This is a genomic window from Hydrogenovibrio sp. SC-1 (genome assembly GCF_002848135.1).
Taxonomy (GTDB): domain Bacteria; phylum Pseudomonadota; class Gammaproteobacteria; order Thiomicrospirales; family Thiomicrospiraceae; genus Hydrogenovibrio.
In genome coordinates this window covers 1-105,995 of record NZ_PKGB01000009.1, presented here as the reverse complement: position 1 = coordinate 105,995, position 105,995 = coordinate 1, and the positions used below count along the sequence as shown (strand labels likewise).

The window sequence follows — 105,995 nt, the reverse complement described above, 5'->3', positions numbered from 1 at the left end:
GGTTGCTTAAACATTCACAATGAAAACCGTAATGGCGGAGTGGACGGGACTCGAACCCGCGACCCCCTGCGTGACAGGCAAGTATTCTAACCAGCTGAACTACCACTCCGTATCGGGCCTCAAAATTGGTGGGTGATACTGGGTTCGAACCAGTGACCCTCGCCTTGTAAGGGCGATGCTCTCCCAGCTGAGCTAATCACCCAATTTTGATGTCTTCACATTTAATCCAAAACTTAATGACCTTGGATTAACTGATGCGCGTATTATAAGGTCTTGCAGCGCTTTGTCAAACACTTTGCTCGTTTTTTTAACAAAATATGAGCCAAAAAAAACCCCTCAAATTTTAACCTATTGATTTGGTTAAAATTGAGAGGCTTTTGTATTAAGCCAATTAATGAATTTGCTTAGTTAACGGCTTCTTTTAAAGCTTTACCCGCAGAAAACTTAGGAACACGTGCAGCAGGGATTTGCATTTCTGCGCCAGTTTGAGGATTACGACCTGTACGCGCTGAACGCTCACCTACTTTAAAAGTACCAAAACCAATAATGGCAACAGAATCACCTGAGCTTAAGGCTTTTGTTACAGTTGAAACAGTTGCTTCTAGTGCTTTCGCAGCATCTGCTTTTGTTAATCCGGCTTCTTCTGCGATTGCACTAACTAATTCGGTCTTATTCATGATTAAAGTTTCTCCATAGTATTTAGTATTCTTTGACCACCCTCAGGCTTGCAGGTAGTTATATCAGCGTTCAACATTTACTGTCAAGCCCGAATAAAAGAATTTTGCCCAATTTCAGTGTCTTTTGGGTGTTTTTTTGATTATTTGCTTTTCTGCGGGCTTATTGGCCACAATTTTTTCCAAATCTTGCCCCATACTGATATCAGAGGTTGCCGCTTCCCTTGGTTCGGGTAAGCGCTCTAAAGCAACCTTAAATACTTCATCTATCCATTGAACGGGATGAATATCTAAACCAGATTTAATTTCATCGGCAATTTCAGCAAGATCACGAACATTGTCATAAGGGATCAAAACGGTTTTGATGCCACCACGCGCAGCAGCTAACAGCTTTTCTTTTAAGCCACCAATAGGAAGTACCTCTCCGCGCAAAGTAATCTCTCCCGTCATTGCCACATCAGAACGCACAGGGATATTCGTCAACACTGATGCAATCGCCGTACAAATCGCAATACCGGCACTGGGACCATCTTTCTTAATGGCTCCTTCAGGGAAATGCAAATGAATATCTTGCTTCTCATAAAAGTCGTCAGCTAAACCAAGCTCATTAGATCGGCTACGAATCACACTCATTGCCGCCTGAGTGGATTCTTGCATTACACTGCCCAACTGACCCGTTGAGGTATTTTTGCCTTTACCCGGCATAGCTGTAGCTTCAATTCGAAGTAAATCCCCGCCGACTCTTGTCCAAGCCAAACCAGCCACTTGACCAATCTGACTGCGTTCATCTGCTAAACCAAAACGGTATTTCGCCACCCCAAGATATTTTTCCAATAAATCAGGTGTCACCGTTATTTTGGATTGAGCTTCTCCCGTAACGAGTTCTTTGACTGATTTACGACAAATTTTTGCGAGGTTTTGATCGAGTAAACGGACACCTGCTTCGCGGGTATAGGTTTGAATAATCTTTAAAATGGCATCTCGCGTCACGTCCAGTTCTTCTGGTTTTAATCCATGCTCTTTAATCGCACGTGGCAATAAATGCCGATCGGCAATATTCAGCTTTTCGCGCTCGGTATAGCCTGCCAAGTCAATAATTTCCATTCTATCCAATAAGGCTTCAGGAATATCCATTGAATTAGACGTTGCAACAAACATCACATCTGATAAATCATAATCGACTTCCAAATAATGGTCGTTAAAGGTGCTATTTTGTTCAGGATCAAGCACTTCTAATAAGGCACTTGCCGGATCACCGCGATTGTCTCTTGCCATCTTGTCAATTTCATCTAACAAAAACAAAGGATTACGTGTTCCGGCCAATTTCATTTTTTGAATAATACGGCCAGGCAAAGCCCCTAAATAGGTTTTACGATGCCCTCTGATTTCAGCCTCATCACGTACACCACCCAATGACATACGTACATACTTACGATTGGTAGCTTCTGCAATGGATCTGGCAAGTGAGGTTTTACCAACCCCTGGTGGTCCCACCAGACACAAAATCGGCCCCTTCATTTTCCGAACCCGTTTCTGCACCGCAAGATATTCAATAATGCGCTCTTTTACCTTTTCTAGGCCATAATGCTGCTTATCCAATATCGCCTGTGCTTTCTCTAAGTCTTTAGAAACGCGACTACGCTTCTTCCATGGAATCGCCACCATCCATTCAATGTAGGTTCTAACAATATTGGCTTCAGGTGATTGTGGCGACATAAGCTTCAAACGCTTTAACTCTTCATTAGCCACCTTTAATGCAGCTTCTGGCATACCAGCAGCGTCTACCTGCTCTTTCAGACGATCAAATTCCTTTAAACCATCTTCTGAAGCTTCTCCAAGCTCTTCATGAATCGCCTGCAATTTCGTATTTAAATAGAAATTACGCTGTGTCTGATCCATTTTTTTCTTGACGCGACGATTGATTCGCTGCTCAGACTCCAACATTTCTAATTCGGTTTCCAAGGTTCGTAAAATATGCTCTAACCGCTCATTAACCGATAGAATTTCTAAAAGAGACTGTTTTTCTTCAATACTCAGCTTTAAATTCGCTGAAATGGTATCAACTAAACGGTTCGGTTCCGTGATTTTTTGAACACTTTTAATGACTTCACTGGGCACTTTTTTCTTCATGTCAGCATAGTCTTGAAAACGCTCTTGAATGGTTCTGACCAATAGGGTTCCGTCACTATCCAGCGTTTCATTAGAACGCAACTGTTGAATATCCCCAATTAAAAAATCGGTACGATCGGTAAGTCCAACCAGTTCAAAGCGTTTGACCCCTTCCACAAGTACTTTTAGAGTGCCATCTGGCAATTTCAATAGTTGTAGAATATTGGCCATCACCCCCACTTGATAAAGATTATCAATGGTCGGAGTTTCTTCCGTTGCATTTTTTTGGGTCACCAAAAATATTTGCTTATCTTCCGTCATCGCTGAATTTAGTGCATTCATTGACTTTTCACGCCCAACAAATAGCGGAACCACCATACCAGGAAAAACAACGACATCTCTTAATGCCAGTACAAATACATTGGTTTTGAATTCGACTTGTTCAATATCCATAACGTTATCAGACTCGTATTATGTTTAAAAAGCAGCTGAGAAAACTGAATCACCCAACGCAGTTTAAAAATGTAAACAATAAACTTGCCACTTAGGGCAAAAAAAATAAAATGACTTAGAAAATTTACAGAGTACCACTGAATGGTGGATCCGTAAACAGGCCAACGATTGCTGGCCTAAGTAGGATTAGAATGGTTAGTTTGAAGCTTTTTTACTGGCTTCTTGATACATTAGGATTGGTTTTTTCGTGCCCTTAATGACCGCTTTATTAACCACCACTTTTTCTACATTTTTCAAACTGGGTAAGTCATACATGGTGTCTAATAAAGTTTTTTCAAGAATCGAACGCAATCCACGGGCACCTGTTTTTCTTTCAATTGCCAATTTCGCAATTTCAGTTAACGAATCTTTACGAAACTCAAGGGCAGCCCCTTCTAGTTCAAACATTTTCTGATATTGCTTAACAAAGGCATTTTTAGGCTCTGTCAAAATCTGAACCAGTGCTTTTTCATCCAATTCTTCAAGTGAGGCAACGACAGGCAAACGCCCAACAAACTCAGGAATCAAACCAAACTTAACCAAATCTTCTGGTTCAATATTGCGAAATACCTCAGAAACACCCGCTTTCTTCTCAGTAGACTTCACTTCTGCCGAGAATCCAATACCAATGTTTTTCTCAGTCCGTTGCTCAATAATTTTTTCCAGTCCTTCAAAAGCCCCGCCGACAATAAAGAGAATCTTTGAGGTATCGACTTGTATCATATCTTGATTTGGGTGTTTACGCCCACCTTGAGGGGGAATATTGGCCACCGTCCCTTCAATTAGCTTTAAGAGTGCCTGCTGCACCCCTTCACCTGACACATCTCGTGTAATTGATGGATTTTCCGATTTACGGGTAATCTTATCGATTTCGTCAATATAAATAATGCCACGCTCGGCCTTTTCAGGGTCATTATCACAACGCTGCAACAACTTTAACACAATACTTTCAACATCCTCTCCAACATAACCAGCTTCGGTTAAGGTCGTGGCATCTGCAATAGCAAATGGGACATCTAATAAGCGCGCCAATGTCTGTGCCAATAACGTTTTACCTGATCCTGTCGGGCCAATTAACAAGATATTACTCTTATTCAGCTCAACATCATCTTTCTGATAACCACTTTGCAGACGGCGATAGTGGTTATAAACCGCAACCGACAGTACTTTTTTGGCTTGGAATTGACCAATGACATAATCATCTAGGATTGCACTGATTTCATGAGGGGTTGGTAAATGATCCAATTCAAAATGACTGAGTGATTCTTCACCAAATTCTTCTTTCAAAATATCATTGCATAACTCGACACATTCATCGCAAATATAAACAGAAGGCCCTGCAATTAATTTTTTGACTTCATCTTGAGCTTTACCACAAAATGAACAATACAACATTTTTTCACTCATTTAATTGCCTTTGTCGGTTAACGTTGTGAGAGTACTTTATCTACCAAACCATAATCACATGCTTGTTGTGCACTCATAAAATTATCACGATCAGTGTCATTTTCTATCACTTCAATCGGCTGTCCAGTGTGATCTGCTAAGGCTTGATTTAGACGTTGTTTCACTTCAATAATTTCTTTAGCATGAATTTCAATATCTGAAGCTTGTCCTTGAAAACCACCAAGAGGTTGATGAATCATCACCCGTGAGTTAGGCAAAACAAAACGCTTTCCTTTTGCGCCTGCTGACAACAAGAAGGATCCCATGCTGGCCGCTTGACCAATACACATAGTACTAACATCTGGCTTGATAAAACGCATGGTATCATAGATTGCCATGCCCGCAGTGACACTGCCACCCGGCGAGTTAATATACAAATGGATATCTTTATCTGGGTTTTCAGATTCCAAAAATAATAGCTGGGCCACAATCAAATTTGCCATCTGATCCTCAACCTGGCCCACCAAAAAAATAACTCTTTCTTTTAATAGACGAGAATAGATATCAAAAGATCTTTCACCACGACTGGTTTGTTCAATCACCATCGGGATGAGCGCGTCTTGAATTGGAGAGGAATGCATGAAGATAAACCTTTTGTCTGTAACCTTTTTTGCAAAAGGCTATTTATTAAAAACTTTCGAGCGACTGCGCATTAAACGACAGACAATCCCGATTAACTGGCTAAAAAAAAACTTAACCTTACTACAAAAACACGGATTTTTGTAGCCTAGGTTAAGTCTTTAAAGAATCAAAAGGCCGAATTAAGCGGCTGTATTGACAATTTCTTCAAACTTTTTAGAGACTTCTTTGACTTTCGCTTCAGATAAAATCAGCTTAGTGATTTCTCTTTCCACCAAAATCGCATCAATTTCTTTTTGAGCATCCGGGTTATTGGCATACCACTGAATAACTTCTTGTGGATCGTCATAGGAAGAAGCTTGTTCTTCAATAAAGGCTTTACGCCCTTCTTCCGTGGCTTCAATATTATTTTCTTTAATCACTTCACCTAACACAAGACCGATTTTAACGCGCTTTTCAGCATCCGCTTTAAACATATCCGTGGTAATACCCAAATCTTCTGGGTTCATTCCTTGTTGTTTAAACTGCTCAGCTTGGCGATTAAGTAACGTTTGAGCTTCTTGTTCAACTAGCGCTTGAGGCAAAGTCACTTCAACCTTATCAGACAAGGCGTCCAACACAAGCGTACGGTTTTTATTTTCAACCGCTCTGGCTAATTCTTTTTCCATATTGGAACGCACTTCAGCAGTTAACGCTTCTTCTGTGCCAGCATCAACACCCAATGACTTTACAAATTCCTCATCAATCTCAGGAAGCACTTTGGTTTGAACAGAATGAACGGTAATATCAAAAGTCACCGCTTGCCCTTTAAGCTCTTCAGACTGGTAATCTTCAGGGAAAGTCACATCAATGGTTTTTTCTTCACCTTTCTTCATTCCTTCAATGCCATCTTCAAAACCAGGAATCATTCGACCTGAACCAAGTTCTAAAGGAACATCTTCTGCTTTTCCACCTTCAAACTCAACGCCGTCTTTTTTACCAACGAAGTCGATAATGACCTGATCACCTTTTTTGGCCTTCTTATTGCCATTGGCAGGCTTCCAAGCAGACTTTTGTTCGCGCAATTTAGTAATCATCGTATCAACATCTTTATCCGTTACTTCAGATTTGTTGAGTTCAACTGATAAATCACTAAATTTTGGTAAATCAATTTTTGGAAACACTTCAAACTTGGCAGAATACAGAATTTGACCATCCTGCTCATCCAGTTTGTGGAACTGAGGATAGCCCGCAATATTCAATTCTTCCTTTGCGATGGCATCATAAAAAGAGGCTTGAACCGTCTCGCCAAGCATTTCCTGGCGAACCTGACCACCATAACGCTTTTTAACGATTGACATGGGAACTTTTCCAGGACGAAATCCATCCATTTTAACGGTCGAGCGCATTTGCGCTAAACGCTTTTCAACTTTGCTGTCTAAATCAGTTGAAGGTAAAGTGACATTAATCGTATGTTCTAGCCCTGATTCTGGTTTTTCTACGGTTACTTGCATAGGTATTGATCTCAAAAATTTAAGTCCGAATAACGAAGTGGATATCCCGCTTCAACGGCGTGACAAAATAAACGGCAAATTATACTGATTTTAGTGACTTATTGAAAGTAAAGGCGTGTATTTATTTCTAAAAGTCATTTTCATTATTCAAAACATCATGATATGATAATATCTTTATATCCTTGCAATTAAAAAACAAAGGTAAACAACGATGGTAATTGAAAAATTCATGATGATGATGGTTGGTACAATGGTATTGTTGTCCGCAGTACTGGCTTACGCAGTTTCACCTTTATGGCTATTGCTCACCGGCTTTATTGGCATTAACTTGCTCATTTCTGGTTTAACCGGTTTTTGCCCGATGGTGTACATTTTGAATAAATTTGGCATGAAACACGGCTGTGCTTTCCGCAACTGTCGAGAATCTTAATTTGCTTCAAACTGAGCTTCAATTGTCTCAAGCTCAGATTCCAATTCTAACCAGCTTTCTTCCAAGTCATCTATTTCGGATTTAAGCTGGGCTTCTTCCAATAAAATAGCCTTAAGTGATTCAGCTTGATCTGACTCATAGAGACGACTGTCTTCCATTTGCTGGTGGCAATTCAATAATGCCTTTTGTGCCGTGGACAACTGCTTCTCCACCTTTTGTAATCGTTGCTTAGGCTGGCGCATTGCTTGTTGCAGTTGTTGACGCATGGCGGCGTTCTGTTGACGCTGTGCCTTTTTATCATTAACGGCCGATTTTTCGGCACCATTTACACCAGGCCTGGTTGTTTTTGCGCCAGCATTCGCACTTTGTTGTTTTTCTTTTAAGGTTCGTAAACGCTGATTTAGATAAGCCTCTAAATCGCCATGATAACGCGTCACCTGCTGATTATGCACCCACCAAAACTGATCAACAATGCTGGACAACAAATGCTGATCATGGCTGACCAAAATAAGCGCCCCCGAAAAATCTTGCAACGCCAACTCAAGCGCATCACGGGTTTCCATATCCAAATGATTGGTTGGTTCATCGAGAATAATTAGGTTCGGTTTTTGATAAATCATTAACGCCAAACACAGTCGAGCCTTTTCACCACCGGAAAAATCCACTACGGGACTTAAGGCTTGATCCGCCGAAAAACCAAATTGCCCTAAAAAATTACGCGCTTGCTGATCGGTTATTCGCGATTGATCATTACCCGGCAAGGCTAACAAATGCGCTACAGGCGACTGTTGCGGGTTTAACGCTTCTAATTGATGCTGTGCAAAATAACCAATCTTTAACCCCTTACTATGCAAAACTTTACCTTGCTGGGGCTTAAGCTCCTTGATCAAACACTTCAATAAAGTTGACTTACCGGAACCATTAATACCAACCAAGCCAATGCGATCACCTGCGCGCAGGGTTAAATTCACCGAATTTAAAATGGGACTGGTTTCATACCCAAACTGTAGGTCTTCTACTTCCAACATCGGATCGGGTAAAAAATCCGGGTCGGCAATTTGAAATTGAAACGGGTTCATCGCCTGAACTGCCGCAACCGTTTCCATCCTTTCCAACGCTTTAACCCGACTTTGCGCTTGCTTCGCTTTACTGGCTTTGGCTTTAAAGCGTTCTATAAAGGATTTGAGATGTTGCATCTGTTGCTTTTGCTTATCATGCAACGCTTGTTGCTGCATTAATTGCGCATTGCGTTGTCGCTCAAATGCGGCAAAATTCCCACTATACAACTGAATTTTCTGATGATCTAAATGGGCAACGCCCTGCACAACTTCATCCAGAAACATTCGATCATGCGAAATCACCATCACCGCACCCCGAAATTGCTTTAACCACTGCACCAACCAGGCGACAGCTTCAATATCCAAGTGATTTGTCGGCTCATCGAGCAGCAATAAATCTGCGCGTTGCATCAAAGCGGCTGCCAGCTTAAGTCTGACTTGCCAGCCCCCAGAAAACGAACCGACCTGCTTATCAAAATCGGCTTCACTAAAGCCCAACCCAAACAAGAGTTGTTGTGCCTTTTGAGGGACTTCATAACCATCAATCAAATCAAGCTGGTCGTAAGCTTTGACTAGATCATCATGCGCGTTGCTCAATTCGGCTGCATCAATTTGCGCGCGCACCTTGGCATAAAGCGAATCCCCTTGCATGACATAATCCAGCGCATTTAAATGTAAATGACTCTGTTCTTGTGCCACATAACCCACCAACCAACTTTCAGGCATTTGAATCGTGCCCGCTTCCAAAGCAACTTGATTCAGCACAGCCTTTAACAAGGTCGATTTACCGGCACCATTCGCCCCGATTAAGCCAATTTTTTGTCCGGGATGAAGTGTCAAACTGGCGTTTTGTAATAAAACTTTACTACCCGCCATTAAGTCAATTGCTTGGATGGATAACATAATTTATTCGACTGGCTCTGTTGGCAAATCAAAGCGCCCTTCGGTCAGGTGGTAGCTTCGATCCATTTGTGCAGCAAGATTCAAATCGTGGGTCACCACCACCAATGCAGTCTGTTGTTCTTCATTTAAGGTGAGCATCAAATCAAACACCTGCTGTGCTGAGTGTTCATCCAAATTCCCAGTTGGTTCATCGGCCAGCACACAGGCTGGACGCGTAATCAAAGCGCGTGCGATGGCCACTCTTTGGCGTTCGCCGCCTGATAATTCAGCAGACTTGTGGCCTAATCGATGTGACAACCCCACCCGATCTAGTAACGCTTTAGCCTCCATTTCAGCCAGGCCTGATGCCTGACGTCGTACTCGTAATGGCAACATTACGTTTTCCAACGCCGTTAACTCCGGCAGTAAAAAATGAAATTGATAGACAAACCCAAGATATTGATTGCGTAGTCGTCCTCGCTTCACATCATTTAAGGTTGAAAAAGCGTTATTCATTAAAGTGACTTCGCCTGCCGTCGGTTGATCCAGACCGGCTAACAAGTGCAACAAGGTGCTTTTGCCTGAACCAGATGAGCCGACAATCGCGACCTTTTCACAAGGCGTTAAGCGAAAATCCAGCCCTTGAATTACCGACGTTTCTAACTTGCCATCTTTGTATGTTTTTTCTAGCCCATTGGCCTGTAAAATGGAATCACTCATAGCGTAATGCCTCCGCCGGCTGGGTATTGGCTGCTCTTCTTGCTGGATAAAGCGTGGCCAATAACGTTAAAACAAAGGCCAGACCGGCGACAAACCAAACGTCATCCCAATGGAGGTCAGATGGAATCTTACTAATGTAATACACATCGGCAGGAAAGAACTGAAATCCAAACACCCCTTCAATAAACGGCACAATCACATCGATATTTAATGCAATCGCCACCCCGCCTGCGATGCCCAAAATTGCTCCCATCACCCCAATAATCATACCCTGCACCATAAAAATGGTTTGGATACTTAACGGTGACGCCCCAATGGTTCTTAACACTGCGATGTCTTTTTGTTTATCGGTCACCACCATTACCATCGTCGAGACGATATTAAACGCCGCCACCATAATAATCAGTGCCAGCACAATAAACATCATCTTCTTTTCCATTTCAATGGCTTTAAAGAAATTGGCATGTTGTTGTGTCCAATCGCGCATATACAGCAATTCATCTAATTCTGCTGATAATTGGTCGCGAACCGTTTGCACATCAAACAAGTCATTTAACCGCAATTGCAGTGCCGACACTTGATTGCCCATTTTAAATATGCGCTGGGCATCCTCGATATGGATAATCGCCAAAGCACTGTCATACTCATGCATACCTACTTCAAACAACCCTGAAACGGTAAAACGCTTTAATCGTGGCATCACTCCCATCGGTGAAATGGATGCTTGTGGTGCCACCAAGGTAATCTTATCGCCAATGGATACGCCCAACCCATTGGCAAGCTCAGTACCAATAATAATGTTGTAATCTCGGGAGGCCAAGTCAGCTAATTGACCATAAACCATCTTGCTATCAATATCAGCGACTTCCCGTTCATAACGGGGCAAAACGCCGCGAACAACCACGCCTTTCACCTTATCGCCGCTAGTCAACATTCCCTGCCCCATTGCATTTGGCGCTGCGCCAGACACATTAGGGAGTTGTTTTACCACATGATAGAGGTCTTGCCAGTGTGTCAAACGCTCACCTTGTTGTGACAAGGTCATGTGCGCCGTCATATCTAAAATACGATCACGTAATTCCTGCTGAAAGCCATTCATAATCGACAGCACCGTAATGAGCGCCGTTACCCCCAACGCAATGCCAATCATCGACGACAAAGAAATAAAGGATATAAAGCCATTGCGGCGCTTTGCACGGGTATAACGAACACCCAATAACAACTCATAAGGGAGTTTAAACATAGTTTTCCTTGCTGTTAAATCAGTTTCATTATGACGATTAAACTCAATCCGAATAATTGATCGGCTGAAAAACTGGCAAGCCAATATTAAACAAAATGGCCCACACTCTAAAAATAAAAATAACGCCAATAGAAGCAATAATGGCCATATCCATCGGAATTTTCATATCGACCAACACCAATAACAAGCTAATGCCGACAAAAGAAGCGGTTGCATAGATTTCTTTACGAAAAATTAACGGTACTTCTCCCATTAATACATCACGAATCACACCGCCAACAACCCCAGTCATTACCCCTGTCATAATCACAATTGGATCAGACAAGCCAAGAGCCATGGCTTTTTGTGCGCCAATCACACTAAAAACGGCCAAGCCAAGCGCATCTAAATACACCAACAAAGTAATGGGAATAGTTTTAAAGCGTGCATAAAAAAACAAGAATAACGTTGAAATCACCACCACATAAATGTAAATATTTTGGGTGATCCAAAAAACGGGTTGATCGAGGATTAAATCTCTTAAGGTACCGCCTCCCACAGCCGTCACCATCGCAATGACCACAGCCCCAAACAGATCCAGCTGTTTACGGCTGGCAGCCAATAGCCCAGTCATTGCAAAAACGACCGTGCCTAATAAATCCAAAAAGTAGAGTGTCTGTAGTAAATTCATCGCGGTATTATACCGATTAAGGCATATTCCATACCAACAAAAACGCCCTCATTTGAGAGGGCGTTTTGAATGGAGTTAAATCGATTATCTTAATGCTTTTCGGATTTCAAACGATTAATACCCAGCATTTTCATAATATATTTTTGATAAATAGGCTCAGAATTACCCGCCTTCATATTACGGATAAAGTATTTTTCAAAGGCAATCTTCGCTAAATGCACCCATTTACCCCGTTTTGCCCAGGTTAAATTACGAGGCGGAATTTGTGGTAAGGCCACAAAAGCTGCACCCGTATCCCCCATATCCGCCAAACAAACCGTATTCCAGGTTGGCTCTTCTACTGGGCCGTTACCCGCAAGATTGGCTTCGATATTATGACAAATCGCGGTGACCATGGATTCAATCATCAAACCTGTTTTAGGCGTTCCGACGGGCACTGGTGTTGCTTCAACAGGTGGAATCGCAATCCCGACACCCAATGCATAGATATTATGATAAGTTGCGTTTCGGCTATAGCTATCCACTTTCACAAACCCACGTGGGTTCACTAAAGGCCCACCCATATTTTCGGGTTCAACTAGATCTTGTAAAAACTTAGACCCTTTAAAGGCCGGCAACATCATTGAATATTTGAAAGGTAATTCATGTTGATCGATTACATCGCCACGATTATTGTGCTCATCGACATACATTTTGCCATCTTCAATTTTGGTCACTTTCGCATTACAAATCCAGTTGATATGGCGATCACGCATCTCATTTTCCATCAACCCTTTAGAGTCGCCAACACCACCAAGGCCCAAGTGACCCACATAAGGCTCGGACGTCACAAAGGTCATTGGTACCTGACTACGAATCTTACGCTTACGCAAATCGGTTTCCATAATCATACCGAATTCATAGGCTGGACCAAAACAAGAAGCCCCTTGGACCGCACCAAAGACAATTGGTCCTGGATCTTTACAAAATTCTTCCCACTGGTCATAAGCTTCTACTGAATGTGGCGTGGTACAGATGGATACCGTATGCCCACCTTGGCTTTTAGGCCCTAGCCCTTCCACTTCATCAAAGGCCAAAGACGGTCCTGTTGCAAGAATAAGGTAATCATAATCCATCTCATTACCATCACTTAATGTGAGTTTATTGTTCTCAGCATCCAGCTTTGTTGCAGTTTGGTGATAAAACTCGATCCCCTTACGCACCAAATGCGGTTCTAATTTAAAAGAAATATCCGATGGTTTACGCCAACCGACAGCAACCCAAGGGTTTGACGGAATAAAGTTAAACTCATCAATGGCATTGACCACTTTGACAGTATGCTCTTTTCCAATGTGCTTACGCACATCGTATGCCATTGGTAACCCACCAGTACTTGAACCAACGATGACTATTGTTGCCATAAATCCATCCTTTTTGATATTAAAGTGATATTCATTAAAAGTCCTGCAATCATAACACGCTTTTTTTTGTTTTTATAGCTTATCAAAAACGGTTAATAGGTAAAATTATCTTGCCGTAACTTTAAGTAGTTATTCTCATTCATATCAACCTTAATTAACAATAAAAAATTTCAATCACAATTTAAAATAATCTTATTAAACTCAGGGTTTTAACTGATAGGCTGGCAGCCAAAGTAACATAATATAAGAGGCCAATAAGGTTGCTAACAAGGTGACTAAACTCGCCTGAGCAACCCACTCATGTGGATGAAAAGCCAGCACAAACAGTCCAACCACCAATAATTGCGTGGTTAGCCAAATTGGGCGCCCAACCGTACTTAACGCATAGCGATGACACTGTTCAGCGGATTTAAAAAAACCTTGTTTAGAGCGCAAATAACGTGAAAAATAATGAATACTGTCATCTAATACAATCCCCAAAGGCACAATTAAAATCATGGCCGAAAGTTCAGCCACCGGCTGTAAACTAAAGTAGCCGGTCAGCACCAAGACTATCGCTGCAAGACTGGATAGAATCGCCATCAAAGAGACCTGCCAATCTTTCCAGACCAACCATAGCAATCCCAAACAGGCCAATAACATCATCCAGACCGCATTCAAACTGGTCATAAACTGTGATAAATATACGAGACTAAACACCAGCAGCGCTAAGGATAACCACACCATACTGCTAAGCCAAACAGGAAAGCGTTGCATTTTTTTAACCACTTCCAGAAAACCATGACGATCATCATAATGACCGACCCGAAATTCCAAAAACCAGTTCAACAACCCTAACGGAACCCAAGTAACGATTGCCATATAACTGATGATCGCCCCCAAGCCAACTACCCAAGCCATGTCCAACCATTGAGGATGATAAAAGCCAGCCACTAAAAACCCCAAAGCCGTGGTCGTATTCGATAATAAAATCGGCATTGCATTAAGCTTAAGGGCTTCTGCAATGGCATCATGCTGAAAAGCGCCTCTCGCCATTTCACGTAATAAGGTCGCCAATAGATGAACCAAATTCCCCACAACCATGGTCATCACCACCACTAATGCCAAGACCGAACTCGAAGACAATGACACCGTGAACCAAGCTAAAGTACCTAATAAACTCAACCAAACGAAACAACTGACAATCAGTAGCAGGGCCGCCGTTTTTAAAGAATCAAACAATTTAATCGCAACCCCACTCATGGCGAATAAACTCATTAAAACCCAAGCGGCATCCAATAACTGAATCGGACTTTTCTGAATCAACAAGCCTGAGCTCATTAGCAGCATGCTGCCAATGACGACACTCCAGACTAAGGGTAAATTATGCGCCATAATTTGTACCCAATCATACGCCCAACGTCCATTCATTTATCGTAAAACCCCGCTTCATGCCTAACTCAATTTTGTTAGAATACCATCAATTTAAATTTGCCTATACACTAAACATGCCTACAGCTCAAAAATCTGCTCCTGCACTCACAGACACCCCTAAGCTTCCGCTAAAGGGCCACCTTTCACACTGGACTTGTCGCAATGCGGCCGAAACCGCGCTGGCCGTCATTTCAAAAGCACAAAAACAACCAGGCCTGGTGATTTTTCTAACCGAAAATATGGCCAATGCCAACCAATATCATTCGCTTTTCAAGTTTTTTAGTGATGATCAACTGCCCATTTTAACTTTTCCCGAATGGGAAACCCTACCTTACGACCATTTTTCGCCACATCAAGACATTATCTCTCAGCGTTTAACCACCCTTTATCAACTCCCCAGTTTATCAAATGGTGTGCTAATTTTACCCATCAGCACTTTGATCCAAAAAGTCGCTCCTCACCCGTTTATCGAAAAATTCACCTTTCTGTTGCAAAAAGGCGATGAAATTGAAATTGAACCCTTTTGCCAACAATTAGAAAATGGCAGTTATAAACGGGTTAGCCAGGTTATGGAACATGGTGAGTTTGCTATTCGTGGCTCCATTATTGACCTGTTTCCCATTGGCAGCAAAACCCCTTACCGATTGGATCTATTTGATAATGAGATTGATAGCCTCCGCAGCTTCGATCCAGAAACGCAACGTAGCATCGACACCATTGATGCCATTGAACTACTGCCAGCAAAAGAATATGACTTGACTGCGGAAGGCATTTCGCTGTTTCGCCAAAACGCCCGCCACCACTTTGGTGAGAATGTGCGTAATACCCAACTCTATCAATCGGTCACGCAAAACCAAACCCTAGATGGGCTGGAATATTATCTATCGCTGTTTCATACTGATGTAGCCACGTTATTTGATTACTTCCCAGAAAACAGTCTTTTTTTCAGTGAGACTGACATTGGTGCAGGTATTCAGCACACCTGGCAAGACTATCAAGAACGGTTTGATATAGCCCAGCATAACCCAGATTACCCGCTGCTCAAACCTCAAGAATTAATTCTCTCTGAAAGTGATGTGTTTAGTGAACTTCGAGCCTTTCACCGGATACAACTGCAAAATGCTGCAGATGACAAAGACAGTATTCAATTTAATACCCAATCGGTGCCCGACTTAACGCTCCAGACTAACAGCGACTACCCTTTTGCCAAACTAGTTGCGTTTATTGACCAGTATCACACCCAATCATCAAAGCGCATTCTCTATTGCGCTGAATCCACCGGTCGCCGCGAAACGTTATTAACACTGTTTGGCAGTACCCCACAATTAAAAGCCAAACTGCCCAAACAAATTGAGAGCTGGTCTGACTTTTTAAACAACACCGATCCTTTTCAAATCGTGGTTGGCCCATTGGAAGAGTCCATTCTAACGCCCGATTTCTGCATTCTGTCTGAAACGCAGATATTTGGTCAAACGGTCATTCAAAAACGTCGCCGAAAGCGCAAACATAGCGAGTTCGAAAATGGCATCAGCAACCTCATTGAACTTGAGGTTGGGGATCCTGTGGTACATTTTGACCACGGCGTTGGTCGATATTTAGGACTCGAAACCCTCTCATTACAAAATGAAGAAACTGAATTCTTAATGATTCAATATGCCAGTGACGCCAAACTATATGTCCCTGTCACGTCATTACACTTAATTAGCCGTTACACTGGCGCCAGCGCAGAAACAGCACCACTTCATAAACTGGGCTCCGATAAATGGGAAAAAGCCAAACGTAAAGCCGCCGAAAAAGCGCATGATGTTGCTGCTGAACTGCTGGATATTTATGCGCAACGAGAAGCCAAACCTGGGCATGCTCATACCACAGATGACGATGCCTATACTCGGTTTTCCGCCAACTTTCCGTTTGAAGAAACGCCCGATCAACAAGCCGCAATTGAAGCCGTGTTGGACGATATGCATCAACCCAAACCCATGGATCGTTTGGTGTGCGGCGACGTTGGCTTTGGGAAAACCGAGGTGGCTATGCGAGCTGCGTTTGTTGCCGCTTACTCGGGCAAGCAAGTGGCCGTATTAGTGCCGACCACGCTACTGGCGCAACAACATTTAGACAATTTCAAAGACCGTTTTGCCGATTGGCCGATCCGCATTGAAGGCTTATCCCGCTTTCAAACTGCAAAACAAACCCAGCAAATCCTGGAGGCCGTCAAAAACAACCAAGTTGATATTATTATTGGCACCCACAAACTCATTCAAAATGATATGCAGTTTGGCAATCTCGGCTTAATTATTATTGACGAAGAACATCGTTTCGGTGTGCGCCAGAAAGAGCAATTGAAAAAACTCAGAACGGAAGTTGATGTGTTGACCATGACCGCAACGCCCATCCCACGCACATTGAATATGGCCATGAATGATTTACGAGATCTGTCCATTATTGCCACACCGCCCGCAAAACGCCTTGCGGTTCAAACGTTTGTGCAAGATTGGAATCCCGACACAGTTAAAGAAGCTTGTCTACGGGAAATTCGTCGCGGCGGCCAAGTCTATTTATTGTTTAATAATGTCGATAAAATCGACTATATGGCTGAAGAAATGCAAGCCTTACTGCCCGATGCCAAAATTGAAGTGGCACACGGACAAATGCATGAGCGAGAACTGGAAAAAGTCATGCAAGACTTTTACCATCGTCGCTTCCATATTCTGGTCTGCACCACCATTATCGAAACCGGTATTGATATTCCCACTGCCAACACTATTTTAATTCATCGAGCCGATAAATTTGGCTTGGCACAGTTACACCAGTTACGCGGTCGAGTGGGTCGGTCACACCACAAGGCTTACGCTTACCTCTTCACTGCCGGCAAATCACTGATGACCAAAGATGCCGAAAAACGACTCACGGCCATTGCTAAACACGACACCCTGGGCGCGGGTTTTATGCTGGCCAGTCACGATCTGGAAATTCGCGGAGCGGGTGAATTACTTGGGGATGGGCAATCTGGACAAATCCAAGAAATCGGTTTTGGTCTCTACACTGAAATTCTCGAGCGAGCGGTTAAAGCACTCAAATCCGGAAACCAACCCGAACTCAATACGCAGCTTCACAGTGGTGCTGAAGTGGATTTAGGCGTACCGACTCTCATTCCAGAAACTTACTTACCCGACATTCATACTCGGTTGGTATTTTATAAACGCATTGCCAGCGCTGGCGATGAAAACGCGCTGCAAGAACTGCAGGTGGAAATGATTGACCGTTTTGGATTGCTGCCGCCACAAGTGCAAAACCTGTTTACCGCTACACTGGTAAAGTTAAAGTTAGACGCACTTAATCTGAAAAAATGTGAAGCCAGTGACAGCATGATTCGCCTACAGTTTGGCAATCAACCCAATATTGATCCCCTTGCCCTCATTCAACTGATTCAAAATCATCCAAAACAATACCAACTTAAAGGGCAAAGTGAATTAAAATATTTTGATGATTTTCCCGAGGTCAGTCAGCGACTTGCTGCCATTAACCTACTACTGACGACCATTGCTAACAAGGAATCCGCATGCTAAAGAAACTGCTTACAACGCTATTCATCTGGAGTCTATGCACAATTCATGCACAAGCTGCTCCAGAACCAGAAATGGAAGAAGGTGCCAGCGCCAATCCTAAATACCAAGTGGAAATGGTTATCTTTGAAACCCTAGCGTTACGCGGTTGGACAGAAGAATATTGGCGCCCTAACCCCGAAATAATTGATTTTGAAGAAGCTGAAATGCCGCCAGAAGAATTACTACCGGAGCAATTCATGCTGTCAGAACAGGTGGCTAAGATGACACCCGAAAAAGGCTATCGAATTTTGAAACACAGCAGCTGGATTTTAGAAGGGAAACCTGAAGAAGAAGCCGTACCGCTGATTATTGAAGTGCTACCGGAAGAAAGCCATCAGTCGCGTGTTGAAGGCACACTGACCTTTTATAAATCGCGCTTTGCTCATGTGCAACTACACTTAGAACTTGAACGGAAAATTCCTGAAAGATTGCTAGCCGCTTTTGCGCAAAATCAACATACAGAAGAAGCCTTTTTACCGGAGTTTTGGCGTTTCGAGCTCAAAGAATCTCGCAAAATAAAGTCAGGCGAATTGCACTATTTTGACCATCCCATTTACGGCGTCTTGATGCAAATACAATACCAAGGGGAATAATCCCCTTTTGTCCTATCCAATCAATCAAAATGACCAGGCCTGGTCAAAATAGCGGTTTTTTTTCGCGAGAAACCCTTAAACTTTCCGAAAAAAATACCCTCGTTATTTATCTGGCAATACCAGATTCAATTCAAGGACTTCAAAGCCATTGGCTTCATCAATGGAAATCTGCAATTGCTCCTGGTCAATTTCCACATATTTTGAAATCACCGCTAAAATTTCATCGCGCATTTGAGGCAAGTACTCCGGTGCATGACGTTCCGAACGTTCGTGCGCCAATAAAATTTGTAGCCGATCCTTGGCTAAATTGGCCGTTTTCTTTTTCCGTTGTCCCAGTAAATAATCTAATAATGCCATCCGCTACTTCCCAAACAATTTTTTGAACAGGCCTTTTTTCTCAGCCGTTAAGAAACGATGGGCTTTTTCTTCGCCTAGAAACCGATCTACCACATCAGTATAGGCCTGCGCCGCATCGGCTTCCGTATCCAGGATAACCGGTTCACCCGCATTAGATGCATTGAGCACCTGCTCTGATTCGGGAATCACGCCTAACAGTGGGATATTGAGTAGATCCACGACATCTTCTACCGACAGCATTTCACCGCTTTCCACTCGGCTTGGGTTATAACGCGTCAGCACCAAGTGCTCAACAATCCCTTCGTCACCCGATTCTGCCCGTTTAGACTTAGCCTGTAAAATCCCTAAAATTCGATCTGAATCACGCACGGAAGACACTTCCGGATTGGTCACAACGATGGCTTCATCCGCAAAATATAAAGCCAATTGCGCGCCCTTCTCAATACCGGCAGGGGAATCGCAGATAATAAAGTCAAACCCATCCGCTTTTAAATCTTCAATGACTTTTTCAACACCTTCTTGGGTCAAAGCATCTTTATCACGCGTTTGCGAAGCGGCCAAAATATAGAGATTTTTAATTCGTTTATCGCGAATCAGTGCTTGATTCAAAGACGCTTCCCCTTGAACCACATTGACAAAGTCGTAAACTACCCGTCTTTCGCAGCCCATAATTAAATCCAGATTTCTTAAACCCACATCAAAATCGATGACCGCGACCTTAAATCCTTTTAAGGCCAAACCGGCTGAAATACTTGCACTGGTAGTGGTTTTTCCGACCCCACCTTTTCCTGAGGTTACAACGATTACGCGTGACACCTAAGCGACTCCCTAGATTAAATGAATTGAATAAAATTTGTAAATATTGGCCTGAGCCGTATTCTAAACTATCCCAATAAACCCGTGTTAAAAACCAATCTATTGTCTTGCAAGCTGACCTCAACAAAACCCTTTTGATAGGCGGGATCAATATCTTCAGACAATTGATAGAGTCCGGCAATACACACTAATTCAGGGGACAGTTGCTTGGCAAAAATTTTAGCACTGGTTTCACCCGCAGCACCCGCAAACACCTTGCCCATGACCTTGCCAAAAACATGAACGTGCCCATCCGCGACCACTTCAGCGCCTGGATTCACCGAACCCATAACAATCACATCTCGGTCTTTCGCCACGATTTGCTGGCCTGACCGAACCGAGCCTTTAACCATTAAGGCGGACTTTAATCCGGTTTGTTCTGTCTCTGGCTGAACTTCTGAAGACTGCTTGGACGATTTTTTTGCTTTTTCAACGGGAAAAACCGCCAGGCCTGCATAGTCTGCCTGTTCTTTAATTCCCTCATCTTCGGTCCGAACACCAATGGGAATCATTTGACGCTGCCGTAAATATTCGACCAATAGCGCTAAAAAAGTGGGATCCGACAAAGCAACCTGCGGCGCCAACACCACTGGTACCCCCACAAAAAAATCGGGCGCTTGATCGATTTTTGCGGCAATCGCCTGTTTGGTCTCATCAATTTGATCACTAAAAAGACTTAACACCGTTAAGGATAATATTGAACCTTTTAAATCGACGACTTTGCTCATGAAATGGCTAACTTCCCTATCTAATAAAGCGGGAATCTTACTTTAGCGAGCGCAGACAGTCAAAGCCTTGTTTAACAATTTCAACACCGCTTTATTTTGTTTGACCATACCTGTTTCTGGAATTGACTGATGGTAAGATATGATTAGCACATTGACGACCGAAAGACCTATATTGCGATTATTGAAAAATCATATTGATCATTTTTTGTGTTATTGAATGACGATAAGCCTGAGTGCTTGTATAATAGCCGTTTTATTTTTATTGGACTCGATATGTTCTCCGCGCTCAAAAATTCCTTTGAAGATCGTATTAGTTCAGCTTCCATTCAAGGCGATATCAATGCGGGATTAACCGTAGGCGTCATTGCGCTACCGCTTTCAATGGCTCTGGCGATTGCAATTGGGGTACCACCACAACATGGGCTTTATACTGCCATGATTACCGGTATTTTGGTTGCCCTGATCGGCGGATCGCGTGTGAACATTTCGGGTCCAACAGCTGCTTTCGTGGTAGTGCTATTACCGATAGTGCAGCAATTTGGTTTTGGTGGGCTGCTGATCAGTGGATTTCTGGCAGGTGTCATTCTCGTGTTGCTGGGTCTATCAAAACTGGGGCGGCTCATTGAAATTGTCCCCTACCCAGTGATTATTGGCTTTACGGCTGGAATTGGCGTAGTCATCGCCACCTTTCAAGTCGTCGATTTCTTAGGACTAGAGGTTGCCACTTTAGAAGGCCATTTTTTCGATAAAGTCTGGCAAATCCTGCTGGCCTTACCCTCCCTTGACTGGCAAGAGGCCATTATCGGTTTCATTACCTTATTGGTACTCATTCTTTGGCCCAAGTCTCACTCAAAAATTCCTGGACACCTGATTGCCATCCTGGTGGGCACCCTGATTGCGATGGGGCTAAATGTCAGTATTATTGGCTTTGATGTTGAAACCATTGGCAGCCGTTTTCAGTTTGATGTAAATGGCCTTATCGGACAAGGTATCCCGCCTCTGCTCCCACAGTTTGAATGGCCCTGGAATTTACCGAATGCCAATGGCACTCCCATTGGCTTTAGTTTTGAACTATTCCGCACCCTACTACCTGCTGCGATGACCATCGCCATTTTAGGCGCATTAGAATCCTTACTTTGTGCAACAGCGGCAGATGGAATGAGTGGTAAAAAGCACCAGCCAAATGACGAACTAATTGGCCAAGGCATTGGGAATATGGTCGTACCTTTCTTCGGTGGTATCCCTGCAACCGCAGCCATTGCCCGGACAGCAGCCAATGTCAAAGCGGGCGGAACAACGCCTTTGGCATCCGTGATTCATGGTTTATTTATTTTATTAGCCATTATCGTGTTTGCGCCGATCTTATCCTATATTCCAATGAGTTCCATGGCCGCCTTATTAATCATGGTTGCTTGGAATATGAGTGAATCACATCATTTTGCCCGTATTATAAAAAGTGCACCACGTGGCGATGTAATCGTATTGCTAACTTGTTTCATTTTAACCGTGCTGTTCGATATGACCATTGCCGTCGCCATCGGTATGGCCATGGCCGCCAGCCTGTTCATTAAGCGAAGCATTGACGTGACGACCAATGATCGAGTTCCTCAACATGAGCATCCGAAAGGCTTGCCCGATGAAATCGCTGTTTATGACATTAATGGCCCTTTGTTTTTCGGAACCGCGCAAAAAACCATGAACCAATTGAACACGGTTTCACCCGAAGTACGCATTGTGGTGTTGGATATGCGTGAAGTCAGCATGATTGATATGAGTGCGATCATTGCAATGGAAACCATCATTCAAAATTTTGAAAAACACAAAATCAGTATGGTCATTAACCAACTCCAACCTCGACTATTGCTTAAACTGCGCAAAGCGGGCTTACGCAAACGCGAAGGGAAAATTGAATTTACCAATGCGTATGATGACGCCATTGCACACGCCAAAGCCTTATTAGCGGATTTAAAATAGTCACTCAGCAGAATCCAATTTTACCCAGGCCTGATGACTTCTCCCCTCAATTATCAAAGAGAATCGGTTATAATAGCCGCAATTTTTAGCTTGAATAGGAACTGGAATCATGCAACTGTCAGAATTAACCGCCATATCTCCGATTGACGGCCGTTACGGCGCGAGATTATCGAATTTAAAAGAAATCTTCAGTGAATATGGTTTAATCAAAAACCGTGTCAAAGTCGAGGTTTCTTGGTTACGGATGTTGGCCAATCACCCTGGTATTCCAGAAGTTCCTGCCCTGTCTTCCGAAGCAGAAGCCCATTTAATGCAATTGGTGGATGGCTTTACCTTAGACATGGCGCAAAGAGTCAAAACCATTGAAAGCACGACTAATCATGATGTCAAAGCAGTTGAATACCTGATTAAGGAACATTTTGAACAGAATGCTGAATTAAATACTATCAGTGAATTCGTCCATTTTGCCTGCACCTCAGAAGACATTAACAATTTGGCTTATGCATTGATGTTAAAAGATGCCCGCTCACAAATTATTGTGCCTGAAATGCAAACACTGGTGGACAAGATTGCCAACATGGCCGAAGAGATGGCTGACATTCCGATGATGTCTCGTACCCATGGCCAGCCAGCTTCGCCCACCACGGCTGGGAAAGAATTTGCCAATGTCGCTTACCGTCTGCAACGTCAAATCAAACAACTGATGAATACCCAAATTATGGGGAAAATAAACGGCGCAACCGGTAACTACAATGCCCATTTAGCCGCTTATCCAGCCATCAACTGGTATGAACTCACCGAACAATTTGTACAAAGCCTGGGCTTAGCTTGGAATCCTTATACCATCCAAATCGAGCCCCACGATTACATTGCCGAATATTTCCATGCCATGCAACGTTTCAATACCATTTTGATTGATTTCGACCGCGATATTTGGAGTTATATTTCCATTGGCTTCTTTAAACAAAAAACAGTTGCCGGTGAAATTGGCTCATCCACCATGCCGCATAAAGTCAATCCAATCGATTTTGAAAACTCAGAAGGTAATCTCGGGATCGCCAATGCGATTTTTGATCACTTGGGTCAAAAACTCCCCATCTCTCGATGGCAGCGTGACTTAACCGACTCAACGGTATTAAGAAACCTTGGCGTGGGCGTTGCACATACCATGATTTCACTCAAAGCGACTCTAAAAGGACTGAATAAATTGGACGTCAATGCGCAAGCGATGGCGGACGATTTAGATAATAACTGGGAAGTGTTAGCTGAGGCTATTCAAACGGTTATGCGTCGTTATGCCATAGAGCAACCTTATGAAAAGTTAAAAGAACTTACTCGCGGTCGTCGTGTTAATAAACAAATCATGCAAGATTTCGTCGATACGCTGGAACTGCCGGAAGAAGCGAAACAACGCTTAAAAGAAATGACTCCAGCGTCTTACATAGGAAATGCGACTCAGCAAGCGCAGGCCATTGAGCTGGCATTGACTATGCTCAAAGGTCGCTAAGCGACTCCCCTCCATTAAAAGCAACCAGGCCTGGTTGCTTTTAACCCTTCTTCCCTTCTGCATTGGACGCGCGATATGATTCAATTTAACGAGATTAGCCTCGACACATTTTTAAAGGACTATTGGCAAAAACAGCCTTTAGTGATCCGCAATGCGTTACCTGGGTTTCAATCTCCCATCACTGCTGAAGAATTAGCCGGGTTATCGCTCGAGGATGAAGTTGAAAGCCGTCTGGTGATTCAACAATCCCCCAATGATTATCAACTCCGTAAAGGGCCATTTGACGAGCAGACTTATGCTAACTTGCCTGATCAAGACTGGACCCTACTGATACAAGGCATGGACCGACTGATTCCGGAAGTCACCGCGTTGCTAGAGGAATTTGATTTTTTACCGCGTTGGCGCATTGATGACATTATGGTCAGTTATGCCGTGACGGGAGGCAATGTTGGCCCGCATTACGACCATTATGATGTGTTCTTACTGCAAGCGGCCGGTAAACGACGCTGGCACCTCACATCACAGGATTGCACCGAAACCAATGCCATTCAAGGTGTTGACCTACGATTAATGCAAAGCTTCAACATTGAAGACAGTTTTGATTTTGAGGCCGGCGATATTCTCTATATTCCACCGAAATGGGGACATCATGGCATTGCCCTTGATGATGACTGCATGACCTATTCGATTGGCTATCGTAGTTATCGCGGTCAAGAACTATGGGATAGCTTTGGTGACCACCTTTCAGAAACCAATGGCTTCCAGGCGCTATATCAAGATCCTCTATGGCAACCTAACCTCAATCCTGGTGAGATTACGGATGCGGCCGTTACCCAAGCCCAACAGTTATTAGAATCCGCATTAGCCGATCCAAAACAGCTGAAAACCTGGTTTGGCCGTTTTGCTACCCAACTGGATCCAACCAGTGCACAACAGCTGCCCGAACCGCTAACAGAAGCAGAAACGCCGAAGTTAAGTGAGTTTTGTGAAGCGTTACCAACGGCAACCCAGTTTGAAAAAGACCCTGTTTGTCGCTTTGGCTACACCCAGCTCGATCAAAATCTATTGCTATATATCAATGGTGCGATATGGGATAAACAAGGCGCAACAGATGATTTTGTTAAAACCCTGTGTAATCAATCCGTATTAGCGCCTAGTGACTGGCAAAATCCGGACAATTATGCTTTATTATTCGATCTGTGGAAATTGCAATACTGGATATTGGCAGAACCCAGCTAAACCAAAACAGGTTTATTTGGATTCTACCAACGCATTAAAAGTTCGCGAATTATAAGGTATGAATATCAAACCCGTCTGCTTCCAATTCAGCCACTTTACCGCTGTGCGTTAATACCGCCACTGAGGCCTTTTCAGGTTTCAAGTAAGTTTGCGCAACTCGCTGGCAATCAGCTAAAGTGGTTTGTAAAACCCCTTGTCGATGCTGCATTCTCAAATCATGGGTTCGACCATAAAGTGACTGATAAAACGCCTTTCGAGCCTCACCCGCAGGTGAGCCGGGTTTATCGATGGAACTGACCACGTTTAAAATGGCTTCATCCACTTTCGCTTGTGTGGCCTCAGGCCCCATGATCCAATCCAAAGCGACATCAAAATCTGACAGCGTTTCTAATAAACGTGGATCGCGATAAGAGAAGAATGCAAAGGCACCCGCTTCACTGTTATAACTGGCACCACCGCCATAAGCCCCGCCTTTCTCGCGAATCTGAGCATGCAAAAAGCCATTTCGCAAACAAGCACCCAACACCGATAACACAGGGGCATCTGCATGCCCAGCCATCACCGCTGGATAAGACTTCGCACAGAAATTCACTTGGGTACTGGTTACCCAGGCCTGGTGAATTTTTTGGTGGGAAGCGCTCAATTGTAAGCCCTGCTGTGCCGAAGTTTGTTTCATTAAGTCTTGCCAGCGCAGTGTACTGTTAATCGCCCCATCCAAACCATTTTCATCCGCAATCACTAACGATTGCTTATCGGCCTGTAATAACTTGGCCTGAATCGACTGAAACTGATCAATGATGTCATCTAGCCCACTGGGGTTAGAAAGTGAATCGTAGAGACCTTTAATGGTTTGAATGCCGGCAAACCCAGTGCGTTGAAACTGCCAACTGGCGACAGCGGAGGCATTCTGGTTCGCAGCGGACATAGCTAAACCATGGCCATTGCCTGTCACCCCTTGATCGACTGAGGTGCGAATTTGACCGATTAAATCTTGAATCCGATCCCGCTCATCAAATCTTACAGACTGTAGGGTTTCCAACATCAAATCTGCCAATGCATTTTGATTCCGATTGAGCGCTTTACCTGACAAAATAAAGTGACTGTAAAAGGCTTGATCGTCAAATAGATGAGCCCGAACGGCACTGCGTGCAGAAAGCCCGCCAGTCACCGCGGCTTGTAGCGATTGGGTTTGCAGATAATCTCGCCCTGCTGACCCCATTTCCGTTAAGCAGGCATTGAATAAAGGTAATACCGCCTGTTCACCCTCAGTTAGGTCAGGCAAGGATAGCAAAAGTTGTTGATAGGTTAAGCCATTCGTCCCTGCCTGATATGCAGTCAGTTTCGGGGCTTGATGGGTTAGCGTCGGATCGATTTGTTTAATCTCTGCAGGCACATCATCCTTCGTCACTTCTGGCAATATCGACACATCATCTTGTTGCTCCTGACGCGCCTTTAAGGCTAACGATTGGGCGACGATCGCCTGTTTTTCTTCATCAGACAAGTCAGACTGAATAGCGGATAGCCGTGCTTTTTCGGCATCCTCTTGCTGTTGCGAAAGCTGATCATCCGGAGCCAAGGTTAAACAGACACGATGCGGATTATCCAATATCCACTGTTGAATCAATTCGGGAATAAACCGTGGGTTTTCCGCTTCCAGGCGTAATTGCTTCAAGGCAGCATCGGTATCTAACAGCGCAATCGGATCCCCATCATGCATCGCACCCGCCATGGATTGCATAATCAACTGTAATCCGTAAGGGTAACTATCGCCGCCGATTTCTCTCTGTGAAAACTCTAATTGATGCAACATCGCTTCTACTTGGTCTGCATCGACGCCCTCATCCACCACCTTTTTCAAGGTCGTTAAAATGAGCGTCTCAATTGCCTGAGCATGTTCTGGGTCCGTCCCTTGCGCACCAACAGCAAACACCATCTCTTTATTTGAATCTTCCAACCCGCATAAAGGTGATGGCGCATTCAACAATTCAGACTGTTCTAAAGCTTGTCGCAAAGGCGATGCGCTATTATCCAATAAGATTGCACTTAATAAATTCCCTTTGAGCACATCCATTGGATTTTGATTTTCGCCCAATAACCACCCCATCACCACATGGGTTTTACGGCTTAAATCGGCCTCATTCAACGCATAGTGACCATTGACAGATTTTGGTTCGGTATAGCGATTCTCTGTCGAGACCCGAACTTTATCAACCGTTGAAGAAAACCGGGACAGCGCTAGCGCCTCAAATTGCGTTTGATGTTGCTCAGCAGGAATATCCCCATAAGTGAAAAAGACTGCATTGGATGGGTGATAATGAAATTGGTGGAAGTCGACCAATTGCTCGTAACTTAATTCTGGGATGTCTTCGGGATCACCGCCACTATTATAGTGATAGGTTGAAGTGGGATAGAGTTCAGCCGAAAACTTTTGCCAAAGCATCGAAACGGGCGAACTCATGGCTCCCTTCATTTCATTAAAGACCACCCCTTTATAAGTCAATTCCGACTCAGGATTATCCATTTCTGCAAATTCTAAGCGATGCCCTTCTTGCAAAAAATCTAGGCGTTCGATCTTTGGAAAAAACACAGCATCCAAATAGACCTGTAATAAATTTTGGAAGTCTTTACGATTTTCAGTGGCAAATGGATAAGCCGTCCAATCGCTTGACGTAAACGCATTCATAAAAGTGTTTAATGAACGCCGAATCATCATAAAAAATGGATCCCGAACCGGATAACGGTCACTACCACATAATACTGTATGCTCTAAAATATGCGCGACCCCAGTTGAATCCATCGGCACCGTTCTTAACGCAACCATAAACACATTCTGCGGATCGTCGGCAGCTAAATGATAATGATCCGCACCGGTAACTTTGTGCTTAAAGTGTTGGACGGTGAGCTTTAGGGAGTCAATCGCGTGTTCGTTTTGAAATTCAAAGGCAGGATGATGAGCAGTCATATAGGGTCTCTAATAAACAGTTTTTAGAATTAAAACCGTTAAAAAAAGCCGTATAAACGGCTTTTTTAACGGTATGGAGCCAAGTAGCCTTAGTCGTCTGACGTATTAGCAGATGCTTGAGCATCTGCGGCAACAGCTTTCATCGACAACTTAACGCGGCCTTGCTTATCAATATCTGTCAGTTTCACTTTAATCGCCTGACCTTCTTTTAAATACTGATTCACATCTTCTACACGCTCTTCAGCAATTTGAGAAACATGTACCAAGCCTTCACGGCCTGGCATATAGGCAACAAAAGCACCAAAATCAACGATCTTCTTCACTACCGCATCATAGGTTTTACCAATTTCTGGCTCAGCGGTAATTTCGGCAATCCGTGCTTTAGCGGCATTGGCCGATGCATCATCAACTGCTGCAATTTTGACATTACCATCATCATCAATTTCAATAGTCACACCCGTTTCTTCGGTAATGGAACGAATGGTTGCGCCACCTTTCCCAATAATTTCACGTACTTTTTCTGGCTTCACTTTGACATTAAAGAAACGCGGTGCTGTCGAAGCAACATCAGTATTAGAAACATCAATGGCTTTTTTCATTTCGCCCAAAATATGCAAACGACCGGCTTTTGCTTGCTCTAACGCAATTTCCATGATTTCTCGGGTAATACCGGTAATTTTAATATCCATTTGCAAGGCGGTGACACCTTGATCTGTTCCCGCCACTTTAAAGTCCATATCCCCTAGATGATCTTCATCCCCTAAAATATCAGACAAAACGGCGAAACCTGATTCTTCTTTGACCAAGCCCATCGCGATCCCTGCAATCGGTGCAGCGATCGGTACGCCGGCATGCATTAAGGACATAGAGGTACCACATACCGTTGCCATAGATGAAGAACCATTGGATTCGGTAATTTCCGAGACAACCCGAATGGTATAAGGGAATTCATCGGCAGTCGGCAATAAGGCTGCAACCCCACGACGCGCCAACATACCATGACCGATTTCACGACGACCAGGTGAACCAACACGACCACACTCACCCACAGAGTAAGGAGGAAAGTTGTAATGCAACATAAAGCGATCACTATAAGACCCCAATAAATCATCAACCAGTTTGGCATCCTTTTCGGTTCCCAGTGTGGTCACCACTAACGCTTGGGTTTCACCCCGCGTAAACAAGGCTGAACCATGGACTTTTGGCAAAATGCCTACTTGGCAATCAATTGAACGAACAGTTTGCGTATCACGACCATCAATTCTTGGCTCTCCGGCAATAATACGACCGCGTACGATTTCTTTTTGTAACTTAGAAACCATCTTTTCAATATCAGCAGTGTCATACCCTTCTGGGTTGGCTTCTGAAACTTCTAGCTCTTCAAGTGCTTTTTGTTTTGCCTGATCAATCGCTGCATAGCGATCCATCTTATCGGCAATGGAATAAGCCGCTTCAATGTCAGCACGAATCGCCGAAAAAACCTGATCTTTGAGTGCTTCATCTTCGAGCACCGCTTGCCATTCCCAAGCAGGTTTGCCCGCTTCGGCTTTTAACTCATTAATCGCTTGAATGGCGGTTTGCATTTGTTCATGACCGAACATCACGGCACCTAACATCACTTCTTCAGACAATTCAGAAGCTTCCGATTCAACCATTAACACGGCATCGGCGGTACCAGCGACGCTTAACTCCAAATCAGACGTTTCCAACAATTCAACAGAAGGGTTTAAACAATATTCTTCATCAATATAGCCAACAACAGCCGCACCAATTGGTCCTTCAAACGGGATTCCAGAAATGGCTAACGCGGCTGAGGTTCCCAACATGGCAGGCACTTCGGTTCCGATTTCTGGATCCAAAGAAATGACTGTCGCAATCACTTGAACTTCATTCATAAAGCCTTTTGGAAATAATGGACGGATTGGACGATCAATTAATCGAGACGTCAGTGTTTCTTTTTCTGAAGGACGTCCTTCTCGCTTTAGGAATCCACCCGGAATGCGACCCGCTGCATACGCTTTTTCTTGATATTGCACGGTCAATGGGAAAAAATCCTGACCCGGTTTAGCACTTTTAGCAGCGACCACCGTGACCAACAACTGGGTATCGCCCATTGCGATCATGACAGCACCGTCGGCTTGACGAGCAATTTCACCAGTTTCAATACGAACTTGATGTTGACCATACTGGAAGGTTTTGGTAATTTTTGACATTCTATTATCCTTGTTTCATGAAGCTCAATCGGTATGAGCAGAATTGGCTTAGCCATTGAAACCTGAATCCTCAGCGGCTTTTAAGACTCACACATCTGCGTAAGTTGAAAACAACCGCTGAGGATTCAGGCTTTAAAAGGTTTCTGGCTGGTTGTGACTCAATAACGCAGTCATTTTACAACAAAATGGCGGTCACACAACCATCAAAGCACGTTTGTCTTGATAAAAAAAAACCTCAGCCAAGGCTAAGGTTTTTTAAAGGTATCTCTGTGACTGTCAACTTAACTTTACTTACGCAAACCAAGCTTTTTAATCAAGTCAAAATATCTTTGTGCATTCTTTTTGTGTAAATAATCTAATAATTTACGACGACGACTAACCAATCTCAATAAACCAGTACGAGAGTGGTTATCATGAATATGGGTTTTGAAGTGTTCTGTTAGATAAGTGATGCGGTGCGTTAATAATGCAACCTGTACTTCTGGAGAACCGGTGTCCCCTTCTGATGTTGCGTAATCCGCAACAATAGCAGCTCTTTGCTCTGATGTTAACATTTAAATATTCCTTATTTAAATCGGTTTAAAAATTCATTCCGCAACCGATGGCAGAATCAAGCTGTGAATTATACACAATTTGCTATCAATGTCTATTGATTTTAACCGCTTTTAATGGCGACCAAACCCCGTCATATAATGCTTTAAATGCGACACATTGTGGCTCATTGAACGAATCAAGTGATCCAGGCTTACCACCGCATTCTCAACTAGGTTCACCGCAATATAGGGATGTTCCACTTTTAAACGGTCATACATGGCACGATTCAATTCTAACAAGCACACTTCTTTTGATTTCGCCGACATTTTTAACATCCGTGGCTTACGATCAAAAAAGGACATTTCCCCAATTAAGTTACCGGGTCCCTGACAACCAACTTCCAAATCATTTTTACCGTCATTAACCGTTAAGGTGACTTTACCTTTTAAAATAAAAAACAACGAATCACCAATATCACCTAGCTCAGAAATCACGTCTCCTTTCTTTAAACGCAACTCTTTTAGAAAAAGATGCAACACTTCCACATCAGCTCTGTGTAAGGATTCACAAATTGCATTAGCTTGAAAATATTCAAACAATTCATCCGCGCTCATTTCTAACATCATCAGTCTCCCGTTTTTGTGCGATAAAAGACGCAACAGGGCGTCCATCTTTTAAGGCATCTATTCTATCAACAATTACGTCAAAAGCACCAAAGGTTTTTGCCAGTTCCCCTTTTTTTAAAATATAATTTGGGTTTTTAGGCGATCCCATCTGCTCCACACCTTCAACAAACGTTTGTATCACCACATACCCTCCTGGCTTGAGCATTTGTGCCATTTGGGCAACGACAGATCGATTGAGAAAACGCATCATCACAATCAAGTCCAATTGCTGCTCAGGCAAACATCCATCCGCTTCAACAGCGCAAGCCCGCCAATCAATCGGCACTGTTTGACCCGTTGACTGCGCGAGTTGTTCAGCGCGCTGCAATACCCGTTGCTCTCGATCGATAGCAATCACCTGCCAACCACGCAACGCCAAATAAACACTATCACGACCACCGCCACACCCGATATCCAATGCCAAGCGACGATTTGATAAAACCATTGAGGGTAAATCGTTATTTTCAAGGTGCTTAATAAACTCTAATAATAGCGGTGTGGGTTGCCATAATGCACGAGAATCTGAACCTAAAACGACCAGGCCTGGGTGTTTTTGGCAGTATTGTTCAAACGCATAAAGAGTCATCTGATTCGAAATGGAATAGCCCTTATCGATTAAAAAGGCGCTGGCAGTAGCGAGTGTCAGATCATCGCCCAGCAATTGCAAGCTTGCTGGGCGCTCGGGTAGTTCATTGAGACGAGTTTGTAAATCTGGCCACGGCAAGTGGGTTGCCTCAAGATAATGCCCAGATTGATAAGCATCCTCAGCACGCAAATCAATTAAAGGCAGATGGGCGTCAATCATGCTTAACTGTCCAAATTAAACAGTCTTTTGGGTTTTAACAGCTGCTTTTCCAATTGCCATTCCCCTATGCCTATAAATCGATTATTGGGATCATACAATCGAACCCAATCAGTTTCAGGTCGGTCGATCGCCAATTTGCCACCATGTTGAATAGTATCCGTATCCTGCTCAGATAAACACAGTGCTTGAAGGTGTTTTAATGGTAAGTCAAAAGGTAGTAAGCACCCAGCCAAATCAGCTTCAATCTGCTCAAGGGTCACCATTTGATCGGCATTTAAACTACCGGTTTGTATACGATGTAATGCCGTCAAATGACCCAAAGTACCCAGTGCCTTGGCAATGTCTTCTGCCAAAGTGCGCACATAAGTGCCTTTGGAACACAATACATCAAACTGGAGTACGTTTTTGGAATAGGATTTTAACGTTAACAAATCAATACGGATAGGTCGAGCTGGACGCTCAATTTCAATGCCAGCACGGGCGTATTCATAGAGCGGCTTGCCTTGATGCTTGAGTGCTGAATACATCGGCGGGATTTGAGTTTGATCCCCCATAAAGCGCTGCAAGACCGACTCAATATCGACCTCTGATAATTCAGGGACAACTGCTTGAGCAATGACAGCACCATCCTTATCCCCTGAATCCGTGGCCGACCCCAACTGCAGAGTGGCTAAGTACCGTTTATCTGAATCCAATAATAACCCAGATACTTTTGTCGCCTCGCCAAAACAAATTGGCAGGAGCCCGGTCGCAAAAGGATCTAAAGCACCTGTATGCCCCGCTTTTTTAGCATTGTACAGCCGACGAACCTGTTGCAAAACACCGTTAGAAGTAACGCCCTCTGGCTTGTTTAATAACACCAAACCATTGACGGACTGCCATTGTTTCTTAGCCACGGATCACCTCAAGCCCTTATTTTGGTTGGTGAAGGGCTTTAAAAATCAAATCTTCAATATGACTGGCATTTTCTGCGACCGTGTCATAAAAAAATCGAATTTCAGGCGTTAAACGTAATTTCATGCGCTTACCGATCTCGCTACGGAAAAACCCTTTTGCTTTCTTCAAGGCTGTAATGGCATCTTGCGCGGCAGGGTCTTGTTCATTCACACCGATTAAGGTGAAATAGACCGTTGCGATACTTAAATCTTTACTGACTTTGCACTCGGTAATATTCACACTTGCCAAACGTGGATCTTTGGTTTCACGCTGTAAAATCTCCATCAAAGTCTTACGTATCTCTAGCGCGACTCGATTCGGTCTACTAATTTCTTCACTCATAATTTTGTTTGCTCACTTAGCTAAAACAACAATGCCCCATCATAAGGGGCATTGAAAAAAGAACGAACTTAATTGAAAGGGTTAAGCGATATTAAATTGAAAGAAACGACTCAATCTAAAGTCCGTTTCACTTCAACTCGCTCAAAGACCTCAATTTGATCGCCAACTCTGACATCGTTGTAATCTTTAACACCGATCCCACACTCCATCGCTTGGCGAACTTCATTCACATCATCTTTAAAGCGACGTAACGATTCTAAAGCGCCTTCATAAATCACGATATTGTCACGCAACACCCGGATAGGATTGTTTCGTTTCACAATACCATCCGTCACCATACAACCGGCAATCAAGCCAATTTTAGGTGCTTTAAAGACATCACGGACATCTGCGATCCCAATAATTTCTTCTTTAAAGTCAGGTGACAGCTTCCCTTCAATCGCGCGTTTCACTTCATCAACGATTTCATAAATAACGCTATAGTATTTAAGGAAAATACCTTCCGAATCAATCAAACGCTTGGCTTTAACATCCGCACGGACATTGAACCCGAACAATAACGCATCTGAAGCCAGGGCTAAGTTAGCATCCGTTTCAGTAATTCCACCAACGCCTGATGAAATCACCGCAACTTTCACCTCATCATTCGACAGTTTAACTAACGCATCAACAATCGCTTCAATCGACCCTTGTACATCCGCTTTCAGAATGATATTAACGGTCTGAATATCGCCTTCTTCCATCTTATTGAACATATTATCCAATTTCGACTTCTGCTGACGCGCAATCTTCTTCTCTTTATGCTTGCTCTGGCGGAACATCGCTACTTCACGTGCCTTACGCTCAGATTCAACGGTAATCATATCATCACCAGCAACGGGTACACCCGACATCCCCAGTACTTCTACTGGCATCGAAGGACCTGCTTGCTGGACATTTTCACCCAATTCATTGACTAAAGCACGTACACGACCATATTCCATACCACATAAGGCAATATCACCCTTACGCAAAGTACCGGACTGAACCAACACGGTAGCGACAGGGCCTCGCCCTTTATCCAAACGAGATTCAACCACAACCCCTTTCGCTGGACCTTCAACAGGCGCTTCCAGTTCAAGAATTTCAGACTGTAACAAAATGGCATTCAATAAATCGTCCACTCCCTCACCCGTCTTGGCGGAAACGCGAACAAATTGAACATCGCCACCCCATTCTTCAGGCACAACTTCTTCAGTCACCAATTCTTGCATAACTCTGTCAGGGTTGGCACCTTCTTTATCCATCTTGTTAATCGCGATAACCATACCTAAATCAGCCGCTTTTGCATGCGCAATCGCTTCTTTGGTCTGAGGCATCACGCCATCATCGGCAGCCACCACAATAACAACCACATCGGTCACTTTCGCACCACGCGCACGCATTGCGGTAAAGGCTTCATGGCCCGGAGTATCGATAAAGGTAACCCCTCCATGATCCGTTTCGACATGATAAGCACCAATATGCTGGGTAATCCCACCCGACTCACCATGCGCCACTTTAGCGCTTCGAATATAATCCAACAATGACGTTTTACCATGGTCAACGTGACCCATAATGGTAACGACTGGCGAGCGTTGAACGGTTTCACCATCATAGTTCTGGTTAACAACATCGTCTTCAATTTGGTTTTCATTCACCAAGACGACCTTGTGCCCCATTTCTTCAACTACCAATTGCGCTGTTTCTTGATCCAGCACTTGGTTAATGGTTACCATCGTGCCAAAGGACATCATGGTTTTAATGACCTCTGTGGCTTTAACTGCCATTTTATCGGCTAAGTCAGAGACTTTAATGGTTTCACCCAATGCCACTTCGCGAACCTGCTTTTCAACTGGCTTTTGGAAACCATGTTCATTATCCGCATTATGATGATTCTTCTTATGACCTTTATTATGACGACGACGACCAAAGGTTTGCTCACCCGTCATAGCCAAGGTTTTCTTAGACTGCTTTTCTTTTGGTTTAGGTTTGCCTTTTGCTTTAGGCTCATCTTTAACTGGTACAGCCTGCTTTTTCTTGTCATGCTTATGGTGTCGTTTTTCGACTTCTACCACGGGTTCAACAGCCGCTATATCAACCACTGGTGGTTCGACATTAGTGTTCTCTTCTGGTTTGGCTTTCGTCTCAGAAGTAGTTTCGGCTTCTGCTTTTTCAACCGTTTCAGAAGGTGCCGTTGTTTCCACTGAAGCTGGCGTTTCTGTTGGAGTCTCCACCGGAGTCGACTCAACCACTGGCACTTCAACTTCAGGCTCTTCAACCGTCTCTGGTTTTTTCACATAGGTTCTTTTCTTGCGGACTTCAACATTAACGGTACGCTTACCAGAACCAGAGGACAGATTTAATTTTTGAACCTGCTTCCGCTTTAGAGTTACTTTGTTAGGCGCATTAGACTTATCACCGTGCAACCCTTTTAAGTAATTTAGTAGGGTTAATTTCTCATCTTCTGACAAAGTGTCGGATTCTTTCTTACCTTTTACGCCTGCTTCATTTAATTGCGTAAGAAGCTTCTCCACAGACATTGTCAGCGTTTCAGCAAACTGTTTTATTGATACTTGAGACATATTCTCGTGCCCTCCTAAATTATTCAAACCATGGTGCGCGGGCTTTCAAAATCAACTCACTGGCTGATTCCGCATCCAGTTCGACTATTTCTAATAACTCATCTGTGGCCAAATCGGCAAGATCCTCTTGGGTCACAATCCCATTGGAGGCCAGCTTTTTCGCCATCTCTTCATTCATTCCATCTAAATCTAATAAATCTTGTGCGGGTTCGGCCATGGCGGTTTTTTCTTCATTGGCAATGGCTTGTGTTAAAAGGGCATCCTTCGCACGCTCTTTCAATACCGAAACAATCTCTTCATCAAACCCTTCAATTTCTAGCATTTCAGCAGAAGGGACATAAGCGACTTCTTCCAAAGTCGTAAAGCCTTCGGCCACGAGTACTTCAGCCAGTTCTTCATCAACATCCAGCCCGTTCACAAATAGATCTATTTGTGTTTTTGACTCTGTTTCGTGTTTAGCTGCCATATCGGTTTCTGACATAACATTCAATATCCATCCAGTTAGTTCAGAAGCCAAACGGATGTTTTGGCCATTTTTACCAATGGCTTGAGATAGCTGCTCGTCATCGACTGCTAAATCCATGGTATGTTTATCTTCATCTACCATAATTGAAGTCACTTCAGCAGGTGCCATGGCATTAATAACAAACTGGGCATCATTTGGATCCCACAACACGATATCAATGCGCTCGCCATTCAATTCATTGGTCACTGCCTGAACACGTCCACCTCTCATGCCCACACAAGCACCAATCGGATCAAGGCGTGGATCATTGGCTCTCACCGCCACTTTCGCACGCAAGCCCACATCTCTGGCCGCGCTCATAATGTCAATCAAATCATCGCCGATTTCAGGTACTTCAATTTTAAACAGCTCAATCAGCATTTCTTTACAAGCACGGGACATAATGATTTGAGCACCACGAGGACGGAAAGAGACTTCCTGAACATACCCTCTAACCCGATCACCCATTCTAAAGTTTTCACGGTTGATTAATTCTGAACGTGGAATCACCGCATCAACATTATCACCTAAATCTAAAATGACATCGCCACGATCAACGCGCTTGACTTGACCGGTGATAATTTCGCCAATGCGCTTAGAATACTCTTCAACGACTTTCTTGCGTTCCGCTTCACGCACTTTCTGAATAATAACTTGTTTTGCCGTTTGTGCACCGATACGACCAAATTCAATAGACTCAATTTGCTCTTCAATAAAATCACCAGGAACTGCGTGCGGATCTTCATCAACGGCATCCATTTGACGAATATACCAGCCAACATTACCTTCGATTTCTAGATCATCTTCAATCACTTCCCAACGTCTAAAGGTTTCATAGTCACCAGTTGTTCTGTCAATGGAAACACGCACATCAATTTCATCATTGTGATTTTTACGGGTTGCGGTCGCCAAAGCTGCTTCAATCGCTTCAAAGATAATTTCTTTATCCACGCCTTTTTCATTTGACATGATTTCAACAACTGCTAAAACTTCTTTACTCATTGTTCTTTCCTCAAAACTATGGGAGTTTTTAAAACTGTGGCACCAAATTGGCCTTATCAATTAAATCGTATGCGAGCTCATAGGCTTCGCCATCCACTTCAACAACAATATCTTGATCGCTGACTTGCAACATCACGCCTTTAAAACGCTTGCGCCCCATCACAGGACTTGAGGTTCTGACTTGTACAATTTCGCCCTCATAAGTCTTAAATTGTTCAGGGGTAAATAACAACCGATCCATACCCGGTGAAGACACTTCCAACATATAAGCGCTGGCAATCGGGTCTTCAACATCCATTAAAGCACTAATTTGGCGACTGACGCGTCCACAATCATCCACAGTGACACCCGTTTCACTTTCAATAAACAATCTCAAAGTGGAATGCTTACCAGCGGGGATATATTCACATCCCCAAAGTTCAAACCCTAAACTTTCAACCGTTGGACGAACCAGCTGGGCAATTTTTTCTTCTAGCGTCACCAAATTTTCCTTAATTCAAAAAATAAAAAACCCCGTAAAAACGGGGTTTTTAAAATTTAAGCAGAAGGCTTAAAAAAACCCTCTCTTAATAGAGATTTAAAAAACTGCCCGAATTATAAATAAGCAGCCCAAGCTTGTCAAACAAAGCTTTGCTTTTATGCTCATATTCGCGCAATTTACCCCGAATTCCAGCCATAAACCACAATCTTGGTTACGTTTTGATAATACAGCACTTTATTTGCCCGACTTTGATAACAGATTTTGCAATGCCTGTTCGATTTCCGGAAATTGAAAACAAAAGCCACTCTGTTGTAGTCGAGTGGGTAGCACTGAGGAAGAAAGCGTTAAGACTTGCGCCCCCTCACCAAACATCAACTTTAACTGCCAATAAGGTAATGGCAACCAAAAAGGACGATGCAACACCTTTGCCAACGCCCTTCCGAAAACGCGGTTTGTTACAGGCACCGGAGAGGTCACATTATACGCTCCCTGCATTTCGGGATGACGCCATGCAAATTCAAACGCATGAACCAAATCTTGTATATGCACCCAAGAAAAGCATTGTTTTCCGCCTGCGACAGGCCCACCTAATCCAAGCTTAAATGCGGGTAACATTTTTGCCAGAGCACCGCCACCTGCGCCGAGCACCACACCAAAGCGGAAAATTAAAGGTTCAGGCTGCAATAGTTTGCTTGCAGCCTCCCAATCCGCGCCCAATTGACCCAATACATTTAAGCCAATCTCGGTACATTGCTCATCAACGGGGTGCTCACAATCCCTTTCAGGATAAATGCCGATAGCAGAAGCTGAAATAATGCGTTTAGGTGACTGGTCACACTTTTGTAAAGCAGCTTGTAACAGTTGATTGGTTTTTAGACGACTATCCCACAATGCTTGCTTATGCGCCCGAGTCCATCATTCACCCACATTCGCTCCCGCCAGCATAATCAACAGATCACAACCATTCACCAACGACTGTAAATGCGAACGCGACTGAAACGCATCACGACCAAAAACCTTTACCGAGAGCCCTAATGCTTCAAAATGCGATTTTAAATGCGATCCAATGAATCCAGTTCCACCTAAAATTACCACTTGCTCAATGTCTCTCATCGTTTTTGCTCCCTGATTCAACTTGCCTCAGCACAAACCTATTCTCGTACAAAGTATTATTGCGCGGGTATCGGCCCATCAGCAATATTCGAGCTTGCCCAGTTGCCAGACCAGAGTTGGTCACCATGTAAGTAATAGACAAGGTCGCCAACAATCACCCCGCGATCCTGATAAACACCTGTCACCGGATAACTTTGCCCTCCGCTATTTCTTTCAACCACCAGTTCTGCTTTCTCAGCTATCGCCACCTTTCCCGAAACAGAGCCATCATCAATTTCAAACATTTTTAATCCCGTTTGCGTCCAATCTGCACTATCCCAGTCATAACTGGTTGTGACAGGTTCATTGTGCAATTGAACAGGCAATGCCAAACGTGCCAATCGACCTTTTGTCGCATCAGCCGGCAACCACACAACACCATGGTGATCAACGTTTGCCGTGGAAACGGTTCCTCGCTTACCAATTACTTTGTTAACTAACTCGACAGGGTTTGCCGCGTCTCTAACATCATAAAGCGCAATTTTAACCCCTTGATACCAAGCAAAAAGTCCATCTCGATTATCGGTGGCATCCACAGCATCCTTACCCACACCTAACAAATATCCGCCGGATAACGGGTGAAGATATTCAGAATAACCGGGCACGTCTAACTCACCCACCACTAAATTATTTGGATCACTGATATCAATCACATAAAGCGGATCGGTATTTTTAAAGGTCACTAAATAAGCATACCGATCTAAAAAACGCGCTGCATAGAGGCTTTCACCAGGTTTGCCTAACCCCGGCAAAGTAGCAAGCTGTTCGAGTTCATTGCCCACCCCCTCTTTTAATATAGTTAACCGCGTTGATGAACTCGCATCCCAAGTCGAGCCTTCGGAGGTAATGACCGCTAACATGCCGTTATACTCACCAAAACGAAAGGGTTTCTTTTTATTGTCCCAACCCAGTTGACCAATCACTTGGCCACTGCCACGATACTCAGGACCAGCCTCTGTTAGGGAAAATTTATGAATATCCGTCACCATATTGGCATCATAAACGACATCACCAGTACCCGCGTCATAGTCATAGCGAGACGTTGCCAAATAAGCCGCATTGGCTGTCACAAACATAGTTTCAGTCGCGCCTACGATGCAACGACTTTGCCATCCGCTGATTTGGTCCAAGTTGATGTCAACCAGAGCAATAACATCAGCAGACAGTTTATCGGCATCTTCAATTGGAGGTAGATAACAACTGGAAGCCGTCACCAAGGGTTCATCCGTATCGCCCGTATTTATTTTGGGCAAGAGGTCGGCTAAATCGATGGATGCCAGTAATTGTTGATTTTCAGCTTTCTTCTGATCAGAATAAGGATGCGGTTCAAATTGATCGATATTTGGCGTATAGCGATTGAGTAAATATAGGTGATTACCAATCTTACGGGTTGTTACCTGACTGCCATCAATAACTAAGCGTGCTTCCGTGACGGGGTTCGTCGGATCACTCAAATCAACAACTTCAACCACATTGGTTCGCTGTTGCCATGACCAACTGTCCCACCAGAATTCAAAATATTGGAATTGATTACCACCATAGAGTAACACCACTCTTTGATTATCCAGTAAATAGAGACCACTCAACGTTGGGTCATCGATTTGGCCCACTGACACATCCGCTAGGTGTTCCGAAGTCGGTCCTGACTTTAGATTAAAAACTCGAAGCTGATTTTGCTTCTGGTACGACCGATCCGTGCGAATGGCATAAAGTCGCTGCCCATCACTCTTCATTCGATCCGCCTCATCAACTCCTGCGACTTGAACATTGGTTCTAGAAGTTGACGATGACGCTGTAGAATTTGCCGTAGCGCTATCTGTTGCCATTACCGCTTCCTGAAACTCAATCTGCATCACACGGCTTTGTCGTGACATGCCCTCCCGCAAAATGGAAAGCAATAAATCTGAATCAGTAATGGGCTGGATGTTTTTTGCCACCTTCGTTGAGGCGATAAAATCATTCACCGCACGTGCATCCTCATCCGATACTGAAGTGCCGCTTGTACAGCCGTTTAAAACCACGCTCACCGCCAACAATGGCAACCAAGTCAAAGCCCTTCTTGCTAACCGATTTAGCCACAAAATGCACAAGCTCATGTAAAAAGCCCCCAAGAATAAATGACATCACTTGCATTATAACCCCGTATAGGTGAATTGGTTTTTGATTTTAAACGAGTTATTAATTGGGATGGGAAAGACAGGATTATCACTGACAGAATAATAATTCAAACATCAAAAACACCCCCTGCTGAATGTGCAACACGCCCTTTCGCAACTTAGATAAAACGACTATAACTCACCGTATTTCCACCAGGCCTGGTAATTTTTGACAAGGTTTTACAGGTTGTTTCGTCGCTTAATCTCTTCATACGCGGCGTTAATTTCTTGCATTTTTTCGGTTGCTTTTTTGATTTCTAGATCATCTAACCCTTTACCATGCATATAGTCTGGGTGATTTTGTTTGACCTGTTGACGATAAGCTTTTTTAATTTTTGAAAAATCATCTGATTCGTCACAGCCTAGGATTTCATAAGGGTCCTTTTGCAAATCATAACGGGACTGAACGGCTCCATTGACATCTTCAAAAAACCGTTCAATCTGCGACTTCGAAAAGTGCAGGCAAGCACCAATTTCAAATAACGTGGCTTGGGTTTTATCTGACAAGCCGTCCAAATTCGCAAACGATATAATTTGCAGCATCGCCCCCGTCCTCACTTCTGCGCCTGATTTGGACAGTAAATGACAGTAGTAAGAAACGGGCTTGTCATCGCGCTTTGCTTGATTAGCGAGGCGGAACAATTTCTTCTTAATCTGTTCCACTAATCTTTCATTGAGCCCTGCTGCAATCATCGCTTTAGCGATTGAAACAATGGTATCACTCATATAATCAACTTCCAGGGCGCTAACTTTGCCATCACTGGAGGCGATCTTGGCCATTAAGGCAATAATTTCTTCGGGGATACTTAACCGGGCTTTGGCGTATTTATTAGAAGCAAAGTTGCGATAGGCTTCATCAAAACTGCCACTGTTTTTAACAGAATGAAATGCGTCCACACCAACATCTACGGTTTTTCGGGTGCTGATAAACAGCCAGCTGAATAGCTTAATAATGATAAAAACGATCACCATTAACAGTGCTTTAATAATTTTCAAACTTAATTCTCTTGTACAGTTAAATTTTCAATGACGTTACCGGTTTTGGGCATATTTAAGATTCAGTACGTCGCATAACAAATAATATTAGAGGTCACAAAACAAAGATTTCGAAACAGAAAGTGTCGCCGATCAAATAAAAATCACGAAGAATCATATCATCAAAAAAATCGATGAACATAATGAATTTATAGAAAAATTGGTACGACCGAGTGGATTCGAACCACCGACCCCCACCATGTCAAGGTGGTGCTCTAACCAACTGAGCTACGGTCGTATATAGAGATATACGAGGATGGTACCAGTGGGCGGACTCGAACCGCCACGCTATTACTAGCAACGGATTTTGAATCCGTCATGTCTACCAATTTCATCACACTGGCATTCGTAAAGAATGCGCGAATTATAGAGATTGACTCTGCGTAAGTCAACCTCTTTCATGCGGAATTTAGCGGTTAGTTTAGCTTATTGCTTAAGTCTTTGATTTTTCGCACCCAAGGTGAGATACCAAAGTTGCTTTTATAACTCTGGGCGGCTTTATCGGCTTCGGATCGAGATTCATAGCTTCCCGATAACAAAACATAATAGGGTTCCCCGTTGCGTTTTAAGGGAATGATGTGTGCGCCTTGTAGGTTTTTCTGTTCGATCATTTTTTCGACCGAGTTACGTTCTGACATACTGGCTAATTGCAAGGTGTAGTTAAAGGCGGGTTCCTCAACTAGCCATTTGACATCCGCAGTATAGTTTTTAAGGGGAGCCTTGGGTTCAACCACCTTTGGGGTTGTAACTTTTTGTACCAAACGAACCACGGGTTGATTCATCGGTTTGACAGTGGGTGTTTCGGGCTGTTTTATCTGCGGCTCAGCAATTTTGACTTCGGCCTGTTTGACTGGCTGTTTTTGCGCCTTTAATTGCACCGGAGACTGTTTTTCATTATTAAGATAGGCCAGAATTGTTTCCAGCTTTTGGTCAATCCCTTTAGTATATTCTTGTAGTTTTTGCTCCAATACTTCAGTCGTCACCACATTAGAAGGCAATTGCTCAATAGCCAAGGGCGCTACGACATCTTTTGTTTCTGACACAGCCCCTGGCAAACTAACCACTTCTGCTTGCTGCATTTTTAAAGCCTTGAGCTGTCCTTCAAGTGAAGTGACTCTTTGCTGCAACTCAACAAAAAGATCGCCCTGCCCCGAAGCTGCATTAGCGGCTTGAAGCTCAGTAAGCGCTTGCTTGACTTCAGTCAATTCTTTATTCGTTTCTTCATTAATAGCCAGCGCATTTTGCAGTTCACTGTTGATATTGGTATAGGCAATAAACATCACGCCCAAAATCGTTAAAAACAGCGACAACATAATGATCACCCCAAAAAATGAGGCTTTGTTTGGCTTAGCTCGGGGAGGTGTTGAGGCTGACTGAGTCTTTGATGAATTGCGAGATGAACGTGTTGGCATAACTTCCTCTGCTGCATTTAACCAGTCGTTTAAAGTATGTTCCGTCTTCCCATCAGGTGCTTCTGGGCGTGAAGAGGACATGTTTTGGGCTTTGCTTTCAATCACTTTCAGCAATTCGGCCCGTTCTTTTTCTAATTCTGAGATGGTTTGCGCCATTCGATGAACACTTCTCTGGAAATTTTAAACTGTTAAGGTGTTTGTATTGTAGAATGTAAAACCCATTTTGCAAAGTGATTGTTTTCAACATTAAAGACCGATTAATCCGGTCATCGATTAAAAGGAAGGATATGCACAGTATTGGTTTGGATGATGTTGGTAGTGCGCTACTCATTACACTGGCACTCTTAATCGCCAGCGCCTTGGTGGTTGGATTGTCTATGTGGTGGCTGTATCGTTTTTTTAAAAATTCAAGTGAAACCACAGAATCGAATTCTGACGACACCCCTTTGCAGAAATAGGCACTATCGATAATGGTGCTCTATCGTACCTCACCGTTGACATAGACCCATTGCGATTGTTCATCTCGAATAAAGAAACTTTTTTCACTCATGACCCCTTTTTGATCTGCCTGTTGATAATAGGCTTTAAACCAAACTTTTCCTTCGGTGTCTGTGGCTTGGCCTTTTTGGGTTTTTATCACCCGTAACTTCGTCCACACCAGCCCTTTTTCAAAGGGAATTTGACCAGGCCTGGTGGTTTTTGCCCAGGTTTTTAGCAAATACGTTTCATTTTCAAGTACATAGGCACTGTAACGTGAACGCATCAAGGCTTCTGCCGTTTGCGCTGTGGCTTGTCCTAAATGGAAAGGCTCACAACAATTTGAATAGGTCTTTTTCGATCCACACGGACATAATTTCGACATCTTCGCTTCCTTACCGTATTTCGCCAGTCCGAATCAGACGTTGAATTAAAAATCGCAGTTTAAGCTGCAATAATATTGCGGCCAACACCAACCCCAACACGATGCCCAGCCAGAACCCAGCGACGCCCATGGCGGGGACAATCCAATCGGTAAATGCGAAGACAGCCCCTAACCCCATACCAATCAACCAATAACTGATAAAGGTCACAATCATGGTCACTTTCGTACTGTGCAGCCCTCTTAATGCGCCTGCTGAAACCACTTGAATCGCATCAAACACTTGGTAGGTTGCCGCTAAAAATAATAAGGTTGAGGCCAAAGCAATCACTTGTGCATCTTGAGTGTAAATTTGGGCGATATCATCCATCATCAGAAACGTCACCAACGCAATGCCACTACTGACCACCACGGCCACCCCCATGCCAGTTCGTAAACTGATTCTCAGCGCACTTAAACTGGCTTGACCATAAGCCAGTCCGCTACGAACCGTAACCGCCATGGCAAAGCTGAGTGGCACCATAAAGGCTAGCCCTGTGTAGCTAATCGTGACTTGGTGAGCAGCGATAACCACCGCACCCAAGTGTGCAATAAACAATGCAATAAAACTAAACAAACTGATCTCAAAGAGTAAAGCTAAGGTATTAGGAACCCCTAGATTGAGTAGGTCTGCTATGCCATTCGCCCAACTGGGTGACTGAAATTGTTTCGATGTCAGTTTAACCAGGTGACACGTATGCTGAGATTTTTTGACATAAGCAATCGCTAACCCCAACATGGTCCACATCACAATTGCGGTGGCAATGCCACACCCTGCCGCCCCATAAGCCTCGACAGGACCCCAGCCGTAAACAAAGAGCGCATTCAATGGAATATTGAGTAAAAGTGCAAAAAAGCTAATCGATAAGGTGGGTAACGTCATACCTAACCCTTCCCAAAAAAAACGGAATGCTTGGTATAGCGCGATGCCCGGCAAGCCAAATGCACAATAAAACAGATAATCGTCAGTGAGCTGAAACACCTTATCCGAAAGGGATAATTCAGTTAACACCCACTGCAAATGCATTAACAAAACCCCAGACAGGATCCCTAAGGGTAGCGCCACCCAAATCGCTTGATGCAACAGCGCGCTAACGCCATCCCAGTTTTCTTTACCTTTTTGCTTAGCTACCAACGGCGTCAAGGCCAACAATATCCCTGTGGCAATCATAAAGATTGGCAATAACAAACTGCTTCCCAGCCCAATTGCCGCCAGGTCTTCCGTGCCAACGCGCCCGGACATAATGGTATCGACAACCCCCAAGCCGGTTAACGCCAGTTGTGCCAATAGAATCGGCAACGACAATCGAAATAGATAACTCAACTCACGGCGATAAGGCTGCCATTGAATCGGTTGTAATCGATTAATCATCCGTTTTTGAATGGGTTTTAGAGCTTGAAGAAGCCGTCGGATTGGTGGGCGTTTCTTTATCGGTTTCAGGCGAAGCTGGCTCTACCCAGTCACCCTCTTCTAAGGTATCACTTAGCAGGGTGTCGGTCGACTCGATCCGTTCAAACCAATTAGGCAACAATAAAATCACAAGGACTTTTAGCCCCCAATATATCAGTGCATACACTACCAGTGCAAAGATCAACACCACGGGTAAGCCCAGCAATAAATCGACAAAGAGTGCGGTACCGCCGAACACTCTATCTAAAAATGCCTTTTCAATAAAGGCAAAAAACAACCAATACAGCACCCCAGAAACACTGATACCCCAGACAATCCAATTTAGCGGATACGACAAACGACTATTTTTAAACAAATCAAACAATTTGACGCCTCCTCTTCCTTTTAAAAATACTTGTCCCTAATCGGCCAGTTTTTGGTAAAACAGCCATTGCAACCCGATGATGGTACTGGCAACATTAAATTCGGCCTTCAACAGTTTGGCTTTGGCATCATGAAATGGCATTTTAATTAACCGAATGTCCTCCATCTCGCTGGCTTCACCCGCGTAATCAGGCAAATCATCAACATTCACTTCTGCGCCATATAAATACAGTACTTCATCACTGCCACCAGGACTGGGGTAAAAGTGACAAATCGGCTCAAATGTGCTGACTTCAACACCGGCTTCCTCTCGGGTTTCCCTCTGGCAAGCCGACAGCTTCGATTCACCGGCTTCAATCATGCCTGCAACCGGTTCAATCAACCAGGCCTGGGCATTATTACCAGTCGCATGCTGTAAAGTTCCCGCACGAATTTGCTCAATCAGAATCACTTGTTGTGCTTTCGAATCATACAACAAAACCACGACTGCCTGGCCTCGGCCAAATAACTCTCGAATCAAAGGCTCAGACCAGCCCCCTTGATATAAACCATGCCGAAAAGTGATTTGATGCATTTTGAAAAAACCATCATAGACTTTTTCAATTTTAGAAATCTCAAACTGCTTGATCGACTCGGTTTGCATCGTTTAGGTTTCCTCTACTCTTGGCACCCGCTGGGTGACGCCGCATAATAATTCATAACCAATGGTTCCACTAGCCTGGGCAATGACATCCACACTCAACCCCTTCCCCCACAAAATCACGTCATCACCAATAGCCATTTGATCCGATAATGTGGTGACATCCACGGTAATCATGTCCATCGACACTCGCCCCACTAACGGCACCTGCTGTCCATGAATCAATACCGGCGTGCCGTTTGGTGCATGACGCGGATATCCATCACCATAGCCAATTGCCACCACTGCGATTAAGGTTCTCTGAGTTGCTTGCCAAGTTTGACCGTATCCAACGGCTTCATCGACATCCAACCACTTTAATGCAATGACTTTAGACATCAGTGTCATTACTGGGTGCAGCCCGGCCACCCGCTCATGTGTTGCACTCGCACCATAGAGCATAATGCCTGGACGAACCCAATCTAAGTGACTCTCTGGAAAACGCTGAACCGCTGCAGAATTTGCCAGACTTTTGGCACAAGAAACGGGTGCTGTCACCTCTTGAAAAACACTGAATTGTTGCTGAGTCACTGCCTCAGATTCATCCGCAGAAGAGAAGTGCGAAAGGCAATACAGTTGAAATGGCATTTTTAATTGATTCAATTTTTCGAAAACATCGGGTAATGCCTCTGGCAAAAACCCTAACCGATGCATACCGGTATCCACTTTAAGCCAAATATTAAGTGGCGTAGATGTTTGTGCGGCCAATAACCACGATAATTGCAGGTCCGAATGAACCACAAAATCAAATCGATGCTGAATGGCGAGTGCTAATTCAGCTTCTGAAAACAAGCCTTCTAACAAAACAATCCGATGCAGAAAACCCTTTTGCCGAAGTAATATGGCTTCTTCAATACATGCAACACCAAACCCATCCGCTTTACTCAATTGCGCGGCCACCCGTCCAATACCATGACCATAACCATTGGATTTAATAATGGCTAAAATTTTAGACTTAGGCGCATAATGACGAACCACTTGCAGATTTTTTGGCAAGGCGGATAAGTCAATGACCGCTCGAACAGGACGATAAGCACCCATCGTTTAATGACCGCCTTTTACAATATTGAGATGGTTAATAAGGATCATCGGGTACATCAAAGCCTGCATGATTTTCAAATTTGGTATATTGCCCGATAAAGGTCAAGCGAACCGTATCCAAGGCACCATTACGATGTTTGCCTAAAATAATTTCGGCCGTGCCTTTATCATCCGAGTCAGGGTGATAAACTTCATCTCTATAAATAAAAATAATCAAATCCGCATCCTGCTCAATCGCCCCAGATTCACGCAAATCTGCCATTTTGGGGCGCTTATCTGGACGTTGTTCTAGGTTACGACTTAACTGAGACAACGCCACCACGGGAACATCCAATTCTTTGGCAATCGCCTTCAAACCACGAGAAATTTCAGAGATTTCATTCACACGGTTATCGGTATTGGTTGAGCCTCGCATTAATTGCAAGTAATCGATCACAATTAATCCTAATCCAGTCACATGCGCTGCTGGGTCTTCGACCCCTTTTGCTTCGGCTTCTTTAAATTGTTCATCGCGAATATCTTTATCAATCCGCCTGGCTCGAGCACGCAGATCGGTAATCATCAATGCTGGTGTATCATCAATATAGAGATTGGCTGTGCTCAACTGGCCCACGGCGAGATTTAAATTATGCCAGTCCTGATCTTGCAATTTACCGGTCCGAATACGATCAGCTTCAATGCGTCCTAATGAACTAATCATCCTCAACACCAATTGAGAACCTGGCATTTCCATACTAAAAACCGCAACAGGGACACCTTGCAAAGCAATATTCTCTGCCATATTCATCGAGAAGGTGGTTTTCCCCATTGATGGCCGTCCCGCAACAATAATTAGGTCACCCTTTTGCAAACCTGATGTGACCTCATCAAAATCGCTGAACTTGGTTGCCGCACCCGTAATGGTGCCATCAGAATTAAAGCGCTCATCAATGGTGGACAAAGCCTGATTCAACAGGTCACGCATGGTTTGGTAATCACGCTGTTGACTGGAACCATGCTCTGCGATCTGCATGACCTTTGATTCGGCGTAATCAAGCACTTCCCGAATTTCACGGCCTTGCGGAAAATAACTGGCTTCTGAGATTTCATTCGAAGCGGTGATTAATGCCCGTAATATGGATTTTTCCCGCACAATTTCCGCATAGAATTCAATATTGACCGAACCCGGCGTATTGGAAACCAAGTCCACTAAATAGGTCTTGTCTCCCGCATCAACCAGTTTACCGATTGAGTCTAGATGCTCGATCACTGTGACGACATCAAACGGACGACCACGCTCACTAAGCGTTAAAATCGCACCATAAATCAATTGATGCGCTTGGGTATAAAAATCGAATTCTCTTAAGACAACTGAAACGTCAGATAACTTTTCGTTATCCAATAACAAACCACCGATGACAGATTGCTCAGATTCAATTGAATGAGGAGGGGTTTTAAATAAGGCTTCTTGACTCATAGATTCCCATATTAACGGTCACCACATCAGCTATCAAACGTAACCTTCGGCTTATAAATGAATCGAATATTATACGGCCAATAACGAGCAAGATTAAATGAATTGTTAAATCGCTTTCAAAAAAATTGCCACAAATTGACTGGGCACCCATATAAAAAAAGCGAGGACTCGCCTCGCTTTTTACATTGCTAACCGATAGGTTAAAAGCTTATTCAGCAGCTTTCACTTCAACCGTAATTGATGCAATGACATCTGAGTGTAATTCAACATCGAACTCGAAAGTTCCCACAAAGCGCAAAGCGCCTTCTGGCATACGGATGTTTTTACGTTCAACTTCGAAACCAGCGGTTGCTAATGCATCTGCGATATCCGCTGTACCGATTGAACCGAACAACTTCCCTTCATCACCGGCAACCGATTCAATGGTCACAACAGTGCCGTTCATTTGTTCATAAAGCGCCTGAGCAGCAGCTAAAGCTTCAGCAGCTTGCTTCTCTAAGTCTGCACGACGTGCTTCAAACTCGGCAATATTGTCTTTAGTTGCTGGCTTTGCTTTCCCCTGAGGGATTAAGAAATTACGTGCAAATCCAGACTTAACCGTCACCTGATCACCCAGTGTTCCTAGGTTGGCTACTTTTTCAAGTAAAATAACATTCATGGCTAAAACCTCTAAAATTAAATGCTCACCCTAAACTGACCCTTGAGCCATTTTAGGACTGAGACCAACGGTTTCGAATATCCACCCAAGTGTCTATTAAACCGATAGTCGCTAAAATCAATATTGTTTGTGGGAACAAAAATAATAAAACATATAAACCCCCTAACCAAAAACCATTCAGTTGGCGCTTATTGGCCGAGTGGTGTGCAACGGCCAATCCTTGAAACATCAAACCGGCCATCAGCACACTTGATAAATCTTGAACTAGCACAGCTTGGGTAAACAAGCCCAGCAACGCAACCACCACAGCTAAAAAAGCAATGTTTTTAGGTAGCCGAATATCATAAAAATCTGCTTGGAATTGACCTGGGGCATAGAGCTTACTCTGCCACCATCTTCCTAACAAAATGATACTAAACCATAACACCACCACGAACATGGCCAATAGCAGTGTTGCAACCTCTGTCATGCTCTCTAGCATCTGCTGTGGGTAAGCGGTACCGCTTTGCTCAAACACTGGCAACAAGTAGTCTTTAAAAACTTGTTGCCACCAGCTAACGGGGTCACCAACTAACCAGTGAAAGCCGATAACAGCCACCCCAACCATCAACATATTTAAGCTGAGACTTAATGCTAATGAATTGGTTTGTCGCAATACCCAGCTCAACAGCCAAATCGGTAACATATATTCAAAAACAGCAACCCAGCCTGGGAGCATGGAGCCAGCATAATAGCTGGTAACAGCCAGTACTGAGACCATAGCAACAAGGAGAACTTTAAAGCCTTCTTGTACACCGATTCTTAATGTTACCAAGGCAATGATCGCGCCCACTAACACCCCTAACGGGGCAATCCAAACAGTTAAAATGGATAAAATCAGTGTCGCTATGAAGGCCTGTTTGGGACCCCGCATAATAAAATTTGCAACACTTAACATGTATTTATCCTTTGTTCATTCCACAATCAAACTTATTTATGTTGATCTGTATAAGGCAATAATGCCAAATAACGAGCGCGTTTAATCGCTGTAGACAACTGACGCTGATATTTTGCACAGGTTCCAGTAATACGACTTGGAACGATTTTACCTGTTTCTGTGATGTAGCTTCTTAAGGTATCAAGATCTTTATAATCAATCTCTTTAACGCCTTCAACTGTGAAACGACAGAATTTTTTTCTTCCGAAACCTCTAGCCATTACTTATCTCCTCTACGCTTATCTTCTTTCTGAGAAGCCATTACTGAAGGCTCTGTAATTGCTTCTTTACGCTTAATAAACATATTACGTAAAACCGCATCGTTGTAATAAAACAAGTTTTCAAGCTCGCTTAAAGTCGCCTGATCACATTCGATATTCATCAAAATATAATGGGCTTTGTGGACTTTATTGATTAAGTAAGCAAGTTGACGACGACCCCAATCTTCTAGACGGTGAATCGCTCCACCATTTTCTTCGATAAGACCGCGGTAACGCTCTAGCATGGCAGGAACCTGTTCGCTTTGATCAGGGTGCACTAAAAATACGACTTCATAATGACGCATTCATTAATCTCCTTATGGATTTAAAGTAAGCTTCCTGCCTAATCCGATGTGCGGGTTAAGTCAGTGAAGCAAGGAAATTCAGAATTGTTAAGACTGAAAGGCAGGTATTATAACGATTTCTTAATCAGAATCAAATAAAAACAACTGCTTAGAAAAACACGTAACAATTTTGCCGCTTTCAGATTAAATTTTATATAAAAATCCCCCAGGCCTGGTTGATTTTTACGCTTCAAATCAAATACACGTAGTTCAAAATGGGCTTAAATCTAAATAGGAAATAATTAAAGCCCCCCACACCAACACACATAATCCCAACATCACAAACACCGCTGCCGATCCCAGATCCTTCGCCAATCCAGATAGTTCGTGCCACTCCTCGCCTTGTCTATCCACTACCATTTCTATGGCAGTATTGAGCAACTCGACCACCAATAGCATCACGACCGAACCAATTAGTAAAATAAACTCCACCGCATTATTGGACAACCACATCGCTAATGGACTGAGAACTAGTAACAACCCCAGTTCTTGACGAAATGCGGACTCATTTTGATAACAGGCTTTTATCCCCTTCCATGAGTAGCCAGCAGCTTTAAAAATTCTGACAAATCCACGATGCCCTGGTTTCATTTTCCAATAACTCCACGACCGATGCCTTCATAATGCCAGCCCTGTTCTTTCATCCAATGAGGATCATACTGATTACGTCCATCAAACAACGTTTTTTTTGTCAACCGCTCTTCCATTTCAACAAAGTCTGGAGCTTGAAAACTCCGCCACTCCGTAACCAAGATTAAAGCATCCGCATCATTCAACGCAGCGTACTTATCTTGACAAAAATCAATACCGTTAATCCCGTTAAATAACTGCTTAGCTTCATCCATTGCAACTGGATCAAAAACTTGAACTCGAGCACCAACCCTCAGTAAGTCCTGTATTAAATTCAAACTGGGCGCTTCTCGCAGGTCATCGGTATTAGGCTTAAAAGTAAGCCCCCAAACGGCGAATTTAAGGCCTTTTAAATTGGATTCGCTACCATAGTGCCTCGCTAACTTATTGAATAATCGATCCTTCTGTTGTTTATTGACCGCTTCAACCGAGTTTAAAATATCCATGGCATGGCCTTGAGATTGGCCGATATGAATTAAAGCCTTAACATCTTTTGGAAAACAAGAACCGCCATAACCACAGCCGGGATAAATAAAGTGGTAACCAATTCTAGGGTCAGAACCAATGCCTTGACGAACCGATTCAATATCTGCACCTAAATCTTCAGCTAGGTTTGCCAGCTCATTCATAAACGATATTTTGGTTGCCAGTAACGTATTAGCGGCATACTTTGTCAATTCCGCCGAAGGAACATCCATAAACACCATTCGATCATGATTACGATTAAAGGGCGCATAAAGCTGCTTTAGTGTTTCTCTCGCAGCGTCATTATCAACCCCGACAATAATCCGATCCGGTTTCATAAAATCAGTCACCGCCGATCCTTCTTTCAAAAACTCTGGATTTGAAACCACGCTGAACGAGTAAGACATCTCCAGATGAGCCGTCACCGTCTCTTGCACTTTTGGGGCTGTACCAACCGGAACCGTCGACTTGTTAATTAACAGTTTAGGACCATTCATTGCCAGTGCTATTTCTTTTGATACCGCCAATACCTGCTGTAAGTCGGCAGAACCATCTTCACCCGGGGGCGTACCAACTGCAATAAAAATCACATCGGTTTGCTCAACGGCTTGTCGAGCATCAGTGGTAAAAGTTAAATTCCCAACTTGATGATTTCGCTGCACGATAGACTCTAACCCAGGTTCCCAAATCGGAATTTTTCCCTGTGTCAATTGCGCAATAATATCGGAATTATGATCAACACAAATTACGTCATGACCAACCTCTGATAGGCAGGCGCCAGTGACTAAGCCAACATATCCTGTACCAAAAACACTGATTTTCACTCTATTCTCCCCACCTCAACGGCTTGCTTCAAAACAAAAATCGTTTATTGATTGTCATGATTGATTTCCACCCAACGCAGCAACTTCATTTCTCCCGATTGTGTTTCAACAATGGCGGTACAAGACTCTACCCAGTCACCACAATTAAAATAATCTATGCCGTTAATTTCGCGAATCTCAGGATGGTGAATATGACCACAGACCACCCCTTTGTAGCCTTTTTTATGACAATCACCCACCACGGCCTCTTCATAAGCTGAAATAAACGAAACTGCTGATTTGACCTTTTGTTTGATATAAGCAGATAATGACCAGTAGCCCATCCCGAACTTATGACGAATGCGATTGAAGTATCGGTTGGCCACTACCAGTGACTCATATCCCCAATCGCCCAGCACTGCCAACCATTTTTGAGTTTGAATCACACCGTCATACTTATCGCCGTGGACCACTAATAATTTTTCACCGTTGGTGCAGGTATGAACCGCTTCGTCCGTGAGTTTAATATTGCCAAAATCCACGCCAGAATAGCGCCTAAGAAAATCATCATGATTGCCGGTAACAAAGATGACATCTGTGCCACGCTTCGCTTTTGTCAGAATACGTCGAATCACATTGGTATGGGCTTGCGGCCAAAAGATACGTTTTCGTAAACGCCATCCATCAATAATATCGCCTACTAAATACAATTTTTCACATCGGTTATATTTCAAGAATTCGGAGAGAAAGTCAGCCTTAGCCCCTTTTGAACCCAGATGCACATCGGATATAAAAATACTGCGGTAATCACTAAATTGGTGGTTGTTCTCGGCAACAATCAAGTCATCTGCTTCAATGTTTTCCATCCAGTCAGGCATCAAGGCTAAAGGGGTGTCTTTCATCCGGATCATCCAGTCATTTATCAAAAATTTGACCCAGTTTAGCGATCAGAAACGCCGACTAAATGACGCTTTATTGACAATTAAATGACTGATTCTAAAAAGAATATTAATAAGACATTCATATTATTTTCATAAATAACATTTAAGGTTGAAGTTACAAATTCGAATTTAAGGAAGCTCAAATGCAGGACCGTCAGCTACCCATTCAACGGATTACCTTGGTGACCGATGCTTGGAAACCACAGGTCAATGGGGTTGTCACGACCCTGTCACAATTGGTTAATCACTTACAAAGCCAACAAATTGAAGTGGATGTGATTGAGCCGAATAATTATCAGCACCTGCCTCTACCGACCTATCCTGAAATCCCTTTCGTATGGCGAAGCAAGGGATTAGAAAAACGAATATTACAATTTCAACCCCATGCCATTCATATTGCGACTGAAGGCGCTTTAGGCTGGAAAGCAAGGCGCGTTGCAATAAAACACCATTTGCCTTTTACCTCGGCTTACCACACTAAATATCCAGAATACATTCATGCGCGTTTTCCCATTCCTAAGAGTTGGATTTATGCCATTTTGCGACGATTTCACGGTCATTCGGAACGGACACTGGTGCCTGCACCCAGTGTGCTGAATGAATTAAAATCGCAAGGATTTCCAAAAATGGTTTTGATGAGCCGAGGTGTAGACACCAATATTTTCAATCCGCAAGCAAGAACGGACTTAGGCTATAAAACACCCATCTACTTATATGTGGGTCGCATTGCGCCGGAAAAAAATCTCCTCAGTTTTTTGGACTTAAACCTCGTTGGACAAAAAGTGGTGGTTGGAAGAGGACCAGATCTGGCAACGCTAGAAAAAGCTTATCCCGATGTTGATTTTGTTGGACCCAAGTCAGGTGCAGAGTTGGCAAGTTATTACGCTAGTGCAGATGTATTTGTTTTTCCATCGCTAACAGATACTTTTGGCGTTGTAAATTTAGAGGCCATTGCATGTGGCACCCCCGTCGCAGCCTTTCCGGTGACGGGACCCAAAGATATCGTTACCCCGGGTGTGAATGGCTATTTAAATGAAGATTTAGCCATCGCCATTCAGCAAGCGCTTGAACTGAAAACACACCCCAAAAAGATTGCTGAATCCATTCCAACCTATACTTGGCAAGGTGCAACCAAACAATTTTTAAGTCACCTTGCCGTAATTGACCCAACATATTTTAAACAGGATTAATGAATGACCAGGCCTGGTCTTTTTTCCGTCAAAAAGTCTCCATAGGCAACCCATCATTCGCCCTGTATCTTTTCAACAATAATCGATGGATGATAACGATCATGAAAGTTTGCTTATTTACTGATACGCTCGGCGATTTAAATGGTGTTTCTAGATTTATTCAAGATATGGGCGAACAGGCTCATTATAACAGTCAGGCGTCAGAGCATTTTGATTTACAAATCATCACTGCCACCCAAAAACCCATTCCCGATAAGTCTTATATTCATAACTTACCACTGAGATTTAGAGTGGCGATGCCCTTTTATCAAGAATTGGATATCGTCTGGCCCAGCCGCAAGGCGATTACCCAACTTTTACTGCAGCATCAACCTGATAAAGTGCACATTTCAACCCCTGGCCCCTTGGGATGGATAGCCAAGAAAGAGGCAGAGAAACTTAAAATCCCAGTGGTTGGCACTTATCATACCGACTTCCCAGCCTATATACTGGATCTCACCCATTCGAACTGGTTAAAAAAACAAACCGACAAAATAATGGCGAAATTTTACAGACCATTTGAGCATGTTTTTTCGCGTTCTGATGCCTACTTACCCATCATGGAAACTGACATTCAACTGAAAACAAATCAAATTTCAACCCTGCGACCAGGAACTAACTTAGAGCGTTTCAACCCAAAACATCAATCCAATGCCATTTGGAACCAATTTAATTTGTCTGAAAAACGTCTTAAGGTGTTATATGTCGGGCGTATAAATGTTGAAAAAAACATCCCCTTCTTACTCAAAACCTGGCAAGCACTAATGCAAGCTCACCCTATGCTGGAAGCAGATTTGATTTTAGTTGGTGAGGGAAGATTTCGAAAACTCGCAAATCAGTCTCAAGATCACCATGTGCATTTTCTAGGACCGATACAAGGTCAAGCTTTATCAAAGCTCTATGCATCATCCGATATTTTTGTGTTTCCGTCGATAACGGATACTTTAGGACAAGTCATTATGGAAGCACAGGCCAGCGGACTGGGCTGCATAGTATCAGATATTGGTGGCCCTCAGAGCCTAATCAAACACAACGAAACGGGCTGTATTTTAAAAGCGAATGAGCAAAACGTCTGGCAGCAGACTTTATATAATGTCTTAACCGATCAAAATATTTTGCGGCTATGGCAATCTAACAGTCGGCCTCATATCGAAAATTATGATATTGCTCATTCCTTTCAGCAGTTTTGCCAAAAACATCAATCAAGCATCAATCAAGGATAGCCAGCAATAAAAAAACCACCCAGGCCTGGGTGGTTTTAAGAGTGTTTGTTTGGATTTATATACTCTAAAGTTCTTATAATTCCATTTCTTCTTTGATCTGATCAACCCAAGTATCAACACGCTCGGCGGTCATTTCAGGCTGTTGGTCTTCATCAATAGCAAGCCCAACAAAAAATTCGCTATCTTCGGTAATGGCTTTAGATTCATCAAATTCAAAGCCATCCGTTGGCCAATAACCCGCTGGAATCCCACCATTTTCCAATGCAATATCATGCATCATGCCCATTGCATCTAGGAAATACTCGGCGTAATCAGCTTGATCCCCTAACCCAAAACAGGCGAAGGTTTTTCCAGTAAAATCGATTTCTTTAAACTCATCCCAAAAGTCATCCCAACTACTCTGTAACTCGCCATAATACCAAGTCGGTTGACCTAAAATGATCTTGTCATACTTTGCAAAATCATCTGGGCTTGCGGTGGCAATATCATAAACATCAACCAGATCACTGCCGATCTTATCTTTAATCATATCTGCTACGCGTTCAGTGTTGCCCGTGTCAGTGCCGTAGAATAATCCAACTTGACTCATGCTTTACCCTTTATAGTATGTGATGTTTTCTTGTAAAATAAACTCGGTTACAAAGTATACGAAAAACCGCTGGTAATCTCCAGTTGCAATCTGTATTGATTTTGTGCGAATCATATCATGATTTAATTATATTTAATCCATAAAAAATTTTATCGAGCCTAATGAGTAAAACTAATTCCCCTCAACCCATTGACTGCTTCAAGTGCCGATATTTTTTCATCACTTGGGATGAAAGACAGCCAAGAGGATGTAAAGCATTTGGTTTTAAAACCAAGCAGATGCCGAGTGCTGTGGTTTTAGAGAGCTCGGGCCAACCCTGTTTAAAGTTCACACCTAAACCCAACCAAGGAAAATCCTCCTCAAAAAAGGTAGGCTGGATTGCTTAAAGAGAACCCCGTCCCTCGCTGTTTCGTTATCGCTTTACGTTTTTTGAAAAGTCGAATCAATAGCCTGCCATACAAAGTAAGGCCCTGGATCGGTCTTACGTTGAGGCGCGATATCACAATGCCCAACAATCGGCCGCTTTGATAAACTCGGATAAGCGTTTAACAATCCCTCAATGACTTGCTTTAATGTTTGATATTGGCTGGCAGTATAAGGGGTCGTATCGGTTCCTTCCAATTCGATGCCAATTGAAAAGTCATTACATCTTTCTCGTCCTTCAAAACAGGACACGCCGGCATGCCAAGCCCGTTGATTAAAAGGCACAAATTGCGTCAATGCACCCGATCGCTGAATATAAAGATGAGACGATACTTTTAAGTGCGCGATCTCAGCATAATAAAAATCTTCCGTTTCATCGAGTTGATTGGTAAAAAGTTGCTCTACCCCTTTGCCACCAAATTGACCGGGGGGCAAACTAATGCCATGAATCACAATGAGAGATAAGTCCTGTTCATTAGGGCGCTCATCCTGATTGGGACTCGGTACATACCGAACCCCTTGAAAAAGATGATGGTTAAGATCGACAGTAAATAGTTGCGGTTGGAATGAATTCATCAACTCTACTTTTTAATTTCAGAACAATTTAATTAGCCAAAATGATTCAATGAGGGCGCACTTTCGTTAAAAACAAAAGGGTTTAACCAATTCATCTCAAAATCATTTTTATGAATCTTCTATAATAACGAAAGTTTCTATTATTTTGGTTATTTCATCACTGATTCGTACCTAAGAGGCAACCTCCTGCTCATGTTTCACTGGCTACTCGGCAATAAAGACAACCCTTTCCACTATACCCATCATGGGATTCTACTGGGCGGTGTCATTTTGTACCTATCAGCCGGACTATTCAATTTGCAGTTTGAAACAGGTGATCGCAATTTTAGTTACTTTCTAATCGGCATCGTCACCCCCATCCATTTATTCATTTGGTATCGCTCTCGTTTTTACAATCAGTTTGATAGCATGGCAATGGTCTTTATTCTTATTTCGGTAGTGTTAATTATCCCACTTAACTGGTATTTTAATGCAGGGTCTCTCGGACCAAGCTTGATTCTTTCCTTTATCGCCATAACCTATATTCAAACGCTTTTCCATGAAAAACCACGCGTAAAAATGGTCTTTTTTAGTCTATTAACGATTATACCGATGATTCTGCTTCTCATTGAGCCTATAACCCAACAGTGGATTTATCAATACCCTGACGATACCGCAAGACTGCAAGATAACTTGTTTACCTATGTATTATCGATCTGGGTCTGTATTTTAATTATGAATATGATGAGCAAGCGCTACCAACTTGAAAAACAAAAAGCGGAAGAATATGCGCAACAGCTCAAGGTGTTAGCTGAAAGAGATTCTTTAACACAGCTCTATAATCGACAAGCCTTTTCCAAAATATACACTTTAGCGCAACACCGTCATCCGCAGCTGTGTTTAGCCATTTTAGACATTGACCATTTTAAAACCTACAATGATCAGTATGGACATGAAATGGGGGACCAAATTTTAAGAGACTATGCTCAAGGCCTCTCAAAAATCACCGCCGATAAAGGGCAAATGGTATCACGACACGGCGGTGAAGAGTTTTTAGTCTTATTCCCGAGCACTTTGAAACTTGCATACGCCCAACTCAATGAGTTAAATGATTATTTAAATTCACAACAGTCACTAGATAAGCCTATCCAATTTAGTGCTGGGCTCGTTGAAGTCATGCAAAATACCCCCCTGAAAGAAGCCATCCAGCGAGCGGACAAGCTGCTGTATCAAGCCAAAAATTCAGGCCGAAATGCAATTGTGACACCAAACGACTGATGACACTTTAACTATTAAGAAACCAAAAAATGACACAGATAAATTATTTCCAGGATCTAACCGTCAATATTCAAGCCGCTTTGCAAGAAGATATTGGGACAGGCGATTTAACCGCAGATCTAATTCCCCCAACCCAACAATCGTCAGCAACGGTTATCACCAATGAACCCGCCATTATTTGTGGCCGCCCATGGTTTGATGGAGTTATTCGCGCAGTTGACGCTAACATTGAGCTTGATTGGCAGGTGTCTGAAGGGGAAGCGGTGCATGCCGGCAGTGTCATTTGTCACCTTAAAGGGTCAGCTCAATCGATTCTCACCGCAGAACGCAGCGCACTAAACTTTTTACAAACTCTATCCGGCACGGCCACTGCAACGAACCGCTATGTGAAAGCATTAAAAAATGGTTATACTCAATTACTAGACACTCGGAAGACGCTTCCAGGATTAAGACTGGCTCAAAAATATGCGGTCCACTGTGGTGGAGGCACAAACCATCGTATTGGCCTATACGATGCCATTCTCATCAAAGAAAATCATATTATGGCTGCTGGCGGCATCGAACAAGCCGTTAGCCTTGCCAAAAGCCATCACCCAAATAAACTCATAGAAGTTGAAACGGAAAGTCTAGCGGAAGTTGAACAAGCCGTTAAAGCCAAAGCGGATATTATTATGCTAGACAATTTCTCACTAGAAATGATTGAACAAGCTGTAGAATGGGTCAATCACCGCTGTAAATTAGAAGTATCAGGCAATGTTGAGCTGAACGACTTAGCCGAATTGACACAAACGGGTGTTGATTATATTTCGACTGGCGCCATTACAAAACACCTTCATGCCATTGATTTTTCAATGCGATTTCACCTTGAATAGGAATTAGACGACCGTCATGTTTGACCACATACTCCTGAACATTGTTTTCTTACTACTCATTACGGTTGGACTGGTATCCATCTCAAGACGGATTCACCTGCCACCAATTTTAAACTATATCTTGGTTGGTATTATTGTCGGCCCCTTTGGTTTTGCTATCATTCAAAGCGAACAAAGCATCAGCTTTCTCGCTGAATTTGGTGTAGTCTTTTTGCTCTTTGCCATTGGGCTTGAGTTCTCACTCACCCAAATGATTGCCATGCGTAGAATTGTATTTGGTTTTGGCAGCTTTCAGGTTTTCGTCACTGGCTTGTTGGTCTTTCTGGTAGCCTACTTATTTGGACTCTCAATTGAATCCGGCATCGTTATTGCCAGTGCTTTTGCACTCTCATCCACCGCCATCGTCATAAAGCAACTCACTGAACAATCTGAAATTCAAACACGACATGGTCGATCGACCGTTGGCATCTTGATTTTCCAAGATATTATGGCTATTCCGTTATTGATTTTAATCCCCGCACTGGGAAGCGCAACGGGCAATTCGCTCGCTTCGGAATTGGGTCTTGCCTTTTTCAAAGGTGCCATCGTGGTTGTGGTTATGCTATTTGCTGGGCGTTACTTATTACGTCCACTTTTTAATGAAGTGGCAACCTCCAAATCACAGGAATTATTTACCTTAACCGTGCTAACCGTGGTACTGAGTGCTGCTGCCTTTACCGAAGAAATGGGCATATCCATGACGCTCGGCGCTTTTTTAGCCGGTATGATGCTAGGTGAAACCGAATACCGCCACCAAATTGAAGCCGACATTCGCCCCTTCCAAGATATCTTACTGGGGTTATTCTTTATTACCGTTGGTATGATGATTTCTCCTGAACTGATCGGTCAGCACTTTGTCATGATTATTGCGATCGCAATCGGCATTATGCTCCTCAAAGCTTTGGTCATTTTTTTCGTCATGCGCGCTTTTAAGAAGGCGGAAGGAATCAGTCTTCGAACTGCCATCTCACTGTCACAGGTTGGGGAATTTGGGTTAGTACTCCTCACTCTAGCGCTGTCTTACAAGGTGCTAGAAGAACAATTAGGTCAAATTCTGTTAACGGCAGCCGTTATCAGCATGATGTTTACCCCTGTACTCATCAAATTCAATGGCCGGATTGCCAGTCGTCTGTGTAGTAAAAGTTACCAAAATAATTTTTCCGAAATGGAAAATGTCATTCAGGAAGATAGCAAACACCTGTCGAACCATGTCGTGCTATTTGGGTTTGGTCGTGTAGGGCAGACAACAGCGAAATTTTTGGAACAAGCACATGTTCCCTTTGTGGCACTGGATATGGATATTAAACGGGTTAGAGAAGCCCAACAAAGTGGTGAACCGGTCTATTTCGGAGATTCAGCCAAGCACAGTATTATTAAGGCCACCAATATTGAACAAGCCAAAGTCGCAATGATTACCTTTCATGACTATCATGCATCAATTAAAACACTACGCAGCTTGCATGATATCGCCCTCAATATTCCCGTGTTGGTCAGATCGCTTGATGATACTCATATAAATGAACTAACCCAGGCAGGTGCGACTGAGGTAGTTCCGGACACCTTTGAATCGAGCATCATGTTAGCATCCCACCTGCTATTAATGGTGGGCAAGCCCCCCAGCCAGGTTTTGAAACAGACTCGCATGGCACGAGAAGGTCGTTATCACCTGCTCAATGGATTTTACCCTGGAGAATCTGATCATATTCCTTTTGAACATGCTCAACTGGGCGAAGTCATTCAACCCATTCATATTCACGAAGATGCGAATGCGATTGGGAAACGTCTTTCAGAACTACCGGCTGTCGACTTAAAAATCACCATTAAGTCCATTAAACGCGGATCAGTTCGCGGGGATGATCCAGATCCAGGGACGCGTTTACGCTTTGAAGATGTTTTGATTGTGCAAGGATTACCCGAAAATATTAGTAAATTGGAATACAGCATTAACCGAGGCTAACGCGAACCATTTGGCATTAATCAGACTGCTCAATCCAGATTAACGAAGCCATGCGCCCTGTTTGCCCCTCTCGGCGATAGGAATAGAACCACTCGGCTTGATGGTAACTACATAATTGACTCTGAAGAACGCTTGTCACACCACATTGGTTTAACTGAAATTCTGCCAGGCCTGGTAGATTTAGCAACCATTTTCCTGTTGCTGATGACTGGGCAAAGAATGAACGATAGCGCTCATCCACGTCTACAAATTGTTGATGGACTTCCTGACCCACTTCAAAATAGGGCTGGCTAATGGCTGGACCAATCCAAACTTCTAACTGGTCACTGGCGACAGGCAATTGCGACACTGTTTTAATAATAATCTGATTCAAAAGCCCTTTCCAACCCGCATGGATTGCCGCCACTACGGTTCCAGACACATCTCTGACTAATAATGGCAAACAATCTGCTGTCATCACGGCTAGCACCCTATTGTGTTGGTCTGTCCAACTGGCATCCGCTTGGGGTAGAAAAGTTGAGTCAGTGTTTTTCGTGCATTGAATAACACGGTCACTGTGCACTTGATCTAGCCAACAAGGGGAACTGGGCAAAGAAAGACTCGAGATTAACTGCTGACGATTTACAGCCACATCAGGGTACGAATCACCGACATGAGTCGCCAGATTGAATCCGTCATAAGGCGGCTGACTCGCACCTCCCAGCCGGGTTGTGGTGAATGCTTTAATGGAACCAGTAGTTGTCCATTCAGGCTGAATAAACCCTAATTCATTCTGATGGAATATCGGCATCTGTCACCCATTCTACTTCAACACCATGATCCTCATCATAATCATAATCGTCATATCCCATGTCAGAAAGCCTCGATGCTTTAAAATCTTCCACATCATCTCGTAGGATATCAATTAAAGCCAGCATATCGTCCGGCATAGGCACTTTCCATTTCATTGTTTTTTCAGTGATGGGGTGCGTCAAAGAAAGTTGTCCTGCATGCAAAGCTTGGCGTTTGAAGCCTCGTAAATACTCGACAAACTCCGGCATCATTTTTTGCGGAATACGCAATCGTCCGCCATAAACGGGGTCTCCAACTAACGGGAACCCTAAATAGGCCATATGGACACGAATTTGGTGGGTTCGACCGGTTTCTAATTTCACTCGCACATGTGTATGCTCTCGAAATCGCTCCAGAACTCGATAATGAGAAGTCGCTGATTTACCACCAATCTTTAACACGGCCATGCGTTTTCGATCCGTTGGATGACGACCAATCGCTTTAGCAATCGTTCCACCGGAAATCATTTTACCAACGACGATGGCATCATAAACTCGCTCCACAGCATGACGCTGCAATTGTTCCACCAAATGTGTCTGTGCAGGCACGGTCTTGGCAACCACCATCAATCCTGACGTTTCTTTATCCAGCCGGTGAACAATTCCTGCTCTGGGCACTTCTCGAATCGTCTCATAATGATATAACAACGCATTCAACAAAGTTCCATCGGGGTTACCCGCTCCTGGGTGAACCACCAACCCCGCAGGTTTATTGATGACTAAGATATCATCATCTTCATAAACAACATCCAAAGGAATGTCTTGAGCGACAAAATCAACCTCATCTTCCAGCTCAGCGATACAGATAACCTTTTCATCACCAAACACTTTAAAATTAGGTTTAGTTTGAACCTTGGCATCCAAAGTGACATTGCCCGCCTTTACCCAGTCCTGAATACGGGTGCGAGAATAATCACTAAAGGCATCTGCCAAAACAGCATCCAATCTTTTTCCCGCTTTATCGGGGGTAATTCGTGTTTCTAACTCAAGGCGACTCAATCCATACTCCAAAGGGATAAACCCCATAACAATTTTGATTGTCAAAGAATTCTGAAACCCATTTATCTATTTCTCATTTTGACCTATGGTATTATACATTTTTTATTTTTAACGCTCAGAATCTGTCGGATTTAATCAGCTCGAAAGCAACTGTCTATTGAATAGTCAAGGTTATCAAACAGCTTCTCTGAATTTACTTGTTGATATGCATTCATTTATGAAAAAACTGATTACACCACTCCTTCTTATACTGTTGTTTAGCTTGCAAGGTTGTTCACTAGTTGATAAACCTAAGGGAGAATGGGACGCTAAAGATTATTATGAGCATGCATCTGATGCAAAAGAAAATCAAAACTGGGGCCTCGCTATTCGACTCTATGAAGAGTTAAAAGCCTATTATCCCTATGGCAAATATGCTGAACAAGCTTATTTAGATTTGGCTTATGTTTATTATCGTTATGATGAGCCTGAGTCTACGACTCGAGAACTAGAAGACTTTTTAAGACTCTATCCAAAGCATAAAGAGATACCTTACGCCCTATACCTACGTGCGTTAGCGGTCGATTCAATTAATAAAAGCTGGACAGACGAGTGGATAACTGACGCGGCAAGCCGTGATATGAAATCAACTCAGGAAGCCTACAATGCTTACTTAATTCTACTCAATGAATTTCCAAATAGTCAGTTTGCACCCGAAGCACGCAAGCGTTTAATGGTCTTAAACAACCGGTTAGCACGCAACGAACTCAAGGTAGCGCAATATTACTACAAACGCCAAGCTTATTTGGCGGCAGCAAACAGAGCGAAAGCCGTTCTGGAAAGGTTTCCCAAAGCAACGGTCAACATTGAATCACTGGCCTTATTAAAGCAATCCTATGAAAAACTTGGGATGGTTGAGAATGCGAAAAATGCGGATAAAGTCTATCAGCTGAATTCTGGGGCTAAAACCGCGACCCCATAATTTAAAAGTGACATTACCTACGGTTACTTGACCAGCTTCACGCTAAACTTTAGACTTCTGCTAACTCACGATATCGACTCGTAATCGGGTATCGCCGATCTCGACCAAAGGCTCTTGGAGAGATACGAATACCTGGTGCCGCTTGACGTCGTTTATATTCATTACGAGTGATCATCGTCGTCACCCGCTGCACCTCTGTCAAATCAAAGCCAAAAGTAGATACAATTTCTGCTGGACTTTTATCTTCATGAACAAATGCCTGAATAATCACGTCCAACACCGCATAATCTGGCAAGGAATCTTGATCCGTTTGATCCGGACGCAATTCTGCAGAAGGGGCTCGCTCAATGACTCTTTCTGGAATCACCACTCCTAAACTGTTTCGGTAACTTGCCAATCGATACACCCAGGTTTTGGGGACATCTTTCAGCGGAGAAAAGCCGCCTACCATATCCCCATAAAGCGTTGAGTAACCGACCGCAACTTCCGATTTATTACTGGTTGCCAACACCAATTTTCCAGTTTTATTGGATAAAGACATAAGCAATAACCCTCGAATACGGGCCTGCATATTTTCTTCAGTCACATCTTCATCCAAACCGGCAAAAGCATCGGACAGAGCGTCTTCTGAAGCCTTATAAATTGGCTCAATCGGTATAGAGCGATAACTGACCCCCATCGTATGGGCTTGCTGGGCAGCGTCCTCTTCACTAATGGCAGCAGTATAGCGAAATGGCATCATCACGGCTTCGACCTGTTCCGCGCCTAAAGCATCCACTGCCACGGCTAAGGTTAAGGCGGAATCAATCCCCCCAGACAACCCTAATAAAACGCCCTTAAACCCATTTTTGTAAACATAGTCCCTGACCCCCATCACCAACGCTTGGTAGATCCGTGCTTCATTTTCATACAATGGATCTTGAATACCTGGCTGAATGGCAACCGCACCCGCTTGTTTCAAAAGCGAAACTGGAACCAGGCCTGTTTGAAATTCAGGCCCCTGGACCTGTACTTCACCTTCCGCACAGGTTGCAAAAGAGCCTCCATCAAACAGCAGTTCATCTTGCCCGCCCACTTGATTAACATAAATGACTGGGCACTTCACTTCTTCTACACGACGCTTAACTACCTTAATACGGTCTTGGTGCTTTTCTTGAGAAAACGGTGAAGCATTCAAACTTAATAAAACTTCAGCGCCAGCTTTAACGGCTTGATCTGCCGGTGCTAGCTTCCAAATGTCTTCACAAATCAAGAGTCCAAATTTAATGCCTTTGTATTCAACAACACAAGGTAAAGCACCGGAAGCAAAATAGCGTTTTTCATCAAATACACTATAATTTGGCAAATTCTGCTTGATATAACTGGCTTGAATTATGCCATCCTCGATCCAAGCAGCCATATTAAAGCGCTCGCCTAGTTCATCCATCATCGGATAACCCACAACCAGCACCACATCTTTTACTTGTTCACACAACTGAGAAAGCGCCTTTTCAACTTGCTCATACAAGGCGTGGCGAAATAATAAATCTTCTGGCGGGTAGCCCGTTATCGTCATTTCAGGAAAGACGATAATATCGGCTTGATATTGTTGCTTTGCCTGCTGAGCGGTTTCCACAATTAACGCAACATTACCCTCTATATCACCAACAACAGGGTTAATTTGCGCCATAATAATATTGAGCTGCTCAGACATAATGATTCACCTTCAGAGTCTCCATTATTGGGCATTTAACCGTTCAAACATCGCCGATCCCATATCCGCAGGAGAGGCAACCACTGTGACTCCAGCAGCTTCCAACGCAGCAAACTTCGCTTCCGCTGTGCCCTTACCACCACTCACAATGGCTCCGGCATGCCCCATTCTTTTTCCTGCTGGCGCGGTCACGCCCGCAATATAAGCGACGACAGGCTTAGTAACCTGTTGTTGAATAAATTCAGCGGCATCTTCTTCAGCCTGACCACCAATTTCACCAACTAAAATAATGCCTTCTGTTAACGGGTCTTTTTCAAATAACCGCAAACAATCGATAAAGTCCATTCCTTGAATCGGATCTCCTCCAATACCAATACAGGTTGATTGTCCTAAGCCGTTTTGAGTTGTTTGATGAACGGCTTCATAGGTTAAAGTACCTGATCGAGAGACAATCCCAACCCGGCCAGCAAGGTGAATATGGCCTGGCATAATACCAATTTTACAGCCAGTCCTTTTGTCACCTGGTGTTATCAAACCAGGGCAGTTAGGACCGATCAAATAAGCATCAGAATGAGACAATACCGCTTTGACTTTTAACATATCCGCCACAGGAATGCCTTCAGTAATGCAGGTAATCACTTTAATCCCTGCATCTATGGCTTCAATAATCGAATCAGCGGCAAATGCAGGGGGGACATATATCATTGATGCTGTAGCACCTGTAGCCTTAACCGCTTGTTTAACGGTATTAAAGACGGGCAAGCCTAAGTGCTCCGTGCCCCCTTTACCAGGTGTGACCCCCCCTACCATTTGAGTACCGTAAGCCATTGCCTGTTCAGAATGAAAACTGCCTTGTTTGCCCGTCAAGCCCTGACAAATCACTTTTGTGTTCTGGTCAATTAAAATACTCATGCCTGATTCTCCCTTGCTACCGCCACCACTTTTTCAGCGGCTTGCGCCAAACCATCCGCAGTGATAATACTCAAACCACTATTGGCCAATGCTTGCCGACCCAATTCAACATTGGTGCCTTCTAATCGTACCACTACCGGAATGGTTAAGCCAACATCCTGCACGGCTTGAATAATGCCTTCAGCAATCAAGTCACAACGAACAATCCCACCAAAGATATTGACCAAGATGGACTTAACCTCTTTCGACGATAGAATTAATTTAAAGGCTTCTGCAACTCGCTCTGGTGTCGCACCACCACCTACATCGAGAAAGTTGGCAGGCTCACCGCCATTGAGTTTAATCAGGTCCATGGTTGCCATTGCCAAACCTGCACCGTTGACCATACAGCCAATATTGCCATCCAAGGCAATATAATTCAGTTGGTGATCCGCTGCTTTAGCTTCACGTTCATCCTCTTGGCTAATATCTCTCATCGCCACTAAATCCGGTTGACGATAAAGGGCATTTGAATCGATATTTATTTTTGCATCCAATGCAATCAATTCGTTCTGCTCGGTTAGCACCAAGGGGTTAATTTCCAAAAGTGCCACATCTTTTGCCAAGGCTAATCGATACAAACCTTGCATAATGGTCGCCAATTGCTTAAAGGCCTCTCCAGTTAAACCCAGCGCAAAAGCAACCTCACGACATTGATAAGCCATGAGTCCTACCACTGGATCAATGGATACCGTCAAGATTTTTTCAGGTGAAGCCTCCGCCACCAGTTCAATATCCATCCCGCCCGCAGCGGAAATAATAAAGGTATATTTTTTGGTCGCCCGATCCACTAATAAACTGAGATAAAATTCCTGATAGATGGCGAGGGTTTCTTCAATTAACAAGCAATTAATCGGCAAAGCCTTACCTGCCGTTTGGAGCGTTTCGAGCGAACTGCCCAACAAGGTCTTGGCAACCTCATGTGCTTGTTCCACGCTGGAAACCAACTGAACACCACCCGCTTTACCACGTGCGCCGGCATGAATTTGTGCCTTAACGACCCAAGCATCCGATCCAATTGCCTTTAAAGCCTCATCCAAATCATTGAGGCTATCGATCACCTGCCCTTTTGGGACCGGAATCTGATAATGTTGAAAAAGGGCTTTGGCTTGATATTCGTGTAAATTCATTACAATCCTTTCTATAAAGCGGGCACATTCATGTCCCATTGCAATTAGTTTAGTTATTTTTGAGGAATCCGGCGCATCACAAAAACATGGTAAAATGCTTTTTCAAATTTTCACAATAAACATAAAATGAACGCTTTTTATGCATTAACCACTTATTGATCAAAGCAATCGGAAATTATAGCGGTTTTTGTGCGTTTATGACCGGGGGGAATCCATTCTTTTTGTTTTTTATGACAAGTCCCCCCTTACAAACAACCATTACGATTAACCTTGGTGCACAAGTTCTCCACTAGACGAACAACACCATTCAAACGATGGAAACCCCTCATGCGCGCGCTATTATTTTTTATACTCATCTTTATTGTTTTTTTGTTGGTACACCGACTCATCAAAAAGAAACCCACAAAACCCGTTCAAACCGCCTCGGACCCAAAACCCATGGTCGCTTGTCACTATTGTGGTGTTCACCTACCAGAAGAGGACGCTCTCAAGGATCCTCAAGTCGCAGAGCGATATTATTGCTCAAAATCGCATCAAGATTTAGCGAAAAAGCCGTCCTAACGGCCAGCAAAAGCTTTCATCAGCGATACGACGTGTTGATTTCTCTAGTGGCTTATCATCAGGAATGAATCGCTTCAATCGTCGCTTCAAAAATTAATACCTGTCCCGCTAATGGATGGTTAAAATCCATCACCACCACATCATCTTGTATTTCATAAATGGTCGCTGGTATCTCATTGCCGGACGGCGTGTTGAATCCGATAACTAACCCTTCTTTGAGTACCATCGTTTCGGGGAATTCCGTTTTAGGAAGCGTTTGAAAATTGCTCGGATCCGGCAACCCAAAAGCTTGCTCCGGCATCAAGGTAAATTTTGCGGTCGTGCCAACTTCTAAACCGATTAACAACTCATCTAGCCGGTTTAATAACTGACCATCGCCAATTTGGAACGCAAAGACTTCATCTTCTTCTGTTTGATCCACCAAAGTACCATCGACTAAAGTGAGCTTAAATCGAATCTCAATGTCACTTTGCTCTTGTACCGTTAAAACCGTTTGCTCCGTCATAGGTTTCCTTCTGAAGTTAATAAGGTCATATTATCTAGTTTTTTAACGTTTTTGGTGCTTTTTTGTTGCATGATGGTAGACCACTGTTTGGTTTCGCCCTGCTTTTTTAGCTTGATACAAAGCCTCATCCGCAGCTTTCATAACGGCTTCTGGCTGCTTCAAATCCGGCGTTTTTTGCGCCACCCCAAAACTCACAGTTACTTGCGTTTTGGTTACGCGCTTTTTTTGTTTCACCTGTAAGGTCAGGTCAGCAATTTTCTGCCGAACAGCCTCGATTGCCCCAATCACGTCCTCTGGCGTTTTGTTTTTAAACACCACGGTAAACTCTTCCCCGCCATAACGATACACTCGACCAACCGTTATTTGCCGCAACGCGTCGGCCACCTCCCGCAACACCTGGTCACCAACCTCATGTCCATAACGATCATTAAAAGACTTAAAATGATCAATATCCATCATTGCAATAGAATAACGCCGCCCTAAGCCCATAAAGCTTTCCATTAATGCGCGACGACCACTTAACCCTGTTAATTGATCGGTATAAGCCAAATGATGCGCATCAAACACCAATGCAAACAGAATCATCAATGCCGCAAAAGATGATAACCAATAAATAATTGCGGGCTGGTGTACATGATCAAGCGCAATTGCCATCACGACCAATACAAATAGCAAAGCTAAGTCCAGTACCTTTGCCTGTCGAACCAAAGCAGCTCGAAATAATAAGACACCACCGACCACTATAAACGTCACTAATGCGGGTAACGTAATTTGATGTGTATTCCCCTCAAAAGGCATTGAAACCCATTGCCACCATGCCAGAGGGAGATAGGCCATCATGCCATAAATCGCAAAGACTTCTGCCAACAGCAGTCCCAATTGAAAAACCACATAGCCTTTTTTATGCAAGCCATTTTCTGGTAACCAGCTCCATAACAATAAATTTAATGGGAACAACAAAGAAACCAGAGGAAATAACGTCAACGTCGTTAAATCAGCACCCGTTGGCCGGTAATAAATCACGGCTAGATTTAACAACATGAGTGTTGCCAGTATCAAAATAGGCTGAAAACGATTGAGAAAAATACTGATAAAAATGGCACCACTACCAATCAGAAAAGGAAGAAACCGTAACAGTTCAAGTAGTGGGGTTTGGCTAACAGCCTGATCCATCAACACAACCGCAGTTGAGCTCAGAACCAATAACCAAATAAAATGTTTTAGGAACATAGCTTGCCGACCCTAAAGCAAAACAGATCGGCAAGTGACTGCTTTAACGGCACACACAACTCCAGCGTCATTAAATCGTTAGGTTTTACCAAATATCGATTCTTCTTCTTTGGGTTTTTCCACACATTGAATCTGCCATTCTAATAAGTAATGACAATTTTTTCCCGCTGCGCAACTGGCATCTTCCTCAGCAAAGGGCGCGGATTTCAGCGCTTGTTTTGTCAGTATTTCATACCCAGTTGGGCAGACCTTGTTCGCCTTATCCATCATGGCATTACTCGAGAAGCTCACGGGCGCATTATAGTCTGCTTGTAACACATAAATCTCTAGATCAGACGTTGATTGCTTGGTTGCTTTAACGTCTTTAAACCCACTACAGCCTGATAAAAAAACAACCAGGCCTGACGTCAACACAGAAAATAATATAGATTTCATAACTTCTCAATTTAAGGTTTAAACAAATTAACGCTTCAAATTTTCTTAATCAATCTCAAGCAAGCTGAATTGATTCACAGAGCATTCAAAAAACGCTTTTATCGGTTTATTTTAATTCTTCTTTTAAGCCAATTTCAGACACGACATAACATAAATTGGTATGCAACTTTTTGCCGTCCACTAGAAATGACGTTGCGCCCGTGACTTTATCATCCGGATTTAAGCGAACACTACCCTGATAAGATTTCAGCAACTGGCCAGTATGGCAACTATAGATTTCAATTTTGCGATCAAGCCCCACCCAATCGGATTGAATATTTTTCGCTGAATTGGACAGTTTCTCACAGCCTGTTGCTAGAAACACCGTCATAAGGGTTAAGGCCAATATACTTTTCTTCATAATTTTCCTTTAGTGATACCTAGGCAGAGCCGTATTGAATGCAAAAGATAAACACCATCAAAATCACAACTGACTTAAAAGACGCTATTTTACACTTTATTCGCTGGATTAAAAACTAAGGCTGACTGGCAAATCGATTTTTACCGACAAGAACCAAATTTTTCAATCACAATGAACAATAGCAGTTTAGAAAATAATCAATTTCTTATACAATGCAAATTCAACTTAATTTTGAGGGATGCAAAAATATGAACCTAATGATTATCGGAAGCGGATTTGCAGCGCTTACCGCCATTAAAAGCTTGCGAAAGCAACTCCCATCAGCCAGAATCACCGTTATCTCACCAAACAACCAGTTTGTCTATTTGCCCAGTTTAATTTGGATTCCTGCGGGTTTGCGTGATGCAGATGCCCTCAAAATTGACTTAACTAACTTCTATAATCGTCAGACTGTTGAACATATTGAAGCCAATGTCATCGATATCCTTGACGATGGCCGCACAGTGAAAACCGATGCGGGCGATTATCACAACGACGGCTTAATCATTGCCAGTGGCGGACGCTTTATTAGAAAGCTGCCCGGTATTGAACATGCCATTACCCCTTGTGAAGGCATTGATGCAGCTGAGGCGATTAAGCACAAACTTCAAGAAATGGATGGAGGAACCATTGCCATTGGCTTTGGCGGCAACCCAAAAGAACCGTCTGCAATGCGTGGCGGACCTATGTTTGAATTTTTATTCGGTATCGATACGCTGTTAAGAAAACAAAAACGTCGCCAAGATTTTAAGTTGGTCTTTTTCAACCCTGCTCCGAAGCCAGGCAAACGCTTAGGTGACAAAGTACCGGATCAAGTTTTAAAATTGATGAAAAAACTGAACATTGACACTCACTTGGGTCACAAACTGGTCGCTTTTGAAGCGAACAAAGTCATTACGGAAGGCGGTGAAATCCCCTCAGACTTGATCTTATTTATGCCCGGTATGACGGGCCCCGCTTGGTCGGCTAAAAGCGACATTGCCAAGTCCGAAGGCGGTCTCATCAAAGCAAATGAATATTGTCAGGTACAAGGCTTGTCAAAAACCTACGTTGCGGGTGATTCAGGAAGTTTTCCTGGTCCTGATTGGCAAGCAAAACAAGGACACATGGCTGATTTACAAGCCAAAGCAGCCTGCCATAATTTGGTTGCTGAAATTGAGCAACGAGATGATTTTAAAACGTTTAAACATGAACTGTTGTGCATTATTGACACACTATCCCATGGCATTCTAATTCGCCGTACAGAAAAGGGAACCGTAATGCTGCCTAAGTGTCGGTTAATGCACTATGCAAAACGGTTTTTTGAATTTTTATATCTGCGGCAATATAAGTAATTCGTTTTAAGGTTAGAGCCCACTTTGTCTAGCCCAAAGTGGGAATATCATCTGTAGGATAAAGCAAAGACGAATCATCTTGCATCTCTTCATGAAACTCTTCAACATAATCTTCAGCCAAATCAGTCCTGGCAAATTTCGCTAAATGATAAAGTGCCTCTCCTTCATTCACTAAAGGCATCCGCATTTGTCCAATCACGATCCCGCTACTGGTCGCATAGACCTCTTGCTCAGTTTCCCCAAACGGGTCGGCAATGACCCCTAATAAGGTTTCTTGCGCTTTGATTCGATCGCCATCGGCGACCAATGAACGGAAAATACCACTTTGAGGTGCTCTGACCCAATAACTAGAACGTGCAATCGCGGGCTTGCGCTTATATACTGTTCGTTGACTGCGCGTCTTGGGTAACATGGCGAGATGCCGCATGACATTGACAATCCCTCTCACCCCCGCGCGAATAGAAACCTCATCAAATCTTAAGGCTTCGCCTGCTTCATACAGTAAGATTGGGATCTGTTTTTTAACGGCTGCGGCTCTTAAAGAACCATCACGTAGGTTTGCATTTAACATTAAGGGCGCTTGAAAAGCTTCCGCCATCGCTAGTGTCTGCTCATCATCTAAATTGGCTCGAATTTGGGGTAAGTTAGATCGATTAATGGCACCCGTATGCAAATCAATACCATGGGTCGATTTATTCACCACTTCCGTTAAAAAAATATGAGCTAACCTCGCTGCAATTGAGCCGGTTTGAGATCCAGGAAAACTGCGGTTTAGGTCGCGCCTGTCTGGTAAGTAACGACTGTGATTAATAAAACCATGCAAATTGACAATCGGCACCGCAATCAAAGTGCCCTTAAGACGCTTCAATGACTTAATCTTTAATAAGCGCCGAATAATTTCAACGCCATTTAATTCATCACCATGAATAGCGGCACTCACAAATAACACCGGTCCGGCCTGGCGACCACACCAGACCTGAACCGGCATCGATAATTCACTGTGGGTATAAAGCTCCCCCACTTTTAAATCAATGGTCTTTTTTTCTCCAGGGCAAACCGTCACCCCCCCGATCAGTATCGGTTGATTGGGGATTATTTTGCGCGTTGCCATTTAGCCTTTTCCTACAGTTTTGGTTCGGTTGGTTGGCTTTTTATTGGCATTATTTTCAATAAAGCTGATAATCATACCGGCAATATCCTTACCCGTTGCAGACTCAATTCCTTCCAAACCTGGAGACGAATTGACCTCCATCACCACAGGGCCATGATTCGATCGAAGCAAATCAACACCACAAACATTTAAGCCCATAATTTTAGCGGCATTGACCGCGGTCGCACGTTCGGCTGCGGTAATTTTAATCAGGTTCGCAGATCCCCCCTGATGCAAGTTAGAACGAAACTCGCCTTCTTTCCCTTGACGTTTCATTGCAGCGATCACTTTCCCACCCACTACAAAACACCGAATGTCAGCGCCACCGGCTTCCTTAATAAACTCCTGAACCAGGATATTCGCCTTTAAGCCATGAAAGGCTTGAATAACACTGGTAGCCGCCGACTTAGTTTCAGCTAACACGACCCCCACCCCTTGTGTTCCTTCTAGTAGCTTAATCACCACTGGGGCACCGCCGACTATTTTTAATAAGTCATCCACATCATCTGGAGAGTGGGCAATCCCACTTACAGGCAATCCAACACCTTTCCGAGAAAGCAATTGCAAACTTCTGAGCTTGTCTCGCGACCGAGAAATCGCAACCGACTCATTTAATGGAAAGACATTCATCATTTCAAACTGACGCAAAACTGCCGTGCCATAAAAAGTCACCGATGCGCCAATACGTGGAATAATCGCATCAAACCCCTCTAACACTTCACCTTTATAATGCACTTCTGGATGTACTGAATTAATATTCATATAGCAACGCAAAGCATCGATAACCCTGACCTCATGCCCCTTTTCTTCGGCAGCCTCGACTAATCGACGCGTGGAGTAGAGTTTGGGCCCTCTTGACAGTATCGCTATTTTCATGATTTTCCTCCTTGTAGAAAAGATTTGGCTGGATTGACTAATAGCTTTGCTTTACGCAACGCGGTTCTACCTAATAACATTTTATAAGCCATGGTATCTCGACTCGTTAAGGAGACAGGCACCAAAACTTTATGTTCGCCAATTTCAACCGTCGTTTCAATAAAATACCGAGTTGAGACGTTTCCACTCGAATCCGTCACATCTCTAGTATCTTCCACTCTGGCTCTGCATTGCTTAATTTTAGAGAGGTCATGGTCATCGGTGTGAATACTAAACTGAACCCATAACTGACCGTTCTTTTCAAAACTCGATAATTCAAAAGCGTGAAGTGCTGAATTCTTTGCCCCTGTGTCCACTTTACACTTAAGTCGTTTAATACCCAAGTTTGGCAAGGTAACCCACTCTTTCCAACCTACTTGCCTTGTCATATTTTTACCCCTTTAATTCAGTATCAGTAGGGTTGCTAGGCCTAGAAACGATAAAAACCCCACCACATCCGTCACGGTTGTTAAGATCACCGCACCAGATAAAGCGGGATCTTGCCCCAGCCTCTTTAAAAACAGTGGAATTAAAACACCGGCAATGCCCGCGGCACTCATATTAATCAAAATCGCCATACCAATCACCAAACTAATCATGACATCGTCAAACCAAATTTGCGAAATCATTGCCACCACCAACGCCCAAATCACGCCATTTATTAAACCGATGACAAACTCTTTATTAAACAACACCTTTTGATTAGAGCCGATAATTTTTTCCATTGCTAAACCGCGAATAGTCAGCGTCAGAGTTTGGCTTCCTGCAATACCGCCCATGCTCGCAACGACCGGCATCAACACAGCCAATGCAACCACTTGAGCAATCACCGCCTCAAACTGGCCAATGACTGCAGCGGCAAGAAAAGCCGTCGCCAAATTAATGCCTAACCAAATCGTACGCGCATTGACACTTTTTCGAACTGGCGCAAACAAATCGGTTTCCTCTTCGACACCTGCTAAATGTCGCACCGTTTGATCCCCTTCTTCAACGGTTAAAGCCAATACATCCGCAGCCGTTAATTGCCCGACCAGCACTCCGGAATCATCAACCACAGCTGCAAAGTTTTGATTTTTAAGGCGTAGCCATTTAGCCGCTTCAATCGCCGCCATGGTCGCCAAAACCTTTTCAGGTGCTTCCATAACATCAGTAACCATTAGTGACGGTTCATGTCTTAATAAGTCCACCACATGTAATGATCCCAGCAAGTAGTTTTTTTCATCAACCACCATTAACTGCTGGGTACTTTTTTGAATTTCACCTTTGATACGAAGGTAGCGTTGAACCACTTCCAGCTTGACATTTTCTCTAATTCGCACCACATCCGTATGCATATAACGCCCAACAGCGTCAGGGTCATAAGCGAGGACTTCATTCACTTCATCTCGCCTGGCCAACGCCATTAGCTCGATCACGTCCTCTCCTCGAGAGTCCTGCAAGGATGCTAAAATATCTGCTGTATCTTGAGCATCTAAGTGGTGCGTGACTTCACATATTTCTGTTGCGTTTAAATCTTTAACCAAATAGGCTCGAGCACTTTCACTGAGTGCTGATAGCACTTCACCTTTAACTGAATCAGCGACAGAGACCCATAGTATGGGGCGAGAGTCATAGGGGAAAGATTCAATTAAATTCGCAATTTCAAAGCTCGTCAAGGACGCAAAGAACCCCATAATGTCCGCTTGGTTTTGGTCGGCAACCAATTTTTGCAGAAAGGCCAGTCTTTGCTCTGCATTCATTTCTTCAATTTTCGATGTTTGAATTCCATCCATATTTAAAATCTCTTAATTTCATGATCCTGTCGAATAGCCAAAAAAAAGGGTGACTTATGTCACCCTTTCACCTAGATCAAAAAGTCATTCGTATCCTAGCGAATTTCGTCAATTCCGACTTTTAATAATCCGATATGACTGGCGTAATTCACTAACTCTGCCGAGGCGGTCATATCCAGCTTGGTCATAATGTTTTCACGATGCTTTGAAACCGTACGATCACTTATCCCTAAAATTTCAGCGATATCCTTAGTTTTATAGCCTTCTGCAACCAGCTTAATCACCTGCTTTTCTCGGATAGAAATCTTTCTGCGACGCTTTGGCATCTCTTCTTCATTTTCCGTTGAAGCAGGTTTTGCCGCTTTTTCAGCATTATAAGTGTCCAGGCCTGGTTGAATCTCTGAATGAATAAAGGTCTTGCCTGCAACAACCGCCTTGATCCCAGAAACCAATTCTTTTTTGGAGATGGACTTCAGTGCAATTCCTTCAACGCCAAGATCAACGACCTCTTTCCAAACATTTGGGGCTTCTGCTGCCGTCAGCACGATGATCTTAATTGGGTTCTTTTGTTTTTTGAGTTGGGTAATGACTGCCATACCACTTAACTTGGGCATCGACAAATCAATAATAAGAATATCAGGCGTATCCGAAGCAACCAATTCAAGCGTGGCTTCACCATCTTGCGCTTCGGCAACGACTTTTACAGCACCATCCGCATCCAGGATGGACTTAAATCCAGCACGAACCAAATCATGGTCTTCTGCTAATAGCACTTTAGGTTTTGCCTTTGCCATGCGAAAATCCTTTTTTAATTTAAATGTCATTTAGTTAGTGATTATAAGCCTTTATAGATATGTTTTATAGGTGTCGTATAAGTTTTTTTCAAGCCTTTTTAAAATAATTTTAATTTCTTCTCGATTGAGTCCTTGGTCTAACGCTTCGAGACTCCGTACCAGATTGACGGCTTCGGTCAGTTCAAATAGCATCAAATTACCCTTGATGCGGTGCAAAATCGCCTTTGCCTCTGCCCATGTCTGATAATCCAATGCTTTTTGAAAAGCCTGAATATCTTGCGCCACATTATCTTTTAATTGTGGCACCAGCGATACCAATTCTTCTGGAATCGCTGGCAAAGCTTGCGAGTCGCTAGAATGGTTTTCGATTTTGCCTGGTGAGTCTTCAGATAGTTTCGGGTAACCTATTGAGGAATAAGTTTGGCAATGCAATAAATGAATAATCTTATCTTGAGAGGCGGGTTTTTCTAACCAAGCATCAAATAAGCTTTTATCAATTTCTGTTCCAGAGCCCGCCACTTCGGCTGCAGTATGCGCTGCGGTCAATGCAAAAATACCTTTGACTGGATGATCTTTTTGTTGCTGAAAGGCTCGCATTTTTTGACAAACCTCCATCCCATTCAGACCGGGCATCTGAATATCCAAAAACACATAATCATAGTCATGCTGTTGAAATTTTTGCCAAGCCTGCACCCCATCTTCCGCTTCATCAACCTGACACCCCATTTCTTTGAGGAAAGTTTGCATCACCTTACGATTGATCGCCGAATCATCAGCGACCAATATTTGATAGTCGCAATAAGTCACGGGGGGCGCTACCGGTGCTGACTCGGGTGTCACAAAGGTTGGGTCAGGACACCCGCCAGAACGCATCGGAATCACAAATGAAAAATCGGTACCCTGTCCCCGCTCGGATTTCACTTCCAACACCCCTCCCATTAAATCCACTAAGGTTTTAACGATGGACAGACCCAGTCCCGAACCCACATATTGCTCTCCGCCGCGAGAGTCTAATTGTTTGAAAGGGGTAAAAATCGATGCCAATTCGGCTTCATCAATGCCTTCTCCAGAGTCTTTGACATGAAATTCAACAAACTCATCTTCTTCCTGAATCACCACCTCAACACCACCCTGCTGGGTAAATTTAATGGCGTTGACAATTAAATTGACCAGCACCTGTGACAACCGAACTAGATCGCCATAAAAACAGTCATTTTGTGTGGCTACGGAAAAACGCACATCAATACCTTTTTCCGATGCAATCGACTTGGTCAAATGACAGATATAATCAGCCATCTCATGCAAGTCAAAAACCGTTGGATTGAGGTGAATCTGGTTAAACTCAGTTTGCGCATAGGTCAAAATATCATTGATCAAAAAATTAAGCTGGTTAATCGTCATTTTCATGACTTTCAATTCTTCCGCCACTTTTTGATGCTGTCGCTCGGTCAGTTTTTGCCGCACAATATCCAACAAACTGTTCAAACCCATTAACGGCGACCTGAGCTCATGACTCAACATCGCTAAAAACTGAGTTTGGTCATGAAATTGCTGCTGTAATGCGCTTGATTCAATCTGGTTTTCTGAGATACCTGATTCTGTTTGAACCGTTTTTGCCGACAAAACTATAGCATCTACATCTGTCACCTCACTACAGAAAGCAACCAACCACTTTCCATCATCTTGTTCAACACGATGCAATTCAGTCAATAAGTCAATCGTATGATGCGGCCGAACCACTTGCACTACAAGTTTGGCGCTTGTCACTTCCCCCTTTTGAAAGGCTTGTATCTGTGCCTTCAATCGCGTTTGACTTTCCGAAGTCAGACTCGATATAAAATCGGTACCATTGTTGATGGCCTGACCAAGTCGTTTTTGAAACCGTGTAGACAGTTCAAACGTACCACTTTCTGACGACAGCAACAATCGCCACCATAAACTGTGTTCATACAAAAACTGTTGAAGTGAAGGGGTTTCTTGCATAGTGTGATCACTGTCTTTTTAAATTTGTGAATAGTAGTCATTGGCTCCATATGCGTAAAATACACGCCCGAGCCAATACAACCTGCCCGTTTAACTCAGTACTGAATCATATCACCAAAGGATTCCATCGATTGAGCCCGCTAAAGCTCTCATTTTTGTGAATGAATGAGATAGAATAACAACAATTTTTAGCATTATCTACTAGAACCCTAACGGTAAGCTAGTGGTCGTGAGAGCCGCCCATCTAATGGGAATAGAACACTCTGCTAACAACTTTTATTTTGAGATTAATGGATATGACACAACACACCCGCATTGAAAAAGACAGCATGGGAAGCTTGGAAGTCCCTATAAATGCCCTCTATGGCGCACAAACCCAAAGAGCTATCGATAATTTCCCCATCAGTAACACGCCGTTGCCACCCTTGTTTATTAAGGCGTTGGGGCTAATCAAATTTGCCTGTTCAGAAAGCAACTTAGAATTAGGGTTGTTGTCACCCCAAAAGGCCGCTGCCATTCAAGCCGCTGCACAAGAATTAATTGAGGGTAACCATTTAGAGCAATTCCCAATTGATGTTTTTCAAACTGGATCGGGCACCAGCACCAATATGAATGCCAATGAAGTGATTGCCCGTCTAGCCCACCAAAAAACCGATGTTGAGATACACCCCAATGATGATGTAAATATGAGCCAAAGTTCTAATGATGTCATCCCAACAGCCATTCATTTAGCTGCTGCTATTGCATTAGAGGAACAATTACTACCCGCTTTACGTCATTTGGTCAACACTCTATCCCGCAAAGAAGACGAAGTAAAAGGGATTGTTAAAACGGGTCGTACTCACCTAATGGATGCCACCCCGATTCGACTGGATCAGGAAATTTCAGCTTGGCGTCAATTGATTGAAGACAATATCGAACGGTTGCAAGAGACCCAAAAGCGAATCCAACGGCTCCCTCAAGGTGGAACAGCGGTTGGAACCGGCATTAATGCGGATCCTCAATTCAGCAATCTAGTCTGTGCCAATTTGAGCACCATCACTGCCATCGAATTTGAACCCATGCCGAATTTATTTGTTGGACTCAGTTCTCAGGATAGCGCCGTTGAACTCAGTGGCCAATTGAATGTATTAGCCACCAGTTTAATGAAAATCGCCAATGACTTGCGTTGGATGAATTCAGGCCCGTTAGCCGGCCTAGCCGAAATTCAACTCCCCGCATTACAACCGGGCAGTTCGATTATGCCTGGGAAGGTTAACCCCGTCATCCCAGAAGCGGTTTGTATGGTTGCTGCACAAATTATGGGTAACCATACCGCTATTACCATTGGCGGACAATCAGGTAATTTTCAATTAAATGTTATGTTACCCATGATTGCGCTTAACTTACTACAAAGCCTTGAAATTGCCAGCAATGCATCAGAAGTATTGGCGCAAAAAGCCATTCAAGACTTTAAAGTCAATCAAGCTAAAATTGAAGAAACCCTGGCAACCAATCCAATCCTAGTGACCGCTCTCAATCGCATTGTCGGTTATGAAATGGGAGCGGCCATTGCCAAAAAAGCCTATGAAACTGGACAACCGGTATTAGAAGTCGCACTGGCCATGACAGATCTGGATGAAACAACCTTAAAGAAACACCTCAACCCGGCTTTATTAACAGAAGGCGGCAATCCCTAGTTTGAAGGATACTAAATGGCGGTCATCGACTTAACAATCGAAACGTTTGACAGTAAGATAACGGAAAACGAAATGGTTATTATCGATTTTTGGGCACCTTGGTGCGGTCCCTGCAAAACATTAATGCCCCTTATCGATGCCGCTGCTCGTAAGCACCCAGAGATCGTATTTACCAAGATCAATATTGAAGAACAACCTGAAGTGGCAGAAATGCTTCAGGTCCGCTCAATTCCGACTTTGGTTTTTATTCGAGAACAAATGATTATTTTCGCCAAGGTGGGTACGATAACGGCCCCAGAACTAGAGCAATATATTGATAAACTCAAAGGACTCGATATGCATAAAGTCCATCAAGACTTTGCGCAGGCCCAAATAGAATCTGAGCAAAGGTCGACCAAACCATAAAACAAAGCACTTTTAACGCCATTTTTTAGTCATAACAGAGGAATTAACATGTCAGCAGAAAAATTTAGATTGGTCACCCGCAGTGATTTTGACGGTTTAGTGTGTGCAGTACTCCTTAAAGAACTAGACCTAATCGATGACATCTTGTTTGTTCACCCCAAAGACATGCAAGATCAAAAAGTTGAGATTACCTCAAACGATATCACCACCAATTTACCCTATGTTCCAGAATGTCACTTAGCATTCGACCACCACCATAGTGAAAGCTTGCGCAATGAAGCGGCAGATAATTATGTCATTGATCCGAGCGCACCCTCAGCGGCTAGGGTCGTCTATGATTACTATGGGGGGGCTAAGGCCTTTCCAAAAGTCGACAGCGATTTAATGGCCGCGGTTGATAAAGGCGATGCTGCCGACTTCAACCAAGATGAAGTGCTCAATCCAGAAGGCTGGCCACTGCTCAACTTTTTAATGGATGCTCGCACTGGGCTGGGCCGTTTTAGAGAGTTTCGCATTTCCAACTACAATTTGATGATGGAACTCATTGATTATTGTCGTGATCATACGATTGATCAAATTTTAAACTTGCCAGATGTCAAAGAACGTGTCGATCTCTACTTTGAACATGAACAAGCGGCCAAAGAACAGTTAAAACGTTGTGCACAAGTGCATCAAAACTTAGTGGTGTTGGACCTTCGAAATGAAGACATCATTCACCCCACCAATCGTTTTATGATTTATGCCTTGTTTCCAGAATGTAATATTTCCATTCATACTTTATGGGGATTCCAAAAACAAAATACGGTTTTTGCAATAGGAAAATCCATCTTAAATCGCACGTCAAACACCAATGTCGGCACTTTATGTTTAAAATATGGCGGCGGCGGTCACCAAGCGGCGGGAACTTGCCAAATTGACAATGACAAAGCGAATACGGTGCTACAAGAATTGATTTCAACCATCACGACTGATGGCTAAGCTTCGATAACACTACCACCACTTCAAGCATAGACTTCAAGTGGTGGAGCCTGTCCCAATCGACGAACGATATCAGACTGGGTCACAATCCCAACCACCTCATCAACCTCTGACATAATTGGCATACAGCTTAAATGATATTCGCTCATCACATAAGCCACTCGCCGAATATCGGTATCAACCTTAGTCGTGACGACCTCTTTTTTCATCCAATCCGCAACCGTGATTTGGTCTGTCGCAACGCCCGCCCCTCTTTCAAAAAGGATCGTTAGCAAATCAAAGGTGGTCAAAATCCCTACTAACACACCGAGATCATCCATTACAGGTAGGTGATGAATTTTTGCGTTTTCAAATAATGCCCAAGCTTCATCAATCGACTGGGTTAGCTCTATGGTAATTACCGGCGCAACCATAATCTCAGCTATTTTCACGACTGGCGTTCTGGGAGGGTGTTGAACCGCATCATATTGCTTTAAAGCTGACCGTGAGTGGCCCTGCCGTTGTTGAACTGCGCGCAAAGGCATTTGGTCCATTTCAGACTCACCTAAAGCCAAGGTTTCCTTGGTACGGTCAACCTTTAGCTCAGGAAAGCTCTGAGCCGCCGTCACCCGATTACGCCCCTCTGGAGAATACACTATAAACACTTTTCCACCTCCTTAACTCAAAAAACCTTAACGTTTTATCAAGCGCTTTGCGAGAGTTATATCGATTATATCGGCATTTTTTACGATCTCTAAAAATCTTTCACTAAAGTGTCTGTACATCGACTTCATATTTTCGTTAAAATAATGGCTTTCATGATCTACTTTTATCAATTTTATTGATTTCAATTAATTTTAAAAGGATAGCACTATGTCGGTATTAGTTACCCAAAATGCACCAGATTTTACAGCAGCGGCTGTTCTTGCTGATGGCACCATTGTTGACAACTTTAACTTAAAAAGCCATATCCAGGGGAAATACAGCGTTGTCTTCTTCTACCCATTAGACTTCACCTTTGTTTGTCCGTCAGAAATCCTAGCCTTTGACCACCGTGTTGACCGTTTCAAGGAAATGGGTGTGGAAGTGATTGGGGTTTCCGTTGATTCTCAATTCACTCATAATGCATGGCGCAACACCCCAGTAAACGAAGGTGGTTTAGGGCCTGTCAACTTTCCATTGGTTGCCGATATTGGCGGTTCAATTATGGATGCCTATGGTATTGCTCACCCTGACAATGTGGCTTTACGTGCGGCTTTCTTAATTGATCAAAACGGTGTTGTTCGCCATCAAGTTGTTAATGACCTACCGCTAGGCCGTAACGTTGACGAAATGATTCGTATGGTAGAAGCCCTACAGTTCCACGAAGAAAATGGTGAAGTTTGTCCTGCCGGCTGGAATAAAGGCGATGAAGGCATGAAAGACACTCCTGAAGGAGTTGCTGACTACCTTTCAAAACATGGTAACGAACTGTAACAAAATCGTACCAACGCTTTAATCGACGGGGAAACTTCATTTCCCCGTCTTTTTTCCAGCCTATCGCATTAGGGTTGCCCTTGAAATCACAGCTATCCCGATACCAACACCGTATCCATCAAAAACTTTCTGAATATTTAACTGCTTATCCCAACGTTCCAGCCAAGTTACTTGAAGCCATGCGTTACGCAACACTAAACAATGGCAAACGATTAAGACCCGCTTTGCTCTATGGCGTGGGAGAAGCATTACAAATTCCACTAGATAAACTGGATGCAGCAGCCTGTGCTCTAGAACTTATTCATAGCTATTCACTGGTACATGATGACTTGCCAGCGATGGACGATGATGATTTACGGCGGGGACAACCGACGTGTCATATTCAATATGATGAAGCCACGGCAATTTTAGTCGGTGATGCACAACAAACCCTCGCTTATCAAATTCTCTTACAAGACCCGCTCATTTTAGAGCAGCATAAAGTCACACTAATGCAACTGCTCACTCAAGCCAGCGGCATGTCGGGCATGATTGCGGGGCAAATGCTCGACATTCATGCGAAAGACCAGTCAAATACCTTGGCTACATTGGAGACGATGCACCGACTCAAAACGGGTGCACTCATTCAATGTGCCCTATTAATGGGTGCTGTTCAATCTCCAAAGTATGTCGAAAAACAACCAGGCCTGGCCGTTTTAGGTGAAAAAATTGGCCTAGCTTTTCAAGTACACGATGATATTTTAGACATTGAACAGCCAACCGAAGTGCTGGGCAAACCGCAAGGCAGTGATGAGGCTGCCAATGGTTTAACCTATCCAAAACAGCTGGGGCTAGAAGATGCCAAAGCATATCGAGATCAATTAATTAAGGAAGCTCTGGATGCTTTAAATGTAGACAGTTCTTTTTTACGCGACCTAATTCAATACTTAACAACCCGTCGTTATTAATTCAATCTTGTCTATGCGATAAAATCCATTCTGTTTATCCCCTTTCTCTCGAACGAATTTGATACAATATCGCTTTATTTCGTTTAGACAGTATTCATCATGGCACAACAATTTATCCTTAAAACTTTGCTTGATTTTGCATCGGCTCATAGCTTAAGAGGCTATCCAGGCGATTGTGCCAAATTACATGGCCACAACTGGAAAATCGAAATCGAAGTGATTGGTCATAAACTCAATGAAATTGGTATGTTGATTGACTTTAAAGAAATTAAACGTCATGCCAAAGCCGTCATTGATGAATTGGATCACAGCTTCTTGAACGACCACCCTCACTTCAAAGAGCTCAATCCAACAGCAGAACACATTGCCCAGTATATTTATCGCGAGATACAAAATCGTATCGGTTCCAACCAACTGAAAATGCATAGGTTAACCGTTTGGGAAAATGATCGAAACTGTGTTATCTATAGCGAATAACGACCTCTATTCGCTGCAATGCGAGGCTAAATGATCAGTTTTTCGACTATGGAGTGGTTAGTTATCAGCGGTCTGCTTGGACTGCTCATCGGCAGTTTTATCTCCATGCTCTCTTGGCGACTGCCCAACATGTTTTTTCAACAATGGTCTCCACAGCAACAACTCAAATCCCTGTCGTTTAGTCGCTCTGAATGCCCTAGCTGCCAAAAACCCTTAAAAGCCTATCAACTTATTCCAGTCTTCAGTTGGTTATTCAGTCGCGGTAAGTGCCAACAATGTGGTGCCCCAATTTCCATTCGTTACCCATTAATTGAAATAACCAGTACCCTTGTCACCGTCATTATTGCTTGGCAATTTGGTCAAAGCTTAAACGCCATTGCTTTTTGGGGCTTTGCTTGGCTATTATTGACCATCACCATCATTGATATTGAGCATCAATTGATCTTAGACAACCTCAGCTTGCCATTGTTGTGGATGGGGTTAGTCTTTAGCCTCAGTTCTGACATCACCACACCCAATCAAGCGATTCTCGGAGCGGCAATCGGCTATTTATTGCTATGGGTTCTATTTCAGAGCTTTAAAGTATTGACGGGCAAAGAAGGCATGGGGTATGGGGATTTCAAACTATTGGCCGCTTTGGGTGCTTGGTTTGGCGCAACGGCTTTACCACAGATTATTCTGGTGGCATCGGTCAGCAGTTTAATCGTTGGCGTGGGATTGAGTCTATTGAAATTGAGAAACCTAAACGACCCCATGCCGTTCGGGCCTTATTTAGCATTAGGAGGTGGGGTTAGTTTATTGTTTGGCACAGAGATTATTCAGCAACTATAAAGAGGCTTAGCTTCCCAGCTGTTGCTCAATGGCTTCACAAACTTTACTCATCTTGAGATGATTGCTTTCGGCAAAATTCATCACATACGCAAATAAAACGGGATTGGCTTCTTCCAAGGCCGTATCAATAATCAATGTTTTTTGCCCTTGATACAGCTCGGGGTACAACAAATCTGAATAAACCAACCGCTGAAAAGTGCCATAAGAGGCGTCAAGAGACGCAATTCGATCAATCCAATCGCTTGGTCGGAATTTTCTTCCATCTTCTGTATAACTTTCAATAATGTATCTGCAATGTTCCACTGAATAATCTTCCAAATAAGGTTCTATTCGATTGAATATTTATCTAGCGGCAAATTCTAGCATAACTCGCCTTATAAACCACCTTTACAATGGTTATATTTTAAGTTTTTATAATCGAGGCTATTTGTCAGGCAATTTTACCGCCTAGATAACTGAAAAAATGGCATAATATCGCTTTTTAATCTGCCAGCCCCAAACAACAGTATAGAGATGTAACATGACGACCTATCAAACGGATGACTTAAGAATTAAAAGCATTACCGAAGTGCGCGCGCCTCAAGCACTTCACGAACAATTCCCAATGTCTGAACAGGCCACTGAAACCGTTTATAACACTCGTCAACAGATCCACAATATTCTTAACGGGGAAGATGACCGGATTTTAGTGGTCATCGGCCCTTGCTCTATCCATGATCCCGATGCTGCCAAAGAATATGCGCAACGTTTAAAACAACAAATTGCACAGCATCAACAAGATCTACTGATTGTGATGCGAGTTTATTTTGAAAAGCCTCGTACCACTGTTGGCTGGAAAGGATTGATTAACGACCCGAATCTCAATGAATCTTTTGAGATTAACAAAGGGTTAGAAGTCGCCCGTGAACTGTTAGTCAATATCAACGACATGGGGGTACCCTGTGCCACCGAATTCTTGGATTTAATTTCCCCTCAGTACATTGCCGATTTGATCTCCTGGGGTGCCATTGGTGCCCGCACAACCGAAAGCCAAGGGCACCGTGAACTGGCTTCAGGCCTGTCCTGCCCCGTTGGTTTTAAAAACGGTACAGACGGTGGATTTAAAATAGCCGTAGATGCTATTCGCGCGGCCAACAATCCTCATATTTTTATGTCACTGACAAAAATGGGACATTCGGCTATCTTCTCAACCAGCGGCAACCCTGACTGTCACGTTATCTTACGTGGTGGCAACGATGGCCCTAACTATGATGAAGACAGTGTTCAAGATGCGGTATCACAGCTTGAAAAAGCCCAAGTTCAGTCAAGACTAATGATTGATTGCAGTCATGCCAATAGTAATAAACAACACCAGAAGCAGATTGAAGTATCAGCATCGGTTAAGGCGCAATTGGCAAAAGGGTCTGATCACATTATGGGGGTTATGGTTGAAAGTCACTTAGTCGGTGGTAGACAAGACCCTCAACCCAATCAACCATTGGTTTATGGTCAAAGCATCACCGATGCCTGCATCAATTGGGAAGACAGCATTGATGTTCTACAAACCCTAGCAGAAGGTGTGCAAGCACGCCGCGAAAAAAAGACTTAATCGCTGCGCGCTTAGGTTATCAAATCGACAGAGGCGATTCTCTGTCGAGAAATTAAAATCAGTCGCTAAAAATGCTCGAAGCCCAAACCCTTGTCAAGCGTAACTAGCTGCCCCCCCTTCTCGAGTAACAAACGTCCTTGATCCTTACTAATTTGACCAATTCGGGTTAAAGGCAAGGCCAACTCATCTGAAATCTGTACAACCAAATCAACCTTACTGCGCGGAACGGTAAAGCACAGTTCATAGTCATCACCGCAGCGGAACGGAAAGGCCCAATCTTTTATTTCTGCTAAGTATTGCTGCATCCCTTCTGAAATCGGAATATCAGTGGTTTCCACCACTGCCCCGACGGCAGAAACTTGCAGAATATGATTTAAATCCGCCAATAAGCCATCTGAAATATCAATGGCACTGGTGGCAACGCCCTGGAGTGCCCGACCCAAATCCAGTCTCGGCTGAGGACGGTTGAGTTTGATAACCGCTGAATTTTCAGCCAAGACGTTGCTGGAGTGCGTTGAGGATTGCAGCATTTTCAACCCCAGCCCCCCATCACCGATAGTCCCAGAAACATAGATATCATCTCCGGGTTGTGCCCCCCCTCGGGTAATCGCTTGACCTGTTTCAACCCAACCCTGCGCAGTAATGGTAATCGAAAGTTGATCCGCATGGGTGGTATCACCCCCAACCAAAGCAATATCGTATTGCGAAGCAAGGTCAGATAACCCCCGGCTAAAGGATTTTAACCAGGCCTGGCTATTTTGTGAGCCCAATAGTGACCTTGGCAAGGTCAATGCCAAAGAAAAAAAGGCCGGTACAGCTCCCATTGCCGCCAAGTCACTAAGATTGACTGCCAAGGCTTTCCAAGCGATATCGTAAGCTTCTGTTTCTCGAAGAAAATGCACCCCTTCAATCAACGTATCCGTCACCACCACCAACTGGGAACCCGGCTGACAAGACAGCACCGCGCCATCATCGCCAATGCCGATATCTAGAGGGGACTGCATCTGTTTTGACTTAGACAGCGGTTTAAAAAACTGATCAATCACATCAAATTCATGTGCCATGATTTTCCATCCTTTCTTGAATTGAGCCAACGATCTAACACAAGACACAACTCACAAAAAAGCCAGAGTAAACTCTGGCTCAAATAAATCAAACATTGCGATTGATTCGCGACTATGACTGAGGTTGGCCTTTTTCAAGCACTCTCAGATCCTGAGAAACCTTATCCAAAATGCCATTCACATATTTGTGACTGTCTTCCGCACCAAACCGTTTTGCTAATTCCACGGCTTCATTAATGACTACTCGATACGGAATTTCAATTTTATGCTGCAACTCCTGAACCGCCATGCGCAAAATGTTCTTTTCAATCGGATCAATCATGGTCACAGCCCGATCTAAGTACGGCTGATACAGGGCATCTAGGCTGTCAGCTTGCTGAATAACATCATTGACAATTTCTTGAAATAAAGCCGCATCAATTGCATCCAATCGTCCAGACTCTGAGAACTGTTTAATAAGGTCCAATACGTCAGAACGATTGACCTGCCATTGGTAAAGCGCCTGCAAAGCAACGCGTCGTGTCCGCGTTCTAATACTGACCGACACTTCTTCTTCGACAACTTCTTCACCTTCGCCAGGCTTAATATCTGGTAATTTCATTGAGCTTAATAGCCTTATAGTTGTTTTAAAACATTAACCGTTTCAATTGCGGCTAGAGTACATTCTTCACCCTTGTTTCCAGCTTTAGTGCCTGCTCGTTCAATGGCTTGTTCAATCGAATCCACGGTCAAAACACCAAAAGAAACTGGGACGCCTGAGCTTAATGCTACTTGGCCAATACCTTTAACACATTCTCCAGCAACATAATCAAAATGCGGCGTTCCGCCACGGATAACTGCCCCTAAAGCAACAACAGTGTCATATTTCCCAGAGGCTGCCATTTTTTGAACCACTACTGGAATTTCAAAAGCACCTGGCACCATTACTTGGTCGATATTGTCCATACTACCGCCATGACGCACGATAGTATCGATCGCGCCTTTCACCAAGCTATCAACAATAAAGCTGTTGAAACGTCCAACAACCAATCCAATTTTCATGCCTTCTGCCGTTAGGTGACCTTCAATAATGTTCATGTTTATGCCTCTTCTTTACTTATTTGTTTATCAACATTTTCAACAATTTCTAATCCAAAACCACTCAGCGCATTCATTGGCCAAGCGGAACCAATAACTTTGAGCTTGGTTAAACCTAGATCGGATAAAATCTGTGCGCCCAAACCATAGGTTTTAGTATCATCTTCACTATGGCTTTCTGGAGAATGAATACCCCTATCCTTAAGCTGGTACTGTTGAATTTTATCCAGTAATTCTGCACCTTCTTCGTGCTTACGCAAGATAACAATCACACCAGATTCGGCTTGCGCTATTTGCTTCATCGCCGCGCGGAGCGACCAACCGCATTCGCTCCGTTTCGAATCAAACAAATCACACAAGGTATCGAGCATATGCACCCGCACCAAAGTCGGTTTTTCAGGATCCAGTTTGCCATGCACTAATGCCATGTGCGCACGATGCTCTAGAATATCTTCATACCCCATCAAGCGGAACTGTCCGTATTCAGTCGGCAATTGACACTCAGAAACCCGCTCAATGGTCTTTTCATTTTTCAAACGATACTGAATTAAATCAGCCACCGTACCCAGTTTTAGGTCGTGTTCCTTGGCAAAAATTTCCAAGTCATCACGCCTTGCCATGGTGCCATCTTCATTCATAATCTCAACAATGACAGATGCAGGCTCCAACCCCGCTAAACGAGAAAGGTCGCAACCGGATTCGGTATGCCCTGCGCGTTCAAGCACTCCACCAGGCTTTGCCATAATCGGAAACACATGGCCCGGTGTCACAATATCAGACGGTTTGGCATCCGACCCAATCGCGGCCAAAATTGTCATCGCTCTATCTGCCGCCGAAATCCCGGTGGTGACGCCCTCTGCGGCTTCAATAGAAACGGTAAAGCTGGTTCCCAAAGAATCTTCATTATGCCGAGTCATCAATGGCAGGTGCAATTGCTGACAACGCTCCTTGGTCAAGGTCAAACAAATTAAACCACGACCATAACGCGCCATAAAGTTAATATGCTCTGGTGTAATCGCACTAGCAGGTATCATCAAATCCCCTTCGTTCTCACGATCTTCATCATCCATTAAGATAATCATCTTACCTCGACGATAATCTTCAATCAGCTCTTCGGTCGTATTTAGTTCCATAATGTATTCTCGTTTTCAATTCTATGTTAAGTGCATTTTACGACAGCTGTCGCCTGGATACTTTAATTCATTCGCTAGCCAAAACCATGCTCTGCCAGTTTTTCACGAGTAAGCGTCTCTTTTTCCGACTCATCCGACTCTTGAGTCAACATCCGCTCAATATACCGCGCTAATAAATCCACTTCTAAATTCACCTGAGTACCCACTTCAAAAGTTCGAATCGTGGTTTCTTGACGAGTGTGCGGCACAATATTGACGTCAAACAGCTCCCAATCGACATGATTGACCGTCAAGCTGATTCCATTAATGCAAATCGACCCTTTCGCAGCAATATAGCGGCTTAACGCTTTAGGTGCACGAATTTGATAACGCCAAGAGCGCGCATCTTGCTCAATTGCCACCACTTCACCGACCCCATCGACATGACCACTCACCAAGTGCCCCCCTAAACGATCTTGTAACCGTAAGGCTTTTTCCAAATTCACGGGGGCACCTAATTGCAAATTTCCAAGCGTGGTGACTTTTAAGGTTTCTGCCGAAACATCGGCCACATAAGCATCCGATTCCAACGCAATCGCCGTTAAGCAAACGCCATTACAGGCAATACTGTCACCAATTTTGACATCCTCAAGCGACATTTTTCCTACCTGAATGGTCATGCGATAATCGCCCTTAACCGGTTCGATTTTTTTGAGTTTACCTTCCGACTCGATAATTCCTGTAAACATAGCTTCCTCGTTGCGGTTTATTTTTTGGGCGTCAACTGTAGATAAATATCCGCGCCTAACATCTCGACCGACTGTAAATCCCATTGAATTTTATCAGCCATTTTGTCCAGCCCGGGTAAAAAACACAAAGGCCTTGCTGCATCACCCAAGAGAACTGGCGCGCTAAACAAATGAAACTCATCCACCAACTTTGCTTGAATCAACGCACCAGCAAGTCTTGCGCCGGCTTCCACCATTAACCGTTGTACCTGATAAGTTTGCCACAAAAGGGTTAAAACTGCCTTTAAATCTAACTGACCTGTTTGCTGCTCAACAACGCCATGTACGGCTACCCCCTTTTGCTGCAACTGTTCCAGTTTTTGTGGCTGTGATGTCAAAGTCGATTCGGCCGCCATGACCACCACTTGACCCGGTAAATCAATTAATTTTGCCGTCAGAGGAAGCTTTAAACGGGGATCCAAAACGACTCGAATCGGCTGAAAGGCTGCATCCCTGTGTAATTGTTGCACATCCATACTGGTCTGATCCAAGCGAACCGTCAAACTGGGATCATCGTGCAATACCGTACCAATACCCGTTAACATCGCATCCTGCTCTGCTCTAAGCCATTGCACTTTTTGACGAGATGCAGCTCCCGTAATCCACTGACTCTCCCCACTGGCCATCGCCGTGCGCCCATCTAAACTGCTTGCCATCTTCAGTTGCACCAATGGCCGTAGATGGCGCATGGCAAAGTTAAAGCCTTTATTCAGCACTTCAGCTTCAAAAACCAACAACCCAACGTCTACCTGAATGCCCGCATCCCGTAATCGTTGAATTCCCGAGCCAGCTACCTGTGGATTTGGGTCCTGCATGGCCACCACCACTCTTGCCACCGAAGCGTCAATCAGTGCATCAGCACAAGGCGGCGTCCGACCAAAATGACTGCAAGGCTCCAACGTGACATAAATGGTCGCACCCTTGACGGGTTCGGAAGCAGACGCCAAAGCGACTCTTTCCGCATGAGGTTCACCGGCTTTTTGATGCCAACCTTCGGCAATCACACGATCTTGCTGAGTGATCACACAACCAACAGCTGGATTGGGTCTTGCTGAAAATTGTCCCTGCTTAGCCAGGCTTAATGCCCGACGCATCATTTTTTCATCCCATTCCGAAAAGCCCATAGGCCTCCTTAAGCGAGTGTCCTGCTTTAATGCGATTTAGTCGCGGTAACCAGCTTTTCAATTTCTTCCCGAAAGGCGTTTACATCTTGAAATGACCGATAAACCGATGCAAAACGGACATATGCCACTTGATCAAGTTCTCGCAAGGCTTCCATCAGTAACTCGCCAATTCGTGAAGAGGGGACTTCTCGAACCCCTTCTGAGGTCAGTTGCTTTTCAATGCGGTTCACCACCTGCTCGATGGCATCACTTTCTACTGGGCGCTTTTCTAAAGCTTTAACCAAACCCCGTCGGATTTTGGATTCATCAAACCTTTCGCGATTGCCATCCGATTTAATGACTCTTGGCAAGCTTAACTCCACCGCTTCGTAGGTGGTAAAGCGCTCACCGCAACTCATACACTCCCGACGTCGGCGGACCTGCATGCCTTCCGTTGACAAGCGAGAGTCAATCACACGGGTATCCGGTGTACTACAAAAAGGACAATGCATTGAACTGCCTTAAGTTATTGATGAAACCTTAGCTTTAGCTTAACCGTACACTGGACGCTGGGCGCACAAGGTTTTCACTTTTTCACTGACTTCCGACACGACCGTTTCATCCCAAGACTCAGATGACTGATCACAACTGTCGATCACATCGCACATCCAGTTCGCTAACTCAATCGAATCCGCTTCAGTAAAACCACGTGTTGTTGAGGCTGCTGTACCGACACGGATACCACTGGTAACAAAAGGTGACATAGGGTCATTTGGTACCGAGTTTTTATTAATAGTAATGTGCGCTGCACCCAAAGCCGCATCCACTAATTTACCGGTTAGCCCTTGCTCAATAAAGCTCACCAAGAACAGATGATTTTTGGTGCCTTTGGAAACGACATCAAACCCGCGCTCCATAAACACTTTAGCCATCGCCTGCGCATTAACAACCACTTGTTTAGCATAGTCTTTAAAGGCTGGTTCCATCGCTTCTTTAAATGCAACGGCTTTCGCTGCAATAACGTGCATCAACGGACCACCCTGAGCGCCAGGGAAAATAGCCGAATTCAGTTTCTTTTCAATTTCAGGATTGGATTTCGCTAGAATCAAGCCGCTTCTTGGACCTCTTAGCGTTTTATGAGTGGTAGTAGTCACCACATCAGCAATTGGAACTGGATTAGGATAAATTCCTGCGGCAACCAGACCGGCCACATGCGCCATATCGACCATTAAATAAGCACCAACCGCGTCGGCAATTTCACGAAATCTTTGCCAGTCTACGACTTGAGAGTAGGCCGAAAAGCCAGCGATAATCATCTTAGGCTTATGTTCTTCAGCCAATCTGGCCACTTCTTCATAATCAATTTCACCGGTTTCGGCATTTAACCCATACTGTACCGCATGATATATTTTTCCAGAAAAACTGACATGCGAGCCGTGGGTTAAATGACCACCATGTGCTAAGCTCATGCCTAATACCGTATCGCCAGGTTGTAATAACGCCATATAAACAGGTGCATTGGCTTGAGAACCTGAATGCGGTTGTACATTGGCATAATCCGCTCCAAATAACGCTTTAGCGCGGTCAATGGCAAGCTGTTCAACCACATCAACATGTTCACAGCCACCGTAATAACGCTTGCCTGGATACCCTTCCGCATATTTATTCGTCAATACCGATCCCTGGGCTTCCATCACTCTAGGACTGGTGTAATTTTCGGAAGCAATCAATTCAATATGGTCTTCCTGACGTTGTGCCTCTGCATTCATGGCTTCTGCCAAAACGTCATCATAGCCAGCGATGGTCATATTCTTGTCAAACATGCTTTTAAGTCTCCAAACAAAAAAATTATGAAAAGCGAATTTTACCAATTATCAGCAACTTTCACCACTGTAAAGCCAGTTATATCGTCTAATTAATTACTAGCTAATCCAGGACTGGTCAAAATGAACGCCAGACAAACCGCCTAGCTTATCAAGCAAAGCTGAATTTAAACTGATTCTCTAAGGATAAAACTTTATTAAACGACACTTTTTCGGTAAAGTTATGTTTTTTACTGAACGACGTTTGTGTCGTCATAGCATTCTACAAACAAACCAAGCAAACAATTATTCGATTAGAGGTGAGCGCGTGGCACAATTTGTTTACACCATGAACCGTGTTGGAAAAGTGGTTCCCCCCAATAAATACATTTTAAAAGATATTTCATTGTCCTTTTTTCCTGGCGCTAAGATCGGCGTCCTCGGGTTGAATGGTGCAGGGAAATCGACCCTTTTAAAAATTATGGCGGGTATCGATCAAGACATTATTGGTGAAGCACGTCCACAACCAGGTATCAAAGTAGGATACCTACCGCAAGAACCCCAGCTTGATCCAGAATTGGATGTCAAAGGCAATATCGAGCTGGCGGTTAAAGAAATTAAAGATGCACTAGCGGATTTGGATGCCGTTTATGCTGCCTATGCAGAACCCGACGCTGACTTTGATGCCCTGGCTAAAAAGCAAGCTGAAATCGAAGACCTAATCCAAGCCAAAGATGGCCACAACTTAGAAAGAACTCTTGAAATCGCCGCTGATGCACTAAGACTCCCAGCTTGGGATGCGGATGTCACCAAACTTTCTGGCGGGGAGCGTCGTCGTGTTGCGCTGTGCAAATTACTCCTTGAAAAACCCGATATGCTGTTACTCGATGAGCCAACCAACCACTTGGATGCAGAATCCATCGCTTGGTTAGAGCGTTTCTTACTCGAATTCAGTGGTACCGTTGTGGCAATCACTCATGACCGTTACTTCTTAGACAATGCCGCCCAATGGATTCTTGAGTTAGATCGTGGCCAAGGAATTCCGTATGAAGGCAACTATTCTTCTTGGCTAGAACAAAAAGAAAAACGTCTAGAAATGGAGGCCAAGCAAGAAGACGCTCGCATGAAAACCATTCAACACGAATTAGAATGGGTGCGCTCTAATGCCAAAGGCCGTCATGCCAAATCTAAAGCACGTTTAGCGCGTTTTGAAGAGCTGAGCAGCCAAGAATCTCAAAAACGTAATGAAACCAAAGAAATCTTTATCCCAGTTGCAGAACGCCTCGGCGATAAAGTGGTGGAAGTGTCTCATCTCAATAAGAGCTTTGATGACCGGCTACTCATTGACGATCTAAACTTTAGCCTTCCACCAGGCGGCATTGTGGGCATTATCGGCCCGAATGGTGCGGGTAAATCCACGCTGTTTAAAATGCTGACGGGCCATGAACAACCGGATTCCGGCAACATTGAATTTGGTGAAACAGTACAGCTGTCGTATGTCGATCAATCTCGAGACGCACTTGATGACAATAAAACCGTTTATGAGGAAATTTCTGGCGGCGATGATATTTTTATGGTCGGCAATATTGAAATCAATGCACGAGCTTATTGTGGTCGCTTCAACTTTAAAGGCAATGACCAACAGAAATACATCAGTCAATTATCAGGTGGTGAGCGCAATCGTGTTCACCTAGCCAAAACGCTACGTAGTGGCGGCAACCTACTATTACTTGATGAACCAACCAACGACTTGGATGTCGAAACCTTACGAGCTTTAGAAGAAGCCCTCTTGGATTTTGCCGGCTGCGCAGTGGTTATTTCCCATGACCGCTGGTTCCTAGACCGTATCGCCACCCACATGCTCGCCTTTGAAGGGGATTCGCATGTTGAATGGTTCGAAGGCAATTTTTCTGACTACGAAGAAGACCTTAAACGCCGTAAAGGGGCTGATGCCGCACAGCCTCACCGCATTAAATATAAACCCGTAATGAAACACTAATTTTTGTTCTAACCCTAACTAGCAAAAGGAAAAATCGCATGGCAGCACAATATGACAAAATGCACTCCCATATCGAAGCCATTGCCAATGCAATGCCCGATCCCATTTTTGTCATGGGTCAGGATGGAACCTATTTGGATGTCATTGGTGGACAGGAACGAACGCTTTATGCCGACGGACACGCACTGATCGGAAAAAATTATTTTGATGTATTACCCGAAAAGATGGCAGAACGCTTCTTAAAAGTGGTGAGAAAAGCCATCCAATCACAACATCTTCAAGAAATTGAGTACCAATTAGCGGATACCGAAGTCCAAGGAATAGAGCCATTGTCAACTACCGAAGGACAATGGTACGAAGCCCGAGTGTACACCCTGAATGAAGACGCCTATGATCAACCTGCTGCAATTTGGCTAGCGATTAACATTACCAGTCGTAAGCACATGGAAGAGCAAATTGAAAAGCTCTCCGCGCATGACCCTTTAACCGACCTCTATAATCGCGACTATTTTATGGGTATTGTTGATGAAGAGGTTAATAAGGCAAGACTGAATAAAAGACCGCTTTCATTAGCTAAAATCAATTTAGATTGCTTTAAACGAATTACCGATGCTTACGGCCATGAAATGGGTGACAAGGCCATCCTGACTGCGGCTAATGCCATTAGCAAAGTGGTCAAAGACTTAGGCTATATTGGTCGAATGAGTTGTGATCAATTTATGCTGGTGTTACCTGAAATTAAGGCAGTTGATGCATTTCGAATTACAAAATTGGCGCAAGAAACCATTGCCGCCCAAACCATTCACCTAGAAGCGGGCGAAACCACTTGCTTAACCAGTCATGCAGGCGTAACAGAAATTCGCGCTGAAACTGAAGACAGTCAAACCCTTCTCAAACGCGCTAATAAAGCCATCAAATCACTTGACGGCACCCGTGAAAGAACCAAAATCATGTAACCGCAAAAGCGGTTACTGTGTTTAAATTGATTTGAACGCTTTTTGAATGGCACGGTGTTTTTTCCACCCCACCCACAGAGCGTAAAAGATTCCGCCCACAATAACGACGTAGCCTAATACCAGCATCGTCGATGAAAAAGCGTTTTCCCGCAATAATGACGGCAACATCAAAACAACGCCTAAAATTAAAGCCAACGAACTGGTTTTAAACACCATTCTCCAAATCGTTCGGTACAACAAAGATTGGTGTTCTGTTGATCCAATATCCATGATTGTTTTTCCTTTATGAGCTGATCACGCGCAAAACAAAGATGCATTTTAAACAAAAACCTAGTAAATTGGTAGGATATTTTTTAACGGACGCGGCTTTATGTCAAAAAAACACCTGATACAAGATTACACCCAGCTTCCAGCGGATTTTTACAGCAACCAACAGCCAGAGCCTCAAACCAATGCACAACTGGTTATTCAAAATGAGGCACTGCTTTCTCAACTGAATTGCACACTGAATGCCACCGAACTCTTAGATTTAACCTCGGGCCAGCTCCAGCAGGTCGACTGCCAACCGCTTGCTCAAAAATATGTGGGACATCAATTTGGCTACTATAATCCCGACTTAGGTGATGGCCGAGGACTATTATTAGGGCAATGGATTGATCAAAAGAACCAGGCCTGGGACTTTCACCTAAAAGGTGCGGGGCGCACCCCCTACTCCAGACAAGGAGACGGGCGCGCGGTATTGCGTTCATGCATACGCGAATTTTTAGCTTCCGAAGCCCTCTATGGATTAGGAATTCCGACAACACGCGCCCTATCCATCGCTACCAGCCCAGAAAGCGTTAAACGAGAAACGCGAGAACCGCGTGCCAGCTTAATTCGGGTGACCCCCAGTCATATTCGTTTTGGTCACTTTCAATGGGCTGTAAATCAAGGGAAGAATCATTTTCAAGCGCTGGTTACATTCGTAATTCAAAAACACTTTCCACAATGGTAAACGCACCCATTTCAGCAGCAGGCCTGGTTAATTTTTGACCAGGCCTGCCAAAATACCGCCAAGCTGTTAGCGCAATGGAAAGCTTTTGGTTTTAATCATGGTGTCATGAATACCGACAATATGTCGATACTGGGAGAAACATTTGATTTTGGCCCTTATGCATTTTTGGATGATTATCAAGCCGATTTCATCTGCAACCACTCTGACTATGAAGGCCGATACGGTTATAACCAGCAAGCCAATATTGGACTATGGAATTGCAAAATATTAGCCTCGGCCTTTGCCAATTGGGTAGATAACAGCCAATTAGAACAGTCATTACAAGCGTTTGTTGACCAGTATCATCAACACTATCAACAACAGATGCTCCATAGATTGGGGCTGGACAGCACCCAACCAGCAGATATGACATTGATTATCGAATTATTGGAAAGACTCAATCGCTATGCGATCGACTATTCATTATTTTTTAGACGGTTGGCGCTTTGGCAAACGGATTCAGAATCAACTTTTTTAGAATTGTTACCGGAACCCGACGCTTTCTCTGACTGGCTAACTAACTTAGAAAAACGGATAAAACAAGAACAAATCACAGATTCGGTTTGGCGTGAACGAATGGAACAGCGTAATCCCAGCGTGATGTTAAGAAACTATATTGCACAAGACATTATTAACGCCGCGGAACAAGGCGACACTCAACCATTACATACTTGGCTTAAGGCGCTGCAATCCCCCTTTGATGCGCATTCTGCACTGAGTGAGTACCAACAACCTCCACTAGCAAATCAAAAAGGGTTTCAACTCAGTTGCTCAAGCTAGTCGACAAGACCCTCTTTGTCCTGAAAAGTTCCGTAAATCACCAACGAATGGGCTGACAGGTCATACCCTTTCTCCTTGGCGATTTCGATTATGCGTTGTTCAATCACTGGATCCACAAATTCTTTGACTCGACCGGTCTTAATGCAAACTAAATGATCGTGATTATCGCCCGTGTCCAATTCAAAAACGGAAATGTTATTTTCAAAGTTTAAACGGCGTACAATTCCGGCTTGCTCAAACTGGGTTAATACCCGATAAACGGTGGCTAAGCCAACATCTTCACCTTGTTCAATCAAAATTTTATAAACATCTTCCGCTGTTAAATGGTGGTCGTCACCCTTTTGCTCTAAAATTTCTAATATTTTTAAACGAGGCAAGGTAACCTTTAAACCCACTTTCTTTAACTCTGCACTACTCATCGAATTTAAGATTCCTTATTTAAATTTTTTGAGTCTGTATAATAAACGAAAAATTGATTTAAAATATAAAGATTCTATGACAAACCCTATGAAAACAGCCTTCTTAACTCTATCGATCTTTTTAGTTTCAACCCTATCAGCTTGCACCTTTTTCAAACCCTATAAACCCACACTAACGCAAGGCACAGTGGTCAAGCCTGACGTACTTCAAGCGCTGCAACCCGGGTTAATGGCTGACCAAGTAGTTGAACTACTTGGGCCTCCGCTTGGACAAGACCCCTTCAATAAAAATCACTGGGAATATGTGTTCTATACCACCGATCCAGAATTTCAGCCAAATGCGATTAAACACCTGGTTCTTAACTTTGATGACGAACAATATTTGATAGACTGGAAACAAGTTAAGTCCACCGTCAACATTAAGCGCTAGTCGTTTTCAACTTGTCCGCTTAAGCCTAGAACGGCTAAAATTCAACCAGGCCTGGTTGAATTTTGCTGTTTTCAAGGATTTCGGGCAAGCACTTGCACCACACCACTCAGACCAGAGTGATATTGTCCTTCTTCAACCTGACGCTCAATTTCATGAGCAATTTCGAAATTGAGTCCAGTTAATTCTTGTTGTAAAAGTTCCAATGACATTAACAATTCTGCCTGATGGGGCGGTGGTCCACCAATGCCAGGTAAATTCAAGTGTTGCGGTGAATAGGCTTCTAGAATAAACTCGCCTGATGGCTTGAGTGCCGCCTGTACTTGATGGTGAACTTTTTCCCTGATTGCTGGCGGCAAATGGGCAGCAATACTGACAATGGCATCCCATTGATGCTGACCTAAATCAAATTCTGCTAAATCCGCCACCACTGTATGAATGGTCACTCCTTTTTCAGTAGCTAATTGTTCAGCTCTTTGCAACCCAACTTTAGACTGATCAACCGCAGTCACCTCGTGCCCTTGTTGAGCGAGATAAACCGCATTACGCCCTTGCCCTTCCGCCAGGCACAGTATTTTGCTCTTTGCCGGAATGGCATCTAAACATGCCACCAAAAAATCATTTGGTTTCTGGCCATAAGCAAATTCTGGCTCACTATAACGTTGATCCCACATACGGTTATTCATCCCCCATAAACGGATAATCGGTATAGCCTTTTGCACCACCACTATAAAAAGTATCAGGGTCAGGCCGGTTCAATTCTGCACCTGCTGCCAAACGTTCAGGTAAATCTGGGTTGGCCAAGTAGCTAACACCGAATGCGACCGTTGCTAAAGCACCTTTTGCAATTTCTGCTTCCGCTTCTGCAGCGTCATAGCCCATATTCCCCATCAAATTACCTTGATAAACCTGTTGTGCCACCCCAAGCACATCCGCTTTTTGGACGCCAAAGAAATCCCCTCGCATCACATGCAAATATGCCAAATTGTAATCATTCAATCTCTGACATAACCACTGGGTTAGCGCGACCGGATCGCTATCAACCATACTGTTATAACTGTTCAACGGAGAAAGCCGCAAGCCGACACGATCTGATCCCCATACCTCACAAACGGCGTCCAATACTTCTAGTAGCAAACGCGCGCGATTTTCGATAGAACCACCATATTGATCGGTGCGATGATTGCTGCCATCACGTAAAAACTGATCTAATAAATAACCGTTCGCGCCATGGACTTCAACACCATCAAACCCCGCTAATTGAGCATTGATTGCAGCCTGCTTAAAGCCTTTAATAATCTCTGGAATTTCCTCTAAACCGAGCGCCCGTGGCACGGTGTAGGGTAACTTACCTTCTGGGGTATGCACTTCATCTTCAATCGCCAATGCACTGGCTGAAACCGGTACCTTGCCATTGTTTAAAGCGGGGTGACAGGCTCGTCCACCATGCCAGATCTGTAACACGATGCGTCCACCCTTAGCATGAACGGCATCGGTTACCGCTTTCCAACCCGCAATTTGCGCTTCGGAATAAATGCCCGGCTCCTTCCAAAAAGCACTACATCCAGCCATTGCCATAGTTGCTTCTGCGATTAATAAGCCACCACTAGCACGTTGAGCATAGTGTTCCGCCATTAACTCCGTAGGAATATGGTCAACTTCTGTCCGAGCACGCGTTAACGGCGCCATGACAATACGGTTTGGAAGCGCTAAAGCACCTAATTGAATTGGGGTAAATAAATGGGGGTATGAATTTTTCATAATTTCGCTCTATTGATATGGGTTGAAGAGATAACAAACAAGTGAAGCCATCTTAACAATGCAACGCCTACCCGTACAGCCGCCATTTTGGAAAAGCCTATTGCCGTTTGCGCAATGATAGCCCTTGATTAAAGTTCACTATAAAAGGGTAAAAAGCTCTTGTTCATCAAAACGAGACTTTGGCAATTGTGCATTAAAATCGTCCTCGGCATGAAAGCCGAGTGCCACCACTGCCACAGCGGCTAACCCTTGTTCAGATAAGTCAAACTCCTGATTCAGAACTTCCAAATCAACGCCCTCGATCGGTACCGCATCAACACCAATCAATCCAGCGCCCAGCAACAAATTACCGATATTCAGATACACTTGCTTTTGCGTCCAACAAGCGACATCATCCCATTCTTTTCGGTGTAAATCTGTATAAAAACCGCGGATTTTCAACGCCATCGCTTTGGCTTCTGATTGAGGGAAACGACCATCCTGGTCCTCCTGATCCGTTACCTTTTGCAAATAGGCATCCGAAATATCGGTCTTAGCGCAAAATAAAACCACATGTGAAGCATCCAGGATTTTAGGCTGGTTAGATGCGTAAGCACCTTCCGCACCTTTTGCAATGCGTGCTTTACCGGCTTCAGAATCGGCAATCACAAAATGCCAAGGTTGAGAGTTAATGGACGACGGACTTAATCTCAACAGCGATTTAACCTGTTTAAATTGTTCATCCGTTAAACGTTGATTTGCATCAAACTTTTTGGTGGCATAACGACGCTTTAAAATAGTCTCTAAATTCATACAATACATCTCATTTAAATTGAAAAACGGCCAGGACTGGCCATTTAGAACATTCGTTTAAGAAACCGTTTTGTAGGTTTCAACCAGCCGAATATACAACTGCTCTGCAGAAAATTCCGTGAGGGTGTCAATAATTTCAAACATCACCATATTATCTTCTTTGCCATTCCAGACCTTAAGATAGGTACCCTCTTTATAGCCGTGATCCTGCCGAAATTTATTTAACACATTCTTTGCCATATAAATCTGATACAGCTGTTCAAAGCCCAGGTCAACAACCTGACAGCTATGGAAAAATGCCTCCGCCAAAGTCGCTAGATATTCTTCGGTCACATCCTCATTTTGCAAGGCGATCGCCATCATCATCTCATGAATGCGAACTTGACCCTGAATCGATAAATGATCCAAGTCATACTCATCCGTATCGGTGCTATCAGCTAAGGCTTTATTGAGCAATTCAACTGCCTTATCCAGTTCGAAATACTCTAATGCTAAGCTCAATAGAAAGTGCCAAATATCCACCAACTCAACACGAGCATTTTCGATATCAACTTGCGCATCCACGCTTTTCCAGTGTTTCCACGGGTAGCTATCAACCAACTCCGCCGCTTCCATAACAATGCAACGACGCCAGTCAATCTCTTTGCCTAAATGGGTCATCCCTGATCGCCAATCTGCGCCATTGGTCATTTCATTTAAACCATTTTGCAGGGTCAGCATTTCTTGGATGGCAGCCTTGTGTTGCATTTGAACCTCTTAAAGTCATTATCTATAAAATTGTAATTTCGGAAAATATTAGCATAAAAATCGTTCAAAACCACCAGGTCTGACAGCTTTAGACGTCACTATTGTATTTGCGGTCGTTCTCTTTCAGCAAATACGTCTCAAAACCAAATACTTTGCCCGCCCAAATAAACATGAGCCACACCATCAAACCAAATGCTAAATAGCCAAAATAGCCTTCTAATGGCATTTCAGAGAAAAGGTGTATGACGTTAACATAGGGCACGTCATACACCCAATAGTTTGGATTAGCAATCGGGTCTGTTGGGTGTGCGCTACCAAAATTCCACATTTCCCAGAAGAAGCCATTGAATAAAGACGACAAGGCAATCAATATCATCGGGCTCCAATTGCCTTTTGCCAGCTCACTCAACGGAGAAGGAATCTTCATAACAACCAACACCCCAGCGAAAACCATCATTGTGCCAATCCAAAGCGCCCAAAAGAATGGATAAGGATAAAAGACCATAATGACCATCAGCGCCAAGCCAATGGCCAATAACGGGTATCCTGGTAATATGATTTTAGGGCCCGCCGAATATTTAACAGCCAGTTTTGGGAAAGTATGCAATAAGGTGTACCACTCAAATACTGCCGGCCAAACAGTGGTATAGGCAACCAAAAACAAAATCACCACTTCTACCTGAGACAATGCCGGAATCAATACGGAATTTGGGTAATACCAGTTACCCAATGC

Annotated in this window: 101 protein-coding genes, 4 tRNA genes and 2 pseudogenes; 27 read left to right on the top strand and 80 right to left on the bottom strand. The window is 43.6% G+C overall.

Features of this window, described 5'->3' with window-relative positions:
• Positions 1-32 precede the first annotated feature (32 nt).
• The 7 genes from CYQ88_RS06790 to tig all read right to left on the bottom strand — a co-directional run bounded on the left by CYQ88_RS06790 (position 33) and on the right by tig (position 6,793).
• Positions 33-109, bottom strand: a tRNA-Asp gene (locus CYQ88_RS06790).
• Between the two features lie 17 nt (positions 110-126).
• Positions 127-202, bottom strand: a tRNA-Val gene (locus CYQ88_RS06785).
• A 202-nt stretch (positions 203-404) separates the two neighbouring features.
• A complete protein-coding gene (locus CYQ88_RS06780) occupies positions 405-677 on the bottom strand; it encodes an HU family DNA-binding protein (RefSeq protein ID WP_101840598.1) in 273 nt (90 codons plus the stop codon).
• Positions 678-791: 114 nt separating this feature from the next.
• Complete coding sequence (gene lon, locus CYQ88_RS06775; RefSeq protein WP_101840597.1) at positions 792-3,236, bottom strand: endopeptidase La; 2,445 nt, start codon at positions 3,234-3,236, stop codon at positions 792-794.
• 195 nt (positions 3,237-3,431) lie between these two features.
• A complete protein-coding gene (clpX, locus tag CYQ88_RS06770) occupies positions 3,432-4,682 on the bottom strand; it encodes an ATP-dependent Clp protease ATP-binding subunit ClpX (RefSeq protein WP_101840596.1) in 1,251 nt (416 codons plus the stop codon).
• 17 nt (positions 4,683-4,699) lie between these two features.
• A complete protein-coding gene (gene clpP, locus CYQ88_RS06765) occupies positions 4,700-5,302 on the bottom strand; it encodes an ATP-dependent Clp endopeptidase proteolytic subunit ClpP (protein WP_101840595.1) in 603 nt (200 codons plus the stop codon).
• 180 nt (positions 5,303-5,482) lie between these two features.
• Positions 5,483-6,793 carry a trigger factor gene (gene tig / locus CYQ88_RS06760; RefSeq protein ID WP_101840594.1) on the bottom strand — a complete coding sequence of 437 codons (1,311 nt, stop codon included), beginning with the start codon at positions 6,791-6,793 and terminating at the stop codon, positions 5,483-5,485.
• Positions 6,794-7,004: 211 nt separating this feature from the next.
• Between tig and CYQ88_RS06755 the strand changes: the two genes are divergently transcribed.
• Complete coding sequence (locus CYQ88_RS06755) at positions 7,005-7,223, top strand: DUF2892 domain-containing protein (RefSeq protein ID WP_101840593.1); 219 nt, start codon at positions 7,005-7,007, stop codon at positions 7,221-7,223.
• Here the strand turns inward: CYQ88_RS06755 and CYQ88_RS06750 are convergent.
• From CYQ88_RS06750 to CYQ88_RS06725, 6 genes are all read right to left on the bottom strand, one after another.
• Positions 7,220-9,184, bottom strand: coding sequence for an ABC-F family ATP-binding cassette domain-containing protein (locus tag CYQ88_RS06750; RefSeq protein ID WP_101840592.1), 1,965 nt, complete (start codon positions 9,182-9,184; stop codon positions 7,220-7,222). The genes CYQ88_RS06755 and CYQ88_RS06750 overlap by 4 nt on opposite strands.
• Before the next feature lie 3 nt (positions 9,185-9,187).
• Positions 9,188-9,883, bottom strand: a complete 696-nt coding sequence (locus CYQ88_RS06745) for an ABC transporter ATP-binding protein (protein ID WP_101840591.1) — start codon at positions 9,881-9,883, stop codon at positions 9,188-9,190.
• Positions 9,876-11,126 (bottom strand): lipoprotein-releasing ABC transporter permease subunit, encoded by a 1,251-nt coding sequence (locus CYQ88_RS06740; protein WP_101840590.1) that lies wholly within the window; start codon positions 11,124-11,126, stop codon positions 9,876-9,878. Before CYQ88_RS06740 ends, CYQ88_RS06745 begins: the two co-directional genes overlap by 8 nt.
• Before the next feature lie 43 nt (positions 11,127-11,169).
• Positions 11,170-11,796 carry a trimeric intracellular cation channel family protein gene (locus CYQ88_RS06735; RefSeq protein ID WP_101840589.1) on the bottom strand — a complete coding sequence of 209 codons (627 nt, stop codon included), beginning with the start codon at positions 11,794-11,796 and terminating at the stop codon, positions 11,170-11,172.
• A gap of 89 nt (positions 11,797-11,885) precedes the next feature.
• Complete coding sequence (locus CYQ88_RS06730) at positions 11,886-13,196, bottom strand: NAD(P)/FAD-dependent oxidoreductase (protein WP_101840588.1); 1,311 nt, start codon at positions 13,194-13,196, stop codon at positions 11,886-11,888.
• A 201-nt stretch (positions 13,197-13,397) separates the two neighbouring features.
• A complete protein-coding gene (locus tag CYQ88_RS06725; RefSeq protein WP_101840587.1) occupies positions 13,398-14,606 on the bottom strand; it encodes a hypothetical protein in 1,209 nt (402 codons plus the stop codon).
• A gap of 77 nt (positions 14,607-14,683) precedes the next feature.
• On the opposite strand from CYQ88_RS06725, the gene mfd reads away from it, so the two are divergent.
• Entirely contained in the window at positions 14,684-18,175 is a 3,492-nt protein-coding gene (gene mfd, locus CYQ88_RS06720) for a transcription-repair coupling factor (RefSeq protein ID WP_101840586.1), read from the top strand.
• Positions 18,169-18,807, top strand: coding sequence for a CsiV family protein (locus CYQ88_RS06715; protein ID WP_101840585.1), 639 nt, complete (start codon positions 18,169-18,171; stop codon positions 18,805-18,807). The genes mfd and CYQ88_RS06715 overlap by 7 nt, the downstream gene beginning before the upstream one ends.
• A 102-nt stretch (positions 18,808-18,909) precedes the next feature.
• On the opposite strand, the gene minE is transcribed toward CYQ88_RS06715, so the two are convergent.
• From minE to minC, 3 genes are all read right to left on the bottom strand, one after another.
• Entirely contained in the window at positions 18,910-19,164 is a 255-nt protein-coding gene (gene minE, locus CYQ88_RS06710; protein WP_101840584.1) for a cell division topological specificity factor MinE, read from the bottom strand.
• A gap of 3 nt (positions 19,165-19,167) precedes the next feature.
• Positions 19,168-19,980 (bottom strand): septum site-determining protein MinD, encoded by an 813-nt coding sequence (gene minD / locus CYQ88_RS06705; RefSeq protein WP_101840583.1) that lies wholly within the window; start codon positions 19,978-19,980, stop codon positions 19,168-19,170.
• Positions 19,981-20,048: 68 nt separating this feature from the next.
• Positions 20,049-20,747 (bottom strand): septum site-determining protein MinC, encoded by a 699-nt coding sequence (minC, locus tag CYQ88_RS06700; protein ID WP_101840582.1) that lies wholly within the window; start codon positions 20,745-20,747, stop codon positions 20,049-20,051.
• A gap of 273 nt (positions 20,748-21,020) precedes the next feature.
• Between minC and dauA the strand changes: the two genes are divergently transcribed.
• From dauA to CYQ88_RS06685, 3 genes are all read left to right on the top strand, one after another.
• Positions 21,021-22,721 (top strand): C4-dicarboxylic acid transporter DauA, encoded by a 1,701-nt coding sequence (gene dauA, locus CYQ88_RS06695; RefSeq protein ID WP_101840581.1) that lies wholly within the window; start codon positions 21,021-21,023, stop codon positions 22,719-22,721.
• A 109-nt stretch (positions 22,722-22,830) separates the two neighbouring features.
• Positions 22,831-24,228 (top strand): adenylosuccinate lyase, encoded by a 1,398-nt coding sequence (purB, locus tag CYQ88_RS06690; protein WP_101840580.1) that lies wholly within the window; start codon positions 22,831-22,833, stop codon positions 24,226-24,228.
• Between the two features lie 75 nt (positions 24,229-24,303).
• Positions 24,304-25,467 (top strand): cupin domain-containing protein, encoded by a 1,164-nt coding sequence (locus CYQ88_RS06685; RefSeq protein WP_101840579.1) that lies wholly within the window; start codon positions 24,304-24,306, stop codon positions 25,465-25,467.
• Between the two features lie 49 nt (positions 25,468-25,516).
• Here the strand turns inward: CYQ88_RS06685 and CYQ88_RS06680 are convergent, their stop codons facing one another.
• The 17 genes and pseudogenes from CYQ88_RS06680 to CYQ88_RS06605 all read right to left on the bottom strand — a co-directional run bounded on the left by CYQ88_RS06680 (position 25,517) and on the right by CYQ88_RS06605 (position 44,426).
• Complete coding sequence (locus tag CYQ88_RS06680) at positions 25,517-28,429, bottom strand: insulinase family protein (RefSeq protein WP_101840578.1); 2,913 nt, start codon at positions 28,427-28,429, stop codon at positions 25,517-25,519.
• Between the two features lie 89 nt (positions 28,430-28,518).
• The gene (pnp, locus tag CYQ88_RS06675) at positions 28,519-30,642 is read right to left on the bottom strand and encodes a polyribonucleotide nucleotidyltransferase (RefSeq protein WP_101840577.1); all 2,124 of its coding nucleotides are present in this window, start codon (positions 30,640-30,642) and stop codon (positions 28,519-28,521) included.
• 287 nt (positions 30,643-30,929) lie between these two features.
• A complete protein-coding gene (gene rpsO, locus CYQ88_RS06670; protein ID WP_101840576.1) occupies positions 30,930-31,196 on the bottom strand; it encodes a 30S ribosomal protein S15 in 267 nt (88 codons plus the stop codon).
• A gap of 111 nt (positions 31,197-31,307) precedes the next feature.
• The gene (locus CYQ88_RS06665; protein ID WP_233188834.1) at positions 31,308-31,802 is read right to left on the bottom strand and encodes a Crp/Fnr family transcriptional regulator; all 495 of its coding nucleotides are present in this window, start codon (positions 31,800-31,802) and stop codon (positions 31,308-31,310) included.
• Complete coding sequence (locus CYQ88_RS06660) at positions 31,777-32,646, bottom strand: methyltransferase domain-containing protein (protein WP_101840575.1); 870 nt, start codon at positions 32,644-32,646, stop codon at positions 31,777-31,779. Before CYQ88_RS06660 ends, CYQ88_RS06665 begins: the two co-directional genes overlap by 26 nt.
• 2 nt (positions 32,647-32,648) lie before the next feature.
• Positions 32,649-33,542, bottom strand: a complete 894-nt coding sequence (gene truB / locus CYQ88_RS06655) for a tRNA pseudouridine(55) synthase TruB (protein WP_101840574.1) — start codon at positions 33,540-33,542, stop codon at positions 32,649-32,651.
• Positions 33,543-33,558: 16 nt separating this feature from the next.
• Complete coding sequence (gene rbfA / locus CYQ88_RS06650; RefSeq protein ID WP_101840573.1) at positions 33,559-33,924, bottom strand: 30S ribosome-binding factor RbfA; 366 nt, start codon at positions 33,922-33,924, stop codon at positions 33,559-33,561.
• A 110-nt stretch (positions 33,925-34,034) separates the two neighbouring features.
• Positions 34,035-36,527, bottom strand: a complete 2,493-nt coding sequence (gene infB, locus CYQ88_RS06645) for a translation initiation factor IF-2 (protein WP_101840572.1) — start codon at positions 36,525-36,527, stop codon at positions 34,035-34,037.
• 19 nt (positions 36,528-36,546) lie between these two features.
• Positions 36,547-38,034: a transcription termination factor NusA gene (gene nusA, locus CYQ88_RS06640; RefSeq protein ID WP_101840571.1), complete on the bottom strand. Its 1,488-nt coding sequence runs from the start codon at positions 38,032-38,034 to the stop codon at positions 36,547-36,549.
• A gap of 28 nt (positions 38,035-38,062) precedes the next feature.
• The gene (rimP, locus tag CYQ88_RS06635) at positions 38,063-38,515 is read right to left on the bottom strand and encodes a ribosome maturation factor RimP (protein ID WP_101840570.1); all 453 of its coding nucleotides are present in this window, start codon (positions 38,513-38,515) and stop codon (positions 38,063-38,065) included.
• Between the two features lie 234 nt (positions 38,516-38,749).
• A pseudogene (locus tag CYQ88_RS06630) lies at positions 38,750-39,418 on the bottom strand (TIGR01777 family oxidoreductase); the annotation flags it as partial.
• 12 nt (positions 39,419-39,430) lie between these two features.
• Positions 39,431-39,628: an NAD-dependent epimerase/dehydratase family protein gene (locus CYQ88_RS11635; protein ID WP_233188832.1), complete on the bottom strand. Its 198-nt coding sequence runs from the start codon at positions 39,626-39,628 to the stop codon at positions 39,431-39,433.
• A gap of 56 nt (positions 39,629-39,684) precedes the next feature.
• Positions 39,685-41,763 carry a beta-propeller domain-containing protein gene (locus tag CYQ88_RS06625; RefSeq protein WP_101840569.1) on the bottom strand — a complete coding sequence of 693 codons (2,079 nt, stop codon included), beginning with the start codon at positions 41,761-41,763 and terminating at the stop codon, positions 39,685-39,687.
• Positions 41,764-42,003: 240 nt separating this feature from the next.
• Positions 42,004-42,819: a DnaJ domain-containing protein gene (locus CYQ88_RS06620; RefSeq protein WP_101840568.1), complete on the bottom strand. Its 816-nt coding sequence runs from the start codon at positions 42,817-42,819 to the stop codon at positions 42,004-42,006.
• Between the two features lie 200 nt (positions 42,820-43,019).
• Positions 43,020-43,096, bottom strand: a tRNA-Val gene (locus CYQ88_RS06615).
• A 19-nt stretch (positions 43,097-43,115) separates the two neighbouring features.
• A tRNA-Leu gene (locus CYQ88_RS06610) sits at positions 43,116-43,202 on the bottom strand.
• 72 nt (positions 43,203-43,274) lie between these two features.
• Positions 43,275-44,426, bottom strand: a complete 1,152-nt coding sequence (locus tag CYQ88_RS06605) for an SPOR domain-containing protein (protein WP_101840567.1) — start codon at positions 44,424-44,426, stop codon at positions 43,275-43,277.
• A gap of 131 nt (positions 44,427-44,557) precedes the next feature.
• On the opposite strand from CYQ88_RS06605, the gene CYQ88_RS11580 reads away from it, so the two are divergent.
• Positions 44,558-44,728, top strand: coding sequence for a hypothetical protein (locus CYQ88_RS11580; RefSeq protein WP_199170174.1), 171 nt, complete (start codon positions 44,558-44,560; stop codon positions 44,726-44,728).
• A gap of 20 nt (positions 44,729-44,748) precedes the next feature.
• On the opposite strand, the gene CYQ88_RS06600 is transcribed toward CYQ88_RS11580, so the two are convergent.
• From CYQ88_RS06600 to CYQ88_RS06540, 13 genes are all read right to left on the bottom strand, one after another.
• On the bottom strand, positions 44,749-45,132 hold the full coding sequence (locus CYQ88_RS06600) for a YchJ family protein (RefSeq protein WP_101840566.1): 384 nt from the start codon (positions 45,130-45,132) through the stop codon (positions 44,749-44,751).
• Positions 45,133-45,142: 10 nt separating this feature from the next.
• On the bottom strand, positions 45,143-46,540 hold the full coding sequence (locus tag CYQ88_RS06595) for an MATE family efflux transporter (protein ID WP_101840565.1): 1,398 nt from the start codon (positions 46,538-46,540) through the stop codon (positions 45,143-45,145).
• The gene (locus tag CYQ88_RS06590) at positions 46,533-46,943 is read right to left on the bottom strand and encodes a hypothetical protein (RefSeq protein ID WP_101840564.1); all 411 of its coding nucleotides are present in this window, start codon (positions 46,941-46,943) and stop codon (positions 46,533-46,535) included. The genes CYQ88_RS06595 and CYQ88_RS06590 overlap by 8 nt, the downstream gene beginning before the upstream one ends.
• A 36-nt stretch (positions 46,944-46,979) precedes the next feature.
• Positions 46,980-47,585, bottom strand: a complete 606-nt coding sequence (locus CYQ88_RS06585; RefSeq protein WP_101840563.1) for an NUDIX domain-containing protein — start codon at positions 47,583-47,585, stop codon at positions 46,980-46,982.
• A 3-nt stretch (positions 47,586-47,588) separates the two neighbouring features.
• Positions 47,589-48,662, bottom strand: coding sequence for an alanine racemase (gene alr / locus CYQ88_RS06580; protein WP_101840562.1), 1,074 nt, complete (start codon positions 48,660-48,662; stop codon positions 47,589-47,591).
• Between the two features lie 34 nt (positions 48,663-48,696).
• Entirely contained in the window at positions 48,697-50,118 is a 1,422-nt protein-coding gene (gene dnaB, locus CYQ88_RS06575) for a replicative DNA helicase (RefSeq protein WP_101840561.1), read from the bottom strand.
• A gap of 208 nt (positions 50,119-50,326) precedes the next feature.
• The gene (gene rplI / locus CYQ88_RS06570) at positions 50,327-50,776 is read right to left on the bottom strand and encodes a 50S ribosomal protein L9 (RefSeq protein WP_101840560.1); all 450 of its coding nucleotides are present in this window, start codon (positions 50,774-50,776) and stop codon (positions 50,327-50,329) included.
• Positions 50,777-50,828: 52 nt separating this feature from the next.
• A complete protein-coding gene (locus CYQ88_RS06565; RefSeq protein WP_101840559.1) occupies positions 50,829-51,713 on the bottom strand; it encodes a DUF2232 domain-containing protein in 885 nt (294 codons plus the stop codon).
• A 32-nt stretch (positions 51,714-51,745) separates the two neighbouring features.
• Positions 51,746-51,973: a 30S ribosomal protein S18 gene (gene rpsR, locus CYQ88_RS06560; RefSeq protein WP_101840558.1), complete on the bottom strand. Its 228-nt coding sequence runs from the start codon at positions 51,971-51,973 to the stop codon at positions 51,746-51,748.
• Entirely contained in the window at positions 51,973-52,317 is a 345-nt protein-coding gene (rpsF, locus tag CYQ88_RS06555; RefSeq protein WP_101840557.1) for a 30S ribosomal protein S6, read from the bottom strand. The genes rpsR and rpsF overlap by 1 nt, the downstream gene beginning before the upstream one ends.
• A gap of 249 nt (positions 52,318-52,566) precedes the next feature.
• Positions 52,567-52,947, bottom strand: a complete 381-nt coding sequence (locus CYQ88_RS06550) for a diacylglycerol kinase (RefSeq protein ID WP_101840556.1) — start codon at positions 52,945-52,947, stop codon at positions 52,567-52,569.
• Positions 52,944-54,275, bottom strand: a complete 1,332-nt coding sequence (locus tag CYQ88_RS06545) for a UDP-glucose/GDP-mannose dehydrogenase family protein (RefSeq protein ID WP_101840555.1) — start codon at positions 54,273-54,275, stop codon at positions 52,944-52,946. The genes CYQ88_RS06550 and CYQ88_RS06545 overlap by 4 nt, the downstream gene beginning before the upstream one ends.
• 44 nt (positions 54,276-54,319) lie before the next feature.
• Positions 54,320-55,156: a UDP-2,3-diacylglucosamine diphosphatase gene (locus CYQ88_RS06540; RefSeq protein ID WP_101840554.1), complete on the bottom strand. Its 837-nt coding sequence runs from the start codon at positions 55,154-55,156 to the stop codon at positions 54,320-54,322.
• A gap of 182 nt (positions 55,157-55,338) precedes the next feature.
• Here CYQ88_RS06540 and CYQ88_RS06535 point away from each other — a divergent pair, with 182 nt between their 5' ends.
• Both CYQ88_RS06535 and CYQ88_RS06530 read left to right on the top strand, forming a co-directional pair.
• Complete coding sequence (locus CYQ88_RS06535; RefSeq protein WP_101840553.1) at positions 55,339-56,385, top strand: glycosyltransferase family 1 protein; 1,047 nt, start codon at positions 55,339-55,341, stop codon at positions 56,383-56,385.
• A gap of 101 nt (positions 56,386-56,486) precedes the next feature.
• Entirely contained in the window at positions 56,487-57,647 is a 1,161-nt protein-coding gene (locus CYQ88_RS06530) for a glycosyltransferase family 1 protein (protein ID WP_101840552.1), read from the top strand.
• A gap of 73 nt (positions 57,648-57,720) precedes the next feature.
• Here CYQ88_RS06530 and fldA read toward each other — a convergent pair whose 3' ends face one another.
• Positions 57,721-58,236, bottom strand: coding sequence for a flavodoxin FldA (gene fldA, locus CYQ88_RS06525; protein WP_101840551.1), 516 nt, complete (start codon positions 58,234-58,236; stop codon positions 57,721-57,723).
• Between the two features lie 420 nt (positions 58,237-58,656).
• Complete coding sequence (gene ampD, locus CYQ88_RS06515) at positions 58,657-59,235, bottom strand: 1,6-anhydro-N-acetylmuramyl-L-alanine amidase AmpD (protein ID WP_101840549.1); 579 nt, start codon at positions 59,233-59,235, stop codon at positions 58,657-58,659.
• Between the two features lie 192 nt (positions 59,236-59,427).
• Here ampD and CYQ88_RS06510 point away from each other — a divergent pair, with 192 nt between their 5' ends.
• From CYQ88_RS06510 to CYQ88_RS06500, 3 genes are read left to right on the top strand one after another with little or no spacing between them, the layout of a single operon-like run.
• Positions 59,428-60,492, top strand: a complete 1,065-nt coding sequence (locus tag CYQ88_RS06510; RefSeq protein WP_101840548.1) for a GGDEF domain-containing protein — start codon at positions 59,428-59,430, stop codon at positions 60,490-60,492.
• Between the two features lie 29 nt (positions 60,493-60,521).
• The gene (gene nadC, locus CYQ88_RS06505; RefSeq protein WP_101840547.1) at positions 60,522-61,364 is read left to right on the top strand and encodes a carboxylating nicotinate-nucleotide diphosphorylase; all 843 of its coding nucleotides are present in this window, start codon (positions 60,522-60,524) and stop codon (positions 61,362-61,364) included.
• Between the two features lie 16 nt (positions 61,365-61,380).
• A complete protein-coding gene (locus tag CYQ88_RS06500) occupies positions 61,381-63,360 on the top strand; it encodes a monovalent cation:proton antiporter-2 (CPA2) family protein (protein ID WP_101840546.1) in 1,980 nt (659 codons plus the stop codon).
• Between the two features lie 16 nt (positions 63,361-63,376).
• Here CYQ88_RS06500 and pgeF read toward each other — a convergent pair whose 3' ends face one another.
• Together pgeF and rluD are read right to left on the bottom strand one after the other, a co-directional pair.
• Entirely contained in the window at positions 63,377-64,150 is a 774-nt protein-coding gene (gene pgeF, locus CYQ88_RS06495; protein ID WP_101840545.1) for a peptidoglycan editing factor PgeF, read from the bottom strand.
• A complete protein-coding gene (gene rluD / locus CYQ88_RS06490; protein WP_101840544.1) occupies positions 64,128-65,216 on the bottom strand; it encodes a 23S rRNA pseudouridine(1911/1915/1917) synthase RluD in 1,089 nt (362 codons plus the stop codon). Before rluD ends, pgeF begins: the two co-directional genes overlap by 23 nt.
• A gap of 190 nt (positions 65,217-65,406) precedes the next feature.
• Here rluD and CYQ88_RS06485 point away from each other — a divergent pair, with 190 nt between their 5' ends.
• The gene (locus CYQ88_RS06485) at positions 65,407-66,150 is read left to right on the top strand and encodes an outer membrane protein assembly factor BamD (RefSeq protein WP_101840604.1); all 744 of its coding nucleotides are present in this window, start codon (positions 65,407-65,409) and stop codon (positions 66,148-66,150) included.
• A 49-nt stretch (positions 66,151-66,199) separates the two neighbouring features.
• Here CYQ88_RS06485 and CYQ88_RS06480 read toward each other — a convergent pair whose 3' ends face one another.
• Genes CYQ88_RS06480 through sucC form a run of 3 tightly spaced genes read right to left on the bottom strand, consistent with a single transcriptional unit; the run spans position 66,200 to position 69,924 of the window.
• On the bottom strand, positions 66,200-67,843 hold the full coding sequence (locus CYQ88_RS06480; RefSeq protein WP_101840543.1) for an NAD+ synthase: 1,644 nt from the start codon (positions 67,841-67,843) through the stop codon (positions 66,200-66,202).
• Between the two features lie 24 nt (positions 67,844-67,867).
• A complete protein-coding gene (sucD, locus tag CYQ88_RS06475; RefSeq protein ID WP_101840542.1) occupies positions 67,868-68,755 on the bottom strand; it encodes a succinate--CoA ligase subunit alpha in 888 nt (295 codons plus the stop codon).
• Positions 68,752-69,924 (bottom strand): ADP-forming succinate--CoA ligase subunit beta, encoded by a 1,173-nt coding sequence (gene sucC / locus CYQ88_RS06470; RefSeq protein ID WP_101840541.1) that lies wholly within the window; start codon positions 69,922-69,924, stop codon positions 68,752-68,754. The genes sucD and sucC overlap by 4 nt, the downstream gene beginning before the upstream one ends.
• A gap of 327 nt (positions 69,925-70,251) precedes the next feature.
• Between sucC and CYQ88_RS06465 the strand changes: the two genes are divergently transcribed.
• Positions 70,252-70,485 (top strand): PP0621 family protein, encoded by a 234-nt coding sequence (locus CYQ88_RS06465; protein ID WP_101840540.1) that lies wholly within the window; start codon positions 70,252-70,254, stop codon positions 70,483-70,485.
• Between the two features lie 58 nt (positions 70,486-70,543).
• Here the strand turns inward: CYQ88_RS06465 and CYQ88_RS06460 are convergent, their stop codons facing one another.
• The 4 genes from CYQ88_RS06460 to CYQ88_RS06445 all read right to left on the bottom strand — a co-directional run bounded on the left by CYQ88_RS06460 (position 70,544) and on the right by CYQ88_RS06445 (position 73,055).
• On the bottom strand, positions 70,544-70,990 hold the full coding sequence (locus tag CYQ88_RS06460; RefSeq protein ID WP_101840539.1) for a peptidylprolyl isomerase: 447 nt from the start codon (positions 70,988-70,990) through the stop codon (positions 70,544-70,546).
• A gap of 42 nt (positions 70,991-71,032) precedes the next feature.
• A complete protein-coding gene (locus CYQ88_RS06455; protein WP_101840538.1) occupies positions 71,033-72,220 on the bottom strand; it encodes a GGDEF domain-containing protein in 1,188 nt (395 codons plus the stop codon).
• Positions 72,221-72,298: 78 nt separating this feature from the next.
• Positions 72,299-72,655, bottom strand: coding sequence for a hypothetical protein (locus CYQ88_RS06450; RefSeq protein ID WP_101840537.1), 357 nt, complete (start codon positions 72,653-72,655; stop codon positions 72,299-72,301).
• A 106-nt stretch (positions 72,656-72,761) separates the two neighbouring features.
• The gene (locus CYQ88_RS06445) at positions 72,762-73,055 is read right to left on the bottom strand and encodes a hypothetical protein (RefSeq protein ID WP_101840536.1); all 294 of its coding nucleotides are present in this window, start codon (positions 73,053-73,055) and stop codon (positions 72,762-72,764) included.
• Between the two features lie 248 nt (positions 73,056-73,303).
• Here CYQ88_RS06445 and CYQ88_RS06440 point away from each other — a divergent pair, with 248 nt between their 5' ends.
• Complete coding sequence (locus CYQ88_RS06440; RefSeq protein ID WP_101840603.1) at positions 73,304-74,428, top strand: NAD(P)/FAD-dependent oxidoreductase; 1,125 nt, start codon at positions 73,304-73,306, stop codon at positions 74,426-74,428.
• Between the two features lie 28 nt (positions 74,429-74,456).
• Here CYQ88_RS06440 and CYQ88_RS06435 read toward each other — a convergent pair whose 3' ends face one another.
• From CYQ88_RS06435 to CYQ88_RS06410, 6 genes are all read right to left on the bottom strand, one after another.
• Positions 74,457-75,539 carry a succinylglutamate desuccinylase/aspartoacylase family protein gene (locus CYQ88_RS06435; RefSeq protein ID WP_101840535.1) on the bottom strand — a complete coding sequence of 361 codons (1,083 nt, stop codon included), beginning with the start codon at positions 75,537-75,539 and terminating at the stop codon, positions 74,457-74,459.
• Positions 75,540-76,454, bottom strand: coding sequence for a 30S ribosomal protein S6--L-glutamate ligase (gene rimK, locus CYQ88_RS06430; protein WP_101840534.1), 915 nt, complete (start codon positions 76,452-76,454; stop codon positions 75,540-75,542).
• The gene (locus CYQ88_RS06425) at positions 76,451-76,882 is read right to left on the bottom strand and encodes a RimK/LysX family protein (protein WP_101840533.1); all 432 of its coding nucleotides are present in this window, start codon (positions 76,880-76,882) and stop codon (positions 76,451-76,453) included. The genes rimK and CYQ88_RS06425 overlap by 4 nt, the downstream gene beginning before the upstream one ends.
• Before the next feature lie 12 nt (positions 76,883-76,894).
• Positions 76,895-78,265 (bottom strand): magnesium transporter, encoded by a 1,371-nt coding sequence (locus CYQ88_RS06420; protein ID WP_101840532.1) that lies wholly within the window; start codon positions 78,263-78,265, stop codon positions 76,895-76,897.
• Positions 78,266-78,360: 95 nt separating this feature from the next.
• On the bottom strand, positions 78,361-79,059 hold the full coding sequence (locus tag CYQ88_RS06415) for a response regulator transcription factor (RefSeq protein ID WP_101840531.1): 699 nt from the start codon (positions 79,057-79,059) through the stop codon (positions 78,361-78,363).
• A gap of 51 nt (positions 79,060-79,110) precedes the next feature.
• Positions 79,111-81,042 carry a hybrid sensor histidine kinase/response regulator gene (locus CYQ88_RS06410; RefSeq protein ID WP_101840530.1) on the bottom strand — a complete coding sequence of 644 codons (1,932 nt, stop codon included), beginning with the start codon at positions 81,040-81,042 and terminating at the stop codon, positions 79,111-79,113.
• 296 nt (positions 81,043-81,338) lie between these two features.
• Here CYQ88_RS06410 and CYQ88_RS06405 point away from each other — a divergent pair, with 296 nt between their 5' ends.
• Genes CYQ88_RS06405 through CYQ88_RS06395 form a run of 3 tightly spaced genes read left to right on the top strand, consistent with a single transcriptional unit; the run spans position 81,339 to position 84,104 of the window.
• Entirely contained in the window at positions 81,339-82,721 is a 1,383-nt protein-coding gene (locus tag CYQ88_RS06405; protein WP_101840602.1) for an aspartate ammonia-lyase, read from the top strand.
• 15 nt (positions 82,722-82,736) lie between these two features.
• On the top strand, positions 82,737-83,126 hold the full coding sequence (locus CYQ88_RS06400; RefSeq protein WP_101840529.1) for a co-chaperone YbbN: 390 nt from the start codon (positions 82,737-82,739) through the stop codon (positions 83,124-83,126).
• A 48-nt stretch (positions 83,127-83,174) separates the two neighbouring features.
• On the top strand, positions 83,175-84,104 hold the full coding sequence (locus CYQ88_RS06395) for an exopolyphosphatase (protein WP_101840528.1): 930 nt from the start codon (positions 83,175-83,177) through the stop codon (positions 84,102-84,104).
• 23 nt (positions 84,105-84,127) lie between these two features.
• Here CYQ88_RS06395 and CYQ88_RS06390 read toward each other — a convergent pair whose 3' ends face one another.
• Positions 84,128-84,748 (bottom strand): CBS domain-containing protein, encoded by a 621-nt coding sequence (locus CYQ88_RS06390; RefSeq protein WP_101840527.1) that lies wholly within the window; start codon positions 84,746-84,748, stop codon positions 84,128-84,130.
• A 208-nt stretch (positions 84,749-84,956) separates the two neighbouring features.
• Here CYQ88_RS06390 and CYQ88_RS06385 point away from each other — a divergent pair, with 208 nt between their 5' ends.
• From CYQ88_RS06385 to CYQ88_RS06370, 4 genes are all read left to right on the top strand, one after another.
• A complete protein-coding gene (locus CYQ88_RS06385; protein ID WP_101840526.1) occupies positions 84,957-85,559 on the top strand; it encodes a peroxiredoxin in 603 nt (200 codons plus the stop codon).
• Positions 85,560-85,639: 80 nt separating this feature from the next.
• The gene (locus tag CYQ88_RS06380; protein WP_101840525.1) at positions 85,640-86,506 is read left to right on the top strand and encodes a polyprenyl synthetase family protein; all 867 of its coding nucleotides are present in this window, start codon (positions 85,640-85,642) and stop codon (positions 86,504-86,506) included.
• A gap of 99 nt (positions 86,507-86,605) precedes the next feature.
• Positions 86,606-86,983 carry a 6-carboxytetrahydropterin synthase QueD gene (queD, locus tag CYQ88_RS06375; RefSeq protein WP_101840524.1) on the top strand — a complete coding sequence of 126 codons (378 nt, stop codon included), beginning with the start codon at positions 86,606-86,608 and terminating at the stop codon, positions 86,981-86,983.
• Between the two features lie 48 nt (positions 86,984-87,031).
• Positions 87,032-87,814, top strand: a complete 783-nt coding sequence (locus CYQ88_RS06370) for an A24 family peptidase (protein WP_233188830.1) — start codon at positions 87,032-87,034, stop codon at positions 87,812-87,814.
• A gap of 6 nt (positions 87,815-87,820) precedes the next feature.
• Here the strand turns inward: CYQ88_RS06370 and CYQ88_RS06365 are convergent, their stop codons facing one another.
• Positions 87,821-88,117 carry a DUF3579 domain-containing protein gene (locus CYQ88_RS06365; RefSeq protein WP_101840601.1) on the bottom strand — a complete coding sequence of 99 codons (297 nt, stop codon included), beginning with the start codon at positions 88,115-88,117 and terminating at the stop codon, positions 87,821-87,823.
• Between the two features lie 217 nt (positions 88,118-88,334).
• Between CYQ88_RS06365 and aroG the strand changes: the two genes are divergently transcribed.
• Entirely contained in the window at positions 88,335-89,402 is a 1,068-nt protein-coding gene (gene aroG, locus CYQ88_RS06360; RefSeq protein WP_101840522.1) for a 3-deoxy-7-phosphoheptulonate synthase AroG, read from the top strand.
• A gap of 65 nt (positions 89,403-89,467) precedes the next feature.
• Here aroG and thiL read toward each other — a convergent pair whose 3' ends face one another.
• The 8 genes from thiL to glyA form a co-directional block, all read right to left on the bottom strand.
• Positions 89,468-90,466, bottom strand: coding sequence for a thiamine-phosphate kinase (gene thiL, locus CYQ88_RS06355; RefSeq protein WP_101840521.1), 999 nt, complete (start codon positions 90,464-90,466; stop codon positions 89,468-89,470).
• Positions 90,467-90,578: 112 nt separating this feature from the next.
• Positions 90,579-91,067, bottom strand: a complete 489-nt coding sequence (gene nusB / locus CYQ88_RS06350; RefSeq protein ID WP_101840520.1) for a transcription antitermination factor NusB — start codon at positions 91,065-91,067, stop codon at positions 90,579-90,581.
• A gap of 14 nt (positions 91,068-91,081) precedes the next feature.
• The gene (gene ribE, locus CYQ88_RS06345; protein WP_369827536.1) at positions 91,082-91,549 is read right to left on the bottom strand and encodes a 6,7-dimethyl-8-ribityllumazine synthase; all 468 of its coding nucleotides are present in this window, start codon (positions 91,547-91,549) and stop codon (positions 91,082-91,084) included.
• On the bottom strand, positions 91,546-92,676 hold the full coding sequence (gene ribBA, locus CYQ88_RS06340; RefSeq protein WP_101840518.1) for a bifunctional 3,4-dihydroxy-2-butanone-4-phosphate synthase/GTP cyclohydrolase II: 1,131 nt from the start codon (positions 92,674-92,676) through the stop codon (positions 91,546-91,548). Before ribBA ends, ribE begins: the two co-directional genes overlap by 4 nt.
• Before the next feature lie 74 nt (positions 92,677-92,750).
• Complete coding sequence (locus CYQ88_RS06335) at positions 92,751-93,404, bottom strand: riboflavin synthase (RefSeq protein ID WP_101840517.1); 654 nt, start codon at positions 93,402-93,404, stop codon at positions 92,751-92,753.
• Positions 93,405-93,421: 17 nt separating this feature from the next.
• Positions 93,422-94,567, bottom strand: a complete 1,146-nt coding sequence (gene ribD, locus CYQ88_RS06330; RefSeq protein WP_101840516.1) for a bifunctional diaminohydroxyphosphoribosylaminopyrimidine deaminase/5-amino-6-(5-phosphoribosylamino)uracil reductase RibD — start codon at positions 94,565-94,567, stop codon at positions 93,422-93,424.
• A gap of 26 nt (positions 94,568-94,593) precedes the next feature.
• The gene (gene nrdR, locus CYQ88_RS06325) at positions 94,594-95,058 is read right to left on the bottom strand and encodes a transcriptional regulator NrdR (protein WP_101840515.1); all 465 of its coding nucleotides are present in this window, start codon (positions 95,056-95,058) and stop codon (positions 94,594-94,596) included.
• Between the two features lie 39 nt (positions 95,059-95,097).
• Positions 95,098-96,369, bottom strand: a complete 1,272-nt coding sequence (gene glyA, locus CYQ88_RS06320) for a serine hydroxymethyltransferase (RefSeq protein WP_101840514.1) — start codon at positions 96,367-96,369, stop codon at positions 95,098-95,100.
• 307 nt (positions 96,370-96,676) lie between these two features.
• Here glyA and ettA point away from each other — a divergent pair, with 307 nt between their 5' ends.
• A complete protein-coding gene (ettA, locus tag CYQ88_RS06315; RefSeq protein WP_101840600.1) occupies positions 96,677-98,347 on the top strand; it encodes an energy-dependent translational throttle protein EttA in 1,671 nt (556 codons plus the stop codon).
• 38 nt (positions 98,348-98,385) lie between these two features.
• Complete coding sequence (locus CYQ88_RS06310; protein ID WP_101840513.1) at positions 98,386-99,303, top strand: sensor domain-containing diguanylate cyclase; 918 nt, start codon at positions 98,386-98,388, stop codon at positions 99,301-99,303.
• Between the two features lie 21 nt (positions 99,304-99,324).
• Here CYQ88_RS06310 and CYQ88_RS06305 read toward each other — a convergent pair whose 3' ends face one another.
• Positions 99,325-99,573: a hypothetical protein gene (locus CYQ88_RS06305; RefSeq protein ID WP_101840512.1), complete on the bottom strand. Its 249-nt coding sequence runs from the start codon at positions 99,571-99,573 to the stop codon at positions 99,325-99,327.
• Positions 99,574-99,673: 100 nt separating this feature from the next.
• Between CYQ88_RS06305 and CYQ88_RS06300 the strand changes: the two are divergent.
• Positions 99,674-101,116 (top strand): annotated as a pseudogene (locus CYQ88_RS06300) (YdiU family protein).
• Here the strand turns inward: CYQ88_RS06300 and fur are convergent.
• Positions 101,113-101,535 (bottom strand): ferric iron uptake transcriptional regulator, encoded by a 423-nt coding sequence (fur, locus tag CYQ88_RS06295; protein WP_101840511.1) that lies wholly within the window; start codon positions 101,533-101,535, stop codon positions 101,113-101,115. The pseudogene CYQ88_RS06300 and the gene fur overlap by 4 nt on opposite strands.
• Positions 101,536-101,623: 88 nt before the next feature.
• Here fur and CYQ88_RS06290 point away from each other — a divergent pair, with 88 nt between their 5' ends.
• On the top strand, positions 101,624-101,965 hold the full coding sequence (locus CYQ88_RS06290) for an outer membrane protein assembly factor BamE (RefSeq protein WP_233188829.1): 342 nt from the start codon (positions 101,624-101,626) through the stop codon (positions 101,963-101,965).
• Positions 101,966-102,036: 71 nt separating this feature from the next.
• Here the strand turns inward: CYQ88_RS06290 and CYQ88_RS06285 are convergent, their stop codons facing one another.
• From CYQ88_RS06285 to CYQ88_RS11505, 5 genes are all read right to left on the bottom strand, one after another.
• On the bottom strand, positions 102,037-102,636 hold the full coding sequence (locus CYQ88_RS06285; protein ID WP_101840599.1) for a bifunctional 2-polyprenyl-6-hydroxyphenol methylase/3-demethylubiquinol 3-O-methyltransferase UbiG: 600 nt from the start codon (positions 102,634-102,636) through the stop codon (positions 102,037-102,039).
• Positions 102,637-102,640: 4 nt separating this feature from the next.
• Positions 102,641-103,723 (bottom strand): alkene reductase, encoded by a 1,083-nt coding sequence (locus CYQ88_RS06280; protein WP_101840509.1) that lies wholly within the window; start codon positions 103,721-103,723, stop codon positions 102,641-102,643.
• Between the two features lie 138 nt (positions 103,724-103,861).
• The gene (gene nfsB, locus CYQ88_RS06275; protein ID WP_101840508.1) at positions 103,862-104,515 is read right to left on the bottom strand and encodes an oxygen-insensitive NAD(P)H nitroreductase; all 654 of its coding nucleotides are present in this window, start codon (positions 104,513-104,515) and stop codon (positions 103,862-103,864) included.
• A gap of 57 nt (positions 104,516-104,572) precedes the next feature.
• Entirely contained in the window at positions 104,573-105,262 is a 690-nt protein-coding gene (locus CYQ88_RS06270; protein WP_101840507.1) for a dUTP diphosphatase, read from the bottom strand.
• 88 nt (positions 105,263-105,350) lie between these two features.
• Positions 105,351-105,995: hypothetical protein (locus CYQ88_RS11505; RefSeq protein WP_199170173.1), on the bottom strand; the 645-nt coding region annotated here is incomplete at its 5' end.

Bases quoted from the DNA above. Each gene is read 5' to 3' on its own strand.
- CYQ88_RS06780 (WP_101840598.1), bottom strand. From the start codon at position 677: ATGAATAAGACCGAATTAGTTAGTGCAATCGCAGAAGAAGCCGGATTA.
- lon (WP_101840597.1), bottom strand. From the start codon at position 3,236: ATGGATATTGAACAAGTCGAATTCAAAACCAATGTATTTGTACTGGCA.
- clpX (WP_101840596.1), bottom strand. From the start codon at position 4,682: ATGAGTGAAAAAATGTTGTATTGTTCATTTTGTGGTAAAGCTCAAGAT.
- clpP (WP_101840595.1), bottom strand. From the start codon at position 5,302: ATGCATTCCTCTCCAATTCAAGACGCGCTCATCCCGATGGTGATTGAA.
- tig (WP_101840594.1), bottom strand. From the start codon at position 6,793: ATGCAAGTAACCGTAGAAAAACCAGAATCAGGGCTAGAACATACGATT.
- CYQ88_RS06755 (WP_101840593.1), top strand. From the start codon at position 7,005: ATGGTAATTGAAAAATTCATGATGATGATGGTTGGTACAATGGTATTG.
- CYQ88_RS06750 (WP_101840592.1), bottom strand. From the start codon at position 9,184: ATGTTATCCATCCAAGCAATTGACTTAATGGCGGGTAGTAAAGTTTTA.
- CYQ88_RS06745 (WP_101840591.1), bottom strand. From the start codon at position 9,883: ATGAGTGATTCCATTTTACAGGCCAATGGGCTAGAAAAAACATACAAA.
- CYQ88_RS06740 (WP_101840590.1), bottom strand. From the start codon at position 11,126: ATGTTTAAACTCCCTTATGAGTTGTTATTGGGTGTTCGTTATACCCGT.
- CYQ88_RS06735 (WP_101840589.1), bottom strand. From the start codon at position 11,796: ATGAATTTACTACAGACACTCTACTTTTTGGATTTATTAGGCACGGTC.
- CYQ88_RS06730 (WP_101840588.1), bottom strand. From the start codon at position 13,196: ATGGCAACAATAGTCATCGTTGGTTCAAGTACTGGTGGGTTACCAATG.
- CYQ88_RS06725 (WP_101840587.1), bottom strand. From the start codon at position 14,606: ATGAATGGACGTTGGGCGTATGATTGGGTACAAATTATGGCGCATAAT.
- mfd (WP_101840586.1), top strand. From the start codon at position 14,684: ATGCCTACAGCTCAAAAATCTGCTCCTGCACTCACAGACACCCCTAAG.
- CYQ88_RS06715 (WP_101840585.1), top strand. From the start codon at position 18,169: ATGCTAAAGAAACTGCTTACAACGCTATTCATCTGGAGTCTATGCACA.
- minE (WP_101840584.1), bottom strand. From the start codon at position 19,164: ATGGCATTATTAGATTATTTACTGGGACAACGGAAAAAGAAAACGGCC.
- minC (WP_101840582.1), bottom strand. From the start codon at position 20,747: ATGAGCAAAGTCGTCGATTTAAAAGGTTCAATATTATCCTTAACGGTG.
- dauA (WP_101840581.1), top strand. From the start codon at position 21,021: ATGTTCTCCGCGCTCAAAAATTCCTTTGAAGATCGTATTAGTTCAGCT.
- purB (WP_101840580.1), top strand. From the start codon at position 22,831: ATGCAACTGTCAGAATTAACCGCCATATCTCCGATTGACGGCCGTTAC.
- CYQ88_RS06685 (WP_101840579.1), top strand. From the start codon at position 24,304: ATGATTCAATTTAACGAGATTAGCCTCGACACATTTTTAAAGGACTAT.
- CYQ88_RS06680 (WP_101840578.1), bottom strand. From the start codon at position 28,429: ATGACTGCTCATCATCCTGCCTTTGAATTTCAAAACGAACACGCGATT.
- pnp (WP_101840577.1), bottom strand. From the start codon at position 30,642: ATGTCAAAAATTACCAAAACCTTCCAGTATGGTCAACATCAAGTTCGT.
- rpsO (WP_101840576.1), bottom strand. From the start codon at position 31,196: ATGTTAACATCAGAGCAAAGAGCTGCTATTGTTGCGGATTACGCAACA.
- CYQ88_RS06665 (WP_233188834.1), bottom strand. From the start codon at position 31,802: ATGATGTTAGAAATGAGCGCGGATGAATTGTTTGAATATTTTCAAGCT.
- CYQ88_RS06660 (WP_101840575.1), bottom strand. From the start codon at position 32,646: ATGATTGACGCCCATCTGCCTTTAATTGATTTGCGTGCTGAGGATGCT.
- rbfA (WP_101840573.1), bottom strand. From the start codon at position 33,924: ATGAGTGAAGAAATTAGTAGACCGAATCGAGTCGCGCTAGAGATACGT.
- infB (WP_101840572.1), bottom strand. From the start codon at position 36,527: ATGTCTCAAGTATCAATAAAACAGTTTGCTGAAACGCTGACAATGTCT.
- nusA (WP_101840571.1), bottom strand. From the start codon at position 38,034: ATGAGTAAAGAAGTTTTAGCAGTTGTTGAAATCATGTCAAATGAAAAA.
- CYQ88_RS11635 (WP_233188832.1), bottom strand. From the start codon at position 39,628: ATGAGAGACATTGAGCAAGTGGTAATTTTAGGTGGAACTGGATTCATT.
- CYQ88_RS06625 (WP_101840569.1), bottom strand. From the start codon at position 41,763: ATGAGCTTGTGCATTTTGTGGCTAAATCGGTTAGCAAGAAGGGCTTTG.
- CYQ88_RS06605 (WP_101840567.1), bottom strand. From the start codon at position 44,426: ATGGCGCAAACCATCTCAGAATTAGAAAAAGAACGGGCCGAATTGCTG.
- CYQ88_RS11580 (WP_199170174.1), top strand. From the start codon at position 44,558: ATGCACAGTATTGGTTTGGATGATGTTGGTAGTGCGCTACTCATTACA.
- CYQ88_RS06600 (WP_101840566.1), bottom strand. From the start codon at position 45,132: ATGTCGAAATTATGTCCGTGTGGATCGAAAAAGACCTATTCAAATTGT.
- CYQ88_RS06595 (WP_101840565.1), bottom strand. From the start codon at position 46,540: ATGATTAATCGATTACAACCGATTCAATGGCAGCCTTATCGCCGTGAG.
- CYQ88_RS06585 (WP_101840563.1), bottom strand. From the start codon at position 47,585: ATGCAAACCGAGTCGATCAAGCAGTTTGAGATTTCTAAAATTGAAAAA.
- alr (WP_101840562.1), bottom strand. From the start codon at position 48,662: ATGGGTGCTTATCGTCCTGTTCGAGCGGTCATTGACTTATCCGCCTTG.
- dnaB (WP_101840561.1), bottom strand. From the start codon at position 50,118: ATGAGTCAAGAAGCCTTATTTAAAACCCCTCCTCATTCAATTGAATCT.
- rplI (WP_101840560.1), bottom strand. From the start codon at position 50,776: ATGAATGTTATTTTACTTGAAAAAGTAGCCAACCTAGGAACACTGGGT.
- CYQ88_RS06565 (WP_101840559.1), bottom strand. From the start codon at position 51,713: ATGTTAAGTGTTGCAAATTTTATTATGCGGGGTCCCAAACAGGCCTTC.
- rpsR (WP_101840558.1), bottom strand. From the start codon at position 51,973: ATGGCTAGAGGTTTCGGAAGAAAAAAATTCTGTCGTTTCACAGTTGAA.
- rpsF (WP_101840557.1), bottom strand. From the start codon at position 52,317: ATGCGTCATTATGAAGTCGTATTTTTAGTGCACCCTGATCAAAGCGAA.
- CYQ88_RS06550 (WP_101840556.1), bottom strand. From the start codon at position 52,947: ATGAAACCAGGGCATCGTGGATTTGTCAGAATTTTTAAAGCTGCTGGC.
- CYQ88_RS06540 (WP_101840554.1), bottom strand. From the start codon at position 55,156: ATGAAAGACACCCCTTTAGCCTTGATGCCTGACTGGATGGAAAACATT.
- CYQ88_RS06535 (WP_101840553.1), top strand. From the start codon at position 55,339: ATGCAGGACCGTCAGCTACCCATTCAACGGATTACCTTGGTGACCGAT.
- CYQ88_RS06530 (WP_101840552.1), top strand. From the start codon at position 56,487: ATGAAAGTTTGCTTATTTACTGATACGCTCGGCGATTTAAATGGTGTT.
- fldA (WP_101840551.1), bottom strand. From the start codon at position 58,236: ATGAGTCAAGTTGGATTATTCTACGGCACTGACACGGGCAACACTGAA.
- ampD (WP_101840549.1), bottom strand. From the start codon at position 59,235: ATGAATTCATTCCAACCGCAACTATTTACTGTCGATCTTAACCATCAT.
- CYQ88_RS06510 (WP_101840548.1), top strand. From the start codon at position 59,428: ATGTTTCACTGGCTACTCGGCAATAAAGACAACCCTTTCCACTATACC.
- nadC (WP_101840547.1), top strand. From the start codon at position 60,522: ATGACACAGATAAATTATTTCCAGGATCTAACCGTCAATATTCAAGCC.
- CYQ88_RS06500 (WP_101840546.1), top strand. From the start codon at position 61,381: ATGTTTGACCACATACTCCTGAACATTGTTTTCTTACTACTCATTACG.
- pgeF (WP_101840545.1), bottom strand. From the start codon at position 64,150: ATGCCGATATTCCATCAGAATGAATTAGGGTTTATTCAGCCTGAATGG.
- rluD (WP_101840544.1), bottom strand. From the start codon at position 65,216: ATGGGGTTTATCCCTTTGGAGTATGGATTGAGTCGCCTTGAGTTAGAA.
- CYQ88_RS06485 (WP_101840604.1), top strand. From the start codon at position 65,407: ATGAAAAAACTGATTACACCACTCCTTCTTATACTGTTGTTTAGCTTG.
- CYQ88_RS06480 (WP_101840543.1), bottom strand. From the start codon at position 67,843: ATGTCTGAGCAGCTCAATATTATTATGGCGCAAATTAACCCTGTTGTT.
- sucD (WP_101840542.1), bottom strand. From the start codon at position 68,755: ATGAGTATTTTAATTGACCAGAACACAAAAGTGATTTGTCAGGGCTTG.
- sucC (WP_101840541.1), bottom strand. From the start codon at position 69,924: ATGAATTTACACGAATATCAAGCCAAAGCCCTTTTTCAACATTATCAG.
- CYQ88_RS06465 (WP_101840540.1), top strand. From the start codon at position 70,252: ATGCGCGCGCTATTATTTTTTATACTCATCTTTATTGTTTTTTTGTTG.
- CYQ88_RS06460 (WP_101840539.1), bottom strand. From the start codon at position 70,990: ATGACGGAGCAAACGGTTTTAACGGTACAAGAGCAAAGTGACATTGAG.
- CYQ88_RS06455 (WP_101840538.1), bottom strand. From the start codon at position 72,220: ATGTTCCTAAAACATTTTATTTGGTTATTGGTTCTGAGCTCAACTGCG.
- CYQ88_RS06450 (WP_101840537.1), bottom strand. From the start codon at position 72,655: ATGAAATCTATATTATTTTCTGTGTTGACGTCAGGCCTGGTTGTTTTT.
- CYQ88_RS06445 (WP_101840536.1), bottom strand. From the start codon at position 73,055: ATGAAGAAAAGTATATTGGCCTTAACCCTTATGACGGTGTTTCTAGCA.
- CYQ88_RS06440 (WP_101840603.1), top strand. From the start codon at position 73,304: ATGAACCTAATGATTATCGGAAGCGGATTTGCAGCGCTTACCGCCATT.
- CYQ88_RS06435 (WP_101840535.1), bottom strand. From the start codon at position 75,539: ATGGCAACGCGCAAAATAATCCCCAATCAACCGATACTGATCGGGGGG.
- rimK (WP_101840534.1), bottom strand. From the start codon at position 76,454: ATGAAAATAGCGATACTGTCAAGAGGGCCCAAACTCTACTCCACGCGT.
- CYQ88_RS06425 (WP_101840533.1), bottom strand. From the start codon at position 76,882: ATGACAAGGCAAGTAGGTTGGAAAGAGTGGGTTACCTTGCCAAACTTG.
- CYQ88_RS06420 (WP_101840532.1), bottom strand. From the start codon at position 78,265: ATGGATGGAATTCAAACATCGAAAATTGAAGAAATGAATGCAGAGCAA.
- CYQ88_RS06415 (WP_101840531.1), bottom strand. From the start codon at position 79,059: ATGGCAAAGGCAAAACCTAAAGTGCTATTAGCAGAAGACCATGATTTG.
- CYQ88_RS06410 (WP_101840530.1), bottom strand. From the start codon at position 81,042: ATGCAAGAAACCCCTTCACTTCAACAGTTTTTGTATGAACACAGTTTA.
- CYQ88_RS06405 (WP_101840602.1), top strand. From the start codon at position 81,339: ATGACACAACACACCCGCATTGAAAAAGACAGCATGGGAAGCTTGGAA.
- CYQ88_RS06400 (WP_101840529.1), top strand. From the start codon at position 82,737: ATGGCGGTCATCGACTTAACAATCGAAACGTTTGACAGTAAGATAACG.
- CYQ88_RS06395 (WP_101840528.1), top strand. From the start codon at position 83,175: ATGTCAGCAGAAAAATTTAGATTGGTCACCCGCAGTGATTTTGACGGT.
- CYQ88_RS06385 (WP_101840526.1), top strand. From the start codon at position 84,957: ATGTCGGTATTAGTTACCCAAAATGCACCAGATTTTACAGCAGCGGCT.
- queD (WP_101840524.1), top strand. From the start codon at position 86,606: ATGGCACAACAATTTATCCTTAAAACTTTGCTTGATTTTGCATCGGCT.
- CYQ88_RS06370 (WP_233188830.1), top strand. From the start codon at position 87,032: ATGGAGTGGTTAGTTATCAGCGGTCTGCTTGGACTGCTCATCGGCAGT.
- aroG (WP_101840522.1), top strand. From the start codon at position 88,335: ATGACGACCTATCAAACGGATGACTTAAGAATTAAAAGCATTACCGAA.
- thiL (WP_101840521.1), bottom strand. From the start codon at position 90,466: ATGGCACATGAATTTGATGTGATTGATCAGTTTTTTAAACCGCTGTCT.
- nusB (WP_101840520.1), bottom strand. From the start codon at position 91,067: ATGAAATTACCAGATATTAAGCCTGGCGAAGGTGAAGAAGTTGTCGAA.
- ribBA (WP_101840518.1), bottom strand. From the start codon at position 92,676: ATGGAACTAAATACGACCGAAGAGCTGATTGAAGATTATCGTCGAGGT.
- CYQ88_RS06335 (WP_101840517.1), bottom strand. From the start codon at position 93,404: ATGTTTACAGGAATTATCGAGTCGGAAGGTAAACTCAAAAAAATCGAA.
- ribD (WP_101840516.1), bottom strand. From the start codon at position 94,567: ATGGGCTTTTCGGAATGGGATGAAAAAATGATGCGTCGGGCATTAAGC.
- nrdR (WP_101840515.1), bottom strand. From the start codon at position 95,058: ATGCATTGTCCTTTTTGTAGTACACCGGATACCCGTGTGATTGACTCT.
- glyA (WP_101840514.1), bottom strand. From the start codon at position 96,369: ATGTTTGACAAGAATATGACCATCGCTGGCTATGATGACGTTTTGGCA.
- CYQ88_RS06310 (WP_101840513.1), top strand. From the start codon at position 98,386: ATGGCAGCACAATATGACAAAATGCACTCCCATATCGAAGCCATTGCC.
- CYQ88_RS06305 (WP_101840512.1), bottom strand. From the start codon at position 99,573: ATGGATATTGGATCAACAGAACACCAATCTTTGTTGTACCGAACGATT.
- fur (WP_101840511.1), bottom strand. From the start codon at position 101,535: ATGAGTAGTGCAGAGTTAAAGAAAGTGGGTTTAAAGGTTACCTTGCCT.
- CYQ88_RS06290 (WP_233188829.1), top strand. From the start codon at position 101,624: ATGAAAACAGCCTTCTTAACTCTATCGATCTTTTTAGTTTCAACCCTA.
- CYQ88_RS06285 (WP_101840599.1), bottom strand. From the start codon at position 102,636: ATGTGGGATCAACGTTATAGTGAGCCAGAATTTGCTTATGGCCAGAAA.
- CYQ88_RS06280 (WP_101840509.1), bottom strand. From the start codon at position 103,723: ATGAAAAATTCATACCCCCATTTATTTACCCCAATTCAATTAGGTGCT.
- nfsB (WP_101840508.1), bottom strand. From the start codon at position 104,515: ATGAATTTAGAGACTATTTTAAAGCGTCGTTATGCCACCAAAAAGTTT.
- CYQ88_RS06270 (WP_101840507.1), bottom strand. From the start codon at position 105,262: ATGCAACACAAGGCTGCCATCCAAGAAATGCTGACCCTGCAAAATGGT.